This window comes from Veillonella intestinalis (assembly GCF_943192895.1).
GTDB lineage: Bacteria > Bacillota > Negativicutes > Veillonellales > Veillonellaceae > Veillonella_A > Veillonella_A intestinalis.
Genome location: NZ_CALPCB010000010.1, coordinates 1 through 93877, shown reverse-complemented (window position 1 = coordinate 93877; position 93877 = coordinate 1). Strand labels below are relative to the sequence as shown.

Annotated in this window: 98 protein-coding genes, 9 tRNA genes and 4 riboswitches; of the genes, 23 read left to right on the top strand and 84 right to left on the bottom strand. The window is 36.5% G+C overall.

The annotated features are described in order from the left end of the window. Positions 1-246: 246 nt before the first annotated feature. From NFR27_RS09185 to NFR27_RS09145, 9 genes are all read right to left on the bottom strand, one after another. Positions 247-633: a single-stranded DNA-binding protein gene (locus tag NFR27_RS09185; protein WP_251455020.1), complete on the bottom strand. Its 387-nt coding sequence runs from the start codon at positions 631-633 to the stop codon at positions 247-249. Beyond that, positions 630-1241 (bottom strand): ATP-binding protein, encoded by a 612-nt coding sequence (locus tag NFR27_RS09180; protein WP_251455017.1) that lies wholly within the window; start codon positions 1239-1241, stop codon positions 630-632. Before NFR27_RS09180 ends, NFR27_RS09185 begins: the two co-directional genes overlap by 4 nt. After that, positions 1222-2124, bottom strand: a complete 903-nt coding sequence (locus NFR27_RS09175) for a Lin1244/Lin1753 domain-containing protein (RefSeq protein ID WP_162100419.1) — start codon at positions 2122-2124, stop codon at positions 1222-1224. The genes NFR27_RS09180 and NFR27_RS09175 overlap by 20 nt, the downstream gene beginning before the upstream one ends. Before the next feature lie 70 nt (positions 2125-2194). Further along, on the bottom strand, positions 2195-3058 hold the full coding sequence (locus NFR27_RS09170) for a recombinase RecT (protein ID WP_251455014.1): 864 nt from the start codon (positions 3056-3058) through the stop codon (positions 2195-2197). Between the two features lie 3 nt (positions 3059-3061). Further along, the gene (locus tag NFR27_RS09165) at positions 3062-4003 is read right to left on the bottom strand and encodes a YqaJ viral recombinase family nuclease (RefSeq protein ID WP_251455011.1); all 942 of its coding nucleotides are present in this window, start codon (positions 4001-4003) and stop codon (positions 3062-3064) included. A gap of 83 nt (positions 4004-4086) precedes the next feature. Next, entirely contained in the window at positions 4087-4266 is a 180-nt protein-coding gene (locus NFR27_RS09160) for a hypothetical protein (RefSeq protein ID WP_251455009.1), read from the bottom strand. A 4-nt stretch (positions 4267-4270) separates the two neighbouring features. Then, a complete protein-coding gene (locus tag NFR27_RS09155) occupies positions 4271-4573 on the bottom strand; it encodes a helix-turn-helix domain-containing protein (protein WP_251455007.1) in 303 nt (100 codons plus the stop codon). Positions 4574-4676: 103 nt separating this feature from the next. Then, positions 4677-4838 carry a hypothetical protein gene (locus NFR27_RS09150; RefSeq protein WP_251455004.1) on the bottom strand — a complete coding sequence of 54 codons (162 nt, stop codon included), beginning with the start codon at positions 4836-4838 and terminating at the stop codon, positions 4677-4679. Positions 4839-4919: 81 nt separating this feature from the next. Further along, the gene (locus NFR27_RS09145; RefSeq protein WP_251455003.1) at positions 4920-5129 is read right to left on the bottom strand and encodes a helix-turn-helix transcriptional regulator; all 210 of its coding nucleotides are present in this window, start codon (positions 5127-5129) and stop codon (positions 4920-4922) included. 141 nt (positions 5130-5270) lie between these two features. On the opposite strand from NFR27_RS09145, the gene NFR27_RS09140 reads away from it, so the two are divergent. The 5 genes from NFR27_RS09140 to NFR27_RS09120 all read left to right on the top strand — a co-directional run bounded on the left by NFR27_RS09140 (position 5271) and on the right by NFR27_RS09120 (position 9967). Next, positions 5271-5660 (top strand): helix-turn-helix domain-containing protein, encoded by a 390-nt coding sequence (locus NFR27_RS09140; protein ID WP_251455002.1) that lies wholly within the window; start codon positions 5271-5273, stop codon positions 5658-5660. 6 nt (positions 5661-5666) lie between these two features. Continuing rightward, positions 5667-5933, top strand: coding sequence for an ImmA/IrrE family metallo-endopeptidase (locus NFR27_RS09135; protein WP_251455001.1), 267 nt, complete (start codon positions 5667-5669; stop codon positions 5931-5933). A 47-nt stretch (positions 5934-5980) separates the two neighbouring features. Then, positions 5981-7063 carry an SAP domain-containing protein gene (locus tag NFR27_RS09130; protein WP_251454999.1) on the top strand — a complete coding sequence of 361 codons (1083 nt, stop codon included), beginning with the start codon at positions 5981-5983 and terminating at the stop codon, positions 7061-7063. A 413-nt stretch (positions 7064-7476) separates the two neighbouring features. Further along, positions 7477-8748 carry a Fic family protein gene (locus NFR27_RS09125; RefSeq protein ID WP_251454997.1) on the top strand — a complete coding sequence of 424 codons (1272 nt, stop codon included), beginning with the start codon at positions 7477-7479 and terminating at the stop codon, positions 8746-8748. Positions 8749-8896: 148 nt separating this feature from the next. Continuing rightward, entirely contained in the window at positions 8897-9967 is a 1071-nt protein-coding gene (locus tag NFR27_RS09120) for a site-specific integrase (protein ID WP_251454995.1), read from the top strand. A gap of 166 nt (positions 9968-10133) precedes the next feature. Here NFR27_RS09120 and NFR27_RS09115 read toward each other — a convergent pair whose 3' ends face one another. From NFR27_RS09115 to NFR27_RS09070, 10 genes are all read right to left on the bottom strand, one after another. Continuing rightward, positions 10134-11495 (bottom strand): amino acid permease, encoded by a 1362-nt coding sequence (locus NFR27_RS09115; RefSeq protein ID WP_251454993.1) that lies wholly within the window; start codon positions 11493-11495, stop codon positions 10134-10136. A gap of 79 nt (positions 11496-11574) precedes the next feature. Beyond that, positions 11575-11651, bottom strand: a tRNA-Met gene (locus NFR27_RS09110). A gap of 9 nt (positions 11652-11660) precedes the next feature. After that, positions 11661-11736, bottom strand: a tRNA-Thr gene (locus NFR27_RS09105). A 14-nt stretch (positions 11737-11750) separates the two neighbouring features. Next, positions 11751-11826, bottom strand: a tRNA-Met gene (locus NFR27_RS09100). Between the two features lie 5 nt (positions 11827-11831). Beyond that, positions 11832-11916: transfer RNA gene (locus NFR27_RS09095), tRNA-Tyr, on the bottom strand. A gap of 11 nt (positions 11917-11927) precedes the next feature. Further along, positions 11928-12003 (bottom strand) — tRNA-Thr (locus NFR27_RS09090). Between the two features lie 304 nt (positions 12004-12307). Continuing rightward, positions 12308-13105, bottom strand: a complete 798-nt coding sequence (locus tag NFR27_RS09085) for an undecaprenyl-diphosphate phosphatase (RefSeq protein ID WP_251443922.1) — start codon at positions 13103-13105, stop codon at positions 12308-12310. Positions 13106-13378: 273 nt separating this feature from the next. Beyond that, the gene (locus tag NFR27_RS09080) at positions 13379-14566 is read right to left on the bottom strand and encodes a metallophosphoesterase (protein ID WP_251454992.1); all 1188 of its coding nucleotides are present in this window, start codon (positions 14564-14566) and stop codon (positions 13379-13381) included. Between the two features lie 57 nt (positions 14567-14623). Beyond that, entirely contained in the window at positions 14624-15751 is a 1128-nt protein-coding gene (mutY, locus tag NFR27_RS09075; RefSeq protein WP_251443926.1) for an A/G-specific adenine glycosylase, read from the bottom strand. Between the two features lie 14 nt (positions 15752-15765). Beyond that, entirely contained in the window at positions 15766-16296 is a 531-nt protein-coding gene (locus tag NFR27_RS09070) for an 8-oxo-dGTP diphosphatase (protein ID WP_251443927.1), read from the bottom strand. A gap of 166 nt (positions 16297-16462) precedes the next feature. Between NFR27_RS09070 and NFR27_RS09065 the strand changes: the two genes are divergently transcribed. From NFR27_RS09065 to NFR27_RS09055, 3 genes are all read left to right on the top strand, one after another. Continuing rightward, positions 16463-17230 carry a DUF4931 domain-containing protein gene (locus NFR27_RS09065; protein ID WP_251443929.1) on the top strand — a complete coding sequence of 256 codons (768 nt, stop codon included), beginning with the start codon at positions 16463-16465 and terminating at the stop codon, positions 17228-17230. Positions 17231-17268: 38 nt separating this feature from the next. Next, on the top strand, positions 17269-18003 hold the full coding sequence (locus NFR27_RS09060; RefSeq protein ID WP_251443931.1) for a metallophosphoesterase: 735 nt from the start codon (positions 17269-17271) through the stop codon (positions 18001-18003). A gap of 173 nt (positions 18004-18176) precedes the next feature. Continuing rightward, on the top strand, positions 18177-18407 hold the full coding sequence (locus NFR27_RS09055) for a hypothetical protein (protein WP_251443933.1): 231 nt from the start codon (positions 18177-18179) through the stop codon (positions 18405-18407). Between the two features lie 131 nt (positions 18408-18538). Here NFR27_RS09055 and NFR27_RS09050 read toward each other — a convergent pair whose 3' ends face one another. From NFR27_RS09050 to NFR27_RS08990, 13 genes are all read right to left on the bottom strand, one after another. Further along, complete coding sequence (locus NFR27_RS09050; RefSeq protein ID WP_251443935.1) at positions 18539-18883, bottom strand: YkvA family protein; 345 nt, start codon at positions 18881-18883, stop codon at positions 18539-18541. Between the two features lie 46 nt (positions 18884-18929). Next, positions 18930-20321 carry a hypothetical protein gene (locus NFR27_RS09045; RefSeq protein WP_251443938.1) on the bottom strand — a complete coding sequence of 464 codons (1392 nt, stop codon included), beginning with the start codon at positions 20319-20321 and terminating at the stop codon, positions 18930-18932. Between the two features lie 150 nt (positions 20322-20471). Next, on the bottom strand, positions 20472-21239 hold the full coding sequence (locus tag NFR27_RS09040) for an SDR family NAD(P)-dependent oxidoreductase (RefSeq protein WP_251443940.1): 768 nt from the start codon (positions 21237-21239) through the stop codon (positions 20472-20474). 18 nt (positions 21240-21257) lie between these two features. Beyond that, the gene (locus NFR27_RS09035; RefSeq protein WP_251443957.1) at positions 21258-22046 is read right to left on the bottom strand and encodes a TSUP family transporter; all 789 of its coding nucleotides are present in this window, start codon (positions 22044-22046) and stop codon (positions 21258-21260) included. Between the two features lie 7 nt (positions 22047-22053). Next, positions 22054-22344: a YerC/YecD family TrpR-related protein gene (locus NFR27_RS09030; RefSeq protein WP_251443960.1), complete on the bottom strand. Its 291-nt coding sequence runs from the start codon at positions 22342-22344 to the stop codon at positions 22054-22056. Between the two features lie 125 nt (positions 22345-22469). Next, positions 22470-23285: a MetQ/NlpA family ABC transporter substrate-binding protein gene (locus NFR27_RS09025; RefSeq protein ID WP_251443964.1), complete on the bottom strand. Its 816-nt coding sequence runs from the start codon at positions 23283-23285 to the stop codon at positions 22470-22472. 91 nt (positions 23286-23376) lie between these two features. After that, positions 23377-24030: a methionine ABC transporter permease gene (locus NFR27_RS09020; RefSeq protein ID WP_251443967.1), complete on the bottom strand. Its 654-nt coding sequence runs from the start codon at positions 24028-24030 to the stop codon at positions 23377-23379. Beyond that, the gene (locus NFR27_RS09015) at positions 24011-25057 is read right to left on the bottom strand and encodes a methionine ABC transporter ATP-binding protein (protein ID WP_251443971.1); all 1047 of its coding nucleotides are present in this window, start codon (positions 25055-25057) and stop codon (positions 24011-24013) included. Before NFR27_RS09015 ends, NFR27_RS09020 begins: the two co-directional genes overlap by 20 nt. 90 nt (positions 25058-25147) lie before the next feature. Continuing rightward, a riboswitch (SAM riboswitch) is annotated at positions 25148-25252 on the bottom strand. A 233-nt stretch (positions 25253-25485) separates the two neighbouring features. Next, positions 25486-25998: a hypothetical protein gene (locus NFR27_RS09010; RefSeq protein ID WP_251443974.1), complete on the bottom strand. Its 513-nt coding sequence runs from the start codon at positions 25996-25998 to the stop codon at positions 25486-25488. A 7-nt stretch (positions 25999-26005) separates the two neighbouring features. Further along, positions 26006-26860 carry a D-amino-acid transaminase gene (gene dat / locus NFR27_RS09005; protein ID WP_251443977.1) on the bottom strand — a complete coding sequence of 285 codons (855 nt, stop codon included), beginning with the start codon at positions 26858-26860 and terminating at the stop codon, positions 26006-26008. Between the two features lie 106 nt (positions 26861-26966). After that, positions 26967-28070, bottom strand: coding sequence for an acyltransferase (locus tag NFR27_RS09000; RefSeq protein WP_251454991.1), 1104 nt, complete (start codon positions 28068-28070; stop codon positions 26967-26969). Positions 28071-28134: 64 nt separating this feature from the next. Beyond that, positions 28135-29880, bottom strand: coding sequence for a DUF4127 family protein (locus tag NFR27_RS08995; RefSeq protein WP_251444188.1), 1746 nt, complete (start codon positions 29878-29880; stop codon positions 28135-28137). 203 nt (positions 29881-30083) lie between these two features. Next, on the bottom strand, positions 30084-30710 hold the full coding sequence (locus tag NFR27_RS08990) for a trimeric intracellular cation channel family protein (protein ID WP_251444185.1): 627 nt from the start codon (positions 30708-30710) through the stop codon (positions 30084-30086). A 298-nt stretch (positions 30711-31008) separates the two neighbouring features. Here NFR27_RS08990 and NFR27_RS08985 point away from each other — a divergent pair, with 298 nt between their 5' ends. Further along, on the top strand, positions 31009-32439 hold the full coding sequence (locus NFR27_RS08985) for an alanine/glycine:cation symporter family protein (RefSeq protein ID WP_251444182.1): 1431 nt from the start codon (positions 31009-31011) through the stop codon (positions 32437-32439). A gap of 90 nt (positions 32440-32529) precedes the next feature. On the opposite strand, the gene NFR27_RS08980 is transcribed toward NFR27_RS08985, so the two are convergent. The 7 genes from NFR27_RS08980 to cas9 form a co-directional block, all read right to left on the bottom strand. Beyond that, positions 32530-32615, bottom strand: a tRNA-Leu gene (locus tag NFR27_RS08980). 19 nt (positions 32616-32634) lie between these two features. Next, positions 32635-32710: transfer RNA gene (locus NFR27_RS08975), tRNA-Phe, on the bottom strand. 31 nt (positions 32711-32741) lie between these two features. Next, positions 32742-32817 (bottom strand) — tRNA-Asp (locus tag NFR27_RS08970). A gap of 298 nt (positions 32818-33115) precedes the next feature. Further along, complete coding sequence (gene csn2, locus NFR27_RS08965) at positions 33116-33790, bottom strand: type II-A CRISPR-associated protein Csn2 (RefSeq protein ID WP_251444179.1); 675 nt, start codon at positions 33788-33790, stop codon at positions 33116-33118. Next, on the bottom strand, positions 33787-34083 hold the full coding sequence (cas2, locus tag NFR27_RS08960; protein ID WP_277612552.1) for a CRISPR-associated endonuclease Cas2: 297 nt from the start codon (positions 34081-34083) through the stop codon (positions 33787-33789). Before cas2 ends, csn2 begins: the two co-directional genes overlap by 4 nt. Before the next feature lie 13 nt (positions 34084-34096). Further along, positions 34097-34972 (bottom strand): type II CRISPR-associated endonuclease Cas1, encoded by an 876-nt coding sequence (gene cas1, locus NFR27_RS08955; RefSeq protein ID WP_251444176.1) that lies wholly within the window; start codon positions 34970-34972, stop codon positions 34097-34099. Between the two features lie 31 nt (positions 34973-35003). Beyond that, entirely contained in the window at positions 35004-39035 is a 4032-nt protein-coding gene (cas9, locus tag NFR27_RS08950; protein WP_251444173.1) for a type II CRISPR RNA-guided endonuclease Cas9, read from the bottom strand. Between the two features lie 510 nt (positions 39036-39545). Here cas9 and NFR27_RS08945 point away from each other — a divergent pair. Further along, positions 39546-39974: a PPC domain-containing DNA-binding protein gene (locus NFR27_RS08945; protein ID WP_251444171.1), complete on the top strand. Its 429-nt coding sequence runs from the start codon at positions 39546-39548 to the stop codon at positions 39972-39974. Between the two features lie 91 nt (positions 39975-40065). Here the strand turns inward: NFR27_RS08945 and NFR27_RS08940 are convergent, their stop codons facing one another. Together NFR27_RS08940 and NFR27_RS08935 are read right to left on the bottom strand one after the other, a co-directional pair. Then, on the bottom strand, positions 40066-40932 hold the full coding sequence (locus NFR27_RS08940; RefSeq protein ID WP_251444168.1) for a hypothetical protein: 867 nt from the start codon (positions 40930-40932) through the stop codon (positions 40066-40068). A 10-nt stretch (positions 40933-40942) separates the two neighbouring features. Then, positions 40943-42307 (bottom strand): cation diffusion facilitator family transporter, encoded by a 1365-nt coding sequence (locus tag NFR27_RS08935; RefSeq protein WP_251444164.1) that lies wholly within the window; start codon positions 42305-42307, stop codon positions 40943-40945. A gap of 313 nt (positions 42308-42620) precedes the next feature. On the opposite strand from NFR27_RS08935, the gene NFR27_RS08930 reads away from it, so the two are divergent. Next, positions 42621-42863, top strand: coding sequence for a hypothetical protein (locus NFR27_RS08930; RefSeq protein WP_251444161.1), 243 nt, complete (start codon positions 42621-42623; stop codon positions 42861-42863). 120 nt (positions 42864-42983) lie between these two features. Here NFR27_RS08930 and NFR27_RS08925 read toward each other — a convergent pair whose 3' ends face one another. Both NFR27_RS08925 and NFR27_RS08920 read right to left on the bottom strand, forming a co-directional pair. Next, positions 42984-43916, bottom strand: a complete 933-nt coding sequence (locus NFR27_RS08925; RefSeq protein ID WP_338146969.1) for a hypothetical protein — start codon at positions 43914-43916, stop codon at positions 42984-42986. A gap of 125 nt (positions 43917-44041) precedes the next feature. Then, positions 44042-44803 (bottom strand): helix-turn-helix domain-containing protein, encoded by a 762-nt coding sequence (locus NFR27_RS08920; protein WP_251444155.1) that lies wholly within the window; start codon positions 44801-44803, stop codon positions 44042-44044. Between the two features lie 303 nt (positions 44804-45106). On the opposite strand from NFR27_RS08920, the gene NFR27_RS08915 reads away from it, so the two are divergent. Continuing rightward, a complete protein-coding gene (locus NFR27_RS08915) occupies positions 45107-45730 on the top strand; it encodes a site-2 protease family protein (protein WP_251444152.1) in 624 nt (207 codons plus the stop codon). Positions 45731-45743: 13 nt separating this feature from the next. Continuing rightward, the gene (locus tag NFR27_RS08910) at positions 45744-46226 is read left to right on the top strand and encodes a low molecular weight protein-tyrosine-phosphatase (RefSeq protein WP_251444149.1); all 483 of its coding nucleotides are present in this window, start codon (positions 45744-45746) and stop codon (positions 46224-46226) included. 170 nt (positions 46227-46396) lie between these two features. Here the strand turns inward: NFR27_RS08910 and NFR27_RS08905 are convergent, their stop codons facing one another. From NFR27_RS08905 to NFR27_RS08855, 11 genes are all read right to left on the bottom strand, one after another. Further along, on the bottom strand, positions 46397-47035 hold the full coding sequence (locus NFR27_RS08905; protein ID WP_251444146.1) for a bifunctional 2-keto-4-hydroxyglutarate aldolase/2-keto-3-deoxy-6-phosphogluconate aldolase: 639 nt from the start codon (positions 47033-47035) through the stop codon (positions 46397-46399). 165 nt (positions 47036-47200) lie between these two features. Beyond that, positions 47201-48151: a sugar kinase gene (locus NFR27_RS08900; protein WP_251444144.1), complete on the bottom strand. Its 951-nt coding sequence runs from the start codon at positions 48149-48151 to the stop codon at positions 47201-47203. 78 nt (positions 48152-48229) lie between these two features. Then, a complete protein-coding gene (gene kdgT, locus NFR27_RS08895) occupies positions 48230-49216 on the bottom strand; it encodes a 2-keto-3-deoxygluconate transporter (protein WP_251444141.1) in 987 nt (328 codons plus the stop codon). A 55-nt stretch (positions 49217-49271) separates the two neighbouring features. Beyond that, the gene (locus NFR27_RS08890; protein WP_251444138.1) at positions 49272-50057 is read right to left on the bottom strand and encodes a gluconate 5-dehydrogenase; all 786 of its coding nucleotides are present in this window, start codon (positions 50055-50057) and stop codon (positions 49272-49274) included. Positions 50058-50217: 160 nt separating this feature from the next. Beyond that, entirely contained in the window at positions 50218-51060 is an 843-nt protein-coding gene (gene kduI, locus NFR27_RS08885) for a 5-dehydro-4-deoxy-D-glucuronate isomerase (RefSeq protein WP_251444135.1), read from the bottom strand. A gap of 114 nt (positions 51061-51174) precedes the next feature. Next, entirely contained in the window at positions 51175-52203 is a 1029-nt protein-coding gene (locus NFR27_RS08880; protein WP_251444132.1) for a LacI family DNA-binding transcriptional regulator, read from the bottom strand. A gap of 408 nt (positions 52204-52611) precedes the next feature. After that, a complete protein-coding gene (locus tag NFR27_RS08875) occupies positions 52612-52944 on the bottom strand; it encodes a branched-chain amino acid transporter permease (protein WP_251444129.1) in 333 nt (110 codons plus the stop codon). After that, positions 52941-53666 (bottom strand): AzlC family ABC transporter permease, encoded by a 726-nt coding sequence (locus NFR27_RS08870; RefSeq protein ID WP_251444126.1) that lies wholly within the window; start codon positions 53664-53666, stop codon positions 52941-52943. Before NFR27_RS08870 ends, NFR27_RS08875 begins: the two co-directional genes overlap by 4 nt. Then, positions 53656-54801: a 5-methyltetrahydropteroyltriglutamate--homocysteine S-methyltransferase gene (locus NFR27_RS08865; RefSeq protein ID WP_251444123.1), complete on the bottom strand. Its 1146-nt coding sequence runs from the start codon at positions 54799-54801 to the stop codon at positions 53656-53658. The genes NFR27_RS08870 and NFR27_RS08865 overlap by 11 nt, the downstream gene beginning before the upstream one ends. A 66-nt stretch (positions 54802-54867) precedes the next feature. Continuing rightward, a riboswitch (SAM riboswitch) is annotated at positions 54868-54979 on the bottom strand. Positions 54980-55233: 254 nt separating this feature from the next. Then, positions 55234-56676 carry a [FeFe] hydrogenase, group A gene (locus tag NFR27_RS08860; protein ID WP_251444120.1) on the bottom strand — a complete coding sequence of 481 codons (1443 nt, stop codon included), beginning with the start codon at positions 56674-56676 and terminating at the stop codon, positions 55234-55236. A gap of 437 nt (positions 56677-57113) precedes the next feature. Beyond that, entirely contained in the window at positions 57114-57737 is a 624-nt protein-coding gene (locus NFR27_RS08855; RefSeq protein ID WP_251444118.1) for a hypothetical protein, read from the bottom strand. 331 nt (positions 57738-58068) lie between these two features. On the opposite strand from NFR27_RS08855, the gene NFR27_RS08850 reads away from it, so the two are divergent. Next, a complete protein-coding gene (locus NFR27_RS08850; RefSeq protein WP_251444115.1) occupies positions 58069-59019 on the top strand; it encodes a 2-hydroxyacid dehydrogenase in 951 nt (316 codons plus the stop codon). 424 nt (positions 59020-59443) lie between these two features. Here NFR27_RS08850 and NFR27_RS08845 read toward each other — a convergent pair whose 3' ends face one another. Continuing rightward, entirely contained in the window at positions 59444-60139 is a 696-nt protein-coding gene (locus NFR27_RS08845) for an RraA family protein (protein WP_251444112.1), read from the bottom strand. A 359-nt stretch (positions 60140-60498) separates the two neighbouring features. Here NFR27_RS08845 and pyrF point away from each other — a divergent pair, with 359 nt between their 5' ends. Both pyrF and pyrE read left to right on the top strand, forming a co-directional pair. Next, positions 60499-61218, top strand: a complete 720-nt coding sequence (pyrF, locus tag NFR27_RS08840; protein WP_251444109.1) for an orotidine-5'-phosphate decarboxylase — start codon at positions 60499-60501, stop codon at positions 61216-61218. Next, on the top strand, positions 61215-61802 hold the full coding sequence (pyrE, locus tag NFR27_RS08835) for an orotate phosphoribosyltransferase (RefSeq protein WP_251444106.1): 588 nt from the start codon (positions 61215-61217) through the stop codon (positions 61800-61802). Before pyrF ends, pyrE begins: the two co-directional genes overlap by 4 nt. A 141-nt stretch (positions 61803-61943) precedes the next feature. On the opposite strand, the gene NFR27_RS08830 is transcribed toward pyrE, so the two are convergent. From NFR27_RS08830 to NFR27_RS08810, 5 genes are all read right to left on the bottom strand, one after another. Then, on the bottom strand, positions 61944-62276 hold the full coding sequence (locus tag NFR27_RS08830; protein ID WP_251444103.1) for a metal-sensing transcriptional repressor: 333 nt from the start codon (positions 62274-62276) through the stop codon (positions 61944-61946). 154 nt (positions 62277-62430) lie between these two features. Next, positions 62431-63963: an ABC transporter ATP-binding protein gene (locus NFR27_RS08825; protein ID WP_251444099.1), complete on the bottom strand. Its 1533-nt coding sequence runs from the start codon at positions 63961-63963 to the stop codon at positions 62431-62433. Between the two features lie 18 nt (positions 63964-63981). Beyond that, complete coding sequence (locus tag NFR27_RS08820) at positions 63982-65550, bottom strand: ABC transporter substrate-binding protein (protein ID WP_251444096.1); 1569 nt, start codon at positions 65548-65550, stop codon at positions 63982-63984. A 94-nt stretch (positions 65551-65644) separates the two neighbouring features. Beyond that, the gene (locus NFR27_RS08815; protein ID WP_251444093.1) at positions 65645-66505 is read right to left on the bottom strand and encodes an ABC transporter permease; all 861 of its coding nucleotides are present in this window, start codon (positions 66503-66505) and stop codon (positions 65645-65647) included. After that, positions 66495-67463, bottom strand: a complete 969-nt coding sequence (locus NFR27_RS08810) for an ABC transporter permease (RefSeq protein WP_251444090.1) — start codon at positions 67461-67463, stop codon at positions 66495-66497. The genes NFR27_RS08815 and NFR27_RS08810 overlap by 11 nt, the downstream gene beginning before the upstream one ends. 181 nt (positions 67464-67644) lie before the next feature. Here NFR27_RS08810 and NFR27_RS08805 point away from each other — a divergent pair, with 181 nt between their 5' ends. Beyond that, positions 67645-68352: a class I SAM-dependent methyltransferase gene (locus tag NFR27_RS08805; RefSeq protein ID WP_251444087.1), complete on the top strand. Its 708-nt coding sequence runs from the start codon at positions 67645-67647 to the stop codon at positions 68350-68352. A gap of 120 nt (positions 68353-68472) precedes the next feature. Here NFR27_RS08805 and NFR27_RS08800 read toward each other — a convergent pair whose 3' ends face one another. The 7 genes from NFR27_RS08800 to NFR27_RS08770 all read right to left on the bottom strand — a co-directional run bounded on the left by NFR27_RS08800 (position 68473) and on the right by NFR27_RS08770 (position 74326). Next, on the bottom strand, positions 68473-68940 hold the full coding sequence (locus NFR27_RS08800) for a YbaK/EbsC family protein (protein ID WP_251444084.1): 468 nt from the start codon (positions 68938-68940) through the stop codon (positions 68473-68475). 15 nt (positions 68941-68955) lie between these two features. Further along, the gene (locus NFR27_RS08795) at positions 68956-69183 is read right to left on the bottom strand and encodes a PhzF family phenazine biosynthesis protein (RefSeq protein ID WP_251444191.1); all 228 of its coding nucleotides are present in this window, start codon (positions 69181-69183) and stop codon (positions 68956-68958) included. Between the two features lie 380 nt (positions 69184-69563). After that, positions 69564-70970 (bottom strand): pyruvate carboxylase subunit B, encoded by a 1407-nt coding sequence (locus tag NFR27_RS08790; protein ID WP_251444081.1) that lies wholly within the window; start codon positions 70968-70970, stop codon positions 69564-69566. Positions 70971-71204: 234 nt separating this feature from the next. Further along, positions 71205-71525 carry a hypothetical protein gene (locus NFR27_RS08785; RefSeq protein WP_251444078.1) on the bottom strand — a complete coding sequence of 107 codons (321 nt, stop codon included), beginning with the start codon at positions 71523-71525 and terminating at the stop codon, positions 71205-71207. A 110-nt stretch (positions 71526-71635) separates the two neighbouring features. Beyond that, a complete protein-coding gene (locus NFR27_RS08780) occupies positions 71636-72538 on the bottom strand; it encodes a hypothetical protein (protein ID WP_251444075.1) in 903 nt (300 codons plus the stop codon). An 8-nt stretch (positions 72539-72546) separates the two neighbouring features. Next, on the bottom strand, positions 72547-73494 hold the full coding sequence (locus NFR27_RS08775; protein ID WP_251444072.1) for a phosphodiester glycosidase family protein: 948 nt from the start codon (positions 73492-73494) through the stop codon (positions 72547-72549). A 19-nt stretch (positions 73495-73513) separates the two neighbouring features. Next, the gene (locus NFR27_RS08770; RefSeq protein WP_251444069.1) at positions 73514-74326 is read right to left on the bottom strand and encodes a polysaccharide deacetylase family protein; all 813 of its coding nucleotides are present in this window, start codon (positions 74324-74326) and stop codon (positions 73514-73516) included. A 180-nt stretch (positions 74327-74506) separates the two neighbouring features. Here NFR27_RS08770 and NFR27_RS08765 point away from each other — a divergent pair, with 180 nt between their 5' ends. From NFR27_RS08765 to NFR27_RS08750, 4 genes are all read left to right on the top strand, one after another. After that, complete coding sequence (locus NFR27_RS08765; RefSeq protein ID WP_251444065.1) at positions 74507-75301, top strand: carbon-nitrogen family hydrolase; 795 nt, start codon at positions 74507-74509, stop codon at positions 75299-75301. 130 nt (positions 75302-75431) lie between these two features. Continuing rightward, positions 75432-75647: an Ada metal-binding domain-containing protein gene (locus NFR27_RS08760; RefSeq protein WP_251444061.1), complete on the top strand. Its 216-nt coding sequence runs from the start codon at positions 75432-75434 to the stop codon at positions 75645-75647. A gap of 202 nt (positions 75648-75849) precedes the next feature. Next, the gene (locus tag NFR27_RS08755; protein ID WP_251444058.1) at positions 75850-76305 is read left to right on the top strand and encodes a helix-turn-helix domain-containing protein; all 456 of its coding nucleotides are present in this window, start codon (positions 75850-75852) and stop codon (positions 76303-76305) included. 201 nt (positions 76306-76506) lie between these two features. Next, positions 76507-76597, top strand: a tRNA-Ser gene (locus tag NFR27_RS08750). Positions 76598-76864: 267 nt separating this feature from the next. Here the strand turns inward: NFR27_RS08750 and NFR27_RS08745 are convergent. The 8 genes from NFR27_RS08745 to NFR27_RS08710 all read right to left on the bottom strand — a co-directional run bounded on the left by NFR27_RS08745 (position 76865) and on the right by NFR27_RS08710 (position 81858). Beyond that, positions 76865-77092 (bottom strand): hypothetical protein, encoded by a 228-nt coding sequence (locus NFR27_RS08745; protein ID WP_251444055.1) that lies wholly within the window; start codon positions 77090-77092, stop codon positions 76865-76867. A 46-nt stretch (positions 77093-77138) separates the two neighbouring features. Continuing rightward, a complete protein-coding gene (locus NFR27_RS08740) occupies positions 77139-78362 on the bottom strand; it encodes a hypothetical protein (RefSeq protein WP_251444052.1) in 1224 nt (407 codons plus the stop codon). A 16-nt stretch (positions 78363-78378) separates the two neighbouring features. Next, positions 78379-78699, bottom strand: a complete 321-nt coding sequence (locus NFR27_RS08735; RefSeq protein ID WP_251444049.1) for a hypothetical protein — start codon at positions 78697-78699, stop codon at positions 78379-78381. A gap of 34 nt (positions 78700-78733) precedes the next feature. Beyond that, complete coding sequence (locus NFR27_RS08730; protein ID WP_251444046.1) at positions 78734-79282, bottom strand: zinc-ribbon domain-containing protein; 549 nt, start codon at positions 79280-79282, stop codon at positions 78734-78736. A 41-nt stretch (positions 79283-79323) separates the two neighbouring features. Next, entirely contained in the window at positions 79324-80088 is a 765-nt protein-coding gene (locus NFR27_RS08725) for a zinc-ribbon domain-containing protein (protein WP_251444043.1), read from the bottom strand. Between the two features lie 39 nt (positions 80089-80127). After that, complete coding sequence (locus tag NFR27_RS08720) at positions 80128-80532, bottom strand: hypothetical protein (protein ID WP_251444041.1); 405 nt, start codon at positions 80530-80532, stop codon at positions 80128-80130. A 324-nt stretch (positions 80533-80856) separates the two neighbouring features. After that, positions 80857-81549 (bottom strand): hypothetical protein, encoded by a 693-nt coding sequence (locus tag NFR27_RS08715; protein WP_251444037.1) that lies wholly within the window; start codon positions 81547-81549, stop codon positions 80857-80859. Positions 81550-81579: 30 nt separating this feature from the next. Further along, positions 81580-81858: a helix-turn-helix domain-containing protein gene (locus NFR27_RS08710; RefSeq protein WP_251444033.1), complete on the bottom strand. Its 279-nt coding sequence runs from the start codon at positions 81856-81858 to the stop codon at positions 81580-81582. Between the two features lie 458 nt (positions 81859-82316). After that, positions 82317-82408: riboswitch (SAM riboswitch) on the top strand. 137 nt (positions 82409-82545) lie between these two features. Here NFR27_RS08710 and NFR27_RS08705 point away from each other — a divergent pair. Both NFR27_RS08705 and NFR27_RS08700 read left to right on the top strand, forming a co-directional pair. After that, positions 82546-83379 carry a MetQ/NlpA family ABC transporter substrate-binding protein gene (locus NFR27_RS08705; RefSeq protein ID WP_251444030.1) on the top strand — a complete coding sequence of 278 codons (834 nt, stop codon included), beginning with the start codon at positions 82546-82548 and terminating at the stop codon, positions 83377-83379. A 124-nt stretch (positions 83380-83503) separates the two neighbouring features. Further along, positions 83504-83597: riboswitch (SAM riboswitch) on the top strand. A gap of 91 nt (positions 83598-83688) precedes the next feature. Beyond that, entirely contained in the window at positions 83689-84519 is an 831-nt protein-coding gene (locus tag NFR27_RS08700) for a MetQ/NlpA family ABC transporter substrate-binding protein (RefSeq protein WP_251444027.1), read from the top strand. A 160-nt stretch (positions 84520-84679) separates the two neighbouring features. Here NFR27_RS08700 and NFR27_RS08695 read toward each other — a convergent pair whose 3' ends face one another. The 9 genes from NFR27_RS08695 to NFR27_RS08655 all read right to left on the bottom strand — a co-directional run bounded on the left by NFR27_RS08695 (position 84680) and on the right by NFR27_RS08655 (position 93291). Further along, the gene (locus tag NFR27_RS08695; RefSeq protein WP_251444024.1) at positions 84680-85102 is read right to left on the bottom strand and encodes a cytidine deaminase; all 423 of its coding nucleotides are present in this window, start codon (positions 85100-85102) and stop codon (positions 84680-84682) included. Then, a complete protein-coding gene (locus NFR27_RS08690) occupies positions 85099-86415 on the bottom strand; it encodes a thymidine phosphorylase (RefSeq protein WP_251454988.1) in 1317 nt (438 codons plus the stop codon). The genes NFR27_RS08695 and NFR27_RS08690 overlap by 4 nt, the downstream gene beginning before the upstream one ends. An 87-nt stretch (positions 86416-86502) precedes the next feature. Then, positions 86503-87219 carry a deoxyribose-phosphate aldolase gene (gene deoC, locus NFR27_RS08685; protein WP_251444020.1) on the bottom strand — a complete coding sequence of 239 codons (717 nt, stop codon included), beginning with the start codon at positions 87217-87219 and terminating at the stop codon, positions 86503-86505. A gap of 230 nt (positions 87220-87449) precedes the next feature. Then, positions 87450-88070, bottom strand: a complete 621-nt coding sequence (locus NFR27_RS08680) for a 3'-5' exonuclease (RefSeq protein WP_251444017.1) — start codon at positions 88068-88070, stop codon at positions 87450-87452. Positions 88071-88295: 225 nt separating this feature from the next. Further along, on the bottom strand, positions 88296-89273 hold the full coding sequence (locus tag NFR27_RS08675; RefSeq protein WP_251444014.1) for an ABC transporter substrate-binding protein: 978 nt from the start codon (positions 89271-89273) through the stop codon (positions 88296-88298). A gap of 243 nt (positions 89274-89516) precedes the next feature. After that, positions 89517-90623: an NADH-dependent flavin oxidoreductase gene (locus tag NFR27_RS08670; RefSeq protein WP_251444011.1), complete on the bottom strand. Its 1107-nt coding sequence runs from the start codon at positions 90621-90623 to the stop codon at positions 89517-89519. A 232-nt stretch (positions 90624-90855) separates the two neighbouring features. Continuing rightward, positions 90856-91221 (bottom strand): MarR family winged helix-turn-helix transcriptional regulator, encoded by a 366-nt coding sequence (locus tag NFR27_RS08665; protein ID WP_251444008.1) that lies wholly within the window; start codon positions 91219-91221, stop codon positions 90856-90858. A 257-nt stretch (positions 91222-91478) separates the two neighbouring features. Then, positions 91479-92741: a nickel-dependent lactate racemase family protein gene (locus NFR27_RS08660; protein WP_251444005.1), complete on the bottom strand. Its 1263-nt coding sequence runs from the start codon at positions 92739-92741 to the stop codon at positions 91479-91481. 46 nt (positions 92742-92787) lie between these two features. Then, positions 92788-93291: a GNAT family N-acetyltransferase gene (locus NFR27_RS08655; RefSeq protein WP_251444002.1), complete on the bottom strand. Its 504-nt coding sequence runs from the start codon at positions 93289-93291 to the stop codon at positions 92788-92790. Between the last annotated feature and the right edge of the window lie 586 nt (positions 93292-93877).

Genomic DNA, 93877 nt, shown 5'->3' with positions numbered 1-93877 from the left:
TCAAAGTGGATATCAGCTTTGCCTGTTACCATGCCCCTATACCGTGCAACCATCATCTGTGTTGCCTCGGTATAGTCCTTTTTTAATTTAGCTCCTTTGAAGCGATTCCTCCGCTCTGCTTGAATGTATTCGTTGAGACTTGGGTACTCCAAATCAAGCCTAATCTTAATCATGCTTAAAATCCTCACACCGCTCTATTTACGCTTACCATTTTTTGTCTGATAGCATTTGTAAATTAGTCACCTCTTAAAACGGGATATTCTCTTCATTACCGCCACCAAAGCTATCAAAATTAGATGGCTCATTTGACTGTGTATCTAAAGACTGACCAACAAAGTTAGCCACTACTTCAGTAACATAGCGTTTTTGCCCGTCCTGTGTTTCATAAGAACGGGTATTTAAACGACCTTCAACGAAACAACGGTTCCCTTTGCGAAGGTTGCCAACTGCTTCCCCTAATTTGCCCCATACAACACAATTAATGAACGAGGTCTGTTCCTTCTGTTCATTGGTTGTGGAATCAAAATATGTGTTTGTCGCAGCCACTGTAAATGTTGCTACAGCTTTACCTGTTTTAGTAAAGCGTACTTCAGGGTCACGAGCTAAATTGCCTAATATATGTACTGAATTCATAATTCCCTCCATTCCTCTTTACGCAAACTAGGTCCTGATAGTGTAATAATCTGATTTGTGCTACCTAGTCTATCGATAACGCGCTCATTATAACGTTCCTTCAATTCTTTAATTTTCAAGTTAGTTGTTATAATAGTCGATTTAGAACGTTGATTACGTTCAGCAATAATTGACATGATTCGTTTTAGCATAAAACTCTCTTCCTTATCTTTGCCAATATATTCGCCACCTAAATCATCTAAAACCAATAAAGCACAATTTTTAATTCGTTGTTCAAACTCATATCGCTCTTCTTGATCGCGAAAACTCATAAGTTTATCCAGCAGCGAAATCATAGAAATAAAATACGGACTTTGCTTATTCTGAATTGCCTCCTTCATAATCGCTACTGCAGCTGTCGTTTTACCTGTTCCTACAGGTCCTTTAATAATCAAGCCTAAACCTGCATCTAGTTTATGTACTACATGTTCTGCGTACTCCTTAATAACATCAAAAGCTTCTTTATTTTCATCATTTAATACTGTCATATCTTCTAAAGTAACTTTTTGATAACGCTTATAGATGCCGTAATACTCCCAATTAATAGGTTTAAAAATGGTCGGGGTCATTGGCCCAATCAACCTCTCCCGCTCCATTGCTGTTTGTCGATACTGCTCGATTCGCTGTTTTAAATTGCTCATTGCTTTGCCTATGTGTTCCAACTGCTTCAACCTCCCACGGTTTATCTGTTAGACTATACTCACTTTGCCATCGCCTTAAAATACCTCTTACATATGACCATGACCGCTTATTCCGAGTTACCGCTACTTCCATAGCCGCTTTACACCATTCACTACAATATGTATCTACATCATCAAGTATCATATCTTTAGAAAGACCTGATACTGTACCAAATCCATTTTCAACATATGCATTAAATAAATCATTCAGTCCATCTGTAGATGTAGTAGTATATACTTTACTTTCCTTTACTTTCCTTTGTGTACTTTCTCCGGAGTTTATTAGGTTTTCTCCAGAGTTAACTAAGTTTTCTCCAGAGTTAACTATTTTTTCATACGGTTTCATAGAAATGAGCAGAAATCTTGCGTCATAACATACCTCACTTCTTTTTGACCGTTTACAAGTATCAAAGTACTGTTCTTGAATGGCTACTGAAGTAAGTATGCCGTTGTAATCTCCTTTAGCCTGACCTTCATCAGTACCAAATAGATTCGCCATATTCGCATTGAAGAACCCCACTTGAATCGCCTTTACGACAATCTCTCGCACAGTGCCAACTTTTAGACAGAGTTCGTCCGCCACGAAAGCCAGCGTATCATCATCCCACCGCATGTAATACCCTTTATCTTTGTAGATAGTACATAGCAGGTTGACTAGTACGGAGGCAGCTGTTGCTCCAAATGCTCTAGTAAGTCGCCTTACTTTTTTATTTTCAAAGAAATCCGTATCCAAAGGAAAATAACTAATCCCTGCCTTTCTTGGCCTACTCATAGATACTCCTTATGGATGCCAGCAAGCCACCTACTAGTAACTTGCTGGCTAATTTAATTTACCAATTACCTTACTGTTCGAGTTGCTCAGCTGCTAAAATGGCGGCCTTCTCCTCTTCAGTTAATTCATTATCATTAACTGCTTCATCAATAACTTCCCCCGTTTCTGCATTAATATATGTGCCATCTACTTCAATTGTTTCAAAATCAGCTTTCAGTGTGCCGTCATGATCTTTAATAATGCCACCATCCGTTTCGAGACCTGCTTGCATTTCAATAGATAGAATCCCATATTTACTAATTAAACGTTTAAGTACTGTTTTAATGGCCATACTATGAAAATCTGCAATTCCCCATTTATCAGTACCGCCTTTATAAGTTTTACTATACTTACGAGCATGTGCTTGCATTTCGGACATACTCATATAAATATACTTCTCAAACCCATTAACAAGCTTAAAGTACGCCATATACCCTACAATTTCATCACCAGTTCGTTCTCCAAATTCAAACTCACCAGTAAATCGATTCGTATCCCGAATTTCGCCCTCATAGACTTCACAAGCATTAATGGTCTTGTATTGCCCCGTTCTCATAGCAAGCTGAATATATCCCTTATATCCCATCTGAAACTGCGCTTCATTACCATAGGGGACAATATAGGCATACCCTAAATTTTGATTAACTGGTAAATCTAAGGCAGCTGCCATAGCTCCTGCTGCAATTACAGTTTTAGGGTCTGCTTTAGCAAGTAATTTATTGTTATTAGCAACCGACAATAAGCTACTAATAAAGCCTGGGGCTTTATTACCCAATAACTCATTAAAACGCTTTTTTACATCATCCGAAGCTAACATCCCGCTTAATGTAGTTGGGGCTTTAGTAGCTGGTTTAAGATGATTATTTTTTAATGTAATGCCATTTGTTGTTGCCATAAGTTATTTCGCTCCTTTAATATCAAATCGACGACTTGGTTGTCCTTGCACTGTATATGCAGCAGCTAGCTGTGGATGGTCATTTTCAAATCGCTTTGTATCAAACTTTTTACGTCCTGCTACTGGTGACCATACAACGGTATATTGATCAAGAATACCTTTCTCATTATCACCTAATAAATCAAATAAATGACTTTGTGCTTCTGTCTTACGTGCTTTTGCTGCTGTTTCATCAGCTTTAGCCTTGTTATATTGTTCAATGTAAATTTTAGCCGTGTCTGGTAACTCGATAGATTTGCCATTACTTTTACTATGTAATTCTTTAAGCAGTTTATTGCATCGCTCAGAATCATCAACAGCTGGCATAATATTTTGCTCTACCATATTCCAAAACTCCCGACCAGCCTCGATAATTGCCGTAATCACTTCTTCGTTACGAGGTATTTCTTTATAAAAGAACTCATTGCCACCACATAGACAAGCAATCCACCAAGATGAATAACCCGTTACCGCCATATAATGTTGACACTGAATATAATAAGCATCAGGTACTTGATCACCTTCCCACTCATCCCGTTTAAATGCATTAGCCGTTTTACATTCAAGGCCTGCATCAAGCCCAACAATATCTCGGTCAATATTAGCTAAAAGAAACGGATATTCAATAGACTGTAAGGTATAATTATTATTCCGTACACTATATCCAGTCTGAATAGTAAATTCTTCAGCTACTAACGCTTCCAACTTTGTGCCCCAATATGTAAAACGAGTTTCTTCCACATTAACCTCATTACTAGTTTTTTCTAGCCATACATCCAATGGTGACTTCCATTTGCTAAGACCCATAATGGCTGCCATGTCACTACCACCAATACCAGTCTTTCTAAAAGCTAACCACTCTTCGTGGGTTGCTATCTTAGCATCAAACACTTTTTTATATATCATTTTCACTACTCCTGTGTTATACTAAAAATAGGTAATTTTACTGTGCCCCTTTAATCGTGCCAGCGATTGAGGGGCTTTTAATTTTATACATGACGTTTACCTAGTAGCTCCGCTGCAAAAAAACACGCAGCAGATGTTGCCACCACCGCCCAAATTGTCACACCGTCAGCTTGGCCGACATCCACAGTGCCGACTGTGGCAACAACGCCAAAGCCAGTTACACTATACAAAATAGGTCTAATCAAATCATCAATTACTCGCATATCATCACTCCTCCACTAACCCACTACTCATCAAAAGTAACTCTGCGGTTGCTTTTTTGATGAGTTCTTTTAATTTTTGATTTTCAGCTTTTAACTTTTCGTTATCGGCTTTGATTGCTCGATAATTCCAAACATTAAACTCATCTTTAATCCCGCATAGAGCGTCAATTTCCTTTTGACTAAATTTAATCTTAGGTACATGCGGTAATCGATGAATTACACGTTCATCAGCCATTTTGTAAACTGATTTTTCTGATATACCTAAAATTTGAGCTACTTCTGGTACACCGTAAGTTCTACATTCCATAAGTCTCACCTCACTTTATGTTATAATCACCTTAGAAAAAAGGTGACTACTATGAACTTGATTTCAGTACAATCTTCAAAGGGACCGGAGAAATTAAAATTCGTTAATCCAATTTAGTAAAAGGAATATGTATATCTGTACTAACAAGTTCCACTCCAACGCCTGTGACTATTGCCGTAGTCATAGGCGTTTCATTCTTTCTTAAATATTCAACTAATGGTTTACTTGCTTCATACAATTTTTTTGATTTTTCTTCATTTGTCATCCCATCACCTCCTTTTTTATTTGGTGGCATAAGTTTCACCTCTAATTTATCGAAATACAATTTTACATTTAAACTGTAATTTTAGACTAAAAAATTTAGTCTATGATATGGAATATCATAAACTTTTTCAATACGTTCAATAATAGGTACATCAGGAAAACTTTTTCCTGATTCGTAATTTATTAGTGTAAATACACTAATACCTATCAATTTAGCCGCTTGCTCTTGAGTTAAGTTTTTATTAACTCGTGCTGCTTTTAATGTTATTTTTGAATTGTCAACAGTTTCCACAGAATTCACCTCCTATCTGCTACACCAATATATTATTACAGTTTAAATATAATGTCAATAGTTTAACTGTAAATTTTATAATTCAATATTGATTTTTTTACAATTATACTGTAATATCATAAATATAAAGGAGGTTAAATTATGAGTGACTTAGGAAATAAAGAAATATTTTCAAAAAATCTAAAATTTTATATGAATCTTTATAATAAAACACGCAATGAAATTTCTAAAGCATTAGGTGTTTCCTATACTACATTTGCAAGTTGGGAAAATGGAACCAATTATCCACGTATAGATAAAATAGAGATGCTAGCAAATTATTTTAAAGTCTCAAAAGCAGATTTAATAGAAAATAAATATAAAAAACAATCAGGCTATTATGAAGATGCTGAAGCTTCTCAATACGCTGAAATGATACGAAATAAGCCTGGAGCTAGAGCTCTTTTTAGCGCCAGCAAAGATTTAACAAAAGAACAAATGGAAGATGCTGTAAATTATATTGAATTTTTAAAATCAAGAAATAAAGGATGATATCAATTGACCATTAATGTAATTTCCTGTGATTTACCTCATATGAATGCATATTCAGAAACTACGGAAGACCCATTCCACTATAACGTCTATATAAAAAAGAACCTCTCTTCAATAAAAGCAAAAGAAGAATTAAAACACAAACTTTCTCATATTATTCATGATGATTTTTATTCTGACCTCCATGTTAATTTAATTGAAAAAATGGTAAGAACCTCTATTGTTTCAGATGATGAGTTAGAAGGAATAAACTTCTATTTCCATGAAATATAGATTATTTGACTTATAATTCACAAATAACCGAAGGAGAGTTATAAATTATGGAGTTTTTATTTTTGGTTTTAATCATTGCTGTAACAATATGGTATATTAGGAATAATAAAAAGAAATCCAGCTCATTTGACAATTTATATATTTCTATCCCTAATAATAAAACATCAGAAGAAGATCGTAATATCACCCTATCATATCCGCCTATTCCAGAAAATATAAAAGAGGAAATATATAAAGCACGAATTTTAAATGCTATAAACAAAAGAAGACTTGATATTCCATTCCCTAAACAATATACAGAAAGATATGGATATAATTGGAAAAAAACAATTAATATACTTTTAGAAAACAATCTAGCGGTTTTATCTACAGATTATAATTCTCTTAAAGTAGCCGAACTAAAAGAACTACTACGAGAGAATAACTTAAAAATTTCAGGAAATAAATCTGAATTGGTGCAAAGAGTTGCAGACGTTCAATTAAATACGGATTTCAAAAAAACTTATGCCTTAACTTCAAAAGGCAAAGAGTATATAAATAAATATAATTTATTTATATACAATGAAAAAAATTATTTGTATGACTACACCGATGAAGAATTATATTTTCTAGAACAATCATTAAAAGAGAAAAATGAATATATTTCCCCTTACGACACACTGATAAAAGCTATAACTTTGCATTTAGCTATACATTATAAGGAAAAAAATTGGAGCAACTTTGGTGGCACTTATTCTATTCTATATTCATTGCAAAAAGACTTAAAAGATTATAATAATGCACTAATAAGTTGGATAAAATATCAATGCTGTATCTTATCAGGGTTAAGATATGATAATTATCTTACTCCAGTAAATGAAATTATATTTTATCCGTATATGCGTTCAGAGTTAAATAATATCCTAGAAAAGATTTCACCTACAGAAGATGAACTAAAATCTATAATAAAACAAACAGCTGATGAAATATATCAACAACTTCCATTTTCATATTTTGATACTGAAACAACAATAGATATTATCATTAACCTAACAAAATCTTTAAATATTGACGTAACAGAATACCCTATTCAAATTATTCCATCGGAGTTTACAATTCTTCAATATTCAACATTCATTAATAATCAATAATCATCAAATATATTACCTATCACTACAACTGATTTAAAATAAAAAACTCCCTCACCTGCTCCAACAGGATAGGAGAACCGCTAATTATGCAGAAAGAATTAAAATGGACTACAAAGAAGAAAAGGAACTACTAAAAGATTTTATCCGAATAAGTGAAATCTGCGGTATAGATATTATAGCTAAGGGTGAATGGGACTTAATTTCTATAGTATAAACGAGATATTAATAAGATATGTCTAGAGATTATATTGATTTTGTCGTCAATATAATTGAAAACTTAAAGAAGCGCAAAGGGAAATATATAGCATTTTTTCTAAAATGTTGGAGATAAAATTTTTACTCCTCTATTTTTGTAAAAATGTTGGAGATAAATTTTTAACTCCCCTATTTCCCCGAAAATGTTGGAGGTGCTCATGCAAAACAAACCTTTAAAAACAATCTTTCACATAGATGAAAACCTAGTTGATGAGATTTACAAAAGTAGATTTTATGCTCCTTATACTCAAAAGTTAGGAATTTATACAAAAAAAGATTCTCGTGATAATACTTATGAAATGTTCACTTGTATTACCCCTGAAATGATGCTCCGTGAACAACGGATTAATGATTTAATATTAAAATTAGAACGCATTATACATCCAATTCCGCCTATAGCAATTAAGCAATTCTTTACTTCGTGTCTAAGAGATGAAATTAAAGCAACAAACGATATTGAAGGTGTCCATAGTTCAAGAAAAGAGATTGATTATGCATTAGAGCAACAACAACATCCAGAAGAAAAGAAAAATACACGCCTCTGGGGAATTGTTAATAAATACCAAAAACTCATTACTAATGAAAACATCTCTTTTAAAACATGTGAAGATTTAAGAATATTCTACGATGATTTTGCCTTAGATGAAGTTGTGAATGATGATCCTAAAAATATCCCAGATGGAAAATATTTTCGAAAAGATAGTGTATCTGTAAATGATGGATTTAAAGATATTCACACAGGCTTATCTCCAGAAGATAAAATCATTTCTACCATGACTATTGCTTTAAACATACTAAATGATATTAATACGCCGTTACTGGCTAGGATAAGTATTTTCCATTATCTTTTTGGCTATATACACCCATTCTATGATGGTAATGGTCGTACATCCAGATTTATAACTTCTTATTATTTAGCCCATAATAAAAATCCACTTCTGGCAATTAGATTATCTGTAACAATTAAAAGAGCCAAACGCTTTTACTATAAATTATTTGAGGATGCCAACCAACCATTAAATAGAGGTGAATTAACCTACTTTATATTGGGCTTTTTGGCGATATTTGAAAAATCACTAACAGAAACTATAGAAATACTTGAGAAAAAAGCTAATGATTTTAGTATTTATCAAAAAATACTCTTCTCAAGCGATTTGAAAAAACCAGACAAGAAAATATACAACGTACTACTACAAGCAGCTTTATTTTCTGATAATCTAGGTGCCACTGTAAAAGAAATTGCAGAAACTATTGATCAACATGAAAACACAGTTCAAAGAAATCTTCAACGAATGCAAGAAGAAACTAATTATGTACTCGTTCACCGTAACCAAAGGGCTTACAGATATGAGTTAAATTTAAACAATTTTTTAATTGCTCATCATGCTGATTTAGAAGATTTAGAAGACTTAAAAAACTTGAATAATTAATATTTAAATAAATAAAAAATCCCCCACCTGCGCCAACAGATGAGGGACAATCATACAGCACTTAGAGCGCCATAATCTCGATAATTAAATTATAACACGCTCTAAGTCTATTAACCATACCTATTTTTAGACAGGAGCGTGATTTTTTATGCAGCTAAAATATAATAAAACCTTACGTAAAAAGGACAACGGTTGGCAAGTAATTATTAGCTATAAAACCTCCACTGGTAAATGGCGACAAAAATCTAAACAAGGATTTAGTCAAAAGTGGGAGGCCAAAAATTACGGTAACGATCTAATAGCGCAAATAAAAAACGAGCCAGCACTTAACACGGACTACAAAGATATTACGTTAAAACAATTTACCGACATATACAAGGGTGATAATAAATCTAGGCTCACCTACAACTCACTACAAGCTGTAGATAGCGCGATAAAATTTATAGGCGATATAGCAGAGACCCCCTTACAAGAGATAACGGCATTACAAATATCTCAAAAATTTACATCCTCTAAATCAGCTACCACTACCCAAACATTATATCTATCAATGTTAAAAACAATCTTATCTTATGCTGTTAAACCATATAATATTATCGCTGTTAATCCGTTAATAGATATTAAAATCAATAAACAACGAACAAAAAAAGATTTAAGAGTATATACAGACCAAGAAATCGAACTCTTACTATGTAGCCTAAAACCAAAGTATCTAAGATACTATGTACAATGCGCTATAGGTGCTTATACTGGATTACGCTACGGCGAGGTTTTGGGATTATCATGGGCTGATATAGATTTAACTAGCAATACCTTAACTGTAAAACGGCAATTAGCCCAATACGACAAAAATAAATATAAATTACAGGATACAAAAACTGCTAACAGCATACGCACTATACCAATACCCCCTATTTTAAGTGCCATATTGAGCCTGTATGCCCCGTTAGCCCCTGTTAATGATATGCAACTCCTGTTTATGCAAAAATCGTCAAATACAGCGCCAATTAATAGGATAATACGACGATTTATAAAAAACAAGTCATTTCATGACCTAAGGCACACCTATGCAACCAAACTTATCGCTAATAAAGTCGATATAAAAACTGTAGCAGCCTTATTAGGCGATACGGTACAAACAGTTATTAAAAATTACATCCACTATACAGACGAGATGAGACAAAAGGCAGCTAATGACGTTGCTAATATTTTTGGTTAATTTTTTTGACGAATATTTGCCGTTAAAGCAAAATAATACAGTATTAAGCCATTTGTAGCCTTATAGCCTATAAACGCTCATTATAATACAAAAAATCAGTAATGAAAAGAATCTATATAGCAAAATCACCAAAATCTCTTGTAGATTTTGGTGATTTAAGGATAAATTAGTTGCCATAATTCTGTTTAAATGTTTGTAATTTATAAAAACACCATAACATACCAAACCAAACAGGCGTAAATAAAAGCGCAATTAAGGTTTCATCATTAAACGCTAACGACGCTAATACAAATGCATAAAATGCTAAAATAATGTAATTCATTGCAGGATACAATGGCATTTTAAATGGGTTTGCTTTTGCCTGCGCTGGATGCAATTTACGGTATTTCATATGACATACCAAAATAATTGCCCAAATAAAAATAAAGCAGAAAGTAGATACACTCGTAATAATAATAAATACATTTTCAGGCATAATATACTGCATAATAACTGCCATGAAAATAACTAACGCAGAAAATACAACTGCATTCACTGGCACCTGATTAGAACGCAAACGGAACATACGACGAGGTGCGTTTCCTTCACGAGCCAATGTATACACCATACGGCTTGTACTGAAAAGACCACTGTTACAAGCAGAGGCCGCCGATGTTAACACAATAAAATTAACAATAGCTGCAGCCGCTACGATTCCAGCTGCTTTAAAAACTTGTACGAATGGACTTGCCGTTGGATTCACTGCCGTCCAAGGGTAAATACTCATAATAATAGCTAAGGCGCCTACATAGAAAATAATAATTCGAATAGGAATATTATTAATTGCCTGTGGAATAACCTTTTTAGGATTTTCTGTTTCACCTGCCGTTAAACCAACCAATTCAATACCAGTAAAGGCGAATACAACCATTTGAAAGGACAACGCAAATCCTTCCCAGCCATTAGGGAACCAGCCACCATGAGACCACAAATTCGCAAAACCTACAGCCCCTACATCAGTTTGGTAGCCAATAAACACTAGATATAGCCCACCTACAATAAGGCCTAAAATAGCAATAACTTTAATTAAAGCAAACCAAAATTCTAACTCCCCGAATATTTTAACAGCCATTAAGTTTGAGGCAAATAACACTAATAAAATACATAAACTTGGTATCCACGGTTCTACATTAGGAATCCAATATTGCCTATACACACCGGCCGCAGTAACGTCAGCCATCGCTAAGGAAACCCAACAAAACCAATAGGTCCAACCTGTAATAAAGGCCGCCCCAGGGCCTAAATATTCATGCACAAAATCTACAAAGGAATGATGCTCTGTATTTGATAATAATAATTCCCCTAAAGCACGCATCATAAAAAAGGAAATAAGACCTGTAATAATGTATGCAAATAATATTGACGGACCAGCCAAATGAATTGATCGACCTGAGCCTAAAAATAAACCCGTCCCTATAGCGCCCCCTATCGCTAATAATTGCACGTGACGGTTTTTCAGCCCCCTAGCTAACTCCTTTTCCTCGGACATACAAATGTCCACCTCCTAAGCACCAAAAAAATCAAAAAAATAACCCACATATTAAATGTGAGTAACTAACAAAAGTTAATGGTGGCGGCACACGGATTTGAACCGCGGACACACCGGGTATGAACCGATTGCTCTAGCCAACTGAGCTATGCCGCCATGTGTATATGGAGCTAGTGACCGGGATTGAACCGGTGACCTTATCCTTACCAAGGATACGCTCTGCCGACTGAGCTACACCAGCATACGTATAAATGATGGTTGCGGGGACAGGACTTGAACCTGCGACCTTCGGGTTATGAGCCCGACGAGCTACCAACTGCTCCACCCCGCGATGAATGGTGGAGGGAGAAGGATTCGAACCTTCGAAGTCGAAGACGGCAGATTTACAGTCTGCTCCCTTTGGCCGCTCGGGAATCCCTCCACGAATAAAAATGGAGCTGGCGATAGGAATTGAACCCACAACCTGCTGATTACAAGTCAGCTGCTCTACCGATTGAGCTACGCCAGCGTACCACGACAAGGAATATTATACATATTCCAGAACATCTTGTCAATAGATTTTTTTAGCTCAGTTTGACAATTTGTTCTCTAACACAGCTAGTGCGTTAGTGCTTTATTATAATAGCATAGACATAATAATTACGCAAGTACTTTTTCATAAAATTTCAAAATTTATTATAAAATTTCTAAAAAATAATAGCCCCTCTTAATGAAAGAGGAGCTATCCTTTATTCTATACTTCATACTATAAGATAGTATAGCTTTTTACTTATTTATTTGCCTTAATCAAATTACAAGACTCTAGCCATCCCTTAAAAAATAAAGAAATAAATCATAGCCACAAAAGCTACAGCAAAGCGATAATAAGCAAAACCTGCTAATGACGATTTATTTAAGAATTTCAAGAACCATACAATGGATAAGTACGCAAATACAAAAGCAGTTACAAAACCAATGAGGAACATTACAAAGTCAGACCAATACAATTGATCAATGATTTTCAACAAATCATAAATACAAGCAATCAACATAATTGGCACTGCCATAATAAAGGAAAAATCTGCCGCTGCCTTACGGCTAACCCCTAAGATTAAGCCCCCTGCAATGGTAGAACCAGAGCGAGAAAATCCAGGCCATAAAGACAATACTTGGAATAAACCAATTAACAAGCATTGATACATGCTTAAATGATCCACTGTATGAGTGGTAATAGGTCGATGATATTTTTCAGCTAGTAGCATGAAAAGACCGCCTATAATTAAGCCTATAATAACTGTGCCTGGTGAAAATAAATTATTCTTAATAAACGAATGACCTAAATAGCCAATCCCCATAGCTGGCAACATGCCAAAGAAAATATGAGCTAAGGACAAACCATTCGTGCGCACCCAATTCTCACGTCGCAACATAGTCATAAACTTTTCACGATAAAAAAGAAATACTGATAAAATAGCCCCGAGCTGAATAAACACTTCAAATACACTAGCCCGCTCACCAGTAAAGCCTAAAAAGTCACCTACTAAAATCATGTGCCCCGTACTAGAGACTGGCAAAAATTCCGTTGCCCCTTCTACAATGCCTAGTATAAAGGCAATAATATTTTGATCCATTATTACACCTCAATTACCAAATCGCAAGTTAACACCTAGACCTTTGTCTAATCCTTAACGCTAACGCCTTATGTTAAAGTCTTACATTACAGCCTTATATTAAAACCTTATATTAAAACCTTATGCTAAAACTTTATACAAAGACCTTCCGCTTCAGCTATTGTACACAACCTGTACAACAGCCTATTCATTATATTCTTTTTAGCAGAATTTCTCAATGTTAATTTGTATTTTACTGTCAATAATTGAAAAACATTCAATTTTTTGCCATTTTTACGACACTTTGCCTTCTTTAAAGGTAAAAATCGTAATTTCCCGAGGACAATTATAACGAACTGGGAACCAATGACCTGTGCCATTATTTACATAGCCATACTTCCAACTATCACGATACATACCTTTAAAGTACTTAGTGCCAACAGGTACCAATGGCGTATCGCCTACTACAATCTGTCCACCATGAGTATGCCCAGACAAGGTAACTGGAATATCATGCGCAAAAGCATTTTCGATAAAGTCAGGATGATGCGCTAGCAAAATAACAAAAGCCTCTGATGGCACATTAGCAAGCGCTTCTTTTAAGTATACTTCACGCTGTTCCCCTGTGCGCTCAAAAGAGTACTCTACCCCCGCCAAATATACAGGCCACGAACCACCGCTTAAACGCAAGGATGAATTCCGATGCATCCGCATAGAAATTTTACTAAACGCCTCTAACACAAGTGGTAAATTTTTAAAATATTCGTGATTACCTAATATATAATCAATGCCATCAGGAATTTTAGGGAATAATTCTTCTAAACGACCACATAAAGGATTTAGCCATTCTAATTCATCAATTAAGTCCCCTGTAATAACTAAGCGATCTGGCTTTTCAGCTAAAACAGCTTCTGTAATTTTATCAAAATCATGTAAATCAATAAATGGGCCAATGTGCACATCACTAATTTGTGCTAATTTATAGCCTTTTAAATATTCGGGTAAACTGCGGAATACCAAATCAACATGATTAACTTCTAATTCTTTAGCACCTTCATAGGCTCTAACTACGCCACCCCCAGCTGTCACAGCTGGTACAGCCCAAAGGGCATTTCTAAGAAATCGACGCCGACTATCTTGTTCTTCGTCAGTAGTTTGCTGTGCTCGCCAATTTACCGCCGCTACAACTAGTGCTAACGGAATCATAATAATAAAACACACACCGAGTCCTAATAATAAACCATAATAGCCAATCGCCCAGTGCTTCCACCATTCATATAATGCAGTATCAAAAATTTGTACCTGCGCCAACTGATAGTACGTAGTTCCCCCAATAGCTAGCACTTGTACCGCCACTAACCCCCAAAACCATAATGCACGCCTTGCTACTTTAGTTACCCGTACAATTAAATACGAATTAACAAACACAATTAATAATACAATGAGCGTTGTCATGGCTAAAAACATAAAACGCGCGGACATTCTCTCACCTACCTATCAACAATAATTAAATCTATAATTCATTTCACAATTCATAGTTTATATTTCATGCGTTTGACAATATACTGTCAATTTTCCATGTGGTCCAGCCCAAGGTAAATCTATAAAGTCTTCAGGTGCCACCCAGCGCCACTCGGCATGGTCATCAAAAAGGAAATTAACTGCAGTGTCACGCTGCTCTTGTTGCCACCGCCCTACATAGGCTTCCATATCCCAACAGCGATGGGAAAATACATGTCGCAAAGTAGCTATACAAGAGTCTTGCCACTGAATAGTTGCGCCTTGTTCTTCCCAATAAGCCTTTAAAGGATCTAAACCAATCAAAGGCAATTCTTTTTTGTCTTGCACCAATGCGTCCCTTGGTACTTCTACATTAGGAAATTCCCACATAGAGTGAAGCAAACCTTTACTGGGGCGGCGATGCAATAAATAAGCCCCTTCTTCATTTTGAATTAGTCCAGTAATTACTGAACTAATGGGCACTGCTTTTTTCACAATGCGCACAGGCAACTCAGTCGCTATCCCTAAGGCATCGGCCTTGCACCAACGCCGTAAAGGACAACCTTCACAACGCGGGGCTTTTGGAATACAAACTCGTGCGCCAAAATCCATTAAAGCTTGATTAAAATCACCAGGTCTATCATATGGCAACGTTTCATCAACCAAAGCAGCGATTGCTTTTTTACCAGCTGTGCGCATAATGTCCTCTTGCACGGCGTATAATCTAGCATATACACGAAGTACATTACCATCTATCGCCGCTTCTCGTTGATTAAAAGCGACTGATAAAATCGCCCCTGCCGTATAAGCGCCAACACCTTTTAAGCTTTCAACCTCTTTACGAGTCTTGGGAATCTCGCCACCATATTTATTCATAACTTCTTGAACGCCTAAGCGTAAATTGCGAGCCCTTGAATAATAGCCAAGACCTTGCCAAGCTTTAACAACCGTATCTTCATCAGCAGCCGCTAATGCTTCCTTAGTAGGAAATTGGGTCATCCAATTTTCGTAATATGGTCTCATCGCTTCGATCCGCGTTTGCTGTGACATAATTTCAGAAACCCAAATACAATAGGGATCCTTTGTCTTTCGCCAAGGCAAATCACGTTTATTCAAATCATACCAATGCAATAACTCAGAAGTCCATTCAACTTCTGTAGTCGACATATTCGCTCTATTCACTAATTACGTTCCTTTCGCAAACAAGCTGTAATAGCTTCTATGGTCTCAAATTCTTCAATCGTATCAACATAGGTATTTTCAGCTAATTTTACTTCATCATTATCCTTGCCAAAAATGAGCAATGTATGGAGTAGCTTACCAGCTAATACTTCAGGAATCCACGTATCATCGCCTTTCCACATCAGTTCATAAGGGATGTCTGAAAAAGAAAACCATTGCGGCTCCATTTCTTCACTTTCTAGTGGTAAACCTTCGTACTGTTTAACAATATATGTATAATTAAGATGATTTAATGTTTCTTCATAGGGAAACTGGAAATTCATAATGGCTACCGGTATTAAGTCTTCTGGGTTTACGATTAATGACACTTCTTCAAAGATTTCACGGACTGCACATTGCCGAAATGTTTCATCCTCCTGTTTTTTACCACCAAAACCATTATATTTACCGGCTCCAAAGCCTCGTTTCTTACGACCTAATAAAATTTCTTGCTTATCATTTATAATTAAGCACAAGGTAGTAGGTTTCATACAAACTCCTCACTAAGCATTCTCCTATATTTGCGAATGCTTATTACTCTACTTTTATTATTATAATCATTATATAGAAATTTTTAAAATTATCTATACTAATTAATTATATCATACTGCCCAAAAGTCCCAACCTGTGATAGTATTAAATAAGAGAGGTGCACTTATGAACGAACCACTAATATTTAATATCGCTATAGGCCGTAGTAAACCTGAAAATATTCGCCATCGTGAAGTAGCCTGTCCCTTCTGTACTGTCGATCAATTAACCAATATATTAGAAACAGAAGATGATATTATTTGGCTTATGAACAAATATCCTGTATTAGAACGAACTTGGCCTACAGTTATCATTGAAACCCATGATTGCTTTAGTGAGTATTCACGCTATACGCCTGAGCAAGCGGAAAAAGTTCTAGCCTTTTCATTGCATAAATGGCAAGAAACTATGGAACGTGACGAATTTAAATCTGTACTCTATTTCAAAAATTTCGGCCCTATGTCAGGCGGCTCCATTCGCCATCCACACAGCCAAATTATTGGTCTTTACGACTATGACTATCGGCAAGATATTAAAGAACATCATTTTGAAGGACCCATCTTAAAAGAAGATCCAAACTTAGTAATTACCCTATCGAGCCAACCAATTATTGGCTTCTTCGAATTTAATATGAAGTTTAACCAACAAACGTCCTTAGCCTTAATGAGTCGTCGCATACAACAACTACTTCAATATATATTGACAGATTTTTCTAAACATAGTGGCTCCTATAACTTATTCTTCTACGATTTGCATACCGATTCACAGTATGTTAAAATAGTACCTCGTTATATTACTTCGCCTCTATATGTAGGCTATTCAATTAGCCAAATTAGTAATACAGAGCGCATTGAGCAAGTCAAAGAGGAACTAAATCGAGACTTTTTCAAATAGTACAATTAAGTAAACTTCCATTATTTTAAGGAGAACCTATGAAAATTTTTGCCATTGGCGATCTTCATTTTTCAGGAGAACCACCTACTAAGCCAATGGATGTGTTTGGCCCCCATTGGCAAAATCATCGTGACCGAATTATTACAGCTTGGCAGGAACAAGTAAGTCCAGAAGATATCGTCTTTGTTGTAGGGGATATTTCCTGGGCTTTAAAATTGGAGGAAGCCGTCCCTGATTTACAAACAATCGCCAATTTACCTGGACAAATTTATTTAATTCGTGGCAATCATGACTATTGGTGGAGTAGTGCTAATAAAATGAATGCTGCTCTAAATCATAGCCTTACCTTTTTACAAGGTCATGGCACGGCTGTAAACAATATTGCTTTTGGAGGCACACGCGGTTACTTATGCCCCCGTGATACATCCTTCAATGAAGATTCGGATACTTCCATTTACGCTCGCGAGTTACTTCGCACTGAAGCAGCTTTACAAGAAATGGAAAAAGCCCTATCAAACTATGAAAAGACTAGCGCAAATCAAAAAGTATTACCTACTCTGCGCATTTTATTATTACACTATCCCCCATTTAATGATAAAAATGAAGCGAGTGGTTTTACCGATTTATTGGCTAACTATAAAGTCGACCACTGTATTTTTGGTCATTTACATGATAAAACATCCTTTGAACGTATACCTGACCATTTTGGCAACACACAATTACATTTAGTATCTGCTGATTTTATGAATTTTAAACTAAAACAAATTATATAGCGAAAGCAAGGTATATAACTAATACAATTCATCATAACTAATACAATTCATATAACTAATACAATTCATATAACTAACACAATTCATATAACTAACACAATTCATATAACTATCACAATTCATATAACTAACACAGAGTATATAATATAAAACTAAGAATATAAGGAGCGAATATGAGTCGAATCCATAAAGAACATTTACAAGCCGGCTATATTTTTGGCGATACGGCTAACGAAGAATATGTGTATCTACCTGCTGGTGAAGTCGGTGTAGACCACCCTATGTGTGTCCTAGAGCGTCAAGGCAGTTATGAAGATGTAGAGTTAGAAGAAGCGGCTCACCTCATCGACCGTTTAACGCTAAAACCTTGTAGTCATCCTAAACTAGGCAAACGTTCCTTTTAAAAGCTGGGATTAGGTTCACAAAGTTTTAGAATAAAATATACTATAATAGCACAAAAAAGCTGTAACAAACTGATGGCCAAAGCCACGTTTTGTTACAGCTTTTATATTAGTAAGTTATACTTACCACAATTTTAATCTTCCGAACCAAACGGCACTAATTTTTGAGCCTGTTCACGATGCATTGGTTTAATTGAACGATTAGCCACTTTAAAGGCTAACGCGATAACAGCCGCATCATCTACCCAACCAAGACCTGGGATACGATCCGAAATCACATCAATTGGTAAAATCAAATACCCTAAAGCCCCTGCAATAATAGCTTTTACATATTTTGGGGTATCTGGATCACGAAAACAATAGAATAGAATACATGCGCGACGTAAAAATGCTACATTTTTACCAATCCCGCTAGCAAAGCGTAAAAACTTAGATGACGAAAAAAACTTCGCGTACTTTAATAACTTTAAAGGACTCATTAAAACTCACTCCTATATACTACGGTACTTAGCCTGACTTACTAAATTATTTTTGTAATTTAGATTTGGCTTCATCAACAGTTTCTTCTACTTTGCCTTTTACTTCTTCCGCTTTATCTTTAGCTTTATCAGCTAAATCACTCGCTTTATCAGCTAATTCTTCTTTTTTATCTTTTGCTAAATCAGCTAAGTCACTAGCCTTATCTTTAGCTTTATCAGCTAAATCACTCGCTTTATCAGCTAATTCTTCTTTTTTATCTTTTGCTAAATCAGCTAAGTCACTAGCCTTATCTTTAGCTTTATCAGCTAAATCACTCGCTTTATCGGCTAATTCCTCTTTTTTGTCTTTTGCTAAATCAGCTAAATCGCTAGCCTTATCTTTAGCTTTATCGGCTAAATCACTTGCTTTATCAGCTAATTCTTCTTTTTTATCTTTCGCTAAATCGACTAATTCTTCTTTTTTATCTTTTGCAGAATCTACTAAATTGCTCACTTTTTTCACAACCTCTTCTCGTTTATCACCTGCAGAAACAATAAAATCACTTACTCGTTCAACTACATCTTCTTTACGATTGCCAGCTACGGACAATAAATCACTTAATTTCCCTAATACAGTGGACTTCACATCATCAGTAGATTTTACAGCAGAGCTTGCACCACCAGCGGCTAAATCTAAAGCTGCGCCACTAACAGTCACCAATAAAGCTCCAATACCGGATAAAGCATGTTTAGCATTAGCAATATATTCTTTATCAGAATTAGCAATCGCTTTACCCGCTACACCTGCTACGGCAGCGGCAGCAACACCAAGCACTACATTTTTTAAAGAGCCAAGATTAGCTAATGTATCGCCACTAAATAATTCACTTAAATTAAGACGACTAAGACCTAAGAAATCATCTTTATTAACGCCAGCTTCTGCTAAGAAATCTTTACCTTCATCACCTAATGGTTTGTTTCTCATTGGCGAATCCATAAGTGCTTTAATCGTCGTTTTGTTATGATCAATAATATCAGCTAAACGTTCTCTATATTCAGAGAAATCACCAGGCATAGGCATGCCACCTTCAACCCAAGTTTTAGCACATTTACCTACTGCGTACGTCAAACAGACAGCAAGGGGAATTTTAATTTTTGGATTAGGCAATACCGATGTTAGTAAAGCACTTACTAAACTACCACCTAAACCACCGAGGAAGCCAATAATGGCACCAGCTGTTGCGGTATGACCATATACAGCGGCAATGCGACTTACCATATACGCATCATTAGCAATTAAAGCTGTCGTACTAAGTTTTGGTGCCATCACAAGCACGCCAGCACGTGCTGCAGCCCAACGGCAAATAGTTTCAATCTCAGCATCACGATTTGCTAATTCTGCTTCTACAGCCGCTAACGTTCCCTCAGGATGAGTCATCAAATCTTTTACGTCTTCCATCTATACCTCTCCTTTATCACCTGTAAAGTTTAACAATATAATTCAATTATAGACCTTTACTATAATAATTTCTATATAAAGAAGAAAAAATCCTCTTTTTTCCTATATAAATTATGCAAAATAGTAGAAATTAGCTCAATCTTACAAGTATTACCAGCTTGTTAAGCCTCCGTCTATAGTCCAAGCTGCGCCTGTTACAAAGGATGCTTTGGAGCTTAATAAAAAGGCAATTACTTCACCAATTTCTTCTGGTTTTGCAATTCGACCCAATGGATAGTGGGTAGCCATTTCTTCCATAGCTTCTTCAAAGGTTTGATTGCTTTCTGCCAGCTGACGTGCTACTAAGGATGTATCCACATCGCCAGGACAAACACAATTTACCCGCACATTATGTACTGCCATTTCAAGAGCTAAAGATTTGGTAAAGCTTACAATAGCACCTTTAGAAGCTCCATATACAGAGCACGCTACATTCCCCTGCAAGCCGGCATCACTAGATACCGTCACAATACTGCCTTTAGTACGCCGTAAACAAGGTGCTGCTGCTTGACATAAAAAGACAGTTCCTTTCACATTGGTGCCAATCATTTCATCGAAATCTTGCTCCGTTACTTCATCCAATAATTCTTCTTTATAAAAACCTGCTGCCGTAACCAAAGCACTAATATCACCAAATAAACGACAAGTTTCTTCTACAATGCGACGACAATTCATAACCTTACTTACATCGCCTTGTACAAAACGAACTTTAGAGGAAATGCGTCGTAATTTAACTACTGCTTCTTGTCCTGCCCGTTCATTGCGCCCATTAATGACTACACACCAACCTTGTTTCAATAATAACTGTGCGGTAGCGAAGCCAATACCGGAGGTACCGCCACTAATAAGGGCTACTTGATTTTCACTATTAATTGGCATACAATCACCGTCCTTCACTTACCAATGAGTCACTGCATAATCATAAGTCAATTTACAAAGCATGCTCACTGTTGTAGCAATAAACACAAAACGAACTAAGCCTACGCCTTTTTTAATGGCTAGCCGCGAGCCCAATGTGGCTCCAATAATCTGCCCAGCGCCAGCCGATAAACCTAACACATAATCTACGTGACCTAGTGCCAAAAATAATATTAAAGAACCTAAATTACTCGTAAAATTAAGTAACTTTGCATTACCTGAAGAATATAAAAAGTTAAACCCTGCATAGATAAACATGAATATCAAAAAAGTACCTGTGCCAGGTCCTACAAACCCATCATAAAAGCCAAGCGTCAAAGCGCCTAATGCCAAGAGTAGTAACTTTTTCTGCGAAGCCCCTGCATAGGTAGTTACGGTGCCCCAATCTTTTTTAAATAATACAAATAAGAGAACACTAACTAATAAAACAATAATAATCGGCTTCAAATATAAAGGGGGAATGCTAATAACCAACCACGTACCTAGTAGTGAACCAATAAAGGTAATCGGCATTAACTTTTTTACGAGGGGCCATTCTACCATGCCAGACCGTGCGTAAGCAATAGACGCTGTTAACGCGCCAAATACACTAGATAATTTATTACTACCTAACGCTACACTAGGCGGTAAATTAGTCAGTAACATCGCCGGCACTGAAATTAGACCGCCACCCCCAACAATAGAATCTACAAAACCTGCTAAAGCACCTGCTACAAATAAAACTAAGGGTAGCATCAACGCAGGATCTACCATGCTTACTATATCCATATATTCCTCATTTCAAACGACTTAGAATCGTTTTATAGCCATCGGCGCCATATACTAAACACCGCTTTACTCGGCTAATAGTAGCAGTACTAGCACCGGTTGTTTCTACAATGTTATCATAACTTTCACCAGATTCTAACATCCGTGCGACCTGCAAACGCTGTGCCAATGCTTTTAGCTCATTGACCGTACAAATATCTTCAAAGAATTCATAACACTCATCGATTGTTTCCAAAGCTAATATAGCCTGGAATAACTGGTCATTCATAGGATTGCGTAATTTCTCATTGACACTCATAAAGATCCTCCCTTAGTAATTTAGATTTATTTTAATTATATTACATAATGGGGTAAAAGAAAAAGACTTTCACACAAAAAAGTGCAAAAGTCTTCTTCATAATTAATAACTAGCTTATTTCATCCTTAGAAAGCTGAAATAATAGAACCTTTGAAGGTATCTTCGATAAATTTCTTAGTTGCCTCAGATTGATAAATAGATAAGAATTTTTTAACAGTTTCACTATCTTTATCCCCTTCACGTACAGCTACTACATTAGCAAACGGAGACTCTTTACTTTCTACTACTACAGCATCCTTCAATGGATTAAGACCAGCATTTAGCGCATAGTTAGTATTTACACAAGCAATATCCACATCATTTAAAGAACGAGCAATTTGTGCTGCTTCCAATTCTTTAATCTGAAGATTTTTAGGATTTTCCACAATATCTGCTACAGTAGATTTTGGACTGCCCCCATCTTTTAATTTTAAAAGGCCTGCTTGTTGTAATAACAATAAACCTCGACCACCATTAGTTGGATCATTAGGAATTGCTACCGAAGCACCATTTGGAACAGTGCTCAAATCTTTATACTGATTAGAATATAAACCCATTGGTAATAAAATAGTCTTACCTACGGATACTAAATGTAGACCTCGTTCGGTCACCATGTTGTCCAAGAATGGCTGATGTTGGAACGAATTAGCACTCAACTCTTTTTGTTCTAAAGCAATATTCGGTTGAATGTAGTCATTAAATTCCACTACTTTAATTTTAAAACCTTGTTTTTCTGCTTCTTTAGCAACAAAATCCATCACTTGCGCATGAGGTCCTGCCGTTACCCCAACAGAAAATTCTTGATTAGTGCCATTTGCACTTTCTTTGCTATCACTACCACAGCCCACTAATACAAGAGCAAATGTAGCGATAGCAGCCAATAAAAACGCTAATTTTTTCATGTGTGTTCCCTCTTTCTCTCAAATCTCAATTTACTACTATTTTAAAATACTATCTAAAAACTATTAACTACAACTAACAAACCAGTTGTACTTAGCGTTTATTCACTTTGCGGGATAAGAAATCACCACAAGATTGAATCAATTGTACTAAAACAATTAAGATAACGATAGTTGCTAACATTACATCCCCTTGGAAACGTTGGTAACCATAGCGAATAGCGATGTCCCCAAGACCACCACCACCGATAGCACCAGCCATAGCGGAGTAACTAATCAAGTTAACAATTAATACCGTAATATTGTCAATAATAGTAGGCAAGGCTTCTGGCAATAACACTTTGCGAATGATTTGCAAAGGTGACGCCCCCATAGCTTGTGCCGCTTCAATAACACCACTATTAATTTCACGAATCGACGTTTCTACTAAACGCGCTAAAAATGGAATTGCCGCAATAGTTAATGGTACACAAGCGGCGGTAGTACCAATAGAGGTACCCGCAATAATACGAGTCAATGGGATAATAGCTACCATCAAAATGATAAATGGTATCGAACGCAAGGCGTTTACAACAGCCCCTAACACTGTATTTAATGCTTTATTTTCTAAAATATGGCCTTTGCCAGTAATAACAAGAATAACCCCTAATGGAATCCCAATAATAGTGGCTACCACGGTAGAGATAATTGTCATCTGTAGGGTTTCACCTAGCCCTTGAATCAACAAATTAATGATTTGTTGCGACATAGCCAATCACCTCACTTCCAATAGGTAACTCTTTCAAGTATTGAATGCCTCGTTCTTCATTTTCTCGTTCCCCATCTAGTACAACGATCAAATGACCAAAGCTTTTATCTTGAATATAGTCAACACCGCCAAATAGTATGCTTACGTCAAGACCAAAACGCCGAATCATACCAGCTACAATAGGCTCATCCACTACATTGCCAACGAAATTAAGGCGAATAATAGGATGTAATCCTTCACGCCATTCAGGTTGTACGTTCAAATGACGCCAAGCTTCTTCTGGCAACTTATGACTGATAATAGCGCCAACAAATTCTTTGGTCGTTTTTTCTTTAGGTCCAGTAAATACATCAACAACAGGCCCTTCTTCTAAGATAACGCCACCTTCAATAACCGCTACACGGTCACAGATTTCCTTAATCACTTGCATTTCATGAGTAATGAGGACAATCGTTAATTTTAACTTTTCATTAATATCCTTCAACAATTCTAAAATAGATTTAGTTGTCTGTGGATCAAGCGCTGACGTTGCTTCATCACAAAGCAATACTTTTGGATTACTTGCCAAGGCACGAGCAATCCCTACACGCTGTTTCTGACCTCCAGATAATTGCGATGGATAGTTATTTAAACGGTCGCTCAATTTTACAATGTCTAAAATTGGTAATATGCGCTCTTTAATTTCCGCTTTGCTAAGGCCTTGCAATTCTAACGGAAAGGCCACATTGTCATATACTGTACGAGAAGATAGTAAGTTAAAATGCTGGAAAATCATACCAATATTTTTACGCTGTTCTCGTAAATCTTTATCACTTAATTTTGTTAAATCTACACCATCAACAACCACTTCACCAGAAGTAGGTCGTTCTAACATATTAATACAGCGAATCAATGTAGATTTACCAGCCCCACTTTGGCCAATGACACCAAATATTTCCCCTTCCTTTACAGAAAGGCTAATATCCTTCAAGGCTTCTACACGATTCGGTCCTTCATAAACCTTACTGATATGCGTCAGTTCAATCATGTGATCGCTCTCCTTTTCTCAAAACACTCTCTATTGAAATACATATAAAAACAAAAAACTCTCCATAACACATGAAGAGTAGTTCCCTGTTCTTCATCTGTCGAAGTGATTACTTCGTTGGAATTGGCACCGTTCCTATTTGGATGGTTGCCGCGACTTCATCGGGCCAGTCCCTCAGTCAACTCTTGATGAACCTATGTATTTTTTAACGTGATAAAATCATATCACTGGATAGACATACTGTCAATAGAGGAATTAAATATATCAAAAATTTTAATCAAGAAATCAAAAAAACGACTTAGCCGTAGCCTGACATAAATTTTTACAAGGCAGACTTTAACTAAGTCGTTTTAATTTTAATTTTTATTTTAATTTTATGTTTACTAATCACTATATAACATAAAAAGCTTAAATTATCATACCCAAAGTTACTGCCACACTTTAAAAGCCTTCCGATTCAACAAAAAACGCGCGCCCATGACGGCAATAGCCCCTGTAATCAATTGTGGCCAACTCATCATAAGCAATACAGCCTTTTCAACTGGATACGGCACGGAAAAACCAATAAATAATAGGGAAAAACTACAATACAGTACAACCCCTTTAGCTACACTACAAACAAAAGTCTGTAACCAAACTGGCTGATTTTGTAATAAACGCCCTAAGATAACAAATACAGAATTGCCAATACCAACCAATGGAATAAATGGAGCAAATGGCAACATGGATTGCATAAACGCGATGATAGGTGTTACCCAAGCAATAACAAGTCCGCTAACTGCACCATAGCGCATAGTTGCCAATAGCATACTTAGCCCTACTAAGGAGCCAATTAGAAACATACTAACCATTGGTGGCACTGGCAAAATCACACGCAAACTTTGGCTTAATAAGGCCACGGCCAACAATAATGCTGTACCTGTTAATGTACGAAGTTCCATAAATTAATTACGCCAAACCTTCCGCCAACAGTTTTTCATAGCCTTCACGTAGTTTCAACGCCACAGGCCCCACTTTGCCATCACCAACAGGTTGACGGTCTAATTTTGTAATCGGAATAATACCGCCAATGGTATCGGTAAAGAATAATTCATCCGCAGAATCTACAAATTCACGATCAAATTCCTTTTCAATCAAGGATACCCCTGCCGTAGGTGCTACTCTGGTCACTACTAACTGACGTGTAATCCCTTTTAGAATCAATTCATTAGCAGGATGAGTATATAAAATACCATCTTTAACGGCAAATACATTGGACGTTGCCCCTTCAGTACAAATGCCATCACGGAACAACACAGCTGAATAAGCAAATTTCTTTTCTGCCTTTGTTTGTGCCAAAATATTAGGAATTAAATTCAACGTCTTAATATCTACATGATGCCAACGTTCATCTGGTAAGCTAATGGCTTTTACCCCTTCCCCTAATTTACTTAAATCTTCTTTAATTGGGCGAATGTACATATACATGGTAGGATCCAATTTAGCTCGGTCATACGCATGATGGCGAGGTTCTACGCCTCGAGTAATTTGTAAATAAATATAGCCATCCGTAATACCACTTTGTTCAATCATAATTTCATGTAATTCTTGTAAATCTTCTGGTGGCATTTTTACAGGAATATCCATGAAACGCATGGAACGATAGAGTCGATCTTGATGATAGGAAAAAGCAAAGCAACGACCATTAAAAACACGAGTTACTTCATATACACCATCACCAAAACAATAACCACGGTCATCAAGACTCACACATTTAGCACCTGGTTCAACAAATTCACCATTAAAATAGGTTAACTCTTTCATTGGAACACCTCTCTATTCTAAGCTGTGTGGAATACGTAAGTATAAACTACACAAAATACTGACTATAATTATGTTTCGATTATAGCACAGTCCTGAAAAATCTGCACTACCGCCCTAGTAAAATACGACGTACTACTTTAGGCAATTGTTGTAAACCTAATGTCCCCAAATAGGATAAACAAACCGTACAAATATACAATCCAATAACCACTACCGCCGTATACTGTAACTGCGCTTGCGCCATACCATAGGTCAATACAATGAGCATAAACGGATGAATTAAATAAATCCCATAAGACTGATTGCCGATTTGCTCCCAAAATGCCTTCGCCCCACTGCTCATAGGCGTTGCTAAAAAGAAAAACAAGAAAAACAGCGTAGCTGCACCAGTATATATCATCCCCATAGGGCTTAATTGATGTATCGTATAAATAGCCTCTAACAAGGTGTAATGTCGCTCACTTAATACATAATAATAGCTCCCCATCATTAAGGCTACAGAAAAAGCAAACACCATAGTTAAAGCCCCTCGATAGCGCCACAGCCCCTCCACTACGTTTTCATAACGCTCTGCCACTACAGCGCCTAACAAGAATATCCATACATAATGCAACACCCAATAATTAAGCTTCATAGAGTAAGCATATTGTAACCAAGGATTTTGAAACGTAATATGCCCACTATAGTAAGAGGACCAGTAATTAAATGCCACTTGTACCAGAAATAGTAAACTTAACCATACTATAGGCCGTTGCAAAATGCCTCGCACCAGCAATCGCCACAGTGGCATAAGAAGGTAGAACCAAAGCAAAATGACTATAAAATATAAATGGTAATATCCATTTCCAAAGAATAAGGTAGGCAATAAATACCGTGGTAAAAACCCAGCTAAACTACCGGCAGAAATACCGGCATACAAAATATATAATAATGACCAAGCTACATAGGGAAATAACACTACACGAGAACGTCGCCAGAGAAAATCCTTGTAAGAAAAATCAGCCATACTTGACGTATGATAAAATAGGCCAAAAGCGGATAAAAAGAAAAAAGCCGGCACTGTAAACCGAGACAATATCTCGAGCAACCCTATGAGCTGTGTATTTGCCTGGGGATTACTTAATGCAAAGGAGCCCACATGAATCCCAATAACGCCTAACATACAAAGCCCGCGCATATACGTAATTTCAGGTAAAAACGACTGTTTCAAAACAGTTCTCCTCTCTAACAAAAACAGGACGAAGGACTAAGCCCTCCGTCCCGTATACATCTGTCTATTCTTTCGTTACTGGTACTGGTGTGGACATAGCGCCACTAGTATCAGTCGTCGGTGCCACCGCACCATTAGCTGCTGCTTTAGCTTTTGCCTCTGCTTCAGCCTTAGCTTTTGCTTCTGCTTCTGCTTTAGCCCGTGCTTCTGCTTCTCGCTGTAAACGCAATTCTTTTTGTAATGGAGCTACTGGTTGATCATATACAGTAATATCCGTTTCGAATAAACGGCCCCAAGGGAATCGAGCAGATACTGTCCGAGGATCGATTTTTAAATATTTTTCAGCAAAATCTTGCACTCGTTCACCCATATAGGCTTCTAGTTTCTCATTTAACGTACCAGTATAGCGCACATTATCCGTACGAATGGAATCTTGCATACGATAAATATCCTTACGAATATTCGCCTGATATGCCCAGTTATCCAAATATTGTTGTGTCAACATATTGCGCTTTTCTTGTTCTGGCATAACTTTGCCTAAAACACCTTGCGCAATAGCATAACCAACCGTATTACTTGCCGTATTCCAACCATTATAAGATTCTACTTTATATAACAAATCACGTTTATAAAGGCCATATACAAAGGTATTATCAGCGCCATTGGAGTAAGAAATATCAGCTACACTCACTGGCACCTGTTGATTAATAGCCGTTTCAATTTTATCTAAAAAGGCATTTGTACTAGCTGAAATCATTGGGAAGTTTTCAAATGCTTCTGATTCCCCAGTTACCTTGCCTAATGGTGTATTCACAGCCAATAAAATATCTGGTTTACCATTGGTTGTCATGGTACCGCCTACAGCTTCAATATGTTCTGCAATCGTTTTAGCCACCGACTGATCTTCATAGTGAGGTACCGTTTCACCAGCACCACCTAATGGATAAATCATTTCAAAAGATGGTTTTAAATTATTGCGGTCCACATGAGCCCGAGCAATGAGCAATAAACCTAATTGGTCTGCCCCAGGGAAGCTACCATATTGATCAACTTTAAGACCTTTACTATATAATTTCAAGTAACGACTTTCCAAAGCGGATTGGGATAACGTGCTTGTATCATCATGACCAAGAGCGAAATATTTGAAAACACCTTTACGTGTTTCATCAATTAACGCCCGATTTACAGTCATATTCTTTTGACGACGATTAAACCAATCTTGTAAATATTCAATAGGCACAGTAGCTTGTAATTGCACTAAACTAGCTTGTTCTTCTTGGCTTAAATTACCTGCGTCTAATTTATCTTGTAAGGCCGCAATTTGGAAAATTGTTGGGCCATATTCATCATAATACGAAGGCTCTACACCGCCACCACTAGCACGAGGTGAACGCATGACAGTACCGAACGCATAAATTGGTACATTTGGATATTTAGCATGCAAACTGCCAATCTGCTTAGTCCGATTTAATAACATATTTAAAGATAAATTATGTTTACGAGAGTCAACCAAACCGCCATAAATCAAGGTGTCAGTGCTCAATACCATTACATCAGCACGAGCTGCATTTTCATCAACCCATTGCCAAATTTTATCCGCTTCACCATGATAATTTTTACCAGATACTAAATAATCTGGCGGTGTAATTACTGTATAGCCAGCACCTTCAGCAGTATCAACAGTATAAGACAAACTAACTGGCCGGTTATCTTGTGGCACAAATAAAATCGTTGCCGCCGATACTTGCGATGTTCCCCATAACACAGCCGCTGCCAAAGCGCCTGCAAACCAGGAAAATCGTTTACCCAATATACTCAACTCCTTCTTAATTCACTTGCTAACAAACCTGTCTAGCAATACCATCTCCGCACTTATCCCGATGAATAAGTGAAACTATCTAATTTTCATTGAAAATCTCTCTGAAACGACTGTTTATAAGTCTTTTTTAATCTTATATATTATACCATAGGAACATATATAATAAAACTAAAATCCACACTAACAGCCTACTCCTACCGAATGCGTGGCAAACTCCAACTATAGCGTAATGCTAGAGTACGAATAACCACAACAATAATAAATGCACTATACGACGCCATCTGCCATTGCCCGGCATGATAAAACGCATAGTACACAATCCCTCCAATAATAGCGGGTAACGCATAAACCTCTTCCCGCAATACTGACGGTACACGCTGTGCTAAGACATCGCGAATAACCCCGCCACCAACAGCAGTCAAAAGCCCCAAGATAACTGCAAGAACTGGCATTTCAGGATAGTTATATACCCCTATCCCTGCCCCAGTTACAGTAAAAGAGGCAAGACCGAGCGTGTCAGCACCCAGATACATGCGACGCACCCACCGTGTGCCAATATAATGAGCTCGCCGTACGCGATAAATAAAAAAGACCCCAAATGTAACCGCCATTACAATAAACACATAGGTAAACGTACGCAGTGAATTGGGCGGAATATTACCAACAATCAAATCACGCATAATACCGCCACCAATAGCAGTGGCCAAAGCCAACACGAGCATACCAAAAATATCCATTCGCCGACCAATCCCCACAAGAGTCCCTGAAATGGCAAAGGCAATCGTGCCAATAATATCAAACGTAAACCATAGTAATTCCAAGATGAATTCTCCTTTAGTAAAACCCACCACTAATCTATAATGTTTAAATCCCCCAATAATAAATATCTCTCATTCTTAAAGCTACCTCATATTATATCATACACTGACTCCTTTAAAATAACTGGTTTAATTTAGTACATACTTAATTCTAAATAGTAATATATGCCTTGTCTCTTTTAAATAAACATTTGTATTTACAAAAGAGACTTTTAATGATAATATAATTTTCATATTCTGTTTATTTTTCAATAGCGTCAGCTCATAAACTGAGAATACGTATAAGAAGAGAGGGATTGCGATGGAACATTTTATTGTAGTATTAGAAACTATTGTTACAGCAATTAATGATGTACTTTGGGGATACATACTTATGTATGCTTTGGTAGGAATTGGCATTTTCTTTACTATTTATCTAGGGGCTCCACAATTTATTCGCTTCGGTCCTGCCTGTCGTCAAGTCTTTGGTCGCCTTTATAAAGGTCATAAACCTGAAGGCAGTAACAATGAAAAATCGATATCTTCATTTCAAGCACTTGCTGTGGCAATCTCCGCTCAAGTCGGAACCGGAAATGTAGCTGGTGTTGCTACTGCTATTATGGCTGGTGGACCAGGCGCAATCTTCTGGATGTGGTTAAGCGCTATGTTTGGTATGGCTACCATTTTTTCAGAAGCAATATTAGCGCAACATTATCGAGAGGATATTAAAGGCCAATTTATCGGTGGCCCTGCCTTCTACATTTCAAAAGGTCTTAAAAATATTATAGGCTCTAATTCCGCTAACTTTCTCGCGTACTTTTTTTCTATCGCCATTATTATTGCGTTAGGTTTTATTGGTTGCATGGTGCAATCCAATTCCATCGCCTCCTCTGTAAATAGTGCTTTTGGCTTTGAACCTATTTATATTGGCATCTCAATCGCCCTATTAGCTGGTTTAATTTTTATTGGTGGAATACAGCGCATTGCCACCTTTGCCCAATTAGTCGTACCTTTTATGGCGCTTTTATATATTTTATGCGCTATTGCTATTTTATTTAAATTCTCTAATCATATTATGCCTACCTTACAATATATTTTTGAAGGAGCTTTCAACCCATCTGCTATTGGCGGTGGCGCTTTAGGTATAACAATGAAAGAAGCCATTCGTTTTGGTGTCGCTCGTGGCTTATTCTCCAATGAAGCTGGTATGGGCTCTACCCCACATGCTCACGCTACAGCATTAGTATTACATCCCGTATTACAAGGTTTTGTAGCTTTCTTTGGCGTATTCTTTGATACCATTATCATTTGTACAGCTACCGCATTAATTATTCTTTTAACTGGTAGTCATGAACTAGGTCTATCTGGTGCACTTATTACCCAACAAGCCTTTGCTACCGCCTTTGGTGATATTGGACCTGCTATTATCGCTATTTGCTTAACATTCTTCGCCTTTACTACCGTAGTTGGTTGGTACTATTTCGGTGAGTCCAATATTCGATTCTTATTCAAACAAAAAAATATAGCAATTCATATCTATCGTATTATTGTATTAGTATTCATTGTATTAGGTTCTGCTGGTAAAGTAGACTTTGTGTGGAATTTAAGTGATATGTTTAACGGTATTATGGTAATTCCAAACTTAATTGCCTTAATTTTACTACGTAAAGAAATTAAAAGTATCCTTAAACATTACGACGAAAGCCGCCAAGATGGACCACCTTCTTATGAATATCCTGAAGTAAATCAATAGATGGGAAATTCATCAATATTAACAAAATCATATTGTTATCTATAGTCAAAAAGCGCCCTGTGAAAACTCACAAGGCGCTTATTTACTGTATGGTGCGGTTGATGGGACTTGAACCCATACGAGCGTACGCTCACCACCCCCTCAAGATGGCGTGTCTGCCATTCCACCACAACCGCATAGAATTTTTATTCTTAATGGTGCCTCAGGACAGAATCGAACTGTCGACACAAGGATTTTCAGTCCTTTGCTCTACCGACTGAGCTACCGAGGCAAATGAGGAAAAACTTTTGTAAATAAAAAAATGGCGACCCCGATCAGATTTGAACTGACGATCTTCGCCGTGACAGGGCGACATGTTAACCGCTACACCACGGGGCCGCAATACCGTTATTCCAGGTACTTTCATATAGTATCATGATTTTATTTTTTGCGCAAGAGGGAAAATGAATTTTCTTACATTTTTTTGAGGGAATATGTAAGATGAGGATTAGACCGTAATATAAAATTACACTACTCTCAAACTAGTTTCAAAAGGTGGCGACTGTGCAGGAAGTTTTAAACCAAACTAGTATTACACTACTCTCAAACCCCAAATTGCATATTTACAAAATTTTATGAATTTAAAGTTCAAGAGAATTTTCCGGTTACGAGCCAAGTGCCATACTAGTGTTTCAATCTAAAATACACATAAATCTTTATCTAAAGTATAAATTATTTCCTTATTTCTTACAACTGATATATCATCTTTACATACTCGTTCTATACATAGTACTGGAATTTTTTTACAAAGCATTGTTTCAAAAAATAAAGTTATTTCCCCATCATCCATATATGAACGGGGGTTCAACAAAACCATCAATTTAGGATTTAGTAACTCTATAACTACATCAATAAAATTAGCCACTTTACCAATATCATCAAACTCATCATCTCTAATTAGAAAATTGCCTAGCTTAACAATATCTTGTACTGCAATTAATTCATTGTGAAAAACATCAATAGAAAGACTGCTTTCTAACGATAATAAAAGCTGTTGTATTTTTTGATTAATCTCATACAATAGCTCAACCTCTTCTGTAGCAATTCCAGACAATCTTTGATGTAATTTAGATAGTAAAGTCTTATTATTAATATCTAATTTAAAGAAATCACTAATAAAATACACATCCTTTTTTATATCCAGTATTTTATTAGCTACTGATAGTACCCATTCACTTTCTTCTCCACCACTAGCTTGAAAAAAGTCCTTTACTAACTTTCTAAAGACACTCCTTTCTTCAACTATTAAAGTCGTAATTATTTCATCAGATAAATCAAGTTCTAAATCCAATGTTAAATAAGTTAGTTTCATAATACTAATAGCCGATCTGTAGACGTTACAACTTCAGTTGCTACTTCACCAACCAGCGTCTCCATTTTTGCAAATTGTTTTTCTGTAATCACAAGCATTTGTACTAACCCTTCAGGTGGCTTCTGACATCTAACATACGCCATAACCTTATTAGCTTCTGTTTGATTCAGCACCAACTTAGCATATATTGATTCTTGCATCATATAAAATCCTGTGGATAGTAAAAATTTTCTAAAAACTCTATATGATTTACGATTAGCTGAAGATTCCACAGGTAGATCAAACATAACCATTACTCTCATAAATCTATAACTCATACTCCACAAACCTTATTAGTCTAATATCATTTTCTTTAAGTGCATCAAATATACTTTTACAATAAATCTTAATAGCCGCACTTAAATACTGATTAGTTCCCTCGATTTTTACTTCTGAATTTAATAAATCAATTAACTCTAATCGCTCCTTCCTTGTAAAGTGTGTATGATTTATTCCCACTACATATCTATCGACTATTCCTCGTAATGGCTCAATAACATCACAACTTAAATTAAAAGGATTAAATTGATTACAATGATTTAGACCTAATTGAGTTAAGTATCCCATAGCTACAATTTCCCGATTAATGGCAGATAATAAAATAGAGTATCCATAATCAAGAGCAGCATTTATGTTATTATCATCATCACGAGTAAAAAGTTTACCAAATAAAGAGTTAAAATAAACTTTTGCTGCATGCCCTTCACGTTGCGATTCATCATTAAATCGTAGATCATCTACATATGAATCAAGTAGACTATATTCCAACTTATTCATCGATTTAAGTAACCTTGCTTGATTCCTAATTTTTTGCTTAACTAATGCAGTCCAAACAGACTGCTTAATATCCTCCGCCCATTCAATTTGTTCTCTACATCGCTTACTTGTATTGTGACTGCCATATAAAGAAACTACTTCACTAGTAGGGTTAAATTTTTCATCACAAAAAATGATTTTTACTTTTGCTTTTATTAATTGATTAAGCAAGGCGGCGGTTAAACTAACCGCCGTTGATGCTATTACTAAAACCTGAATCTCATTGATATATACTCTATTACAACCACATTCCTTACGAACAACCATATAATTCATTTTAAAATCTAATTTTGCCCGATTATCTACTACAACTACACGCCAGCCCATAGAATCAGCCTTTCTATCACTCCCATAACTATCAGATAATCTTTATTTCCTTACTATATAAACCAGTAATAGATTTTGTAACTATAGAAAACTCTTGTAACTTAGTAATATTCATATTAATAGTACATCTAGAAGCAGATAAACCTATCATTTTTATATCAAATGTTGTTTTTTGATGCGTTAATAAATTTAACAATTCAAACAATATATAACACTGTTTTCTCAAATCTATTTTTTTGAATGCATTAAGTGTTTCTAACTTAGATAGTTCATCCTTTTTATTCATTTTCATAGTCGAAAAAGCTTTTTTGCCCATTTTCTCTATTAAAGAATTATATATTTCAATGTTATTTTCCTCATTGATATATTCTAAATTAGGCTCATATTTATTATCATTCTGTACTCTATTCAAATAAGTTTCTATAACCTTTAGTTTTTTTACTATCTCCGCATTAAGAACAAGCGACGTTGCTGAATTTATATAAACTTTATTATTAGTCTTACCACCTATATAATATAAAAAACCATTAATCTTAACTAACGAGTCTATACATAGTTTTCTATAAACTAACCTAACTACATCATATTTATTACTATCGATTACACTACTTGCATAGGCAATATAATCATCAACACTTTTTAGTTGATTAATCTTAAGTATAGGCATTGCTAATAATTGAAATTCATGTTCTTTATTCTTTTTATTATATAGTTCAAAAATACTATAATAAGCGATCTTAATACTTGTGAATCCTCCATATTTTTTTACATCAGCCAACACTGAATTATTTCTTTTAAGTGGTTCATAACTATTTATTTTAGCAACACTAGCTTTATATATGGTAGCATCATACAAAGCCCCTTTTTGCTCAATTAATTTTTTTGTCACTTGCACATCATTGTTGGCCATCATTTTCTTTACTACTGGATAGCTATTATCTGGATTCCAAATTACACGTTGTCCCACTTTAAGCAGAAAATCAAACATTTTACTCAAATTATATGGCCGTTTTTTCTCTGCTCTAGCTTTTTTGATAAAATTACGAGGGTTATTAGTAAATTTCTCATGATAAACATTACCTACTACAATGTTTAAATAAGCATCTTTAGCATGATGGTGTGCATTCAAACTACGCAATTTAACAAATTCATTTTTTTGCCGGAAATCTGAAACATTTTCAGCTTTTACATAACAAATTGTTGTATCTGGGTACAACCTCTTTAATAAATTAGTAACTGCTTTAACTGCTTGGTTGGTTTCTACTAATTGTCTACTCACAAAGTCAGCTAACTCATCAGCAGTCAATGGAGTTGTGCGGATTAACCGTTCATACTTTTTCTCACTAATTAAGTTGTATTTTAATAAGCGGTTCCACAATCCCTCACACTTTTTCTGTGTTTCGATTTCAATAGGATAATTATCCGTCTTTTCACGATTTAGTATAGATTTAACTAGCACTAAATTGTCCCAACTATTATCTTTTGTAACACTTTGAGGATAGATATGGTCTATATCATATTTAGATGTAAATAGATCACCTAAATCAATAGGCTCTCCCGAATACATACAACGTCCCTGTTGCGTATAATATAAATATAATTTTTTAGATTGAAATTTTCCGGCTTCAGTTTCTTTGATTTCCTTAGACCAATTACGAGCTTCATCTTTAATATTTTTATAAAGATATAATAATTTAGCCTGTCTAGAGTTTGTTCGTTTCTTCTCCGCACGATTTGTTCGAGCTACTTCAACAAAAATTTTCTTTGGTATCCCTCTGCGGAGTTGTGTAATTTCCTCTAAAATCCGTAAAGTTTGCCACACGGAACGTTTTACTGCTGGTGATATATATAATTCATCAACTAAATCATAACTCCCCCGTTCAACCACTTCAGTGCGCTTAGCATTAAATTCCTCAATAGCTGCTAAATACGAATTATGAGAACTCAATACTTCCATTAAAGTCAGTGACTGTGTTTCCATACAAGTCAAAATATTGCATTCTGGGCCATCTCCAGCTACACCGACAATTTTCTTCAAAAATGCTTCTGACAACCGTCCCCATTCTTTATACTTTAATTTTTGTATTTGTTTTACTTGTACTTCACTGATTGTATCCTTAAACTCTTTTTTCAATACATCAGCTAGTATTTTTTTTGCATCACCAAATAATGTAACATAGCGAATAATTCGTTCAGCTAATTGCTCATCAAAGCCTTCACCTAAAATTCTCACCATATCTCTATATGACTTCAAATCACTCTTTATGTCAATGTCCAAACCTGTTAATTCCCCTGTACCATCAGTGAAACCTTTCAACTTCAAAAAGCTCTTAATTGCTTTTTCCGTCATTTTTTTATGTTCTGCTTGAAAACATTCTGTAATAAACGCCATTTTAACTTCATAGGATAAAGGGTGCCCATTGTATTTTAAATTATTAAGTTCATTGAGTAACATAAATTTAGAATATGCTAATGAATATTTAGGTAATACATCTTCACCAATCAAATACGTGCACTTATTCGTCAAATTTTCTATAAATGCCTGTGCCGACGCATTTATATCCACCTTCTTCTCAAAATCCCACGGATATACTTTGCCGGCTTCTTTACGTACTACCCAAGCAAATCCATTACTGTCTTTATGTGCTGGATTTAATGGTCCTACAAAATAAGGAATTCTAAATGTTAGCAATTTTAAAATTTTCTTAGCTACAGTAAATCCAGATTCATCACAACTATTTAGAAATTCATACTTTTTACTAGCAACTGCTAATATTTGTTCCAATTCTTCTTCATGGATTTGATAATGTATTACTCCATTTTCACGGACACGTAGCAGGGGTAAAAATACATCTAAATCAATTAATTGCAATATTTCACTTTTTAAAATACTCTCCGGCAAAACTTCAAGTACTTTTTTCAAAAATTTATAAAAATCCTCTCTCGAACAATTTTTACCACTTTGGCTCTTACCTATATAAGCTATATAATTAGCACTATCTTTTGTATCATCACGAAAAACACTATTATAAAGGGCTTTTTCACCTTTTAACAACTTTTTCAGCTTTACTAAGTGTTCCTGATGCTCATTAAATACTTCAACCTTAGCTTCTGATAAATACTTCCCATCTGGCTTTATCGTTGATAACAAACGACTATCATACAACGCTTTACAACCATCTAACGCTAAAATACTTTCCCCTAAGATGCTTTCATATTTTTCTCGCTCTTCCCAATAATCTTTCCCAGAAAACTCTACACTTCTTACATCGGCATCCAATTCTTTATATTCAGGTTCATTAAATAATTCATCTAAATTCCCTTTTAATCCTAAGACTAATGATGTGAATGCCTTAGCTTGCTTTTTAAGACCTTTATCAGCTATACTATCACTCACTAATTTTGCAATATCACTACAGGTACGCCCTGTACTAGTCAATAAGTCAACAAATACTTGTTCATCAATTTGATCATGTAAGCGTGAAAACTCCATACAGCTTAATACTTGATGTAAAATATCCATTACACCACCTGAGGTTTTTATCGGTTCACCTTCAAGTAAAAAATTCCCACGATATTTTATAATATGATGAACTGCTAAAAAGAGTAATCGAATATCTTTTGCAGGCTCTTTCATTAATGAACTGCGCAAATGATATATAGTTGGATACTCCTTATGATAAGTTTTATCCGTATAATCTACATCATTAAATAAAAAATACTGTCCATCCGTATTTTTATCCTCGTGATGGTATTGACTTTCATGTAACCGCTGATAAAATGCTGGATCCACTTTATATATTTCTGAAGCAAATAATTCTTCTAAAATTGCAAGCCTATCATTTCGTCTATCTAAACGACGACGCCCTGCTCTATAATTTCTCCGTTCGGCAGCAGTCTGACCTTCTTCAAATAATCGGCTTCCCCACATTCTGTGCCCTTTTGCCCGTAACACCTCATATAATTCATTAGTAACAGCCCATCCTACGGAACTTGTCCCTATGTCTAGGCCTACAAAATAATCTTTTACTTGCTTCAAATCCTCTTTACTAGATACCTTCATAATTTACCTCCTCAGTATGTTTTACCCTATTTCATAATATTAAATCTCTCATCAATAGTTATAAAGTCTATTTCCACAAGAATCTTATAATTTTACAATTGACAAAATAATCAATTACGATTACTATATAGATGTAACTAGTGGATTAGACCACACTAGTATTACACTACGAGTTCAAATAAAGATTTATCTACAATGCCTTCGGGCGGCTCGGTGTGAGCCTTTTATCTGAACTTTACTCGACTCTTATGAGTCGAGTTTTTTTATTAACAAAAAATACGCCTATACTCCAAAAATCCTTAATTATACTTCGATTATACGCTCGTTCACCAGCAAAGCACAAATTGATTTTCTAAATCTACAATTTATTTTTATATTAATCTCACAAATCAAGTCTTAATCATATGTTTTACCCTATAATATGAGTCAGTTATATTTTAATGTTCTAATCATTTTTCAAAATGATATGCATGTTCAATTTATCAAATATACCTAAAAGGAGTCTTAACTATGCAATACAAACGTCTTGGCAATACTCATATTGCGTTCCGATTAAATCCAGGCGAAGAGCTGGTAGAATCTATTGAAAAAATTGCCCGCCAAGAAAACGTGACCACTGCCATGATTCAAGGACTAGGTGCTACCAATGACATTGTTCTTGAAACCTATCGCGCTGCGGAAAAGAAATATTATCATCATCGTTTAACCGGTGATTTTGAAATTACCTCCATTACAGGTACTATCGATTTGCTAAATGATGACCATTATTCCCACCTCCACATTACTATTGCAGATCAAGAAGGTCATTCCCATGGTGGTCATTTAACAAGTGCAATTATTAGCGTTACAGCTGAAATGATACTAACCTTATTGCCTGAAGATATTCATCGTGGCTATGATAAAGAGGCTGACTTAAATTTGTGGCAGTTGGATAAGTAAAATATCAATAATACAAAAACATGCAAATTCATATGTAAATCTAAACACAAAAGCAGCAATCTTGTAGATTGCTGCTTTTCTTTATATAGCTCTATTTATTTGTAGCAACTGTACTTTCTATTTTTTTAGCTAACAGTTCACTTAACCCCTGACAAAGATTAATAAAACTACCTAATTGTTGTTTTTCTTCAACCGTATATAATGCATAATCTTTTAAAAAATTATGTTTTCTCATATAAATGCGCAACATAACAATCTTATTTGCCGTATGATCTAACAACATTCGAGCTTCTTCGACCTGATATCCACACTGTTTCAATGATGTAATATTACCTTGAATATTATCAGCTTGCTTAATTGCTTCAGCTGACACATCTTTATTCTTTTTGTACCACTTAGCAACACCTACTAACAGTGAAATAATACTAATCCCCCAACCAATCGGTCCAAGCATAGATAATATAAAACGACTTCCTATAAAAGAACCACCTGCAGCAATAGAACCAAATCCACCAACTACAACAGACATATTAGCTAATCCTGAACCTGTAGCTGCTAGTAAAGTAGAACCAGCCGATATAGAACCGAATGTCGTTGACATTGCTACAGCCATAGACGGACCTAAACTTACTAGTCCAACACCAACCCCACTCACCATCCCAAACTTAGCTAAACGCTCACCTAATTGATGTTTCGTTAATTTTTCTAGCTGAGCTACTTCTTCTGAAAATGCCTGTGACTTTAATTGAATATCTCCCATTTCTTGTAATAACTTTTTAGGTTTATTTGCTATTGTACTCAGAAACAACTCACATTCTTCAAGAACTTTAACAGCTACTATTTTATGATTATGAAATGTTTCCGCACTTTTTAAAGCATCTGAATAAATTACCGTATAATCTTGTTGTACTTTTTGTAACAGACGAAGGGCTTGCTTCTTTTCACCATAATGAAACATAAGACCCCTCCTAACTCATAAAATCATCCACATCATGCGTTGATTTTACTTGCTGTTCCTCCGCTACTCCTAAACTATCTGAAATTTGACAAGTTGCCTGTAACTGACTATCTAAATTTTCCCTATAATCTTCATGATTATACTCTAAACAACTACAGTCATAATCTACATATCCTGCCTTACAACGACCCCAATCACACTTCGTAAGCGGTTCTACTAATGCCTCAATAGAATCAGTTAGTCTCTTATATTCAGTTGTTAACTCCCGTAACTCTGCAACCTCTGAACTTTCAAAAAATTCTTCAATTCGTTCGGCCACATTATACCGCTCCAGCAAGAAAAAGCCTGTAGTCATCATCATACCAGCGATTAAAGCTCCTAAAAATTCAGTCAATGCATCCCCTACTGGTAACTCTGCCACAATAGAACCTAACGAAGTAATAATCAAACTACCAAAAACCACACTACTACTTACAATAAAACATTTTAGAATAGCATCAGTTCGATCAGCTAATGGAATATCTTCTTTTGAAAAAATAACCTTACTTTTTTCCATCACTACTTTTCGCATCTGAAATAAAGCTTGTAATATTACACGAATCGAATGTCGAAATGAATTAATCAGCATAACAACAATATTAAACCAAGTTCCTTCTAATGCTTCTTCTTTAACATATTTCCAAAATACAGGAAAATTACTTTTGGCATTAGTAAAACCAAATTTAATACCCTGCTCCATTTTACGACTAAACTCTTTTATACTTTTTACGGTTGACCACTCGTTAAAACATTTTTCACGAATGCCAAACCATATTTCAGCTAAAAAGAAACCTACTCCTTGTCGAAGAGCCATTTGAATACCTTTATTCAAAACATTTTTACCAGCACCTACCCAATATTTATGATCTGTAAGATGGGATAAATGAACTTGATTTTTTAAACTCCCCTGATAATTGTTATACGTAGTTTCCATATTATTTAAAATCGAGTCTTGTACTATATCATCCAATGAAAATTCTTCCATTTCTACTTCTTTTATAGTTTCTTTAGCCTTCTCGATTTTCCGCTTAACTTGGTTTGAAAAATTCACTAAATTTTTCTTTGGCAGAATAAATGTTGCCATATTCGTAAACTTATCTTGTATTCCCGTTACAATAGACTCCACATATGACTCTTGTGGCTCTTCTGCCATAACCTCATCCATAACACGCTCATAAGCTTCATTAGAAATTGGAGGTTCTACATCATCATTACTTAAATGACATTCTCGTAAATAATCAAGCCCAAACGTAGTAATCAAACTCTGCAACATAGTTTCTTCATAATTTTTTAATAAGTCTAACCCTGACGGTCTGAATGACATTGCCATATCCATACAACTCACCCCATACATACCTTACAACGCTAACCTTAATAACCCCATAATTAGTTAGTTTTTATCAATTTGTATATATCGACTTAAATTATTTACCTATATTTATTATTTTAAAATCCGCACAAATATATCTTATCTAAATAATACCACATTCTTCATCTTATTTCCATATTTAAACTTTATTTCTTCTTTTGACTATCTGTGACATCTAAAATCTTTCAATAGATACAATTTAAGTATATGTGCCATATATATGCTTTTGTCTCAAAATTCATTTTATTGTATAATATAATCATAAAAAGGAGGTATTTCTATGATTAAAGAAAAATTAGTTGAAATGATTAGTGCTTACTTCAAAGTTGATGAAAGTAAATTCATGTCGGTAGTAAATAATATCGAAGGACTTAATGTTAACAGCATTGAGGATATAAAAAATCTTGATACCGCCCAATTACAAACGCTTCTTGAAAGTCTTAAAGATGCCTATGGTGAATTAAGTGGCAACGAAGATCTAAAAGAAGGGCTTAGCAACTTAGCTGGTAAGTTTTTCAAATAAATAAACTAACAAAAAAGGGTTATCATGCAATATATAGCATGATAACCCTTTTTATATCCCTATTTTATTAACTTTATTTCTATGATTAACACTAACAAAATCCCCAATAACAACAAGCCCTTACTTAAACAATGCTTCCAGATCTACCAAGCCCACTGGTGTCGGTGATACTAAGAAAAGGCTCACTACGGCTAAAATAGTCACGGCAATAGCGGTATACGAGAAGGTCCCTCGACGACTAAACTCATACATCCCTGCAAAGCGCATACCAATCGCAGCGCCTACAGCGGCTACTAAAGCAGGCATAGAGAAAATAAATTCTGTTGCAAAAATTGCCATAATGCCAATGAACGCAGCAACAAAGGTAATAACTGGAATCATCACATCTTGCTTACTCGTAAAATTACGATTTAATGCGCATGCATAAAAAGAGCTATCAAGACCAAACAAACCTAAGAACAAGGTCAAGAAGTTCCAAATTTGTGTCCAAGTCCCCCGAAATGCGTCACGATGTTTAGCTGCATACCAAGCAAAACCAGTAAGCCCTAACATAGCTAACCCCACCAAAATAAAGTAGTACGCTTCTGGTATGTACGCTACAGCAAATACACCAACCAAACACCAAATAGTAGCAATAACTGTACTTACTAACACCTGACTAAGCACAGGCCGTTCTCCCTGTGGCAAGCGTTGATACATATTCATAGCTAATTCAGCAATAAAACACAAAATGAAAAAAGCAATTGATACCGGTGGTGCAATAAAGGCTAATACTAATGATCCCACTATAGGAATCGCTATACGCCAGCCCTTAAATAATACAAGATTTTTAATATTAAGACGAAAATCTTGTGTTTCAGAAGTAAACCCATTATATACAGCAAAGGTTAGCATAAAGGCAACTAACTCTAGTGGTTTCGCGCCCCAATATAACAAAGTAGGAGCCATCACAAAAGACAAGGCAATCCCTGTAAAACGCGAAATAAGAGCCGCTACCAAACCAGCCGTAAAAAACGGCAATAACGCAACAATAATATCCATCATACTCTCCATTCTACACTAATAATATATTATAACGTGCTACTTTCTTGCCTTCTAGTATAACGAATTCAGCCCTTATAATGCAACTTTCCTTTAACTTTGTTTCCATGCCTTTTTAACTTTCTTTCTATGCCCGTTTAACTTTCTTTCCGTGCCCCTTTATAACCACTCCACTGATCAAGGCGCCGCCGCACAGCTGAATAGGAGCAACCTAGTTCTTCAGCAATCTGCAAAGGACTATGCCCCTGCTGATAACGCAAGCAAACATCAAATGTATTGAGTTTTAATTGATTGCCTCGCAAGTGAATCCCCGCCTCTTTTAAGCGTTCAGCTACGGTTGAAGGCTTAAGATTATATAAGCTAGCTAACATTATTGTCGACATATGTCGCTGTGTATAAAGATATACTAACTCTTTCGTATTTACATAAATTCGCTTATTACTATGACGGATAGCAATCCCCGCTTGTCGTAAAGTGGTGAGCACCGTCCACCGTGAAAGCTGTAATCGCCTAGCAATCCACGAAGCACTTTGCCCATTTCTGTAAAAAGCTAGTATCTGTTGTTGTTTACTAGCCGTTGGCTTTATATATGCTACTTGTTTTGATACTAATACACCTAAATCTCGTAAACGCTGGGCCACGGTTGTATGTGAACATTGGTAGCGTCTAGCCAGTTCTTTTACCCCTAGCCCTTCATCCACGTACAGATGGATTAATTCCTTCACAGGCAATAACTTACGTCTTGTCCGAATTGGAATTTCATATTCATGTAAACGTCGTACTACAGTATCCTGACTACAATGTAGCTCTTTAGCAATTGCCCATGTAGATAACTGCTGTTCCGTATATAAACGTTGTAATAAAGGCCGTGGAATGACCACTTGTCGCCCTGTTCCCATAAAACAAAAACCTCCCTTACCGTTTCTAACACTATACATTGAGCTCACTATTCATTATAAGAAGACCTCCCTTTAAAAACAATGTATTCACTCATACCAGTAGTGTGAGTATCATACCATTAGTAAATAATCCACTGACAGTTCATTTTTTGACGCCTTCAACAACTAGTTTCGCCAAAGTAGTTTTATTTTCTATCTAATAAATTAACTCTTTGATGCCATTGACGATATGGCTACCACTTTGCGTATATCGATAATTTACGGTATACTATTACATATACACTTATCAAAAAGGAGATGTTTATGTCTAATTTTAATGTATTGACTATTGTGGCTACCTTACCAGCCATTATTATTGCCATGGCGATGCACGAATATGCACATGCTAAAGTGGCAGATATATTAGGGGATGATACGCCTCGTCGCATGGGGCGTTTAACTATGAATCCCTTAGCCCATCTTGATTTTATCGGCATGTTAATGCTTTTACTTTTACATTTTGGTTGGGCAAAACCCGTAATGATTAATCCTGCAAATTTCAAAAATAAAAAAAGAGACGATATACTCGTTTCAGCAGCAGGGCCATTAGCTAATATTGTAGTCGCCTTTCTCTCTGCCTTTGTTTTATTCTTTATCAATAATCACAATATAGAAATTTCACAAGGCCTTTACACGGTTATCTCCCTAATGGTTATTATTAATATAAACTTCGCTTTATTCAATTTAATTCCTATTCCCCCTTTAGATGGTGCTCATATTGTGTCTAATTTTCTATCCCCTGCTTGGCAAATGAAATACTGGCAGTGGCAGCGCTTTGGTTTCTTAGCCTTAATTCTGCTAGCATATACACCATTTTTAAGCCTTGTACTTATTCCCTTACAACAAGGCATTTTACGTGTATTTAGTCTGATTTTACAGTTTGTATAAAGAGGAGTTTATTATGACCGCTACCAAACGGCCCATTCATGTTCAGTTTGTTTGTCACGGCAATATTTGTCGATCTACCATGGCAGAATTTATTTTTAAAGAATTAGTAAATAAATCAGCCCTAACAGAACAATTTAAGATTGACTCTACCGCAACAAGTCGTGAAGAAATTGGTAATGACACTCATCCTGGCACTAAAACTAAATTGCGTGATATGAATATTCCGTTCACACCACGCCAAGCGCGCCAAATTACGAAAGCCGATTATGCTTCAGCCGACTATATTATCATTATGGATGAAAATAACCGCCGTAACCTCGAACGACTACTCGGACCTGATACAGAGCATAAAATTCATAAAATGCTCTCCTTTATTGGCGAGACCCGTGATGTAAAAGATCCTTGGTATACAGGCAATTTTGATGAAACTTATAATGACATTGCCCCTAGTTGCGAAGCTTTACTAAAACAAATCAAACAAGAATATAATATATAACGAAACACAAAAGAGAGCTATCAATTCTTGATAGCTCTCTTTTAATTTTTAATTTTTAATTTTTGATTTTTACTATTTATCTATTTACTATTTATTGTATATCATCTTATTTCACACACTTATTAACAAAATAAGAAAGCATACTTTCTTGCCTTCCATATATACGCTACTTATTTACGCGCTTCTGCTACAGCGGCAACAAATTTCTTAGCCGTTTCTGCAATCTCTGCTAAAGATTTTCCGCCACCAGTCAAAGCACCACCAGCTCCAACAGCCACAGCGCCTGCTTTAAACCATTCAGCTACATTATCGATGCTAACACCACCAGTTGGCATCATTTGAGCCTGTGGTAATGGCCCTTTTACGGCTTTAATAAACTTGCTACCTACTACTTCACCAGGGAATACTTTTACAATATCGGCTCCCAATTCAAGGGCTTGAATAACACCTTGAATCGTAGTTGTGCCAGGCATACAAGCCACACGATAGCGATTACATAATTTGATAGTATCTTCATCAAAAGCTGGGGATACAATAAAAGCTGCCCCATTTAAAATAGCCAAACGTGCTGTTTCAGAGTCTAAAACTGTACCCGCACCAATGACTACATCAGCATTATCTTTGTATTTTTCAGATAATGTTAAAATGGCTTCATGAGCACGTGGTGTTGTAAAGGCTACTTCAATAGCCGTTACTCCTCCAGCAATGCAGGCTTCTGAAATTTGAGCAGCCTCTTCTGGCGTATTACCACGAATAACGGCAACTACACCAATTTTTTTAACTGTTTCAATAATTTGTAATTTATCCATACGGGTCCTCCCAATCTTATCTTTAGCTCTGTTTCCTACTCTATTATATACATTTCAGAACTATCCGTCATTACTTTTCGTGCCTATTAAATATTCGCTTACTCATCAGGCTATTACTACCTACTAATGATTCACTTAATTAACACTACTTAGCTTGACTATCAATTATTCGCTTAATTTAGCGCTCTTTTGATACGCTACTAATTGATCAGGTGTTGGTAACCCCTCATTATCGCCTTCCACTTGTACTTGAAGGGCCCCAATGGCAGCGCCACGACGAACTGCTTCCGCCCAGCTAAGACCTTCTAAACGACCACTAACGGTACCTACGGCAAAGCCATCACCAGCCCCAACTGTGTCAACTACGTTTTCAACAATATATGCAGGCGCATAGAATACTTCTTCAGCAGTCTTCACATAAGCACCTTTAGTCCCTAATTTCACAATAACTGCTTTCGCACCTTGTTTCAAATAAAATTCAGCAATGTCTTCTGGTGTGTCAAAACCTGTTAAGATTTTTCCTTCGCCAAAGCCTGGTAATACAATATCAGCTAAGGACGCCAAGTAATTAATATTTTCACGCATTACGTCTTCAGATGGCCAAAGAGCGGGACGAAGATTAGTATCAAAGGACACTTGCACACCATGAGATTTAGCGGCTTTCATCATAGCAATGGACGTTTCACGGCAACTTTCAGACAACGCTGGTGGAATGCCAGTCACATGCAAATGATCGTATTTTCCCCATTGTACCGTATCCACAACGGATGGTTCCATATAGGAGAATGCTGTAAAACGACGGAAGTTAACCACTTCTGGATCCCCTTCTAAAGTTTTAGCTTTTAACTGCATTCCTGTCCGATTCACATCATCCAATGTTACATAGTCTGTACCAATATGTTGTTCTGCCAAAAAATCTAAAATATGTTGACCAAATGGATCATTCCCTACACGACTGATATACGCTGTTTCATGACCTAAACGGCTCATACCAACGGCAAAATTAACTTCTGCCCCACATACATAGCGACGAAATGTTGTCACATCTTTTAATGCTTTAGGTTCTGTGGCTACCATTAACCCCATAGGCTCACCAATTGTAAGAACACGTGCCATTTTTATTCCTCCTCATTATAGCAAGCAACACCCTGAGCCGACGGAGGCGCAAGGTGTGCTGCTGAAGCTTTAATTATATTACCCATTTACCACAATGCGAGCGGCTTTAGTTTTACCTTCATCGCTGAAACGTTTACACCAAAAAGCTGTTACAATTGGTACTAAAATTGATGTAACAACTACGGCCGTAGCTACTAATGCAGTAGCGGCTGGCGCAATTGGTGCAAAGGCGGGAATCATTCCAGCAATAATGATTGGGTTTGTTACCGCAGCCCCAGCTGTACTAGAAGCAGCTAGACCAGCACCACCATTACCACCTGCAATATATTTGTCTGCTAAAATAAGTGGAATACCAGTGATAACAATTACGGCAAGCCCTAATAAAATACCTAATAAGCCTGTATGTGCAACCATCATAAGGTCAATTGTATTACCTAAGGCAAAGCCGAAGAAGGGAATCATAAGCATAGTGCCTTGGCTAAAGAAGGTTTTGCATTCTTTGTCAATGTTACCTAGTGCAAAGCCGATTAAGAATGGTAATACAGCGCCTACAAATAGATGTGGCTCAAAGGTAGCCGCCCCAGTTGTACCAAGAATCATCATGGTTACTAATGGGCCAGACTCAATAGACATCAATACAAATGCCCCTGCGTCTTCCTTGGAGCCATACTGTGCCATCAAGGAAGCATATAAACCACCATTAGTCATGTCCATAGCTGTAACAATAGCTAAGGTGGAGAGTCCTGCAAAAAATCCTGTTTCAATCATACCACTAGGCATAAACATAACACATATATGCCCAACGATCCATGCTACTAAAATCTTTGTTACTACTAATGTACCCGATTTTTTCAAAACGGTACCTGTTGCTTTTAAATCAATGCTAGCACCCATACAGAAAAACCATACCGATAAAATAGGAACGGTGCCGCTAATTAAACCATTTGTAAATGAACCAAAATATTTACCAGTGCCAGGTGCTAACGTATGTAACAAAGCACCGAGTAGTAAAGGAACGAGCATAAGCCCGCCGGGAACACGTGATACTGCCTTCATGATATTCATGCTGATTTCCTCCAATATAGGGGGCAGGCCTCACGGGGAGGCCCTCCCGAATAAATTATGGTTGTTTACCGATGTAAGCTAAAATCCCACCATCTACATATAATACATGGCCATTAATAAAGTCAGATGCTTCAGATGCTAAGAATACAGCTGGACCTTGTAAATCTTCAGGTGTACCCCAACGAGCAGCTGGTGTTTTAGCAATAATAAAGCTATTGAATGGATGACCTTCGGTACGAAGTGGTGCTGTCTGTGGCGTAGCAATGTAGCCAGGTCCAAGACCATTACATTGGATGTTATATTCGCCATATTCAGAAGCAATATTACGAGTTAACATTTTTAAGCCACCCTTAGCCGCTGCATAAGCAGATACTGTTTCACGGCCTAATTCACTCATCATGGAGCAAATGTTAATAATTTTACCATGACCTTTTTTAATCATTCCAGGGATAACAGCTTTAGCCATAATGAATGGACCTACTAAGTCGATATCAATTACTTGACGGAATTCATCGGCTGCCATTTCAGTCATTGGAATACGTTTAATAATTCCCGCATTATTTACAAGAATATCTATGCCACCAAGTTTTTCTTCAATATCTTTAATCATAGGAATGATTTCTTCTTCTTTAGTTACGTCTGCTACGTAGCCTACTGCATCAATGCCTACTTCTTTGTAATCAGCTACTGCTTTATCACGTGTTGCTTCATCTAAACAGTTGAAAGCAATCTTAGCACCTGCTCCAGCGAGTGCTTGCGCAATCGCAAAACCAATGCCATATACAGCCCCTGTTACGAGTGCTACTTTTCCATCTAAGCGGAATTGTTCTAAGCCGTTCATGAGAACCTCCAATTTTATAAATTTAAGTAATAGATTTAAGTTTCAGATACAAATAAACCGAGCAAAATTCGTATGTGTATCGATTTCTAAAAGTGTTAAAAAAATATATTTTTAACATCAGTATTTTTATTAACTACTTCGTATATATCTTCAGTAGCTACTATTTCATATCCGTAATTGCAATATGATCCATATCATCAAACGCTTGGTTTTCGCCACCCATAGCCCAGATGAAGGTATAGTTGGATGTACCAGCACCAGCATGTAAGCTCCAAGAAGGACTAATTACAGCTTCTTCATTGTGCATTACGATATGGCGTGTTTCCTGTGCTTCACCCATCATATGGAATACAACATTATCTTGTGGTACTTCAAAGTAGAAGTAAATTTCCATACGACGCTCATGTGTATGTGGCGGCATAGAATTCCAAACACTACCTGGTTTTAACTGAGTTAACCCCATAGATAACTGGCAAGTTTCTAATACATCTGGATGAATAAACTGATTAATCACACGATCATTAGCTGTTTCCATGGCCCCCATAGGACGTTTGTTAGCTTTTGCCATTGGAATAAAGGTTGTTTTATGAGACGTATGTGCTGGGGCAGACACCATGTAGAATTTAGCCGGTTTTGCTGGATCAACGCTCTGGAACATTACTTCTTTAGTTCCTTTAGTAATATATACGCAATCGGTATATGTAAGGTTAAATTCTTCGCCATCAGCTACGATTTTACCATCGCCACCAACATTAAAAATACCAATTTCACGGCGTTCTAAGAAGAAGTGTGTACCAAATGTATGCCAAATGTCCATACCTTTTTCAAGGTTAACCACTTCATTAACTGGCATACAACCAAGCGTTACCATGCGGTCAACGTGGCTATATACAGCCGTTACTTCATCAGCCTTAAAAATGTCTTGAATCAAAAATTCATTGCGCAACTCCTCAGTTGTATAACGTTTAATGTCGCGCGGGTTTACACTATAACGTGTATCCATGTGTGTCACTCCTTTTATATACTCTTAAAATAAATACCTAACTTATCCTTTGTAATAATTCTATATTAGAGTTCATTGAAACGAGCTCATTATTACCTTAATTAACTACACCACTTATAGTGACTGGCGTTCAACAATGGAGCATGGTAAAATTACTTTTTGGCGTTCCAATACTTCACTAGCGGCCTCATTCAAAGATTCCTTAATGCGACCAACTAATAAGCGAGCACATTCTTGGCCTATTTCATAAGTCGGTAATTCAACAACGGAAATACCAGGTCCAATGACATCCATCCAGGTCCAGTTATCATAACTATATACTCCTAAGTCTTGAGGAATAGTTAGCTGTTGTTGACGTGTAATCTTAGCAATATCACTAAGCACTACCCCGTTACCAGCAAATACAGCAAATCGTTCCTTCGCTTGTCGTGCTGCTGCTAGTTCTGTCATCACCGTATTGGTAAGTATATCCTTTGTTGTTTTATCATACTCTAAGGTAAGTGCTGATCGCCCTGTTTTGGCTTCATACTGTTTCACAAATTCATCAAAGCGTAAACGACGAATACCATTGGTACCGACTCGCCGAGTAGCAAATAAAATTCGCTCATACCCTTTGCTTAATAATAAGTCTAAACTAGCCTCTGTAATATGCTCCGTATCTGATGATACTAAATCACAATCACAACCTGCCACTGGTCGGTCAGCTAATACAATCGGCATAACTGAACGGTTTACTTCATTTAAGTATTCCACTTCAGCACCCGTTGCATTAATAACTATACCATCTACACCTTGGGCAATCATAGATTGAATATATCGCCGTTCTTTCTGTGGATCATCAGCCGCATCAGCTAAGAGTACGGTAAATCCATGTTCTTCACACCAATCAGCAATACCAGAATATAGAATGGCTGAGAAGGGACTCGAAATATCAGACACTATAACCCCAATCATATGACTTTGTTGTAAACGTAAGCTACGAGCCATTTTATTTGGCTTATACTCGATTTCCTTAATTACTTCACTAATTCGTTCCCGTGTGGCCGCTGACATATATTCATATTTACCATTTAAGTATCTAGAAATTGTTGTCTTTGAAAAACCTGTGCGTTCAGCTACATCGGCAATCGTTATTTTACCCATATAGCAGCCTCCTTTCCTATCTTGCGCATAAAAGAGGTAAGCACTTAGCTACTCCATACACGAACTATTAGATCCCCTTTAGTGTGGTCAAATAGACCATCACTCACTCCTTAACTTACACAATATTTGTTGTGTATCGATTTACGAAATCGTTTTCGTAACTTCGTCACAATCATAATACAACAAGAAGAATGTTTTTACAACATATTTGCTATGCATTGTTAACATACGACTTTTATTTTTACACTATTTTTACTATTTATTTACGAGCAAAAAGCCCGATTCACTCCGTAATTACTAGAGGAATCGGGCTATAGCTGTTTTGCATGCTTAGCACTATTTTTTATTAAAACTTCAAAATAATGGTAAATAATCATCTTTCCCATTATTATAGTTAGCAATTTTTGCTCACTTCACAAATACCTGCTGAATAAGAACCATATATACAACAGTCCCCGTAGCAATACTCAATAACATATTGCGCTTTAATAAATGTACCAAGATAATACTTACAATAGCAATGATTTCAGGTAAGCCATGGGGATAGGTCCACACTGTCATGTCTTTTAAAGAATATACTACCAATAAACCCATAACAGCGGCTGGCAACACAGTGCCTAAATAAGCAATAATAGCAGGTGGCTTACCCGCTTTTGAAAAAATAAGAAATGGGGTAAACCGCGTTGCCATAGTGCCTAAAACAACAGCACCAATCGTAAGTACAATTTCCCAACCAGTCATATATTACGCGCCTCCTTTTCACCCTTACTATTAAACCAAAAGAGTCCACAGAATATAATGACCATCAATGCCATGGCTGGCAAAATAAATAAATTAGGACCTAACAAATACAGCATGCCAAGTGCCACGAAGAAACCAATCAAACCAGACTGATATTTTTTAGCTGTTAATAACATGTCTAAAAATATGACTGTAAATAAGGCCGTTAAAATAAATTCAATCCCTTGCATATTGAATTTAATAAAATGACTCCCTATAGCGCCAAGGGCAACACCGCCTACCCAATATATATAGTTTAGCCAAGTTACATGTAAATAAAACCACCCTCGATCAATTTGACTCGGTAAATTAATGGTCGCATTAATAGCAAATGTTTCATCACATAAACCATAAATCAACGGATATTTCTTCCAATCTAAGGGGCCATAACGAGTCAACATAGTAAGGCCATAAAAAATATGACGCCCATTGACCATAAAAGCTAATACGAATGCCCCTAAAGGATCAAATGGCGCAGCCAACAAGGCTACAGTGACAAACTCCATAGATCCTGCAAAAATAGTAGCACTCATAAGAAATGGCAAATACCAAGGCAAGCCCTGTCCTACTGCATACAAGCCATAAGAAATTCCTAAAAAAAGGAAACTAGCACAAATCGGTACTGTTAGGGGGAAAGCATAGCGAAAGGCTTCCCGACCTTTATTTGTTTCATCAATCTTCATAAGGCCCCCAAGCCTTTTCTGCCACACGTTTAATAAGGGCTAACTTCGCAAATTGCTCTGCTTCAGTTAGATTATTGCCTTCCTCCGTGGAGGCAAAGCCACACTGTGGACTTAAGGCTAATTGTTCTTTTGGTACATATAGCGATGCTTCTTCAATACGGGCTAATAAATCTTCTTCTTTTTCTAACTCAGGGAATTTAGAAGTCACTAAACCTAGTACCACTTTTTGATTTTTAATAAACCGCAATGGTGCAAAACCACCCGCTCTATCAGAGTCATACTCCAAGAAGAAGCCATCAATATGACAATGACCAAACAAGGTCTCTGCAATTGGTTCATAACCACCAGACGAGAACCAAGTCGATCTAAAATTACCACGACAAATATGCATAGTCACGGCTAAATCATCTGGTTTTCCTTCTAATGCATAATTAATAACTTCCACATATTTTTTAGCAATATATTGCAAATCTAAGCCACGAGCTGCATATTCTTTACGCTTAGTTTCATCACAAAATTCACCCCAAGAAGTATCATCTAATTGCAAATAACGACAACCAGCTGCATAAAAAGCTTGAATTGCCTTGCGATATGCTTTAGCAATAGCCTCAAATAAGGCTTCTTCTTGCGCATATTGTGGTAATGCTTCATAATGTTCTTCACGGACACAACAAATCAAATGAAGCATAGATGGTGAAGGAATCGTAAATTTAGCAACAGCGCTATCCCCTGCACATTCTTTCACAAACTGAAAGTCTTTTATAAATGGATGATCCTCAGGGAAATCAATGTCACCTACGATTTTAAGCGTAGCCGCCTTTGGCTGATGCCCTTTGAAAGCCACAGACCACTGTTCTGCTTTAATTCGCTCAACACCCACTAATTGTTCTAAAAAGTCCAAATGCCAGTAAGCTCGACGGAACTCACCATCAGTTACAGCTCGTAAGCCTACTTCTACTTCTTTATTAATCAAATCGCGAATTGAATCATCTTCTACTTTACGTAATTCTACTGCATTTATCTTGCCTGCTTCGACGGCTTGACGAGCTTCTTTTACTGCATCAGGTCGCAAAAAGCTACCTACTACATCATAACGAAATGGTCCTTTACCGATTACTTGTTTTGTATTACTCATACTCTCAGTCTCCTCTCCTAGTGGCCCATAAATAAAAAAAGTCGTCAACAAATGACGACCTATGTCTTATCATCTGTCGGTTTCCCGTTGGACTTAGCACCTTGCTTCATAACCCCAATTATAAAGCAGGTTGCCGCAGCATCAATGGGCCAGTTCCCTCAGCTGCTCTGGATGATACTATACAATTATTAATAAAGGCATATTAAATATCACCTTTTGGATATATATTATGATACTTCAAATAAAACATATCTGTCAACTGTAGTTGTACCAGCAAGCATAGCTATAAAATAATAATCTACCCTCTGCTTTTTACTTAGTATATAAAAAGGGCATTGAAGCTAATGCTTAGCACCAGCCTCCAATGCCCTATTTGTCTTATAGTTAAGCTATAGTAAAACTAGTCTCATCTCAATATATAATAGCCTAGTTTTATTCAGGCTTTTTAAATTTAGGAGATGTTGGACAAGTTTCAGGTGTTACATCTTTACGAACACCTAAATCAGCACTGCGATCAGTGTAATGAGTATGTAACAATTCTTCGGAACGTTCCCCTAATGGTTTACCTAAGAATTCTTCGTAAATTGCCTTAATTTCTGGATTTTCATAGCTGGAACGAAGTTTCATTTCAGAATCAGCTTTATAAATACCTTCAATACGAGCTGATTTTACTTTATCAGCTACTGGCATTTTAACGCGTGGCTGACCGCCACCACCAATACAACCACCACGGCAAGCCATCATTTCAATGAAATCATATTTCTTGCCAGTTGCTTTCATATTATCTAAGAAATCGCGGATATTTTTACCACCATGAACTACGGCAACTTTTAATGTTTTACCAGCGATTTCAACGTCAGCTTCTTTAACACCTTCCATACCACGAACATCTTGTAAGTTAGTGAAAGGTTCTGGAGATGGTTCATTACCAGTGATGAATTTGTAAGCACTACGCATAGCCGCTTCCATTACGCCACCAGTGTTACAGAAAATAACACTACCACCAGTTTCAGCACCAATATATTTATCCATAGTAGATTCTTCTACTTGTGTGAAATCAATACCAGACTCACGAATCCATTTTGCAAACTCACGAGTAGTAATGCAATAATCAGTATCGCGAAGATCTTCTTTGCCCCAGTATTCAGCAGATTTGTTCTGTTCTGGACGACGAATTTCAAATTTCTTAGCTGTACATGGTGCTACACTTACGGATACAATTTTTTCTGGATCCAATTTCATTTTTTCAGCAAAATATGTTTTTAACATAGCTGCTTCCATAGCAATACAGCTACGAGTTGTAGAAATATTAGGTAAATATTCTGGATAATATGTTTCAGCAAATTTTACCCATGCTGGACAGCAACTAGTGAACTGTGGCAATTCGCCATGACCATTAATAACACGTTCAATTAATTCGCTAGCTTCTTCCATGATAGTTAAGTCAGCACCAAAATTAGTGTCAACTACATAGTCCGCACCTAAGGCACGAAGGGCACCAATCATTTTACCTTCTAAGAAGGAACCTGGTTCATAACCAAATTCTTCACCAATACCAACGCGTACAGCTGGTGCTGTTTGAATAACAACAATTTTATCTGGATCAGCAATCGCTGCTTTTACTTGATCTAATTCACTACGTTCATTCATGGAATCGAATGGACACGCAGCGGCACATTGACCACAATGAACACAGATAGGATTATCCCCTGTAGATTCTAAATCATAGTAGTCAAGTACACCCATCACGTCTGCACAAGCACGACGACATAATGTACAGTTTTTACATTTTTCCAAATCATGTACAATCGCAATGTTATCTTCAGCAATTGGGACACGACGATCAATGTGTTGGAATCGACTTTCGAAACTCATAATTTTGCACCTCACACAATATAATACTAGTTATGTATTCAAATACCCCGACATCTGCCGGAATGGACCTCGACCATGCGATTCATGGTTGTGAGTGATGTCTCTTTGTAGTATATCATCTTAAATGTCCTATTTTCAAATAGGAATTAGATAAACTTTGTGCATATTTACTATGCATTTACTAATAGTTATGGTCTTAAAAAAATAAGGAATTTAATGTAAAACTCTATAGAATTTTACATTAAATTCCTGCACCACTAGACATATATCTTTCGTTTTATTTTTTATCTTTATTTTTTCTTCTCTCTTCTATTTAGACTTCTACCTTCTATTTATACTTTTATCTTCTATTTATATTTTTATCTATAAGCTGCTTTTTTATATATTACATATTATACTTTGGCTTTGTTTACTAAATAGCCAAATTACTGTGCCAACTATCTTGGCAAATGCATGAATAGCTGTTTCAAACGATACGATATGGCAAATGCTGACCAATAAGCAATCAGCTCAAACACTTCCTCAAAACCTTGATGATACGGTTCTAAAGGCGTAATTAAATTCTTTTCAAAAACCGTTTCACTTAAAACTAATCCCAATATAAAAAGAACTAAATACAGACGAATCGTATGATCGCTCTTATACTGACTAAATATAGATCGTATCAAAGTACGACTTCGCCATAAATTATAAAGTAATATAAGTCCGGCAAGACCTAATACCCAAGGTAAATAAGGCCCAAACCACACTTCTTTGATACTTAAAAATTCAGGTCCTTCCGATCCCATACCGACTGGATAAAATATACGGCCCCAACTAATTTCACGGCCAAAGGCAACTAAAAATAAAATAGCCTCACTTATATATATTGATTTCAAATAACTGATTGAGTCTTCACTCTTTATAGCCCAAACAAAATTAAACAGACAAGCACCTAGTAAAACTACAGCCTGCATATTTTCTACCCAATGATTTTCCCAAAAAGCCCACTTAGGTAAGCATATAGCAAGCGGTATTGCTGCTAACAGAAACAAAAATGTAACAATATTAACTTTTCTCACAATATCCCTCATAACTTTAAATACATTATACTAACTTAAAATCTGTAATAATTGCTTAAACAGTATGTAAAATCTTCTTATATTTTACTCTTTTTTTATAAAATAGCAATATAGCCTTTATATAAATTCCCTAGCCCTAAGCCTAGACAAGGCATTGATATAAATAGATTCTCTTCCACCAAAAGAGAATTTCTAAGCCAAGAACCTGTATAAACTTTGCAATAATAAATTCTTAAGTCTGGTATCAACTTCATTGAACACCTTCGATATTTGGCGTATAATAAAGACAATGTATAATCTATCTTTGAATCTAAATTAACGAGGTGACACCATGAAAATTATCGTAATGGAGCCATTAGGCGTATCAGCAGAAAAAATTGAAGCCGTATCAGCACCACTTAAAGCAGCGGGTCATGAGTTTTTCTATCCTGAAACTCAAGAATTAGATCAGGCTAAATTATTGGACCGTGTAAAAGAAGCTGATGTCCTAATCTTAGCCAATCAAAAATTATCTGGTGATATTATTCGCCAATGTCCAAATTTAAAAATGATTTCGATTGCCTTTACAGGTGTGGATCATGTTGATTTGGCTACTTGTCGTGAACGTAATATTACTGTATGTAATGCAGCGGGCTACTCCACCAATGCAGTTGCTGAATTAGCCTTTGGCCTAGCCATCTCTGTATGTCGCAACATCGTTCCATGTGACCACCAAAGTCGTCATGAAGGCACCAAAACAGGACTTGTTGGTTTTGAATTATTCGGTAAAACATTTGGCGTTGTTGGCACTGGTGCTATTGGTAAACGTGTAGCCGAAATTGCCCTTGCCTTTGGCTGTCGTGTTATTGCATATAATCGCAGTGAAAAACCTGATTTAATAGCTAAAGGTGTTACCTTTGTTTCCAAAGAAGAGTTGTTCCGTCAAGCTGACTTCGTATCTTTACATACACCACTTACAGAAGACACCAAAGGCTTAGTGGATGCAGAAACAATCAAACTCATGAAGTCATCTGCAGTTCTTATTAACACAGCTCGTGGTCCAGTAGTAGATAGCGAAGCTTTAGCCGCTGCTTTAAACGAAGGCCGTTTAGCTGGTGCTGGTATCGATGTTTTTGAAATGGAACCACCAATTCCAGCTGACCATCCACTCTGTCATGCAAAAAATACTGTCTTAACACCTCATGTCGCCTTTGCTAGCAAAGAAGCCCTTGAAACAAGAGCCGACATTGTTATTGAAAACATAAAACAATGGGAAGCCGGTACACCACAAAATTTAGTGTAAATAATTACATTTTCACTAATGTGTACTGTGCTTAAATAAAAAGATTGTATAGTTATGAAGTCCCTTTACCCTCTACTCGCTCTTCTAAACATTAAATAATTAAGTTGATAGAAATTTATTTGTGTAAAAAATAAAAAGCGTGCCTGTAGTTATGAAGTCCCACGCTGCCCCTATCTTTACAATATTAAATAGTTACATTTTCACTAATGTGTACTGTGCTTAAATAAAAAGATTACATAGTTATGAAGTCCCTCTACCCACCCTCCTAAACACTAAATAATCAAGTTGATAGAAATTTATTTGTGTAAAAAATAGAAAGCGTGCCTGTAGTTATGAAGTCCCTTGATGCTTGCATCGCCAGGACAAATAACTACAGGCACGCTTATCTATGTATATACCACTAATATTCTATCGACTTGATTATTTAATATTGTCCATCAATTATCTCAGTCCCTTGTTCTTTCAACTGGTCTTCAATCCATTGACGATCGGCTTCGCCAATTAATGCTTCATGTACTTTTTCAGCATCTTCAGCTTGTAATTTCTTAGCACTCTCAATTATTTCAGCTGCATCTTGCCATGGTACAACAATAACACCATCTTGGTCCATCACAATGATATCACCAGGATTTACGGAAATACCGCCACAAGCAATAGGTGTATTGATTTCGCCAGTACCATTTTTATATGGCCCTGCAGGATTCGTACCATTAGCATATACAGGCAATGCCATCGTAGCCACAGCATCACTATCACGAATAGGGCCATCAATAACTACACCGGCTAATTGTTTATATGTAGCATACCCAAACATGATTTCACCCATCAATGCACGGTATTCAGAACCACCATCATTAGATACCATAATCACATCGCCAGGTTCAGCTATATTTAATGCTTTATGAATCATCAAATTATCGCCACCACGAGTTTTCACAGTTAATGCACGCCCTACTGTAACAGGTTGTTTAGGGGCAGACTTCAAGGAAACACGTGGATGAAGTGCACTCAAACGCCCCATACAATCTGCTACATTAGCGGCAGGAATCCCTTTAAACTCATTCAATAATTCCTCGCTCACCATAGGTCGTTGCAAATACACTCGATTACCAACTGCCATTACATTCACTCCATTCTTCACTAACAATCGTATCAATAGATAGGCTCTTGATAAAATTAATTTTCAATTTTATATCAAGAAATCTCTATATATTTATGATACCTATATTTCATCAAAATTTCAAGTCACCCTAACTAAGCGCCCTACCCTTAATAGGAGACAAATAAAAATAGCCTATTTCATAGCCAATACTAAGCATTCCACGGTATAATAAAATAGATTAAAGAATACAATCGCTTGTCTACAAACTACAAATCTATTTTATCGCTAGCAGTATAAGTTTTAATTGACTTTACCTATTTTTTATGTAAAAATTATTTGAATATATCTATATATGGATACGATTAAGGAGGCTCACCATGGCAGATGACAGACTAATAGTTGCCTTAGACGTAGCAACAATGGAGCAAGTTACAGAGCTAGTAACTACATTAGGCGATAGTGTTTCCTATTACAAAGTTGGTATGGAGTTATTTTATGCAGCAGGTGCACAGACGGTAACGTATCTTCAAGAACAAGGAAAATCCGTATTTCTTGACCTAAAGTTACACGATATTCCCAACACCGTAGCCCAAGGCGTAACATCGCTTACACATTTAGGTGCTAAACTAATCACCCTACATGCTCAAGGTGGTCCCGTTATGATGGCAGCCGCAGCCAAAGCCGCAACGGAAGCTGCCGAATCACTTCAAGTGGAACGACCAAAACTATTAGCTGTTACCGTACTCACCAGTTTTGATGATGAGGCTTGGACAGCCATCGGTGGTCAATTGCCAATTCGAGACCAAGTACTCCGTCTCGCCAAATTAGCTAAAGCATCCGGCATGGATGGTGTAGTAGCCTCACCCTTGGAAGCAAAGGCTATTCGCGAAGCTTGTGGGGAAGATTTTCTGATTGTAACCCCAGGTATTCGTCCTACCTTTGCCGCAGCGAATGACCAAAAACGAATTGCCACTCCAAAAAGTGCCCTCCAAGACGGCGCTTCTAAATTGGTAATCGGACGACCTATTACTAAAGCTGACAATCCGCAAGAAGCGGTTCGTTTAATTGTTGAAGAAATGGAGGCTATCAACGCATGATGACAGAACAAGAAGTAAAACAATTATTAATCGACACGAAAGCTATTTTAGAAGGCCATTTTCTACTTACCTCTGGTCTTCATAGCCCTATGTATGTAGAAAAATTTAATGTATTACAACATCCAAAATACACGGAACGCCTTTGCCAAGAATTAGCAGAACGTTTCAAAGATCAAAATGTAGAACTTGTAATTGGTCCTATGACTGGTGGCATTCTATTAGCTCATGAAGTAGGGAAAGCTCTCGGTACGCGAGCTATTTTTACAGAGCGCGAAAAAGGTGTTATGACTCTTCGCCGTGGTTTCCGCATCGAACCAGGCACACGTGTACTTATTGTAGAAGACATTGTAACTACTGGTGGCTCAGTTCGCGAAGTAGTGGATGTAGTTAATGCTTCTCAAGGTGAAATCGTAGGCGTTGGCTTACTTGTCAACCGCAGTGGTGGCAAAGCTGATTTTGGTATTCCAAACGATAAAGTTCAAGCTTTATTAAATTTGACGGTACCAACTTACCAACCAGAAGAATGCCCTCTTTGTCACGATAATGTTCCAATGACAGAACGTGGCAGTAAACACATTAAATAATACTTTTTAAAATTACATATTTAATATAAACAAAGTGCCCCTTGCGGTAACTTATTGAAACTGTATACTTTCAATAAGCTATTCGCCAAGGGGCTTTTTTCTGTCTAAATGCTATGTTTATGTTACCTATTATAAGGCTAGCTATTTAATAAATCGGTCAATAGCTTCATTCAATTTCTTTAACGTTTCCGTATCATTATTCTTTACCGCATCAACTATGCAGTGTTCAATATGATCTTTCATAACAACACGACTCACACTTTTTACAGCCGAACCTACCGCCGCTAATTGCACCAATACTTCACTGCAATCTCGCTCATTCTCTACCATACGTTTTACTGATTCTAAATGTCCAATAATTCGTGATAGGCGATTCAGAACCGCCTTAGTTTGCGTATGAGAATGGGTATGACCATGGTCATGATTATGAGCAATCCCTAACTCATGCAACAACTCATGTGATTCTTGACTCATCCTTTCACCACCTTATAAATACAAACAAGCTTTTATGTATTTATTATAACATATGTGGCAAGCATGACATTTTATGGCTTAATATTTTATCGCTTAATATTTTATGACTTAATATTTCATAACTTAATGTCTATAAACTAATATTGTATGATTGCTATGTATGCCCTAACATCTTGTATGCCTTCACCAGCTCTTTAGCCGTATCAGATTGTGGACTTACTAATAATTGGGCAATCGTTGTACTTTCGACAATATGGCCTTCTTCTAGCACATATACCTTGTCACACAAAGCTGCCGCTACCCATAAATCATGAGTCACTACAAGACCTGCTAACTTCTGTTGGTCTCTAATCTGACACAATAACTCAATAATGTCAGCCTGTACCGTCTCATCTAAAGCCGAGGTCATTTCATCACAAAATAGTACTTGTGGCTTACTACTTAAAGCTCTAGCTATGGCCGCGCGCTGACATTCTCCACCACTTAATTCATGAGGATACCGCGCGCCATAGCTAGCCGGTAATTGTACTTCTTCTAATAAAGCTGCTACATCTATAGTTTGCCCTCGCCTGCGCAAAGCTTCACCTACACTCCAGCCAATAGTTTGTCGTGGATTAAATGAGCTTTGCGGATTCTGTAAAATAGGCTGTACAATTTGACCTAAGTCCCGTTTTGAAAGTGAATGCAAGGGTTTTCCCTCATATGTAATCGTTCCTTGCTGTATAGGTTGTTCGCCTAACAAAGTGTTAAATAAAGTGCTCTTGCCCGCTCCGCTCAGACCTATTATGGCAGCCCATTCACCAGGATATAAACTTAACGATATATCCTGTAATGCCCGCTCATTGGTGCCATGCACCACACTTACAGAGTCTACAGCTAATAAAGGATGAACCTTTTCACTGTTACTTTTAGCAAATAAAGGCCTTTTATCTAATTCCTGCCCAGAATTTTGTTCCTGCCAAGTGAAATCTTTTTTTGACTCCCCTAAAAGCACACGCTTAAGCTGTCCCTCTTTCATTTCATACAAAGTATGGCCAATCTGCTTTGCTAATTCCATTTGATGAGTAACAAATATAATCGCCACTCCTGTAAGAGCCTGTACTTCATTCAATAATGCCACCATTTGTTGTTGCCGCATCATATCTAAATTCGCAGTAGGCTCATCAGCGACTATAAGTTTTGGCTGTGACAATAACGCCAATAGCATAACCACACGCTGTGCCATCCCACCAGATAAAGCACTAGGTCGCTTCGCTAACAAACTGCTTGGTAAGTCTAACTGAATTAATAATCGCTCAATCCGTTGCTGTGCCTCATTCCAAGATATGGAAAGAGCCTTCGCCACATCACGGCACTGAGTTTCAATTGTTTTTATTGGACTTAACGAGGCTTGCGCATCTTGCGGAACAAAAGCAATAGCCTCTCCCCGAAGTATATGCCAATCTTGTTCAGACGCTGGCCAAGGTTGCCCGTCAAATAAAGCCGTCGAAAAACTCACCTGACTATCTCGAGGTAGTAAACCTAATAGGGTTCGCAATAAGGTAGTTTTACCACTTCCCGAAGGCCCTACAATCGCTACTGTCTCACCAGCACGCAACTGTAAATTCAAATTAGCCAAAACTACTTGTTGCTTATATGTGACAGTAAGGTCTTGTAAATCTAATAACCAAGGCGACTCAGTGCTCACTCGCTTCATCTCCTCTTATCATTTAAGATCTATATCCTTAGTAATTTCATAATAATCTGTCGGATACGCTTTAAAATTAATCACATTATGCGCCATTACTAAATTCATTTTTAAATGGGCCACATAAATAAAAGCATTGTCAGTTAACACTTGCTGTGTCATTTGCTCAAACAATCTTTGTCGTGCTTCTGGATTTACAGTGCCGTCTAATTGTTCCATAAATGCTACAATTTGAGGACTTTCATAGTGTCCCACATTATCAACCGCCCCAGACATAATATTAGTCTTAAAATAATAGGTACCATCACCAGTAGGTGCTGTTACAAAAGCTTTAGCAAATACATCAAACTTCCCTTGTTGCAACACACTTCTATACGCATCTGTAGCATTAACGTCCACCTTAATACCAATTTGTTTTAACGTTGCCTGAGCCGACTCAGCTAATAGAGGTAATTCCTGACGGGAGGTATATGTCAACCAACGTACCGTCAAGGGTACGCCCCCTTTATCCACATAACCATCACCATCAGTATCCTTATACCCTGCTTCTGCTAATAAAACCTTTGCTTTATTTTCATCGTAAATAGGCGCCACTACCTGCATTTGTCCTAGTTTTGTATTATTCGGAAAAGGTCCTACGGCCGGTATACCCTTGCCTTTCAACAATACAGCGGCAAATTGTTCTTTATTAATCGCACTAGCAATCGCTTGACGAACTCGTACATCTTGCATAGCTGAGCTGTTAAAATTAAATCCTATCTGATACACCCGCGAAGTAGCAGCTGAACTAATGGTATATTGCGCGGCATCAGCAAAAAGATTTAAAGAACTATAGGGTAAGCCCTGAGCCGCTTCAATATCACCCTTTTGTAGCGCCATAGTCAACGTATCACCATCGGTAATGCGTATCACTTCTACGCCTTCTAATTTAGGCATGCCACCCCAGTAGTGATCGTTACGGACTAAACTTATACCACTTTCGCTTACTTTAGTAGCTTTAAAAGGACCCGTCCCCACTACGATTCCCTCAGGTGTCCCATCACTCAAATCAACAATCGCACTATAGGGATCCGCTAAAAAGGTCAATAATACAGCTACAGGATTCACCGAGTGAATCGTTATATACGCATCATCAGCTGTTATAGATTCAATTTTCAAATCCTTCGGCGCCCTATCATGATCACGAACTAACGCTTCTAAATTCTGTTTTACAGCTTCTGGTGTAAGCGGTTTCCCATTTGAAAAGGTTACCCCTTCGCGAATATGTAAACGCACTGTATGATCATCTATACTTTGCCAAGAATCTGCTAACCAAGGAGCAACTTCCATCGTTTCAGTAAAACGTACCAACGTTTCACCTACACCATACCGCACTGCACTCCATCCCTGATAGGCCACATGAGGATTCAATCCTGCATTCTCCATAGCAGGGCCATATGCCGTTGTACCATAATGAAGCACTTTACTATATTTCGGTTCCTCTGTACCACAGCCAACTAGCCCTAAAAAAACAATAAATAAACTAATCAACCCTACTAAACGACCTAATGAAAACTGTGATTTTACTCTTTCCACTTCTTTTACCATATACAGACTCTCTTTCACACAACTACACTTCGTAGAATAGTATCTCACCGGTTAAAACTCTCTAACCTGCATTCCTATTTTAAAGTAGGTTACCTTAACGCTTATCGTACATTATCTGATGCCGTAACTGTTCGCCCATATAATGAAACGCCCCTACAGTTAGGATAATTGCTATGCCTGGGGCCCACATGAGCCAAGGAGCCGTCTGTAGCAAGCTTCGATTTAAGCTTAACAGACTGCCCCACTCTGCTAGTGGTGGTGCTGCCCCTAGCCCTAAAAAAGAAAGTCCCGCCAGTTCCATAAGCACTACACCCAAATCCAGCACAGCCGTCACAATAATGGTTACCATAATATTAGGTATAATGTGATATCTCACTATACCAACTTCACTTTGCCCTTGTAAGCGAGCTAATTGCATATAAGGAGCCTTTTTAATTTGTAACGTCAAACTACAGGCTAATCGTGCATATTTCGGCCAGCCTACACAGATTAAAGCTAACGCCGCATATTCCATCCCCCCGCCTAGTACCGCGGCTAAGGCAATGGCAAATACTAAAGCCGGCAAAGATACAGCTACATCCGTCAAGCTAACAATTAGGCGACTCAGCCAAGTCTGCTTCCATGCACTCCACAGACCTAACAGGGTTCCTCCTAAACAAATTATAATAGTAATACATACGGTGAGCCCCACTGTTAAACGACCACCGACTAACACTCGCGCTAACACATCTCGGCCATATTGATCCGTTCCCAACCAATGCAAACTATTAGGTCCCTGTAAAGCTATGTCCAAATTTTGTTCATATGGATTAAAAGAGCAAATATATGGGCCTACACTAAGCACTAAAAAAATAATAAGACCAGGCCAAAGAAACGACCACCAATGGCTAAAAACATACTGTTTTAAAACTAAACGATTACCCTCCATAGATGCTCTATTTAGATTATTCCTCATACTGCTGGCCTCCTAGCACTTGTTTTTGCCAATACTGTTGCCAACGCTCTACTCCATAGTTTAAGAGAACATAAAACAAAGATACCCATAATACATAAGCTTGTAATACAGGGTAGTCACGAGAAGTAATAGCATCAAACGCCATTTTACCAATGCCGTCCCACATAAAAATAGATTCTACAATCGTTACGCCTCCTAATAAGGAGCCACAACTCAAAGCAACCAATGTTAAAAGAGGCGGAGCAATAGCTAAACTCACATAACGGCTCATAATCATAAACCAACTAAGCCCACGACTACGCAAGCCAAGAATATATGGTTTCTGAAGTTCCTCTAAAGCTAAGGCACGAGTTTGTTGTATATATTTAGCACTCATAGACCAAAATAGAGTCAGTGTAGGCAACAGAATACTTTGCCAATCCATTTTTCGTGAAACGACTGGTAATAGATCCCATTGCAATGCTACTACATATAATAATAATAGAGCCGTAAAAAAATTAGGCATTGTATTTCCCAATACGGTAATCCCTCGTATGAAACGATCCTGCCAAGAACCTGCTTTACAGGCAAGCCATAAACCTACTGGTACAGCTATTAGCAGAGTACTCCCTATAGCGCTAACCATTAATACCAACGTAGCAGATAATTTTCTGCTCATAATATTGCTAACCTCTTCACCAGTTACTAATGAATTTCCTAAATCACCTTGAAATAGTTGCCCCCACCAGCGAACATATTGTGTTACCAATGAGTCATCTAAACCTAAGGCCGCTCTTTTTTCAGCCTGCATAGCTGCACTTAAACTTTGCTGTTGTGAAAATACCATATCTACCACATCATCTTGTGTAGCATGCATCAACAAAAATGTTAGTGTCGCTACTAACCATACCACAAATACACCTCGCCATATTGGCCAGCGACCAATCGAACTAAACCGCTTATGTGTATTAACGCTCATAACGACACCTCCTCACTGAAACATTACTTATTTTAGTGTACCTATCTCTTAGGTTCTTGAAAAGCCACCCTGGGGGATAGATATTTAAAAATAACCCCCACCCCCGCTTACAAACTCCTTAAAATTTATCTATACTACTAAAGTAACAATACCGTATTCACTTACACTTGGGGAATCTATTATGAATATATCTAAACGAATTGAATCTTATTGGGATACACGTAGCGATGCGTTCAATGAATTGCGGCTTCGCGAATTAAAAAGTCCCAATGCACTGGCTTGGCATCATTTATTAGCGGAACATATCCCTTTAACTCGCCCTTTACGTATCTTAGACGTAGGTACTGGTACAGGCTTCTTTACCTTCTTACTCTGTCACCATGGACATAGAGTTACTGGTATTGATATGTCCCAACAAATGGTACATAATGCTCAAAATAATGCAAAAAACTTTCATAGTACAGCGACCTTTGAAAAAATGGACGCTACTAATTTACAATATGAAGATGAAACCTTTGATGCTGTTTTAAGTCGCAATTTAACCTGGACCCTCCCAGATCCTAAAACAGCTTATAAAGAATGGCTACGCGTATTAAAACCTCATGGTGTGATTCTTAATTTTGATTCCGACTACGGACAAACACAGTTCACTCGTAATGAAGGCAGAGTGCACGCCCAAATTGATACCGCTTTGTTAGACGAATGCACAGCTATTAAAAATAGCTTAGCCATTAGTCAAGAAACTAGGCCCGCTTGGGATATGACTGTATTCAAAGAACTCGGCGTTCAACAAGTTAGTGTCATTCAAGATGTACGTCACGAAGTTCAAAAAGATCCTAATTTGCAGTACGAAGAAATTCCTATATTCATGATTAGGGTTGTAAAATAAGTTAATCTTTTACCTGCAACAAAATGGAGTATTGGCTCAAAAACACAGAGTTCTTACGAACAATGGTTTTCTACGCCAATACTCCATTTTTATTTCTACACTATAAAAACTAACTGTATTTTATACGCCTTTACCAATATCTACCCAGCCTAATGATTGAGAATAGGTTTCTAATTCTGGCACAGATAGTTTTACAGCACTATGGTCATTACCTGCTGCAGGGTATACAATATCAAAACGCTGTAACGATATATCTAAATAAGTTTTAACATTGGGTTTGACTTCAAATGGGCATACGCCACCTGGAGCATGTCCAATATAAGCTTCAACTTCATCAAAAGCAATCATTTTTGCCTTTTTCTGAAAAGTTGCTTTAAATTTTTTATTATCTACTTTTACATCCCCTGCTACCACAACTAATATAGGTTCTTCCTCTACTAAAAAAGACATGGTTTTAGCAATTTGCTTGGCTTCACAGCCCACAGCAATGGCTGCTTCTTCTACGGTAGCACTTGAATGCTCCAACAGTTTAACACGGTCCCCCAAACCAATATTTTCAAAATATGTTTTTACTCTCTCAAATGACATAGGTCCTCTCTCAACTTATAAACATTTCAACTCTGCAATGGCATATAAAGCAGCTTTTCCTGCTAATATTACTCTAGTACCTTGCATAGAACAATATAAAGTACCACCCCGTTTAGATGCCTGATACGCTACTACCGAATCTTTTTGTAACTTTTCAGCCCAATACGGTACTATGTGACAATGACCAGAGCCACAAACTGGATCTTCAGGAACATTGAGCTTAGGTGCAAATGAACGAGAAATACAGTATCCGTAAAGGCATCAACAATAAACTGCTTCATAAAATCCCTCCTCTATGTATTGCTTATTGTAACACACTATCTAACATTAACCTACTATAAAATAGAGGAAATATATTACAACTCTTCTCTCCCCCCGTTATATTCAGTCAGTCTGATATGCCTAGAAAAAAAAGAGAGTTGTCGACAGAGTAAACCATTGTTCGTAAGAACACCTCCCCCCTCCTCCCTTATTTGCTTAGTCAGTTTTGATGCTACCTTTAGCTAAAAAAGCGTATTATTGGTGGAGAAAACCATTGTTCGTAAGAACGCCGGTTTTTGAACCAATAATACGCTTTGATTTTATTAATATCTTAAGTCAAAACTGACTAAACATATAACAAATTATTCGCGTGGAAGATCGATTTCTTTAAGAATAACTTGTTTGCTGTGTTTTTCGAAGAACTGTAATGCTACTTCTGGGAACATAGCATAGGATAATACGTCTTCATCAGTGAAACCTTGGTAACCTAATTCGGACAATTTCTGACGATATAATTCCAATTCAGGTTTGATAAGGTCTGCTGGACGGCATGTAATAGGTTCTTCATCACCAATAATTTTCTTGCGAATATCTTCGCTAATTGGTGCAGGTAAACGACCATATTTACCACGAACTAAGTCTTTAACTTCGCTAGGAGTCATTTGGTAACGTTCCATACCATTAGCCATGAAGTTAACGTTCATCATAGCCATAGTACCAACGATTTGGCTAGTAGGTGTTACCAATGGAGGGTAACCAAGGTCAGCACGTACTTTAGGCATTTCGTTCATTACATCAAAGAATTTGTCTGCCATCCCCATTTCACGAAGTTGATTCTGAGTATTAGACAACATACCACCAGGGATTTGGTAATGACGAACTTCTGGCAATACTTCATGAGCTGGCGTAATACCAAATTCATCAGCGATTTCTTTACGAACGCCACGGAAGTATTCAGCTAATTCACGAAGAGAGGCTAAATCTAAACCAGTATCATATTCAGTACCACGGAACATTTCAACAATACTTTCAGTTGCAGGTTGAGAAGTTGCATGACCGAATGGGCTAAGAGCTGTATCGATTACATCAACACCAGCTTCTACAGCTTTTAAGTAAGTAGCACTAGCAAGACCACAAGTGAAATGGCTATGTAAGTCAATCATCATGTCATCGCCAAGACGTTTTTTAAGGTCTTGAATCAAGGATACTGCATCATATGGCGCTAATAAACCGGACATATCCTTAATGCACAAGGAATTCATGCCCATATCCTTTAATTCTTCAGCCACTTTTACGAACATTTCATTTGTATGTACAGGGCTAATAGTATAAACCATTGTACCTTGTACATGAACGCCACATTTGTTACCTGCTTTAATAGCAGCTTCCATGTTACGAGGATCGTTCAACGCATCAAAAATACGGATACGATCAATACCGTTTTCTTTTGCTTTTTTAACAAATGCTTCTACTACATCATCAGCATAATGTTTGTAACCTAATAAGTTTTGGCCACGTAACAACATCTGTAATGGAGTGTTTTTAAGATGAGCTTTTAACGTGCGAAGACGTTGCCATGGATCTTCGTCTAAGAAACGAAGACAGCTATCAAAGGTAGCACCGCCCCAACATTCTAACGCTTCATAACCAACAGAGTCCAATTTTTCCAATACTGGCAACATTTGGCTAGTACGCATACGTGTTGCCAAAACGGACTGATGACCATCGCGGAGGACGGTTTCCATGATTCTTACTTTTTTCGCTTTCATAACTCCTTCTCCTTCACTTTCGAAATAAATTGTAACCTGCCATCCTATAAAACCTTCCACATTTTATAGATGCTTACAATTCATTTCACCTTCAAATTACGCTTATAACGAATACTTTCTATCTAATCCCTTAATAGAACTAGTATTCATCTCACATATCTATTAGACTACTAAAGAGTTTCTTTGTCAACATATTTACAATACGGATTACTCATAAATATATATTTCTTAATCTTATTTAATTTTTTTAGGTGCCGTTTCGATTATAATATTTCGGCCATCTTTTTTCACTTGTATAGAAAAATCGCCTACACCATCTTTAAAATATTCCATCTTAATATCCAGTAAAAGTTTACCAATCTGAGTCTCTACCTTCTCAGTTAGGAACTCACGGTAAAAGGCTTCTTGACTGTTACTAGAGGACTTTCGTAGCGGTGCAGGACGCTTACTCTCAGCCTCACCTTTTAACATCGCTGTTTCAAAGGTTTCCTCTTCCACCACATTTTTAAACATCTCCGCATCACTTAAGCCTTTTTTAATTTTAAACTTAGCCATAATTACCTCCTCATAGTTCATATAGTCAAGAAAAGGCCTGCTACAGCAGACCTTTTCACTTACCTATGCATAAACCTCATAATTGAAATCAAAAGTCTGTTTATGCTTATTTATTGTTTTTTATTATCACTAGAACGTTTATCACTTATCATTTTTTCGATAGACGCTACTGTAATATCTTTTAACTCTTGTGGCTCACTAAAAGTATCCACCGTTTCAAAGCCAACGCCTAATCGGCCTTGTAATACAGATAAGACTTTGTCATCTTCATCAACTTTAGCAATATAAATATCTTTATCTTTATCAACGCCAACTAAACGATAACGCCCTGCCGGATTAATAACCCGCCAACCACCTTCAGTGCCGTCAAACATAAATACATCGCCAGTGCGAACATTATCGTAGAAGAAGATATCCTCATCATAGAAAACAGCGATTCGGCCTATATTCGAAGCCTGCATGTATACTCGGCGGGTGTCATAGTTCGCATCGGTCCGATAAATTCGGTATGCATTTTCAGCAACCTTAATTTTCATATACACTACATTAGTCGCCGTTGAAAACGCTGCATCTACAATTTTACTATCTGCTGGTAAATCTTGCATGGTTGTATCCACTTCATGCTCAGGGCTTTCAGGGTCAAAACGAGCCAATACTACATTATCTTCAACACCACCATGTAACCCCATAATCGCTAAGTCACGATCCGGCAACCACTCAAAATAACTAACTTGACGCCCCTTTAAATCAATATCTATCGGTGTTTTCTCACCAGATGTATATACTTTTACAGAGTCTTGCGTTACAACGGCCATATATTTATGCCCTTGTGAATAGTATTTATTGCCTTCCCCTACATCAGGAAAATTACCGTCTTTTTCTTGCCCATCACTGGCCGTCACTTCAAACTCAGTAGTAGGCGCAAAATAAATTTGATCTAAATAATAATAAATTCCGCCTTGTAATGCTAGCCCCAAGACAAAGGCGCTTAAAACTTTACCAAACGATGCCATGGGTCCTCCTATTTCACAACAAAGGCGGTTGGAATCATCCGCTCACCTAACAAGTCAGCTGGTTTATTAACAACTTTACCATTGTAATATAAAGTCGTACTAGAACCACCATCTAAATTCGCAGCAATATAGCAGCCTTCTTCAAATAGTACATCTTGCACATCACGAAGCGTTGCCCCCGTGGAATAACCAGGTTGACGACCATCAATAACGACAAAAATAACAGTACCATCTTTTTTCTGACCAATAGCCGTACGAGGCCCAATACCCCAGCCACCATCACCATCAGTAATCATTTTCTTACCATCTACAATAAGTGGTGGTCCAAAGGTAATACCTTCAGCCGCTTTCATTTCAGCCAATTCTGTTTTATTGTATGTGCCAGCAATCAAGTTGCCATCTTTTGTAAAACCAACAAAGTCTACCGCTTCATCAGGTCCTACATCTTTACCAATCACATAGTCCCCTTCTTGCATGATGAAACCATACGGCAAACGACCAGTACCAGTACCATTAGGATCGTGGAAACCACCTGCATTAATAGCGGCTACCGCATCATTATCCTTAGCAATATTACTTACGGTTTCCCCTTTTTCTTGAATGTTTCTAGCCGTTGCCACCTTTACACGACGAGGGTCAGGAATTTCTAGTACATAACCAACATAACGAGTTGACTCAATTTTACGCATTTTAAGCGTTGTATCTTCACGAGCTTTAAACTTAAATAAATCTTGGCTTCGCACTGTACTTACCGTGCCTAGAATCATATTGATTTCATCCTGATTAAACAGCCATGTAATGTAATGAGGATGGCGCGAGCGCATAATAGCGCCCACAACGGTACGTTTCAGATTATCAAAAGGGCCAAATAGCACTACAATGGGCGAGGTAAGCATGGTAAAAATAAACATGACGAGAATAAATTTTACCCACCCTTTACTAAAAAATCGTTTCATCCTTAACTCCTATCTGTCCTTATAAATCAGCATACTCTTCCGTTGTTATCCGTTCTTCAAAATGAGCGAGATCTACAGCATTACCAATCCAAATACGTTGCAAAGCATACGGATTATCGCCTTCATGGACCCAACCTGGATTCATGGTTACAGCCAATAAAATACCATTATCCGTAGCTGCTTTTTGAGAATATTCATTTTCACGACCATAAGGATAACAGAACCATTGATTATCAATGCCTAATTTTTCTTTTAACGCCATTTGTGCTTTTACAATATTAGCTAATTGCTCACTATCAGATAATTCATTCATCCGCACATGGTCATACCCATGACTAGCAATAGTTATGCCATTATCGTGCATTTCTTTAATCTGTTCCCAAGTTAAACGCGTACCTACATCGCCTGGATTAACAAATACAGTGCCTGCAAAGCCATATTCTTTTAACACGGGATAGACAATGCTATACGTATCCTCATAGCCATCATCAAAGGTTAAGACTACTGGTTTAACTGGCACCGCCTTACCATGACGAACATAATCATTTAATTGTTCCATCGTAATAGGATTAAAACCTTTATCGTGTAAGAGCTTCATTTGGGCTCTGAACAAATCCTCACGAATGACCGCATCATTATCTTCTTCTGGCCCTACTTTGTGATACATAAGCACAGGAATACCCTTTGGTACTGCCGTCGCTACTGTTTTAGTTACTTTCTGTGGTTGTGCTTGTGCAGCACTAGCCGTTGTGTCTTTCGTTTCAGACATACAACCTGCTAAGAGCATCAATAAACTCCCAAGCAAGGCAAAGACTACTATGAAACGTTTCATAAATTGCCTCCTACTTATTTTATTGTATTTAAAAACAATTATACAAGGTATATTATATCACAAACAAACAGCCCATGCCTATTGACAGCCTTTTAAATCTCCCCCTATACTTATATTATAATTCATATAGTATATAACTTCTTGTTTACGACCATCTTGTCGTTTTGAATGGAGTATGTAATGAAAAAAAAAATTGCCCTATTACAAATGGATGTAACCGTTGGGGATGTAGATCGCAACTACTATCATGTGGAAGAATTAGTGGAAACGGCCGTTAAAGAAAGCCCCGATATTCTAGTTTTACCTGAAACCTGGAATACTGGCTTTTACCCCACCGACCACTTGCCACAAGAGGCTGATAAAAATGGGGAGCGCACCCAGACTTTACTTAGTCAATTAGCTAAAAAACATGAGGTAAATATTGTGGGTGGCTCGGTGGCTACCTTACGGGATAATAAAGTATATAATACTTCGTATATTGTAAATCGCGAAGGCACTATTATTTCACAATATGATAAAATTCATAGCTTTACACCTGCCAAAGAAGATAAGTTTTTTCAAGGGGGCGAACAAACTCACCGCTTCTACTTAGATGAAATACCTTGCTCCAGTGTAACATGCTATGATATTCGTTTTCCTGAAATCATCCGCACTACAACTTTACAAGGAGTCGACTTGTTCTTTGTGCCCGCTCAATGGCCTACTATGCGCCAGCGCCACTGGGAAATCTTAAACACAGCACGAGCTATTGAAAACCAAATGTTTCTCTGCGCAGTCAATACTTGTGGCTATATTGGTAAAATAAAATGTGCCGGAAATTCTTTATTACTTGATCCATGGGGCGATGAACTATTGCATCTAGGCGATTCTGAAGAAGTTGCTATTGGCACGATTGATTTAAGTGTTACAGACGATATTCGCCGCAAAATCAATGTCTTTAGAGATCGAAAACCCAATATGTATCATTTAGACTAACCAATATATAAACATATATCATACACAAAAAGCCGAACTGAGACAATAATAACTCAAAACCTTGCTTACATTTATCCGCTAGGCGGTAAATGATAGTTTTATGTAGTACCAAAGAAAGGTTGTGACTGGTATGAATATATTTATTAAATCTGTTACGGTAGCCACCTTATTACTCACCATGGCTTTACCAACGTTTGCGTATTCGGGGAATGCACGAACGAGTAAATTCCACTACGATGACTGCCGCGGGGCGCAAAAAATTAGTGACTACAATCGTGTATATCTTGATAGTCGCCAAGAAGCTATTAATAATGGCTATGTACCTTGTAAAGTATGTAAACCATAATACGCTAATCTAATACCTTAATCTAATACGATATAACGCTCATTTTTTCTTTTAGCTAGGGAAAAAATGAGCGTTTTTTGTTAATTAATCATATTAACAACATGTTTATTGACACAAAACATTAGACAATACATGTGATTAGGAGTAATATATAGTTGTTTATTTAATCTATCCCTATTACCACAACGAGGAGGCGTATGTGGTGTCAACCATAATTTCAAAATTAACAAATACCCATTCAATAAAACCAAGTGAAATAACTTTACAAAAACAAAACACCAGTCATGTAAAAACGTTTAGACTTAAACCAAATAGCAAATCAGCCTTAGCATTAGCAGCCTTCTTAAATCCACTCTGCCCTACTGCCTCAGTAGATACACCCTTAAAAGGGCAAGCTTTTTATACCTGTTTAGGCTGTAAAATTGCCCATTTACGCAAAGAAAAAGGTTGGTACCAAAAAGAGCTCTCTGAAAAAACAGGCATTAGCACGAGTTACATTTCTCGCCTTGAACGAGGCTATCGCATAGAAGGTGTTACCTTAGATATTCTATTAAAAGTAGCTGAGGTTTTTGACATAGCCATTAGCGAGCTATTTACCTATTCGCCTGACGAAATTAAACTAGCACATTATCGCGAAGAATTACACAAATACTGTTAAGATACTCCCCCTCTCAAATTGCATACACCGTAGGTAATCGAATAACTATCCCCTACCTTTACAATGAGACGTGTACTAATGCGACTATAAAGATTCAAATTTGCCCCATCTGACTGATTTAAATTTTTATTTTTTATGGATTGACAAGATTTTTACTTTCTTCTATAATAGTAAAGTACGTTACATGAAGTAGCGCCATATGGAGAGGTGTCCGAGCGGCTTAAGGAGCATGATTGGAAATCATGTGTGCGGTGATACCGTACCGAGGGTTCAAATCCCTCTCTCTCCGCCACAATTAAGAACTGTCTAGTTTACTAGACAGTTCTTTTTTTATTCCAAATCCTAATACTTTTAATCATGACTATTTTGTAACCACTCTTATAAAGTAGTTAAGTCAGTAACTCTTCTTTAGTATTACTAGTTAAGCATACAATCCTTATACTTATTTTCATTACATATTATAAGAATAAACTTGCTTATATCATCAAAATAAGAGCTTTAGCACAACAAAAACCACCTAAGGGCTTAGCCCTTAGGTGGTAAAAAAAGTTAACAATTTTTATTTTAACAAGTTAGTTCCAAATATAGAATCAATACCATTTAAAACAAGTCCTACAACCGCACATGCGCCTATAAATGACCATATTAGTAAATCCAAATGACCCCACATATGCCCTATAAAACCAGAGAATGATACAATTTGATATTTACTAGCTAAAATTCTATATATGCGATATGTTAACCAAATTATCGCAATAACCATTAATATACCTCTAATAGATTCCATAATACCCTCCTATTTTAGCCTTAACAATTATTATATTTTGTTTTTATTAAGGATTATATTTTCCATGCTCCCATTGCCCTGTATAATCTTTTGTGCCGTCTTCTTTGTATAAAGTTCCGAATCCATGAGGAGCTAATCGAAAATCAAACTCACCTTGATATTTAATTTTGCCATTCGGATAATAGATAGTTCCCGATTTCCCATTGAGCCTATAATGAGGTTTTTTCCCAGTTAGTAAATCTTCATGAACAACACCGATTCCACTAATATCACCAATAATATCGTATTCTAAATTTCCATTATCACCATATTTAAGAATACGTCTGTCTGAAATCTTATTTAACATTAAGTTTTCAATATCAAATTTAGGAGCTACTTTAAGTTTAATTTTTCCATCGTCAACATAGTAAGCAGTACTTATATTCTCATATAATGCAATATCAGATAAGTAATAACCTCTAAAGAACGACTGGAAAAAACTCTGTTCGGTATATTGATTAAATGGATCAAAATCATTAATCAAATAATATTGATTATTAAGAGATATCGAGTTCTCTAAAGATAAACCTTCTAATATTTTTGCATAAAAAAATTGTTGTGGTGATATATAGTAAAAGCCTTCGTTAATACTATTAGGTTCGTCATGTTCTTTTGGTATTGAAGAAATTTGCGTTATATTAGTTATGGAGCCTTCATAGTATAGTTTTCCCTGATAAAATGCAAGAACATATTCGCTTGACAATTTACCTTTAATGAATGTTCCAATAAACACTAACTCTCCTCTCGAAATATTTTTTTGAGAAGTATTTAAAATACCTGTAGATTTCCATAAAAGCCCTTCTCCATTAGGCCGTTTATTTTCTATGGGACCAAAATACAAATAATCAATATTACCTCCTGGTGCAGTTTCAACAAGTCCATTACTCCCTTTTGTAAGAGGGATCATCTTTGCATCACTCTTGTTGGAGTTTCTTAAAACTTCTAAAATTTTTATTCTTTGTTCATTAAAAGCATTAATGCCTACATGATTAGTCCAATAAAAATATTGACTAAGTGAATTATTAGTATCTTTAAATTCTCTAAAAGGGTTATTTTTATCTGCAGAATCTTCTGTATTTTTTACTTTATCATTTTCTGAGGTATTTGTAATAACTTGATTATTTTGTGAAGAGTTTTCATTATTTCCACACCCAAATAAAGCAATAGAAAGTGTTAATGTGACTAATAACAACAGTAATATTTTTAATTTTTTTAACGAATGCCCAGCCATCTCTACTAAATCTCCATTATCTTGAATAATACTCTCCTTCAGTTGAATCGCTACGTATTAATTTAAATAAATTAGGATTATTATTTGCAAATATAAATGTTAAAATATTTTTTCCATTTATAATTATAGAAATTTTAGTTAATTCACCTTCCCTTTCTATATCCCGTAAATAATACGGTGCTTTATTAATAGCATTACTGGTAATGGTCATTGTAGTACTGTCTTTAATAGCAATCCATTTACCTATTAATGCATTAGCCGTAATTCCATCACTTGCATAACTAGGAACTATTGTAAAGAACATCATTATACCTAATAATAAACAACGTTTTTTCATTTGTATATCCTATCTTTTAATATTTTAGTGATACTTAGAATAGAATCCTACTATTATTGTAAGTTTTATTATGCAATACTATATCGCCGGGATCTACATAAATCATATCTTTTCTTTGATATGTTTGTATCTCAACCCACAATGTTTTATTTAGGCGTGCCTCTACTATCTTACCTTTCTTATTCTCCCTAACAACAGTCCATTTTATATTTTCCACCCTTGCATTTTTCCCCCCTTCTATAAGTAAGACACTTGTTACTCTATCTCCTAAAGTTTCAGACTTTGTTAATTGCATAGTTTGTACAGTAGTGATATAGGCAGTATCTCCAAATCCTAAAAAATGAACACCCAAAAAACCGACTAATATTACTAATAATCCCCCTAATATATATTTTATTATTCTTTTTTTATTATCCAATTGGGGGACATTATTATTTGTTATTTCCTCTTGCGTATTATCATTAGACTCTACTAAACTACTATCATCTAAATTAACTGTTTCTTGAAGCCTAGCACCACAATTGTAACAGAATTTATTATCACCTGAATTTTCAGCATTACACTGTGTACAAATATATTTCATTTAAAGAACCTCTTTCTATCATAAAATATAAAGCAATAGAATTATTTGTGTTCTAATGGATCGGGTCCATATTGATTTCTTCCTTTAGTTCCTCTCTTTGTCGATAAATATAATAGGAAAAAATACGCACCTATGATAAAAAGTGGTTCAAGGTCTTTATATAATTTTGTAGTACCACGTAATGTATGTCCATCATTAAAGACACTTAGTAATGCCATAAATTCTAAAAAAACAATAGCTTTAGAAAGAAAAAATTTATCATCTTTATCATTATCCTCACTATTCGCTTCTACATCCTCATCAAAGGTTGCTAAATCTTGTTGCCTCCTAACATTTATACAGTAATTAGAATATACAAAACACATAGCCAGCGCAATCAGTAACCATTCAATAGGGCTTGACACATTTCCATAATCATCGGAGAGTAAATACCATAGTGTAAGCATAAAAACAAATCTAGATAAATGAATTGTTACTAAACGAAAAATATAAGGTTTTCTATTTAATCTCCCATCTTTTTTAAAAAAAGAATCAATAAAGCCTTTATCTTCAATAAATACTTGTTCTTCTGAATTTAATTTTGGCTCCCAAAAGTCCTCATGTATTTTCGCGCCCACCTTATCAAGTGTAGGAATAACTTTATTTTTTATTACTTCTGCACTATTTTTTTCTAACTTCTCAACATTAGAGTCTATCGTGTTCATTACTACATCTACACTATTTCTTTTTAAGCTTTTACCACAAGCGCCACAAAATTTGGCATCTTTATCCAATAATTTTCCACAATTAGAACAAAACTTTTCCATACTATCCTCCTATAGATTTTATATAAATATACAATGCACTTATTTCTCATAAGAGTCCATCACTTTATAAATTAAACCTCCATGCATTAAAATATTAATTGGAACATCATTTATACTACTGTATGTAACTTCAAATGACTGATTATTATATAACGTAAATTGCATATGAACATTAGCCTTTTTATCGTTATAGAGACATTTTCCCTTAAAATCTACAATAATACGATTATCATCACTAGTAAAAGATTCCCATTTGCTATCTTCAAAAAAATCATCAAAAGCTTCACCAATAGGTATATTAGGATAATCATAAAAGTTTCCATTTCGTACGACTTTTACATTATCATCATAACCGCACCCACCAACTAACAATAAAATAGAAAGTAATATAAAAAGAAATAATTTTGTAGATTGTTTTTGTCTAAAATAAGTTAATAAGTTCATAATTAGCCCTCCCTATCAAAAATTATAAAATTCCTATCCACTTTAATAAACTTTCTCCAATATACAACGGTATACCCATTATTAATCCAGCAATTAATATTGAGGAAATCAATAAATCTAAATGCCCCCACATATGCCCTATAAATCCTGAAAATGATACTATATTATATTTTTTTGCCAAAGAGCAATATACTTTAAATGTTAGCCACCCCCAATAATCAAAGCAATAATATTAATAAAATTACTAAATAATGTGGCCATATAAAAAACTCCTTTTCTACCATAAATAAGACTAATATTAAATTTTATAATTTAAAAGCATATTTAAAAAACTTTACGCTCATTTATTCTTTTATATCTAGCTAATAAAACTATATAAATAATAGGGATACTTAAAAGTACTAAAATAGTTTCAGTTATCCCATTTTTTATAATTAATTTTTCAATATTATTTAGCGCTAATATTGGGAGGCCGAGAAAATATATATGCAGTAATATTCGTATAATAATTTGATCAATTCTACTCAATAAACATATTCCTGCATTAATAAAATCATCCATTACTTCGTTAAATTTAATAATTAAATATCCACGATTCCAATTAATTGAATTAATTATAATTGGTACAGTATATACAATTACTATTAAATTAATAATAGTAATTATGATTATTGTTATAGAGCCAGAGGCTAAATTGTTTAATAATATTTTAAAAAACCACGAGTTAAATAAAGATAAATAAGACCATTGAAATAATCGATGAATAAAAGAATATTTTTCTTTGTCTATAAATTTTATATATCCCAATATTAATAATCCTACAATTAAGCCAATTTCTGGAATTAAATTTTTATCATAAATATCTGTAAAAATTGTAATAAATTCAAAAATACATAAAAAGCTGCCAAAACTATAAGCAATTAATTTAAGAGATATTTTTTTATCTCGCATTAAATTTAATAAAGCTCCTACCACAATAGATGCCAGAATTAATATAATTTTGTTTCCTTCAAACAAGAAAATCCCTCCAAATAACTACAAACTAGCTTATTTTATAAAATTTTTAAAATCTGACACCTCCCACCTTGCTTTTTCTTGATCGCTAAATTCTAAAACTTTAGTGAACTCTATATCAAGGCCCTCTGCTATCGCAATAATAGTATGAACAGATATGGATTTATTATAATTACCACGCTCTATTCTTCCTATACTATTAACACTCATATTAATCGCTTCAGCCAATTCTGATCTACTCAACCCTTTTATTTTTCGAAAATATTCGATTTTCACCCCAATCTGCTTCATTACAACCGATACATCAACCACATCAATCCAACCTTTCTTAATATATCTGCTATAGCAAAGTTCTCATTTTTAGTATGACATATTTTCAGATATTTATTGTTCTAATAATGGTTCTAATCAACCTAAAAATGGTATCAAAAGCCAACATTAAGTTGATTTATTAAAATAATTAACCTAATTCAAAAATCATAAAAATGAAAAAAGCGACTGCAAAAAAGCAGTCGCTTCATCATTTTTATAATTAATTATAATTTTATATTATGAATTTCAAATAAAATTAAACGCATTTTTTCGTTCTATATTCTAATCTTATAAATAAACTTTCAAAAATAAAATTTCATATAAACACTAAAATATATGCTAAGACTTAATAAACACTACCAACAACTTAATTCCTACTAAATTCATAAATTTATATATTTTCCTACTTTACAACTGTCTTTTCTTCATGCTATAATCAGCAAAGAAATTCAATAGCGATATTATCAAGAGTGATGGAGGGACTGGCCCTATGAAATCCGGCAACCATTCGATGGTGCTAATTCCTGCGGCGTATACCGAGAGATAAAAAGTAGTAACGATGACTCGGAATACCCGAGGGCATCGTTTTTTTATTACCCTATCGCTATATTAATTTTGTATTGGGGATGCAAAATTAATAATAAATTTCATACATATTTTTATTTGAGAAAAAGGAGGGCTTCATTTATGAAGAAGTTTTTATCCGTAGCCGCTACATTTGTATTAGGTAGCGCTCTATTACTCGCTGGCTGTGGCAATGATCAAGGCAATGCCGCCGCAGGTTCTGACAAAAAAGTAACCTTAACTGTGGGAGCTTCACCGGTACCACATGCAGAAATCTTAGAACAGGTAAAAGACAAATTAGCTAAAGAAGGAGTTGAACTTAAAATTATTGAGTTTAGCGATTACATCAAACCTAATTTAGCCTTAAATGATAAAGAACTAGATGCCAACTTCTACCAGCATATCCCATATATGAAAAAGTTTGAAGAAGAACACAATATGAAATTTGCATCTGCTGGTGCCGTTCATATTGAACCAATGGGTCTTTATTCCAACAAAATAAAAGACAAAGATTTACAAAAGTCAATTCCTAATGGCGCTAAAGTAGCCATTCCTAATGATCCTACTAATACGGGTCGTGCCTTGCTATTATTACAACAAGCTGGACTTATCACACTAAAAGATCCTAGCAATATTTACTCCACCAAAATTGACATAGCTTCTAATCCTAAAAACTTAGACATTGTTGAATTAGAAGCGGCACAAACACCACGTAGTCTAGACGATGTAGATATTGCTGTTATTAATGCCAACTATGCGTTAGGGGCCCAATTAAATCCCCTTAAAGATGCCTTATTCCTAGACGATAAGAACTCACCATACGCTAACTTAATTGCCGTACGTCCTGGTGATGAAAATCGTCCTGAAATTCAAAAATTAGTAAAAGCCCTTCAATCGGCAGACACTAAAAAATTCATCGAAGATAAATATCAAGGTTCCATTTTGCCAGCATTTTAACATATCTATTGTCACTAGCAAACTATGAACCAATACGAACCGACTCTGCCCCACAGAGTCGGTTTTCTTTTTGCTTTACAAATTTGTCCTCTCATGATATACTTACCAAAGAATTATATATGAAACGTTATCGAGAGTGATGGAGGGACTGGCCCTATGAAATCCGGCAACCATTCGATGGTGCTAATTCCTGCGGTATATACCGAGAGATACAACGCGCAAGCAGTGATGGCTCGGTGTCCGAGGCCATCTTTTTTTATTAACTCATCTGATGTTTCTTAATTACTGTATAACCTGAGGAGGTATAGTATGAAAAAACTTTTATCCCTAGCTGCCACAGCTATTCTTGGTAGCGCCTTATTACTTGCTGGTTGTGGTAGTGACACAGGCAGCTCAACTGGTTCATCTAACAAAGTAACAATTACGGTAGGTGCATCTCCAGTACCCCATGGTGAAATCTTAGAGCAAGCTAAACCATTATTAGAAAAAGAAGGCATTGATTTAAAAATCATCGAATTTACAGACTATGTAAAACCTAACTTAGCCTTAAATGATAAAGAATTAGATGCCAACTTCTTCCAGCATGTCCCATATATGGATAAATTTGCCAGCGAACACAAAATGGACCTTGTTTCCGCTGGTAAAGTTCATATCGAACCAATGGGGATTTACTCCAAAACGATTACAGATAAAAACTTAGATTCCGTATTACCAAATGGTTCTAAAATTGCAATTCCTAATGATCCAAGTAATAGTGGTCGTGCCCTTCTTTTACTTGAAAAAACAGGTTTAATTAAATTAAAAGATCCTAACAATATTTATGCCACTAAAACAGATATTGTAAGCAATCCAAAAAATCTTGAATTTGTAGAATTAGAAGCCGCACAATTGCCTCGTAGCTTAGACGATGTAGCCTTAGCAGTTATCAATACTAACTTTGCCCTAGAAGCTGGCTTAAATCCTGTTAAAGATGCTTTATTCTTAGAAGATAAAGATTCCCCATATGCTAACATCATAACAGTTCGTAAAGGCGATGAAAGCCGTCCTGAAATCCAAAAATTGATGAAAGCGCTTCAATCCGAAGAAATCAAGAAATTCATTGATGACAAATACAAAGGGGCTATTTTACCAGCCTTCTAAGGATCATATAATCTTGTAATCCTTACAATACAATAACTATACTAGGGAATACTACTTCACTAAATATTCTAGTAAGTTTATTTTCCTTGTAAACACAAAGCGAGTTAGCCGTAAAATCACCACACTGGTGTATACGACTAACTCGCTTTTATTATAAATATTATAAATCCCCAGGGCCAAAACTATGAGGCAATATGTCCTCTAAGGTGTAGCTAATGCTATCACCTGTCTCTGTTTCGCAATAAATTAGAGGTATTTTAAACTCCACTAAAACTTGGCGACAGGCTCCACAAGGCATACACGGTCCCTTTGAATCACCGACAATAGCAATCCCTTGAAATTCCTTATACCCCGCTGCCACAGCAGTCTGTATCGCTACTCGTTCCGCACAATTAGTAAGTCCAAATGATGCATTTTCTATATTGCACCCGGTAAATATAGTCCCATCCTTACAAAGTACAGCAGCGCCAACAGCAAACTTTGAGTAGGGACTATAAGAATTCTGTTTTGCCTCATGAGCCGCCTTTAATAGAACAGCGCCTATATCTACTGAAGAATTCGCTAATATAACTGATTCTTTCATATATATGATTCCGTCCCTTCTTCACTGACACGAGCCCACACCAAAGGTTTTGTAACTGGCTTCGTAGTACCAAATTCTAAGGCTGAAATATATCGCTCTTTAGCCTCTGCTAAGGTGCTTGCTGTATTGCTCTGCACATAGGCAATAGGCTCTCCTACCACAACCTTATCGCCTGTTTTTTTCAACATCCAAATACCTGCTTTATAATCAAGAATATCCGCTTTAGTATAACGTCCAGCTCCTAATAGTAACGCAGCCCGTCCACAAGTTTCAGCATCCATATGCATAATATAACCTGAAACGGGAGCCAATATGGCCTCCTTATAAGCGGCCTCCTTAAACATTGGCTCCATTAGCACAGAGCTATCGCCACCTTGAGCCTCAACCATTTCACAAAACTTAGTAAATGCTTGCCCACTTTTTAAAGTATCACTCGCCAATGTATGACAAGCTTCATAATCCCCCTTGCCCCCTAAATACAACATATTAGCTGCTAATTCGAGTGATTCACTGACCAAATCGGCTGGACCATGCCCCTGCAAAGTAGCCACAACTTCGGCAATCTCTACAGCATTGCCAATAGCTTGACCCAAAGGTCGATCCATATCAGTAATTAAGGCCACTGTTTTACGTTGGTTATGAGTACCAATGGCTACCATCATTTCAGCTAATTCTAGGGCGTCTTCATAGGTTTTCATAAAGGCACCACTGCCCACTTTAACATCTAGCAAAATGGCTTCACTGCCTGCTGCTATTTTTTTACTCATCACCGAAGAAGCGATAAGAGGAATGCTATCCACTGTGCCAGTCACATCACGCAAAGCATATAGCAATTTGTCAGCTGGCGCTAAGTTTCCCGACTGCCCTGTAACGGCTACGCCTACGGTGCGTACAATCTGAAAAAACTCCTCCTTAGAAAGTTCTACCTTCACATCGGGTATTGCTTCTAATTTATCAATGGTGCCTCCTGTATGTCCCAGACCACGACCTGACATCTTCGCCACCGGCACACCACAAGCGGCTACAATGGAGGCTATTATAAAGGTTGTTTTATCTCCTACACCGCCTGTACTATGCTTATCTACTGTAACTCCTGGTATACTCGACAAATCAATTTGTTCGCCCGATTGAGCCATAGCCATTGTTAAATCCGCTGTTTCCTCAGCTGTTAAGCCTTGAAAATATACAGCCATAAGCCAAGCACTCATCTGATAGTCAGGAATTGTGCCTTTAACAAGCTCAGTTACCATATATGTAAATTCCGCTTCACTATGAGTGCCACCATTACGTTTTTTTAAAATCAGCTCATTCATATGCATAGGCTTACCTCTCATTTCTTGAGTTATTTAGGACACTATCAGCCATTAATTTGTATAAGTAACAGCAAATGCAATATACTTCTACAGATCAGTTATACTTTTTAAGGATAAAGTCTCATCTAGCCGTGTCTCCAATAAACCAACGGCTGCACTAGCACCAATACGTTCACAACCAGCTGCTAAGTAGGCTAGCATATCTTCTATAGAGCGAATGCCACCTGCTGCTTTTATTTTCACGTTTGGTCCTATATATTGCTTAAATAAGAGCACATCTTCTAAGGTCGCTCCAGCTGTACCAAAACCAGTGGATGTTTTAATGTAATCGGCACCGCCATCTGTCACAGCCTGGCAAAGAACAATCTTCTCGCACTCCGTCAAATAGCAAGTTTCAATAATAACCTTTAAAATCGATTCACCACATACGTCTTTAAGAGCCTTAATTTCTTCTACCACAGCTGCATACTGGCCATTTTTGACAGTGCCAAGATTAACTACCATATCGATTTCATCAGCCCCGTTGGCTAGGGCCTCTTTTGTTTCTGCCACTTTTGCCTCTGTTGTCATATAACCTAAGGGAAAACCTATTACCGTACAAATTGTAATACCCGTTCCATAAGTCTCTCTTACACGTTTCACATAAGCTGGAGGAATACACACGGAGGCCGTCTTAAATGCCAATGCTTGCTCTACCAAGGTCTGAATCTGTGCCCACGTCGCTGTAGGGGCTAGTAATGTATGATCTACGTGAGCTAATATATCACGTCCCGTATATGTCTGTTGTGATTGTTTTTTATCCATCAGTAGCTCCTTAAACCAGAAGGCTTGTCCTATTTACCTATTACCTAATGTCTAGTACCTAGTAGATAATAGATAGTAAATAGTAAATAGTACCTAGTACCTAATTACCTAGTACCTAATTACCTAGTACCTAATTACCTAGTACCTAATTACCTAGTACCTAATTACCTAGTACCTAATTACCTGTTTTCCTATTATCTTTTATAACTATCCTAAAAAACTTAGTACCTTTAGAAGAATGACATCTGTTCGCCAGCTGCTTCTTCTTTTACTTTTTCACGGCGATCATCCGTAATAAAAGACTCCTTCGCTAAGCCTATATTAGCTAACAATTGTTCCATAGAATGAACACCACGCTTTTTAGCCGCTGCAATGGCTACTTGTGCACAAATTTCAGCATCATCTAAGGCATAATGATGTTTAAATTCATAACCTAAGTAAGCAGCCATTGTATTTAATTTATGATTCTGCAAGTCAGGCCAAACTCGTTTTGAAATTTTTACAGTACATGTAAAGTCTAATTCAGGCCATTCAATATTATAATGGTCTAATGTAGCTCGCAGTACACCAATATCAAACTTAGCATTATGAGCAATCACTAATTTACCTTTTAAATGATTTTCATAAATAGCGGGCCAGAGGGCATCAAAGGTAGGTTTATCCATCACTTCTTGCGGTTGAATCTGATGAATAGCAATACATTCTTCATCAAATTGCATAAATGGTGGCTTAATCAAGCTATAGCCTCGTTTAGTAATCTGTCCATCTTCTACTGTTACTACTGCTAATGAGCAAGCACTATTAGCATATTTATTAGCGGTTTCAAAATCTATCGCTACAAAATCAATCATATTAAACTCCTTTATACTATATATCTTTATAAGCAGTATCTTACAATACAATATTTACTATATCGAAAACTCCTATTATTTATTATACCCCATATGATAGGTTTTATCATCTTTTTGCCATACAAAAACACCGTAAGTTCGCTCAAAAGTTAGATTTTCATGGAATCTTAACCTTCTATCGTCCTTACGGTGTCATATGTGCAATATTAAGTAAAACAGAGCTAACTATTTAGCTTCTTGAGGCAAATCATCAGGAATTGTAATCCCCAATTTTTTAGCCATCTCAGGGTTCGTGGCAAGTTTCATAGTCGCTTGCATTTGAACAGGCATATCGGCGGGTTTAGATTTCCCATCTAAAATATCAGCTGCCATATGGCCTGCTTGAACACCTAATTGGTAAAAATCAACAGTATATCCCATAAAGCCGCCTTTTTCAATTAACATGCCATCGGATACAAAAACTGGCACCTTAGCGGCTTCCGCTACAGCTACTAAATTAGGCATAGCTGAAGCAATTAAATTATCTGTTGGCGTATAAATAACCTTTACACCTTTATTAATTAAGTTCGTAGCTACCTGTGGAATATCATTAACACTAGTAATGGTTTCTTCCGCTACTTTAATACCTTTAGTGGCTGCATATTCTTTAAAAGCTGCCACTTGGATCTGTGCATTAACTTCACTAGACGAATAAATAACGCCTACTTCCTTAGTGCCTGGTAATACTTTTAAAATTAAATCGAGCTGTTTCGGCACAGGGTTAAAATTTGTAGTACCGGTTACATTAGTTCCTGGCTTTTCCACGGAATGAACTAAACCAGTACCTTTGTAATCATAAATAGCGGCGCCTACAATAGGAATCTCTTTAGTTGCATTCGCTACAATTTGGGAGGCTGCCGTACCCACTACATAAATAAGATTATCCTTATCGGAAACAAAGCGACTCGTAATACTTTCCATATTAGAATGCTCACCTTGAGCATTTTGGAAGTCCAGTTCAACCTTGTCAGATGTATAACCACGTTCTGCCAAGCCAGCTTTAAAACCTTCTGTTGAAGCATCTAAAGCAGGATGTTCCACTTGTTGTAAAATACCAATACGAAGTTTTCCATCTTGGCTAGCACCACCAGTGCCGCAACCACCTACTAACAATGCTAAGCCCAAAAGGCCCACCATTACACTTACCATACTACGCTTAAACATATAAAAACTCCTCTCTACGCGTTGCCTAATGCAACTTCTACCATTCTACACACTAATCAAAACACTTGATTAGTATTTAACTCCCATGAGTTAAATTTATAAAATAGTATACTATGAAGTTTTATATATTTCAAGTTTTAATTTACTAGGTCATCCCCCCTTTCAAAATGAAATAGAGAATTTGCCCCTCCTATACAGCAGCCACTTAACAACTATATACTCTGAAAAAGGCTCACCAAAGACTTATTTTACTAACAAATGAGGCGCTTTCATTTCAATAAACGTATATGTCCCATTGGAGATCATCAATAAGTCTTTGTCTTGTAAATTCAAGGTATGGCGAATTTCATTATCTCGACCAGCTAGTATTTTAGCAAACCATTTAGGATCAATTAATACACCAATACCAACCGCTGCAATATCAGAATATTGTAGCGCTGCTTCTAAATCAGCACGGTTATGAATATCCCCCACAGATACTAATGGCAAACGGCCATTAATCGTTTCATACACATACTGCAACATAGATTTATCAGCATATTTTTCAAGATTAGTAGCTCGATCATAACGAGTTAACGAAATATGTAAGTAATCTAATTCTTTATCGGCCAATTTATCTACTAGCCATAAAGTTTCTTCTAAATTAAAACCTGGATCCGTTTCTTCTCGTGGTGAAAAACGATAGCCCACAATAAAGTCAGGTACATTCATCTCTTTAACTACACTCAAAACGCCATCTACGACGCGCTCAATAAAGGTATAACGTTTTTCTAATGAACCGCCCCATTGATCGTTACGGCGATTAGAATGCGGTGAGAAAAATTGATGTAATAAATAATGATTAGCGCCATGCAATTCTACACCATCAAACCCCGCTTTAATAGCGCGTACAGTAGCTGCTTTAAAGTTTTCAATAATTTCTTCAATTTCCTCATTTGTCAACTCACGTGGTACTTCAGAGCCTTCACGAGCTGAAGCAATAGCACTTGGCGCTACTGGCTGCTCGCCTTCTAAAGTTTTGCTATCGCTCATGCGCCCTGCATGAAAAATTTGAAGCACTGCTTTGGTGCCATTCTGTTTCATCGTAGCTGCCAAGCGACTTAAACCGGAAATAAACTTGTCATCATATACACCCAATTCACCAGTCCAGCCTCGCCCATTTGGTTGAATATGTGCTACGCCTGTAACAAATAATCCTACATCGCCTGTACGCATTCCATAATAAGCTATTTCATCACCAGTTACCGTATCATCATAATAACTCATACGTGTTGTCATTGGCGGAATCGCTAACCGATTCTTTAATACCACACCATTTCGTAAACGTACTTGCTCTGTTAATTGTTTCATTATTAACTCTCCTTTATTTATTACCAACAGCTGTGAGTTAACTAAATTACAAATCATTCCCACAAACTGACTGATTCACCATCAATTCTACTTTATCAATCACTATATCCATGCATGTTCATACATTTTTATAAATGAATGCTCATGCATATATTTTACTAATAATTTAATATATGTAAACGACCTAAGCAATAATCACGTCTCATCATTGCTTAGATCGGAATTACCAATCTTACGCATAAAATCTCTTTAATACGTCTTCCACAATCGGTTCTGCTTCCGCTAATCGTTTCAAACCACATTCTGTAATAGCAATATATACTCCGCGCTTATCACACTCACAACTAACGCGTTGAATAGAACCACAATTCATCCCTTCCATGCGAACGATCATACGAGACATAGCACTTTGGCTTAATCCCATTTGCTCTTGTAATAAGTTTAAACGCAATTTTTTTTCTTCACTATGCGCTAAAAAATAAAGCACATAATAGCCATTTAAATTTAATGACGAACGAGCTGTTAATTCTTTCTCCAAGGTTTCTGAAATTTCTTTAATCCGTCGTAAATCAGCTAGCCAATTAAGTATATAAGCCATATGTCCACCCCCCTTTAGGCGATTTAATTAATAAATGACTCTATCATTATCAGTCTAAATTTCTGACTTATATTTATTTTATATTTCACAAAATGCATGCACATGCATTTACTTATATCAGTATACATCGAATTATTTAAAAATGCAAGTGCTAATTTTCTTTAAACACTAAAATAAAAACGCCCCTTAGAACTATATTAGCTCTAAGGGGCTATTTCTATTGTATAAGACTTCTCTTTTTCCTATGTCAATGTATTTTATTTTTTAACAATTGGAACTGTATAAGAACCATGAGGCATAAGTAAAATTTCAGCATCGCTGCCCAATTTAGCATCAGCCAACTGAAGGGCTTCTTCCAAAGAATGTACAGGTGTAAAAAAGGCCTTTTTGGCGTATGCATCATCTAAACTAGAAAGTAAATAAAAATCTACTTTTTTCATCAAACGTGTTACTGCATAGGCCTTATGACGTCCAATTTGAAAATCTTGACGAACAGAATCTTCAATAGCTTGAATCGAATCAAAAGTATTAACTGTTTCATCAAAAATAGCCGACCCAGAGCCCTCACGGCATTCAGCTAATAAAATAACTACACCACCTGGCGCTACAGCGCGCACAGCATTATCCATCGTTTTTTGGGATTGATAAATATTAATATCTTTTGGGTAACCCCCTGTAGAGGCAATTACAATAGGTGCTTGACGTTCAATTTCTACCCCGTTTTGAGCATTTACAAAATCACAAGCTGCTTTGTGGGCCGTAATATAGTGACCAGCAAACACCCCAGTGAATTCTTTTTCCCCATTCAATACAACATTTAACAAAAATGTTGGTGGACACATAGCCACACCTTCAATTTGATCATCATAAATTGGGTTGCCTTCTAAATGTCCAATAGTCGCGTTTTCATCAAGCATCAAACTGTGGTTTTGACGAATTGTTTCATAAGATGCTACCCCTGGTAAAATAGCTTTTCGGCCACCACCAAAACCGGCAAAGAAATGATGAACTACGGAACCTGTACAAATAATATGGTCTGCATCCACTACATGACGATTTAAATATACTTCCGTGCCAAAAGAAGTGGTGCCTACATATTTAAAATCATCAGCTTTTTTAGCGGAAGAGTTAATCATTGTTACACGACCAGCCGCTTCCATGCCCACTTCGCTAATCATTTCAGCTTCAGTCATATCACGATGCGTCCCTAAAGCAAATACAATTTTAATATTTTCATCTGGGATACCTGCCTCATTAAGATAATCTAGTATAATGGGCATAAATACATGCGTATTAGCAATTCGCGTTGTATCATTTGCAATAATAGCAACTGTTTCATTAGGTTTTACTAATTCTTTTAGTGGTTTAGAATCAATGGGATTTTCTAATGCATCACGAATAGCAGATTCTGGATCAACAATAACTGGCGTTTCAGCCATATGTAATTCCCCAATAACACGCTTTTCATCCAAAGTACAATCAATCATCTGCTCTCCATAATGAAACGAATATGTTTTCATCAGTAATCCTCCATCAATTAACACTAAACTATACTTATATTTTAGTTTAAACTAGTAACATGTAATTTTCAATATCTAAATAACGCCCTTGTTTGACTCCAACCTCACGAATAGTACCACAAAAAGTGAAATTAAATTTATTATGTAAAGCTACACTAGCCTCATTACCAGCTGTAATCACTGATACAACCAAATGCACCGTTGGATCCTCTTTAGCAAGTTGTAATATATCTGCCATTAAACGACTTGCTATTCCCTTTCCCCGAAAATCAGGCCCCACATAAATAGACAATTCAACGGTACTTGAGTAAGCTTCTTTACTCCGATATTCTGATAAAGTTGCATATCCAGCTACCGTATTTTCAACAGTAGCTACAAGTAAAGGGTGGTTTTTGATATTATGTGCCTCATACCACTCAGTCCACTCTTCAATGGTTCTAGGACGTATATCCAGCGTTGCTACACCATGGAGTACCTCATAATTATATATGTCTAATAAGGCTGCAATATCTTGTCGTTCCCCACGACGAATTGTAATATTAATGCTCATATAAACCTCGTTTCTCTCTACTCAAAGTATATTTTATGATGGTATCAATTATATCATATTATCAAGCACATTGGGGAGTTCTTACAGTCCTTCAAAGCTGGTTCACTACTTTTCCCAGCTTCTGGGAGGATAGGAAGCAGATTCTAAAACACGGTATTCTTTCCTATCTGTTCGACAGCTGTGAATTCTTCTTCGAAGAATTTTACGCTGCGAACTAAAAGATTCACACCCATTTGTGCGTCACACTTAGTACATATTAAATACGTCCGTTCGGATGCTGTGGATTTCTCGAAGAGAAATCTTACGCCCCGAACTATGCGATTCGCAATAATTTATGCGTCACTTTGCTCCTATAAATTATGCTCTCTGCATACCAGGACTGCTTCTATTGTGCTTTAACACTTAGAGATACTCCTACTATGTTGGCTGGAAACTAACCTGATGAGTTACTCAGTAGCTCATCAGTAAAAGCAAAAGGGCCATACCTTTCGGTATGACCCTTTGCTTTTATTAATCAGCGACTACCTATCCTCCCAGGCCGCTTCCAGCCAAGTACTTTCGGCGTTTACGAGCTTAACTACTGTGT

Coding starts and splice junctions, on each gene's coding strand:
- pyrE (WP_251444106.1), top strand. CDS start 61,215: ATGATGACAGAACAAGAAGTAAAACAATTATTAATCGACACGAAAGCT.
- NFR27_RS09180 (WP_251455017.1), bottom strand. CDS start 1,241: ATGACCCCGACCATTTTTAAACCTATTAATTGGGAGTATTACGGCATC.
- NFR27_RS09030 (WP_251443960.1), bottom strand. CDS start 22,344: ATGAGTGTCAATGAGAAATTACGCAATCCTATGAATGACCAGTTATTC.
- NFR27_RS08740 (WP_251444052.1), bottom strand. CDS start 78,362: ATGGCTGGGCATTCGTTAAAAAAATTAAAAATATTACTGTTGTTATTA.
- NFR27_RS08735 (WP_251444049.1), bottom strand. CDS start 78,699: ATGAAAAAACGTTGTTTATTATTAGGTATAATGATGTTCTTTACAATA.
- NFR27_RS08910 (WP_251444149.1), top strand. CDS start 45,744: ATGACCGCTACCAAACGGCCCATTCATGTTCAGTTTGTTTGTCACGGC.
- NFR27_RS08935 (WP_251444164.1), bottom strand. CDS start 42,307: ATGGATATGGCAATGTCATTCAGACCGTCAGGGTTAGACTTATTAAAA.
- NFR27_RS09125 (WP_251454997.1), top strand. CDS start 7,477: ATGCAAAACAAACCTTTAAAAACAATCTTTCACATAGATGAAAACCTA.
- NFR27_RS08845 (WP_251444112.1), bottom strand. CDS start 60,139: ATGGCAGTTGGTAATCGAGTGTATTTGCAACGACCTATGGTGAGCGAG.
- NFR27_RS09185 (WP_251455020.1), bottom strand. CDS start 633: ATGAATTCAGTACATATATTAGGCAATTTAGCTCGTGACCCTGAAGTA.
- NFR27_RS08775 (WP_251444072.1), bottom strand. CDS start 73,494: ATGAAACGATTTTTTAGTAAAGGGTGGGTAAAATTTATTCTCGTCATG.
- NFR27_RS08720 (WP_251444041.1), bottom strand. CDS start 80,532: ATGAACTTATTAACTTATTTTAGACAAAAACAATCTACAAAATTATTT.
- NFR27_RS08890 (WP_251444138.1), bottom strand. CDS start 50,057: ATGAACGGCTTAGAACAATTCCGCTTAGATGGAAAAGTAGCACTCGTA.
- NFR27_RS08940 (WP_251444168.1), bottom strand. CDS start 40,932: ATGTTTCATTATGGTGAAAAGAAGCAAGCCCTTCGTCTGTTACAAAAA.
- NFR27_RS09150 (WP_251455004.1), bottom strand. CDS start 4,838: ATGACAAATGAAGAAAAATCAAAAAAATTGTATGAAGCAAGTAAACCA.
- NFR27_RS09140 (WP_251455002.1), top strand. CDS start 5,271: ATGAGTGACTTAGGAAATAAAGAAATATTTTCAAAAAATCTAAAATTT.
- dat (WP_251443977.1), bottom strand. CDS start 26,860: ATGAAAGAGTTAACCTATTTTAATGGTGAATTTGTTGAACCAGGTGCT.
- NFR27_RS08790 (WP_251444081.1), bottom strand. CDS start 70,970: ATGAAAGCGAAAAAAGTAAGAATCATGGAAACCGTCCTCCGCGATGGT.
- NFR27_RS09020 (WP_251443967.1), bottom strand. CDS start 24,030: ATGTCGCAACAAATCATTAATTTGTTGATTCAAGGGCTAGGTGAAACC.
- NFR27_RS08780 (WP_251444075.1), bottom strand. CDS start 72,538: ATGGCATCGTTTGGTAAAGTTTTAAGCGCCTTTGTCTTGGGGCTAGCA.
- deoC (WP_251444020.1), bottom strand. CDS start 87,219: ATGGATAAAAAACAATCACAACAGACATATACGGGACGTGATATATTA.
- NFR27_RS09060 (WP_251443931.1), top strand. CDS start 17,269: ATGAAAATTTTTGCCATTGGCGATCTTCATTTTTCAGGAGAACCACCT.
- NFR27_RS08875 (WP_251444129.1), bottom strand. CDS start 52,944: ATGACTGGTTGGGAAATTGTACTTACGATTGGTGCTGTTGTTTTAGGC.
- NFR27_RS09085 (WP_251443922.1), bottom strand. CDS start 13,105: ATGGATCAAAATATTATTGCCTTTATACTAGGCATTGTAGAAGGGGCA.
- NFR27_RS09120 (WP_251454995.1), top strand. CDS start 8,897: ATGCAGCTAAAATATAATAAAACCTTACGTAAAAAGGACAACGGTTGG.
- NFR27_RS08850 (WP_251444115.1), top strand. CDS start 58,069: ATGAAAATTATCGTAATGGAGCCATTAGGCGTATCAGCAGAAAAAATT.
- NFR27_RS08815 (WP_251444093.1), bottom strand. CDS start 66,505: ATGAGGAATAATCTAAATAGAGCATCTATGGAGGGTAATCGTTTAGTT.
- NFR27_RS08705 (WP_251444030.1), top strand. CDS start 82,546: ATGAAGAAGTTTTTATCCGTAGCCGCTACATTTGTATTAGGTAGCGCT.
- NFR27_RS08880 (WP_251444132.1), bottom strand. CDS start 52,203: ATGGGTAAAATAACGATTGCCGATGTAGCTGAACGCACAGGTTTTTCA.
- NFR27_RS08665 (WP_251444008.1), bottom strand. CDS start 91,221: ATGGCTTATATACTTAATTGGCTAGCTGATTTACGACGGATTAAAGAA.
- NFR27_RS08725 (WP_251444043.1), bottom strand. CDS start 80,088: ATGGAAAAGTTTTGTTCTAATTGTGGAAAATTATTGGATAAAGATGCC.
- NFR27_RS09175 (WP_162100419.1), bottom strand. CDS start 2,124: ATGAGTAGGCCAAGAAAGGCAGGGATTAGTTATTTTCCTTTGGATACG.
- NFR27_RS08820 (WP_251444096.1), bottom strand. CDS start 65,550: ATGGTAAAAGAAGTGGAAAGAGTAAAATCACAGTTTTCATTAGGTCGT.
- NFR27_RS09080 (WP_251454992.1), bottom strand. CDS start 14,566: ATGTCCGCGCGTTTTATGTTTTTAGCCATGACAACGCTCATTGTATTA.
- NFR27_RS09055 (WP_251443933.1), top strand. CDS start 18,177: ATGAGTCGAATCCATAAAGAACATTTACAAGCCGGCTATATTTTTGGC.
- cas2 (WP_277612552.1), bottom strand. CDS start 34,083: ATGGTTATGTTTGATCTACCTGTGGAATCTTCAGCTAATCGTAAATCA.
- NFR27_RS08830 (WP_251444103.1), bottom strand. CDS start 62,276: ATGAGTCAAGAATCACATGAGTTGTTGCATGAGTTAGGGATTGCTCAT.
- NFR27_RS08670 (WP_251444011.1), bottom strand. CDS start 90,623: ATGAAACAATTAACAGAGCAAGTACGTTTACGAAATGGTGTGGTATTA.
- NFR27_RS08785 (WP_251444078.1), bottom strand. CDS start 71,525: ATGGCTAAGTTTAAAATTAAAAAAGGCTTAAGTGATGCGGAGATGTTT.
- NFR27_RS08655 (WP_251444002.1), bottom strand. CDS start 93,291: ATGAGCATTAATATTACAATTCGTCGTGGGGAACGACAAGATATTGCA.
- NFR27_RS08800 (WP_251444084.1), bottom strand. CDS start 68,940: ATGTCATTTGAGAGAGTAAAAACATATTTTGAAAATATTGGTTTGGGG.
- pyrF (WP_251444109.1), top strand. CDS start 60,499: ATGGCAGATGACAGACTAATAGTTGCCTTAGACGTAGCAACAATGGAG.
- NFR27_RS09130 (WP_251454999.1), top strand. CDS start 5,981: ATGGAGTTTTTATTTTTGGTTTTAATCATTGCTGTAACAATATGGTAT.
- NFR27_RS08900 (WP_251444144.1), bottom strand. CDS start 48,151: ATGGCACGTGTTCTTACAATTGGTGAGCCTATGGGGTTAATGGTAGCC.
- NFR27_RS08695 (WP_251444024.1), bottom strand. CDS start 85,102: ATGAAAGAATCAGTTATATTAGCGAATTCTTCAGTAGATATAGGCGCT.
- NFR27_RS09050 (WP_251443935.1), bottom strand. CDS start 18,883: ATGAGTCCTTTAAAGTTATTAAAGTACGCGAAGTTTTTTTCGTCATCT.
- NFR27_RS08660 (WP_251444005.1), bottom strand. CDS start 92,741: ATGAAAACATATTCGTTTCATTATGGAGAGCAGATGATTGATTGTACT.
- NFR27_RS08985 (WP_251444182.1), top strand. CDS start 31,009: ATGGAACATTTTATTGTAGTATTAGAAACTATTGTTACAGCAATTAAT.
- NFR27_RS08765 (WP_251444065.1), top strand. CDS start 74,507: ATGAAAAAAAAAATTGCCCTATTACAAATGGATGTAACCGTTGGGGAT.
- NFR27_RS09115 (WP_251454993.1), bottom strand. CDS start 11,495: ATGTCCGAGGAAAAGGAGTTAGCTAGGGGGCTGAAAAACCGTCACGTG.
- NFR27_RS08770 (WP_251444069.1), bottom strand. CDS start 74,326: ATGAAACGTTTCATAGTAGTCTTTGCCTTGCTTGGGAGTTTATTGATG.
- NFR27_RS09010 (WP_251443974.1), bottom strand. CDS start 25,998: ATGGAACTTCGTACATTAACAGGTACAGCATTATTGTTGGCCGTGGCC.
- NFR27_RS09045 (WP_251443938.1), bottom strand. CDS start 20,321: ATGGAAGACGTAAAAGATTTGATGACTCATCCTGAGGGAACGTTAGCG.
- NFR27_RS08920 (WP_251444155.1), bottom strand. CDS start 44,803: ATGGGAACAGGGCGACAAGTGGTCATTCCACGGCCTTTATTACAACGT.
- NFR27_RS09070 (WP_251443927.1), bottom strand. CDS start 16,296: ATGAAACCTACTACCTTGTGCTTAATTATAAATGATAAGCAAGAAATT.
- cas9 (WP_251444173.1), bottom strand. CDS start 39,035: ATGAAGGTATCTAGTAAAGAGGATTTGAAGCAAGTAAAAGATTATTTT.
- NFR27_RS09160 (WP_251455009.1), bottom strand. CDS start 4,266: ATGCGAGTAATTGATGATTTGATTAGACCTATTTTGTATAGTGTAACT.
- NFR27_RS08870 (WP_251444126.1), bottom strand. CDS start 53,666: ATGAAGATTGATGAAACAAATAAAGGTCGGGAAGCCTTTCGCTATGCT.
- NFR27_RS08915 (WP_251444152.1), top strand. CDS start 45,107: ATGTCTAATTTTAATGTATTGACTATTGTGGCTACCTTACCAGCCATT.
- NFR27_RS08860 (WP_251444120.1), bottom strand. CDS start 56,676: ATGAGTTTCGAAAGTCGATTCCAACACATTGATCGTCGTGTCCCAATT.
- NFR27_RS08925 (WP_338146969.1), bottom strand. CDS start 43,916: ATGGAGAGTATGATGGATATTATTGTTGCGTTATTGCCGTTTTTTACG.
- NFR27_RS08730 (WP_251444046.1), bottom strand. CDS start 79,282: ATGAAATATATTTGTACACAGTGTAATGCTGAAAATTCAGGTGATAAT.
- NFR27_RS09025 (WP_251443964.1), bottom strand. CDS start 23,285: ATGAAAAAATTAGCGTTTTTATTGGCTGCTATCGCTACATTTGCTCTT.
- kdgT (WP_251444141.1), bottom strand. CDS start 49,216: ATGAATATCATGAAGGCAGTATCACGTGTTCCCGGCGGGCTTATGCTC.
- NFR27_RS08945 (WP_251444171.1), top strand. CDS start 39,546: ATGCAATACAAACGTCTTGGCAATACTCATATTGCGTTCCGATTAAAT.
- NFR27_RS09155 (WP_251455007.1), bottom strand. CDS start 4,573: ATGGAATGTAGAACTTACGGTGTACCAGAAGTAGCTCAAATTTTAGGT.
- NFR27_RS08745 (WP_251444055.1), bottom strand. CDS start 77,092: ATGGAATCTATTAGAGGTATATTAATGGTTATTGCGATAATTTGGTTA.
- NFR27_RS08810 (WP_251444090.1), bottom strand. CDS start 67,463: ATGAGCGTTAATACACATAAGCGGTTTAGTTCGATTGGTCGCTGGCCA.
- csn2 (WP_251444179.1), bottom strand. CDS start 33,790: ATGAAACTAACTTATTTAACATTGGATTTAGAACTTGATTTATCTGAT.
- NFR27_RS08675 (WP_251444014.1), bottom strand. CDS start 89,273: ATGTTTAAGCGTAGTATGGTAAGTGTAATGGTGGGCCTTTTGGGCTTA.
- NFR27_RS08680 (WP_251444017.1), bottom strand. CDS start 88,070: ATGATTGATTTTGTAGCGATAGATTTTGAAACCGCTAATAAATATGCT.
- NFR27_RS08930 (WP_251444161.1), top strand. CDS start 42,621: ATGATTAAAGAAAAATTAGTTGAAATGATTAGTGCTTACTTCAAAGTT.
- NFR27_RS09165 (WP_251455011.1), bottom strand. CDS start 4,003: ATGATATATAAAAAAGTGTTTGATGCTAAGATAGCAACCCACGAAGAG.
- NFR27_RS08805 (WP_251444087.1), top strand. CDS start 67,645: ATGAATATATCTAAACGAATTGAATCTTATTGGGATACACGTAGCGAT.
- NFR27_RS08690 (WP_251454988.1), bottom strand. CDS start 86,415: ATGAATGAGCTGATTTTAAAAAAACGTAATGGTGGCACTCATAGTGAA.
- NFR27_RS09035 (WP_251443957.1), bottom strand. CDS start 22,046: ATGGATATAGTAAGCATGGTAGATCCTGCGTTGATGCTACCCTTAGTT.
- mutY (WP_251443926.1), bottom strand. CDS start 15,751: ATGTCGACTACAGAAGTTGAATGGACTTCTGAGTTATTGCATTGGTAT.
- NFR27_RS08865 (WP_251444123.1), bottom strand. CDS start 54,801: ATGAGTAATACAAAACAAGTAATCGGTAAAGGACCATTTCGTTATGAT.
- NFR27_RS09170 (WP_251455014.1), bottom strand. CDS start 3,058: ATGGCAACAACAAATGGCATTACATTAAAAAATAATCATCTTAAACCA.
- cas1 (WP_251444176.1), bottom strand. CDS start 34,972: ATGGGCTGGCGTGTAGTTGTAGTAGATAATCGGGCAAAATTAGATTTT.
- NFR27_RS08760 (WP_251444061.1), top strand. CDS start 75,432: ATGAATATATTTATTAAATCTGTTACGGTAGCCACCTTATTACTCACC.
- NFR27_RS08905 (WP_251444146.1), bottom strand. CDS start 47,035: ATGGATAAATTACAAATTATTGAAACAGTTAAAAAAATTGGTGTAGTT.
- NFR27_RS09015 (WP_251443971.1), bottom strand. CDS start 25,057: ATGATTGAACTGACGCATATCAGTAAGGTTTATGAAGGACCGAATCGT.
- kduI (WP_251444135.1), bottom strand. CDS start 51,060: ATGGATACACGTTATAGTGTAAACCCGCGCGACATTAAACGTTATACA.
- NFR27_RS08700 (WP_251444027.1), top strand. CDS start 83,689: ATGAAAAAACTTTTATCCCTAGCTGCCACAGCTATTCTTGGTAGCGCC.
- NFR27_RS09065 (WP_251443929.1), top strand. CDS start 16,463: ATGAACGAACCACTAATATTTAATATCGCTATAGGCCGTAGTAAACCT.
- NFR27_RS09040 (WP_251443940.1), bottom strand. CDS start 21,239: ATGCCAATTAATAGTGAAAATCAAGTAGCCCTTATTAGTGGCGGTACC.